Here is a 115343-nt window from a genome sequence, read left to right as displayed (position 1 = left end):
TATTAATTAAAATTAAACTATAGGTAACCCAAGGCGTTGTCTTAGGTTTTAAGTTGTACTCCATTGGCATCTGCATTAAAAACTGGAATAGCCATGTCTTCACATTTACTTTTTTATCCAGTTGCTCCAAAGCAGATTGAATTTGCGGTGACTGCACCACTTTTTCACGCTCATGATCATCAATCCAAACTCCTGTACAAGTGATACAAAAATCCACCTCTACCTGAAAATTATCCATCAAATGATATTGGTGTAAGCGTGTTTCACAATGGCTGCACTTTCGGTGTGACATGCCTTTATGGGCACCCAATTCACTTTCAATGCCTACGTTATCATTGCCATTATCTGCCGCCGATAAAGCCGCATTTAACTCACCGCTATCAAACCATATCCCACCACAATCAGTACAGCTATCTACCTCTTGACCATGGAAGTAAAACACGCGCATTTTATCGCTAGCGCACCCCGGACATTTCATACTCATCAATCTTCCCTATTCGACAGTTATGCCATTCTGTTTCAGTTCTAATGCTAAAGACTGAAAATTTTTCTCAAGCTTAGGCATGGTTTCCGTTCTCATTTTTTGAGTTAACTCTTTTAGCTGTTTAGCCCCGTACTTTGACCCATAAAACCTGCCCTCAATTTTGCTCACAATATCTTCTGAAGCATTATAAAAACGCCGAGTTTCAGTGAGGATAGTGGTAGGGGTTTCAAGGGCATTTGGAGAGTAGCGCATATTCTCCCAAACAAACGTACCAATATTTGGTCGTATATGTTTAAGCTCATACGGGTTACTGGAGCCTTTGGTTAACGTGTCAGCATAAGCTTCAAGCATATTAATATTGTCCGTCACTTCATCATACAAAGCGTGACGTAAATAATAGTTATTTTGCTTGTTACTTAACTCATCGAATTTAATTGCCTGACTAAGACCTTCTTGAGCTGCTAAGTAAACGCCAACGACTGTGGCTACGATCATAAAGATCTGACTAACCCAAAAGCTGGTTTTGACCAACTCCTGGTTATCTAGTTTGGGGAAACGCTTCACCGGCTCTGCGGCGGGTGGCGTTTTTGTGGGAACTTCCATTTCCTACACGACTCCTTCTATTGCTACACTACATTCCTTCATGGATTATTAGCGACAACATCAAATGAATGAGTTGCCTTGATAATAAACTAACGGTTTGAGCGAATTGATAATATCAACCAATCCGAAAGGAGAAGTTTACAGCGATAAAAGATGAGTTTCTAGGGTGTTATGTAAGTTCAATAGCGTTGTTGAAGCATAAGTGAAAATAGATGGCTCACAGTGAAGCACAGTAACAGGGCTCCTCAACCTAAGACTTCACCTTCAGCCACTCCACAAAGCACAAGCGCACTTTGACCTACTAAAGCATTCACCAGCAAACGACCTTGATCGCCCATTTTTTCAAAAGCGGTTTCACTGGCTAAAGAGATAGCTTGGTAACGATTAACATTAATTTGCTGTGAGCCACACAAAGAAAAGAATAAGCGAATAATAGCCCTGAAGTTGGCTTGAGTTAATGATTCCTTCCAGGTGGTTTGTAATGACTGAACCGACGAGAAGTCCAAACGCTCAATAAAAATATCAGCAATTCGGCTATCTAAGCGGGTTAAAAAGTCGCTTTTACGTGGGAAGTGATGGCTAATTCCAGTACGGCTAATGCCCGTTGCGTCAGATAAAGTGGAATACGACATTGAATCATAACCAAGCTCCAAAATCTGCTTCATTGCTTCATCTAGGATTTGCTGTACCGTCTGCTTAGTTTGAACTTTTGATCGCTTTGCCATAACCACACTTAATCAGAGTCACCATAGGATGACTGTAACAAATGCCCAGAGCAAATGCCTTAGCATAGAAAGATTATTTATGGCTTGTTCAGCTGATATTCAGCAAAAAACAACGCTGATTAGATTAGCAATACCTGACTACATTAGTCATAGTAATTGAAAGTCGCCTCAGCATTCATTTGCTGCTGTGCCAACCATTTAGTCGCTTCATCTTGCCCCATCAAGGCAATCAATGTCGGCTTTAAATACTGACCCAGTTTAGGTTTACGCCAATACATATAACCGGGTAATGGCTGCACTGTTCCCGCACCAAAAGTACGCTGGCTCAAACTTGAAAACTCATCAAGGCTGTCTTGATCATGTAATGTTAGCCTTTTAGAAACATCAGCATAAAACAGATTAAAGCTGGAAAAATCGCGCAGTTGCTCGAGAGAATACAACTCAAAAACCTGGGCTAATATAGGCACAGACCAATGGGACATAAACTCACTGTCGTTCATCATTGCAATATTGCGCCTATGATATTGCTGCCACGCAAGCTCCAAGCTATTGGTCTCAATCGCAATCCGCCACAGCAAATAAAGATCCGCCAACCACTCGTGTTGATATTGGCTTTGTATGACCTCGCCTTGAGCACTCAGCGCATCAATCGCATAAAGATGCCCTAACTCATGCCAGTATGTCAGTATTGCTTGTTGTTTTAACGGTAGCGAGAAATGGCCTACGCCCCAATTGATAGTTTGTTGGCTAGGTAACTGGTTAAAATCGGTAAGGATGATCCCGGCAACATCACCATGGTGTACAGGTAACACCATAGCACCACGGCGACCAAGTAACTCACTGTAATATTCAGCAGGCAGTGGCAGTAACTTATTGGCAGACCTAGGTAACTGGGCTAGGCAAAGTGGTAACTGTTTTAGCGGACACACCAAAGCTTGTTTTGAGGCAATATCTGTCCAAAAAAAACCGTTATCTAAGCGTTTATGTAAGCGTTGCTCTAAGCTAACAACATCAAGGTTAATAGGCTTAACCGCAACCGAAGTCGCGGCTATAACGCCAGCACAAATAACCCCTAGCAGGCTCATGCTGATAACTTATCGCAGGCCAGCCACTATTGATTAGCCATGATATTTTCAATAATTGCCGTAGTTGAAATGCCATCTTCAAAGCCTAAGACTTTGACTTGGCCACCCGCAGCCATCACTTCTTGACCACCAGCAATATCTTCAACTTTGTAGTCGCCACCTTTTACTAACAAGTCAGGCAATAAACGACCAATGACTCGTTGCGGAGTATCTTCACTAAACGGCACCACCCAATCTACTGAAGCCAGTGCAGCCAATACTGTCATACGGCGATCTTCAGAGTTAACAGGGCGGCCTTCACCTTTTAAGCGTTTAACTGATGCATCGGTATTAACCGCCACAATCAAACGATCACCTAAAGCACGCGCTTGCTGTAAATAGCTCACATGGCCTGCATGCAAAATATCAAAACAGCCGTTAGTCATGACGACACGTTCGCCGCGCAGTTTGGCTTGCTCAAGTGCATAGGCTAATTGGTCTTCACTGACAACACCAAAGCCAGACTCGCCATGATTCACTGACAACGCTTCGATAAGCTCTAAACGCGTCACCGTAGAGGTGCCGAGTTTACCCACAACAATACCTGCCGCAGTGTTAGCAATCGCACAGGCTTGAGCTAAATCACTGCCAGCCGCAATGGCTGTCGCTAATGCTGAAATTACGGTATCCCCTGCTCCCGTCACATCGTAAACTTCACGGGCCACGGTAGGAATATGCAGCTCAGGTTGCTCGCGGGTGATCAGAGTCATGCCTTTTTCAGAGCGAGTCACCAACATAGCATTAAAGTCATACGCTTCAAGCAGACCTTGCGCCTTAGCTACCAAGTCAGCCTCAGACTCAACCTTGCCAACAACCAGCTCAAACTCACTCATATTAGGTGTAAGCAAGTAAGCGCCACGGTATTTAGCAAAGTCAGTGCCTTTAGGGTCAACAAGTACCTTAACCCCTTTAGCATTAGCCGCTTCAATAAAGCTTTGTGGTGAGATAAGTGCGCCTTTAGCGTAGTCAGACAACACTGCTACATCGACATTATCTAAACTTGCTAAGCTTTGGTTGAGTAACGCATCACTTTCAGCTTGCGAATAGCTTTCTTCAAAATCTAAACGCAATAGCTGCTGATTACGCGACATCACCCGCAGTTTAGTAATGGTTGGCTTACCCGCCACCTTATGCCAATTTGGCTCAACCCCAAGGGTTTGAATACCAAGGGTTAAAGCATCGGCAGTTTCATCAGTACCCACAATGCCTGCAAGGCTAGCAGCGCCGCCCAGAGTAGCAATATTAATGGCAACGTTAGCCGCTCCACCAGGTCGGTCTTCAAGTTGCTCGACTTTGACTACAGGAACTGGCGCTTCTGGAGAAATGCGCGCAGTAGGCCCAGCCCAGTAACGATCTAACATCACGTCACCTACAACGAGAACCTTGGCTTTTTCAAATGCTGGCAGAGAAATTTTCATAACGTCTTATCTTTCACAAAATTTAATAGTGATTGTACCTAATTTTACGCGAATTTGAGTTAGAATAATGAGTAATTTTTCAATGGATTCGAGAATTACGTGGTAGAAAAAGCTCAATTTTCATCTCACCTTTATCATCCTAAGTACTGGCTATTATGGTTAGGCGTTGGATTCATGCGGCTGACACAAATGCTACCGCTAGCGATTCAAATGAAGCTAGGTTCAGGACTTGGCAGACTCGCCATGAAGCTGGTTGGCAGCCGAGTCAAAACCGCGAGACGAAATCTCGAGCTGTGTTTCCCCGATATGCCTGAGGCTGAAATACAGCAACTACTAAAACAGAACTTTGAAGAGACCGGCAAAGCAGTATTCGATACCGCCAACGCATGGTGGTGGTCTGATGAAAAAATTCAAAAGCACATGACCATAAAAGGCAAAGAGCATGTGGAGCAAACACTCGCTAATGGCCAAGGCGTGATTTTGTTTGCCGTGCACTGTCTACCACTAGAAATGGGCGCACGTATTTTTGGTCAGTTTCAGCCCGGAGTGGGTGTTTACCGCCCCCATAACAACCCCTTAATGGAATATCTGCAGGTCAAAGGTCGCCTGCGTTCAAACAAGGCCTTAGTCCCCAAGCGTGATTTACGCCAAATGGTACGCAGCCTGCGTGAACCCAATGTGATCTGGTATACCGCAGACCAAGATTTTGGTCGCTCAAGCGCCATTTTTATTCCTTTCTTTAATGTCCCCGATGCCGCCACCATTACTGGTGCAACTACCCTCGCCAAATTAGGCAAAGCTAAGGTGTTACCTTTTTTCGTTGAACGTAATAGCGATGACACTGGTTACAATATTGAGATCCAACCAGCGCTAGAGAACTTCCCCGGCGAGAATGAAGTAGAAGACGCGAAACGCGGTAATAAGATTATTGAGCAAACCATTAGTCGTAATATGTCACAGTATATGTGGTTGCACAGACGCTTTAAGACTCGGCCAAATAAAGAGGATGCGTCGTTGTATCGGTAACACTTGGTTACCAAGCTGAGATTGAGTTTGGAGTTAGACTTCGTCTTACAATTAAGGTTATGAGCAGCCAACTCACACACGACCAAGAGGGGAGCAACAGCAATCTCCCTCTTGGTCATTTCTTTCATAAAGAGCCATCTACATACTTCAGCAACTTCGAACGGGGAAGGTGTGATACCAATCAGATAAAGACTTTGTATTATTTGAATTAAAGATAGCTAATCACCAACGTGAGCGAGGTGTCAATTTTACCTCCGGTAGTGTTTTCAGTATGTAAATTACTGCTAAAACTGAGTTTGTAGTCATCGTCCGTCGTTTGGGCATTTAATCTATATCCATCTTTTAGGTTGACATCATCTCCTTCAATATCTGTAAAGGTAATATAGGCGCCATTAGCGCAGTCATCGTCATCACAGTTATATAGTCGAGTACCATTGAGACTAATTCTTCCCAGTGATGAAGTGAAAGACAACTCTGCACTATTTTTAAACTCAGTTAAGGTATCACCAGAACAATCGGTTAACCAAACATCAAATGGTTTACTAATGACTTCATCGCCTCGCGCAATCCCACTACCAAAATCGATGGTCTGGTTAAATTGAGCCATTGTGCAAGAAGGGGCGTCGAGCGTTGGGTTGGTAAACACTAGCCTGAATAAGTCATGTCTCAAGCTCTTATTAGTTATCATGCTCGTTATTGGCATATTAGGAAGTGTCTGAGCCCCTCCCGCTATATCGCCTATACGAACCAGCTCGGCTAAGGGAGAGTAACTTGCTGTTTCATTGCCATCCCACCATTGAATTCTAATGATGTTATTCGGTTCAAATATCGTGGTGTAACATTTTTTCGCCTGCCCATCTTTTCGATAGAAACGAATACCTATTCCCTGTATGCCAGGAATGCGGCAAACGGTATTATCATTGTTTGGGCTAGGTGCAGTGCTCCATCCACCTTCAGCATGAGGTCCAAGGAAGAGGATATCATTAGGACTGCCTGATACCGTACATCTAAAATTCCATGCTCCACCTTCCATTTCTATTGTGGTTAATACTGATCCCATGGGAGTCGTCGGGTCAATATTGCTGTTTTGGATCACCGCGTGTAGGTCGAAGTCTCCACCGGAGCCCGTTACGCCGCAACGATGGTGCCCTAGTGCTTTTGGTAAGGCATGGGCTTTAAATGTGGTCATAGTTAAGCTGCTGACTAAAAATAGACTTGCGAACACGGAGATGACCTGAAGAACGGGTAGAAGGTTGTTTATCTTTTTACTGCTCGGATTTGAGGTTTTTAAGTTAATTTTCCCTTTCATGACGTCACCTTATTCCACTTAAGTTTATAGAGTTTACTCGTAAGCAGGGAAGGACAGTAACATACAAAATATTCAAGCAGGATTAAAACTTATTATATACTGTTAAGGATATTGATAATGGTATTAATAAGGACTTACAGGCATTAAACGTTATTGAGCGCTAAACGTTATTGAGCGCTAAACGTTATTGAACATTGCGCCCCTTAACATTTGAGATGAGACAAGCGACATAAAGGGTTGGAATAAGCATTTTAGTATTAATATAGCATTAATAATTAATACCTCTTAAATCCATTTTACCCATGAGGTTTATTATTAAGCTTTCACTTTGAACTTTAATTAAACTGAGGCGTTAACCGTTTTATTATATGTTAGTGATACAAACTCGATACGTTAGCGACACCTTAGCCTTGTCAAGCCATATTCGTCACAATTATAGAACCTTTTATAGTTAAAGGTAATGCTTAATAATTGTTAATACACTTTTATTTGAGTTGAATAAGTTTACCGCCCTAGTATTCAACTACCTCTTACCCGCTCTTACTTTAAGGCTCTAATGTTACGCTAACCTTATAAGTATTTAACTATTGTAAGCACATAAATTAATTGGATTAACAGTTTGAAACTGAGTGCTTTTACTAATAGCGATTAGCTTTTACTAATGCAATAAATAAGGAGATTTAGAATGATGAACCATGTACTAAAAGCGATGTGTCTTGCAACCTTGTTACCTTTAACTGCGATTGCAGCTGATGACATGACACCTTGGTATGTTGGTGGTGGTGTAGGGGTTAATAACTATCAACCAAACTGCGATCAAAAAACGATGAAAAGCTGTGGCGAAGATGATCCTTATGCTTGGGATATTTTTGCTGGCTATTTGTTTCATGATTATTTTGGCGTTGAGCTTGGTTACCGTCAACTTGGTCGAGCAGAGTGGGTAGATTATTCAAACAAACTAAATGATGTTGGCGCTAAAGGGATGAGTCTTGGAGGAATTGGATTTTGGCCGTTAACCGAAGACTGGAGTTTGTCTACAGAGGTTGGTCTGCTTAACTACCATATTTCTAATAACAAGCAATATGGTAGCGAGTATTACAGCGATAGTGGTATTGCACCGTATATAGGGGCGGGAGTAGGTTATGACATTAGTGAAAACTTAATGCTTCAAGTTAAATATCGTCGTTATGAAAACTTAGATGAAGATAAGTGGAAAACCTTAGCAATGGAAAGTAACTACTGGGGCCTAGCGCTGCGTTATCGTTTTGGCACCCAATCAAAAACTGTAGTGACGACGATGGACGACGATGGTGATCAGGTACCGAACAATTTAGATCATTGCATAAATACGCCTTCCAATCATAAAGTTGATCATCATGGTTGCACCGTTTATAAAAACATCGAAGAAAGCTTTAATATTGAAGCTAAGTTTGCCAATAACTCTGCGGTAGTACAGTCTTCTGCGTATAGAGATATTAAAAAATTAGCAGTACACATGAAGCAAAATCCTAATACCAAAGTTACTATTTCAGGGCATGCTTCTAATATAGGCAGTTCACAGTACAACATGGAGCTTTCAGAGAAACGTGCAGAGGCTGTGGCGAGAGTTTTAACTGCTGAATATGGGATTGCAAAAAGTAGAGTTTCATACAAAGGTTATGGAAATACCCAACCATTAGTTAAAGGTAGCTCTATGGAAGCAAATACTGCAAACCGCCGAATTGAAGCGCAAGTAATTGGCACTAAAAAGATTGCAGTACTGAAGTAAGCGTTTTACAAATTTAAAATCATTTGCCCACAATATTCATTGTGGGCAAATATTAAAACCGCCTAGCTTTGTTGGCTAATATGCGACTGCTAAATTTCCCGATCGACTGTACTGAAGTTAGTTTATCTACGCCGTAAACTCGGTTTTATCACTTTAATGGAAAAGGGGTTGTTATCCTTACTCTTTTTGAAAGCAGTGAATGGCTCGAATACGAGCTGTTTTTATTATTTGTAGTCGTTTTGCTATTGACTGCATTTGGGTTTAAGTATCGTTATAAGAAAACTGTTTCTTGGATTTTATTATCATTAACCTTTACTACAATTTTGAGTTTAGTTCTAAGCCGTTATCAAACGTTGCCATTTTACAATATTGAAAGTCGCCATCAAATAGAAGTCGTAAATGGTATTTTTCGGATCGGAGAATATACGTTTGCGAATGAGACGGCTAATGGTGTTGACTATCGCAAAATATACTTAGATGATAGAGGCATTAAAGTCTATAACTCAAGCTATATGTACAATAGGCGATGTTATCGTGGTTTTTACCGTTCTAATAGCATCCCTAACAATAGTCTATTACGCTTACAAATATACTGGTTTACTCAAACGGTAAAACATAAAAATAGACAGTTTAAACTTTCATCTCCTTGTATATTAAAAATTGAGTCAAGCATGCATACAGAAAATTATTAGCTATTTAGACTAATTTATCATGTCATCAGTATAAGGTTGGTTGTTGTAGTCTCGATTTTTAACAACATATGCTGTTGAAGAGAAAAGGAGCGAGTAACTATATATGGAATGTTATTTTAAAACACAATGTCGATATCAATCTGAATATTGTCCTCATAATAAAATAAAAGTGGGGGAACAGTGTCATTATATTCATATTGGGCGAAATATTATCAAGCGTGATAAGAGACTTTTTGCAGTCGAAATTTTGAACCACCCCTTTGATCTGATACGTAAACATGAGTTAAATGATCATGGTTCGCCATTCTCTTCTTTTGTATATAATTCAATGTTGATTGAATTAGCCAGTAAAATAAATCAAATTCAAGACTTTGATAAACAATTTTATTTTATAAAATTTGAAAGAAAGTACTTATTAGATAACTTTATCATAGCTGGTCTACTTGAGTTAAACAAAGTGTTAAAAGCTAAAAAAAGTGAACTGGTTCTTGAACTTAATGGATCGACATTAGAAGAAAGCGCTGAATTATGTGATTATACGACTGAGGCGGAATATCGCGTAAAAGACAGTAATGTGTTAATTGCATTGGGCAGCTTTCAATATGACTCTTGTGTGACTATAGATGATACAAAACATGATTTTGTTAAGTTAGATATGAAACATGTCAATAAAATGAAAGACCACAAAGGCTTTATAGACTGGTTGTATTTTGTGAGTAGCTTAGGCATTAAGTTAATAGCAGAAAAAATAGAAAACGATGAAGATTTTCATTTCGCGTTATCACTACCTTTTGAGTATTTTCAATTTGAGCTCCTTCATAATTCTGTGTCACGCCAGCAAAGCTTATAGCTCGATATAGTCGTCTAAACACTCATTAAGGCTTTTTGATTTTTAAAAGCAACCTACTTAATTGGGTTAGTCATTTGATGAACGATACAATGCTGACCGCGGTATTTGGTCTAGATAGCCTCAATTGCTTCTGGTGAAGCCCTTGAAGCCATCAATAAAATCGATAAGGCACCCTTTCACACCTCGATTTTTGAGCTAAGCCAGTACGCTTAACCAGTCATGTGCGCCCTCTTGCTCTGATACCTACAAACCTAACAGTCTTTCTTACCTTAGATGTTTGACGCCAAAATAGTTTAAATTGCTTTACCAATATAAGATCCATTTTATTTGATTTTGTAGCGAATGACATCAAACCAAACTATGGGTAGACGACTTATAAATCTTCCGTCAAATAGGTTTGATATTTCTTTGATTAATTACGGTTCAAAGGTGCCAGCTGATCCTTTAATGCTTTTTAGTGGTACGGTTAGCTTCAAATAATTTGTTGGGCGGCTCTCTAAGCATACGAGATTATGATGCTCAAGTTGGTGAAGCTTATGCGATCGTAAAGACATTAAACAGTCCTGACTACTGGGCGAAACTCATTTTACCTGTTTAAGAGTTGAGCACTAAAGAATTGAACGCTAAAGAAACTTTGCGAACTAATATAATTCTTGGTGTTTTCAAGAGTAAAAACATGGTTACCCTATATTTTTTATTCAGCCTCTTGCCAAGAGCTGCATCTATCCTATAGTGGGCTCAACACCCAATGCTATTTTATCTTGAGCAATATGGTAATACTGACATCAATGATACCTCCTGTCGCGGCCTCTGTATCTATAAATGCATCAAACTGAAACTCAAACGGGATCATTGGATTAACAAAGTCTTGATTGCTTAACGCATAATCGCTGCCTGCACCTTCTCCAGCAATAATAGAGTTACCTTGCCAATCTTTAAGCCTAATAAACACATTTTCAGCACACTCCTCTCTGTCACAATTACCAATACGTCCATCCAGAGTTACTTCAGCATTATTAGGAATAAAGCTTAACGTCGCTTTAGTTTTAAACTCTTCAACATCTTCTTTGTTAGGGCAGCCATCAAGGTAAATGCTAAATGGCTGTATTGCCGCATTATCTTCCTTTTCTAATAGGCCTAAATCAAAGGTTTCATTTAGCGGTCTTAAACTACAGGAGCCTTCAGACACCTTAAATACCCAACCACTATCAATAATGCGCTTGTAACCAGCCTGTTCATGAGCCGTCCAACGGGATGAACCATCACTATATTTACCAAACGCCGCCAGGTTCTGCGCTCGTTCAATCCAATAAGTACCTGGATTAATTTCTCCAATTACCACCAAATCAGCAAGTGGTTGGTCACCATAACTGACTGACCAAGAGGTAAAATACCGATAAAGATCTTTAATGAGTAGATCAGTGTTAGTGCTCGGTTTAGTATAACTGCCTGGTACGCTCTGCCCACAAGGAAGAGGTTTACCATTAGGGTTATATACACGCATACCCACTCCCGGGAACTCAGGAATAACACAGACTGTAGGATCCCCTCCCGGAGCAACAGTCGCATAATGCGCCGTGGTCATGTAATACTTATAATTACCACCAGTATCTACACAAGTAGCGGATAAAGTTGATGTCGTAATTGTTGTTAAAACCCCACCTACGGGCGGTAAATCAGATAGTAAAAAGTCGCTTTTTGTCACTTGTACGTGTGCGTCTTGGCCTGCATCACTGCAACGATACGGTCCTCCCGTTACTCTTGCGTTAGCATTCACGACATAAACGATCAATAAAACTCCCACCTTCAAAAAGAACCAAATCCATTTCATCATTCCCATATTTCCCATATGCTGTCCCTAGGCCTCTTTTTAGTGGCCCCTTTTAAATAAAGCTAAACAACTGTTAAGTCTCAACTTGAAATCAAGCTTACATCTGACAAAACACATAATAAAAATGAAATGTTATTAACAGTTTTAATACGGGGCTAAAGATATCTTTAAAAACAAAAAACTAAGAAATTGAGCATAATTTAAGATTAGACGCACCAAAATAATAGCGTTCTCTAAAAAGCTAAAATGATTAAATCTTGATTTGTTGAGTGAGTTATTACGAAGCGATGTGGAGTTTGTTAGCTATGTTTGTTCACGACTAATAATATGTATGACTAATAAACTGTTTTCTATCAATTTTTCTGGTTATATTTAACCAGATACTGAAAATATCATAGTCGGCGTAGAGAGCATGCAATGCTAGTGTTAGTGTTAGTGTTGAGTCGCAGATTAATATTACTTCGCGCCTCCCCAAAACGAGGTTTACAGCAGAAAACACATTAATAAAGAGTCCTTATATAAGTTTTGCGGTGGATAAAAAAAACGTGAGTAAAACCCACGTTTTTTTATTGCCTGTAACCCTTCTAATAGACCTGTTACTGGATAGAATAGCGATACAATCGATTAGCGCCGTAATCATCAATAAAGTTAATTTCAACCTCTTCATTTACCAGTGCGTTAGCGCCAATATCAATAGCTTCTTTTGCCATTGGTGGGACCAAACCAGTTTTTGACACTGGTAACATATTGCCACCCAATGATGCGGTATCAATAGTAAAGTAAAAAGGCGTTGGATTATTAATATGCAGCTGCTTGCCATCCTCCGATAGTGAAACAGTTACCGCTTTTTCAGCATGGCGGCGTTCCTCTGCAATAGAGTCTGGCCGCACAAACACCTTAATTTTTGTACGAATAGCAAAAGCAACTTGATTAGCTTCAATAGCATTAGCCCCCTTTTTAGCCTTCGGCGGGATCTCTTGCACATTCAAGTAATACAATTGCTCCATGTCACCGCCACCAGATAAACTCATCACCTTAAGATTAAGACTACTATCGCCAGCTAACTTAGCGAATGAGGGAGAAATAACCAAAGCATGCCCAGGATTATCTCCACTTTGAGTTTCAGCCCACGCCTGCATAGCATAAGCAGTGTCACCGTGGTTGGTAACTTTTATCATTTGAGTATCTTGGGGCGTAACGATTAAACGCGTCCCCCCCAAAGTAAATCCAGCATGGGCTTGCTCCGCAAATAACAATAAAAAAACACTAAAAAAAATCAATAATGATTTCAATTTACAACACATAACAACTCTCCGGCATCAACAAATCCAGCTAAAAAATCTTCAACTTCTGGTTTAAAAGTAAATTTGTAGTGGCAACTATTATTAGAAAAACTCACAACAGAATGACTATCTATATCAATGAGCTTTATCGGTAAGAAAATATCGCCATAAGCCCCCACATAATACTCAGCTCCTTCATATTCAAAGTGTGAACCAAAACCAAGTGTTTCTTGGTTTTGCCCGTACAAGGTTGCCTTTAAATATAAAATCCGATTAGCTTCGAGCTCAACACCAGATAAACGAGCACTTAACGGACGAAGTCGGGCCGTTTGCTGACTTAACTCAATCCGCCCCTTCCCTTGCGCTTGTGCTCCCGCCGCAGGCATAAACGTCAACGACTGAGGTTGAAAGTTACCGTTCAAGGGAACAATCGCTTTGCCATTGCCATCAACTGTGACGCCATTAATTTCAACATCATCACCTAATGCGCCAGTAACCTTTACTAGTGCTTGCGTTCTCGCCATATTAGCACCCAGCACGAAACTCTCACCGTCATTAACTATGGTGCCAGAAAGCCCACCACTCCATGAATTCATATCAGGTGAATAAAAGCCTGAAAGATAGCTTTGCGCATAACGGCCTGTATAAAAAGCACTTGCCGAAATATTCTGCTGCTCGCTGCCTAATTGATGAGTTGCCGAAGCGCTATAACTTAAGCGATCAAATGAGCGAGAAAAGCCAACACCGACGTTCTCTTGAGAACCATTTGAATCGTACCGCGCAGACGCAGTGCCACTACCTTTATCAAAAACATCACTTAACAGCATATTAATCGAAAGGAAAATATTGGTATTGGCCCTACCCGAAGGGTTAAATGTTCGCGATGCACTGATCGAATAATTCATCCCCCACAAATCCCCCCCATAACCTAAAGTATAATTGGTCGTTCTTTCACTTGAATGCCAATACTCATCGCTATTAAAGCTAAGCGACAAACTGTTATCTAAATAAGGGAGTCGAGTAGTAAAAGAGGCCAAATAGCGGTTTTTAATTTTTTGGCCGCGATAATTATTATAGGCTTTGTGTTCCATCGCCTCTGAGAAACTGAAATAGTTTTCAGTAGAGTAGCGATAACCCGCCAACTGCAAGTTAGCCATTTGGTTAACGTATTTTGAATAGGTCACACTAACACTATGGCCTAACTCTGAGCCGCTTTCGTCGCTCTGAAACAGAGAGCTCGAAATATTGGCTCCCAATGCACCAAATTGACCTAGGGAAAATGCCGAGCCTATTGTGGTACTGGCATAATCTTCAGCAATCAGCGCTCCGACTGATGGTGTACCCCATGTAAAACCTTGAGCGTAGTCGGCTTGCAAAAAATAGGCGTCAATGTCTTTAACGCCCGAACGAGGCTCATACATACCCAAATTAATCTGATAATCATAAGCGTCAGGGGTTAATAGGCCTGGTACAAAGGTATTTTCAAAATAACTGATTTGCTCTGTACCGTCTTGCTCTTGCACCACGATACGTAATCTTTGGTTCGATAAACCTGATAGGTTATCAATAGTAAATGGACCGGCAGCAACAGACTTTGTCTGCAACAGTCTTTCACCTTGATACACATAAACTGTGGCATTGGTATTCGCCACCCCATTAATGTGCGGAGTATAATAGCGTTGTTGTCGAGATTTTAAGCCATCAACACTCTTTAATGAGGCACCTTTAAAGGCAAAACCTTCAATATATTGCCCATTTAAGTTGAGCTGACCAGCGGTAAGCTCAGATTCTAATCCGGGTAAGACCTTTGATAGAGAAAACTGATCAAACTTAACACTTTCGTCAAATAGATCACTGGAATACATGCTGGCATTAATTAAGTAATCATCCCCAAACGTCCACATTAACTTGCCATTGAATGGCGCAGTATGTTCAACATCACCGTCACGGTTATACCCCACCACTTTAGCGTTATACATCATTCTTAAAGCAGGTAAACCCGTATTAAACGGCAAGTTGGTTTCGGCACTTTCAACTAAATAACGCTCATTTGCCCAAAGTGATAACAAACCGCCTCGTTTACTCATTTGCACATTGTACAAACTACCGCTGTAACCAGGAGTAACACCTTTGCTCAGTTCATCAAGCAGCTTACTTTTAACCCTTAAAGCAAACTTAGCAGTCAACTCTGTGGGTAACATCAATTTGCCACTTTCTTCTACAAGATAATAACTCCCCAACGACTCATTATTTAGCTGCACCGCATATATCCCAGTCAGCGGCTTTAGCACCTCTTTAAGGTCAACCCCGTTATCGCTACCAAATATAAACGTAGTATTAAACTCAGCTTCCTGTTCGTACTCCACCTCTTGTTCGTACTCAATTTCACGATCTAACTCTAAATCATCACGCAGCTCTGCAGAATAGGCTTCCTCTATGGCAAAGCCATATCCAAGCAACGCCAACACGCATATTATTGTAGAAGAGAGTTTAATCATCCTGACTACCTTTCAAATAATCAGTATCTGTATTAAACACAGATACTGATTTAATTTGACCTACTTGTACGCCACAATAAAATTCGCAGTTCCTTTGATAGGACCTGGGTTTACAGTTGCTGCAACAGCATATGGCTGAACAATAAATTTTACTTCGCCAGTGTCGTCATCAAAGTTAGCTCCTTCTAAAAGAGAGATAGTGCCTTGATTCAAAACGGCGTCACCATTAGCAAGTAAAATCTGAACACCAACATTCGTATTAACTGTATTACCGTCAGTGATAACATTTGAGTTAACAGCATCTGTGTACATAGCGCTTAAAGTAACATCAGCACCTGAAAGAAAATGATCTGTTGCTGCGAGGGCTGGAGAACAAGTAGCTGGATCTGGAATCAACGAAACATCTAGTGGCCCCTGATCCGTTGTATCTGCAGCACCAAAAGGCCCCGCAGAACCTGCTAGATAAGAATCGACATCTGTCTTAAGATAATCACCGACATAAACAATCCCATCAGATGACACTACACCATTTGTAGCAATTTGGATGTCACAAGTAGTATTTGTAATAGAGCCCGCAAAGTGAATCGTTCCAGAATTAGCCGAAGCGTTAGCGCTCAATAAACATGTAGAGGCCAGAGATAAACTTACAATTAGTTGTTTTAGTTTCATTATGAAATCCTTTTTATTTGCCGTTGTTCCTCTTTTTTGTTTACCAAAAAAAAGTAAACATATACGGCATCAATGTGTGTTGGGTTAGCACGTACAAAATTTTGATTTACTGCTACTTATTTTCATTTTCACAAGCTGAATTAATATTCCTGCTTATAAAAATGCATTCTACTGAATCATTTCTACTAAACTTACCTCACCTAAATATCAGTACGACTAAAGAGAGATGTATTCTCAAGCCTTTAAAAGCAAGTTAGTAAGAACCAAATAGAAAACCAAAGTTAACAAACCAAATTTTGTACGCCTTATTGTGTAGCCAACTCAAATCCCACATCAAATTAACAGTTATGAATTAACAAAAAATCATTTCAGATTAAAGAAACACTTACCACGATTAAAATACTTAACAAATAAAACACCCAAATAATAAAACAGAGGCAAACAAACCGGTTTAGCAATAAGTAATTCATATAAAAACAGGCGGATAAAGCTGAAGAACACCCCCTGAAGCGTTCAAGAGGTATACAATTTGATGTAAAAGCATCTAAAAAAATGTAAAACCACAAGGATAAAGCTGGCAATAAACAGGAAGTAGTGGAGGTATATGCTAAATTATTAGTATCGTCCCCCTTTTTAAACAGATAACTAACAAACGGACACGCCTACACTCGCATTCGCCCAAATACAAAAAAAAACACAAATCAAGCAACAACTTACAAAACAAAGACTTTGCTATTAATTATATTATTAATAAATATAACCCAATATTGGCAACTTATTAATCACAATTAATAAACTTTACGTTGTCAAAAAACCGCAAGACTATAACACTATATGCAACAAAAGTCGTTATGTACGTCTACAGAGCCCTCTACCTAACTATCACGTGTTATAGCGACAAAGAGACCTTTATTAAGGACGCACTATTAATATGTCTTACAGCTCCAATCTACAACTTAAAATTATTGATTCTTCCATGATGTTAATTATTGAGGATATTAATGTCGATAATGCGACTATAAAAAAAGAGGGAGAAATCAAACTTTCTCGTTCTGAGTACCTTATCGTAAAAATATTACTTAATAACCATGGTTTCCCTATCCGCCGAAACTCATTAATTGAAGCAGGGTGGCCTGGTCGCTACGTAACAGGTAGCTCACTTAATGTTGTTATTCGTTCTCTAAGAGAGAAGCTAAAAAAAGTCGACCCTTACTTAAATATTCACACCATACCTTCTATTGGTTATTCAATAGAGCTCTCAGATAAAATACAGTATATAGAAAATGAGCAAACGACAGATGACAAAATTGAAGTAGAATACAATGAGATTGATAATAAGACATTAGAGATAAGTGAGGGCGTTTGCCCCATCACTAAAACTCAATGTGATAAGATCACCAATTGTACCATTATTCATGGTTGTCATAAATCTAGAACTTATGCTGATAGGCTTAAAAATGATGACGATGGACTAAAAATACAGCTTTATATTGCAACCCTTGTGGTGATCATATTTATGTTGGTCGTTTTTTTCTATAAAAGCTGAACTAACAATCCAGACTATATAAGACAACCCCTATAAGGCATAAATTTCATCGCTGATAACGTAAATAAGCTCCGCCCTTAACCTTATGAAATGCGGCTTAAAGTGCCGCTTCACTTCATCGGCAAGCATCACCTTTGCTAAATCTCAGCTTTCTTTCACTAAAAGCCAAACTGGCCTAAGTGTATTGCAGGATCATATTACTGTTATTGAAGATAAGGTCAGTATACAGCTTTCAAAGCTATCACTTTTAAAGCCTCAAAAAGTCACATTCACAGACGACTTCATCTAACTTTCTACAGCACATCCAATTTACTCAATAACAACACAAGGACGCTTCCAAACCACCTTTGCACGAGATATTTCTGAAATAACGCTATTGATTAGTGCTTTTCCTCCAGGAAAAGGAAGATAGATCCCTACAACCCTTGGTTGTACGATCGTGCCTTCTTCATACAGCAAGGCTTTAATTGAGGCTACCGAGGTAATAGCATTTTGGGCGGTTGTTCGATTCAACTCACTCTGTATAGGTAAAGCTGCAGCAATAGCCTGACCATTTACACCTAATGTTTGCACTGTTAATGATCCTTTTAGATCTTTAGACTCGGCACTTACACCTATTGCGCCTAATCCTGAAATGTTCGCCCCACTGTCTACCCCATTGATATCTGCAGTCGCTCTTAATCCGATCCCTACATATACCGGTAAACTAAAATATTGGTAGTCAATAGAGTGGGGGTTTTCACTGGTCACTGTATATACGTCTGAACCGATCAGATATTCACTATATTTGTCATGTACTGGCAAAAAAAGATTGATGGCCTTTCTTTGCCCAGTGGCGTAAACCTGTGCTTCTCGCTTAATCCAAATATCAACATTAGTCGTATCGGCATTAATATAATCAACCGTCATACGGTAAGAGTCTGCCTTTGCGCTAATTTTTGCAGGGCCATAAGTTACCGACCCATCTAAGTAGAAAGTTTCAACCGTTGTTCTTACGGCGTTATCAGGCAATGATGCCAACAAGGCCTTTGATGAAACATTGGCAGTATCGACACTTTCAGCTACCGAGAACGGGTTCGGACTAGTACAGGAGTTTTCAGGGTTTGTTGTAACAGACAATGGGTCTACGGGTATATATGTGTAACCAGACAATTTTTCTGCGGGAGATTGCTTAAACAGCGAGGCACAACTTGCAAGTAATATGAGTGGAATACAAAACCAAATTCTTTTCATCATAATAAAGAGTCCTTTCTTAATATTACTGATTTGGTATTACTGAATTTTGTAAATGTTAACCAACTGGCTGTGTATCATTTCCTCTTTTCATTACTTCAAAAGTAGTTTGCTAAACAAAACTATTGATATAGGCAATCTTCCCACCTCTAAACCAAAATTCAATAAAGCCTTTCATATCAATGAACTGCTCATCTAAAGCTGGAGTATCAACAGAGTTCAATATAACGTCATACTCTATATCAACAATCACTTTAGATGATGAAAATGTCCAAGCTACAATCGTCATTCGCCTCGCAACAAAGTCACAAATAATAGATTCTGCTTGGCTTTTAAAAGCAGCCTTACCAAGTGCATGGGTATCTATGCTATCTAAAAAACTATTAGTGTACACAATTTCATCATGTAGATGCTCGAGCATTCTCTCCGGATCTAAACTGTTATAGGCATGAATGTAATCTTCAATGATTGTCTTTCGCTGTTGATTTATATCGCTATCTTTCATCATAGTTTCCACCTTAGCGACCTACTCTAAGTTAGATTGACCAAATAAGTACCCTTGGAAACCTGAGATGGGAAGACTACTCAATAATACAAACTCTTCTTCGTTTTCAATTCTCTCAATAATTAATTTTAAATTTCGATTTTCAAGCATACTCTCTACAGTCGCTCTAAACACTTCTAAGCGAGAGTCTACGCAATAATTAATATCATGTTTTATCCATTGAACAGGATTTTCAATCTTAATAATGCCGTATATTCCTGCGGCCACTTCGTTACGTCGAAAATCATCTTGCCACCAAATATAATCATCTGCGGCCATAAGCACATTATTGTGCTTCAAAAATAGCAAGCCTTTCATCACTTCAGGGCATGAATAACAATGATTTCTTTCGGTAATTTCCATAACGAGTTGAATATTATGGTTAGATAAAAACCTGTTAGTATCACATATCTCATTCAACAGAGTCATATCACACAGATTGTTACGCTCAAGGTTAACAAAAACAGACTGGGTATCGATTTGCTTATACCTTTCTCGAATAAAGTCTAATTGTCGCTTAACTAACCCTGCAGAAAATGACCAACTACTAGAAACCAAATATTCACTTGTTTCTTCAGGTTTCTGCTTATGCTGGCTGCGATCTATTAATACCTCAAAACCTATTACCTTACGCTTTCGATTCACAATAGGCTCAAGCTTAAACCCAGTATCATTCAATTTGTGCTGTATATGATCGCTCGGTGGCAACTTAGAGAAGCGTTCGTACAGATAGCCACAAGCTAATCCTCCATTTACTTGGATAATTTGTTGCGTATTTTTATTCAACACTATGAGCCTCCCTTCAAATATTGTAACTAACATCCCTCTTAGTTAAGTACTATAGGGGGGAGGCAACAAAACCTTAAATGAATACTTATTATTAAATTTAACAACAACCAAACAAAATAATACGAGTAGGAACCTGTCTCAGTATGAAATAGAAAAAACAAAATATATTAATCTCTTACCTAAACATTTCATCGCCTAAATTTTACACTCAAATTAATTTAAACTACTCATTTTTAATAAAACATTAACAAGGTAATAAGTGTTATCTGTTATATATCCTGATATATCCTGGGTTCCATTTCCCTTCCAAATAAAAATACAAAGAATTTTATAAAAACGACAATGAGTCGCTATAAGACAATAAAGTCATATAAACGCATTAATTAACTTACTATCTCTGTTGCATCATAAACATCAATTAAAATTAAAATAGATCAAAAAAATCATAACGTTTAACGTAAAAATAGAACTACATCCGCTCGCTAGATGTTGAAATTTAATACAGAAACTTGCCTGATAAAGCTCAAAGCACTAGAATGTCGCGCCAAACCAACATATGTAGCTACAATTATGTTAACCAAAGTGATTTTCAACAAGCAAACAAGAAAATTAACCAATGAATTAACAAAAGAAAGTAGCGTAAATCTACTGTCACTTTCTGAAGCTAAAATACTTGAATCATTGATTGAAGAGAATGCTGGCTGTAGTCGAGAAGCCTTGTTAGCTGTCGCTTGGCAAGGAAGGGTTGTCACTGGCACATCGCTAAATGTAGCCATAAACAACATACGCAAGCTGACTAAAGAAGTAGGCGGACCGAACCCAATCGACGCTATTCGAGGATTTGGTTACAAACTTTCTGAACAGATAGTATTTACATTAAATGATGCAACAGCCAATATTCAAGCAGAAAAGCCACTGAATAAACAAACAAAAAACGAAGTTAATAAACAGTCTATTCTCACTATATACCGTGAAAGGCTGCCTCTATTACTTGTCAACATAGGCTTGTTAATAGTGATCATTAATCTCATAAAACTGTATTTTAAACTATGACTCTATTGAAGAAAATATTCTGGTTTCAGCTAGCGCTTATCGTGTTGTTGCTCGCTCCTATTGTGTATAGAACAATGTCGACTGAAACCACTGCCATAGTTGAATTTGATAACTATAAAGTAAAATGGGTCTTCGATAAGAACCGTTTTTTCGCGATATCAACAAACCGCGTGGGCACACTTGATACCATTAAAGGTAACTCTATTAAAATATCTGATAAGCACTATGTTTTATATAACATTGACTATAAAACAATTCCTGAAAGCTTACATGCCGAGAAGTTCAATTGGCTTACCGCTTTGGATATTACTGTAAATGGAAAAGATGTGACTATTGCACTATCTCCTAGTGATTTAGTTATTAAAGGAAAACTGACAGATGTTGCCAGTAAAGTTGGCCTATTTAATCAAGACTACTACAGCAATAGAAATGAATTCAGCTTAAATTAAACTAACCATATTTAAATATTTATTAGCCCTACTTATAAACATTATTAATATTTTTTATAAGTAAGGCCGTTGCCCACTAAAAAACAAATCTCTATTAACTAGCAAATTTTATATTAAAGGTATTCAACTACAAGGGTTAAACTGGTGTCTATTTTTCCTGCTGTAGTGTTTTCTGTGTGCAAATGAGCGTTAAAGCTAATTCGGTTGGGTATGCCATTAATCTGTGCATTAAAATTATAACCGCCATGTAAGTTCACATTATCACCTTCAAGATCGGTAAAAGTGATGTAAGCACCATCAGCGCAATCAGTGTCATCGCAATTAGCTAACTCTGTACCAAACATATTGATTCTAGACGAGGCAAAACTCAGCTTAGCGCTAGCCTTAAAATCAATAAGCTCTTGACCATCACAGCCCACCAACCAAATATCAAAAGGCTTAGTGTACACCTCTGCGCCTCTAGCCCGCTCTCCAAAATCAATGGTCTGATTATGCCCAGCCATAAAGCAACTTGCCGCCTCAAAGGTGGCATGGACAAATTCCAAATCCCAAAGGGTATTACTTCCGTTATATTGCAGCTTCTCCTTACCTCTAACATATATATTAAAAACAGGCAGAGTATAGGTTCCTGCGGGTATAGTGCCCACTCGAACTATCTCAGCAAACACACCAGAATAAGTTTTGTTGGTAATACTACCATTTGCGATAGTAATTAGACGATTAGGTGGCAGGTGCGCTCCATTGCCACAAGGTACAGTGCCACCAGACTCATTAAAAAATCTCACCCCCATGCCCGAACCGTTAAGCTCTGGAAGTAAGCACACACTAGGATCACCCGACCAAGCTGGGGCAAATGTTGTGGGAAAACCTATTAACCATTGCCCAGATGTTATTGAAGCACTGGGGTAATCATAATCACGGTTGCAATAAAAGTTCCATTGTCCTCCAAGTGGCATAATTGTAGAAACTACTCCTCCTATTGGTGTATTAACTGATACTTAGCTGTTTTGTAGCTCAGCAACTAGAGTCCATTGGCCTCTAGGGCCATCGGTTGCACAACGATATATAGATTGCCAATTTGGATTAGAAGGAATGCTTGCGTAAGCTGTGATGTTAAACCCTAAATAAACTAGGGCTGTAAAAGCTAGCAACACACCTAATTTAGACTTAAATATTCGCTGTTTTAATAATCCCATACTGCCCTTCCTTGATAGTAGAAATAACTTGGCTAAGTGATTATCCCATTTAAACTTTGCTCCTAGGTATTAAAGCTTATTAAAAGCTATTAAGAACATTAAACCTGGCAATAAACGCATGATATTAAAAGGCTAAACATCAAAAGCGTTACATTGCGCACTCGCTAATTATTGTTACCAGTCATTAGCTGTGGACTCTGCATCATCAGGTGAATAACAAAAATAGATAGCCAACGAGTGGCTGTGGAATAGCGCCGATTAAGCTGATATAACTGAGGTTGTTGGTTAATACGAACAAGCTGTTAAAAAAGGAATTGAGACTAAATTGATGCGACTAATGATCTGCTGCATGCTTGTGTTATACGCCGCCTCTTTGCCTGTCAGCGCAAAGGATGCAGATAAGCCAATGAGCTGTACCCTCGCTTCGCTGGCGCAGCCGCTTTACGATATTGAACAGCAAATTGAATATCGGCAACTCGATAACGGCCTGCAAGTGCGTACCTTAGCACTGGAAAATACCCAAGCCGTATCAATCGCCAGCCAGTTTGATGTGGGCTCACGTAATGAAACCAAAGGTCAAACCGGCTACGCCCACCTGTTTGAGCATATGCTTTTTAAAGGTAGTCAGCATGCTCCGGGCGACAGCTACAGCCAAACCATGAGCGCCTTAAGTGGCCAGTTTAATGCCAGTACTTTTTTTGATTTCACCAACTACTACCTGACCATTCCCTCACAAGCGCTCGAACTAAGTTTATGGCTTGAAGCTGATCGCTTTCGCTACCCGATGCTGAATCAAACTACGGTAAGCAATCAGCAAGGCGCAGTACTCGAAGAGATGGCCACCACCATTGATAATCAGCCCTACGTGCGTAAAGCAATGGAATTTTTACTGGCGCAAGTTGAAGGTACTCCATACGGTCACGCAGTTATCGGCAGCGTGACCGATGTAAAAGCAGCAACCCCAGAGAGTTTAAATGCCTTTCATCAACGTTATTACCGCCCTGATGCAATGCAGCTGAGCTTGGTGGGGGATATTCCACCACAAACTCAAACATGGATTGATAACCAGTTTGGCGACTGGCAAGCGCCAAACAGCAAGCTTAGCCAACTTAATGATCTCGAAATTGAAGCAAAACCAGTACACGGTGAGATTATTGATGAACGCGGGCCGTGGCCTGCTGTTTTACTGGCTTGGCACACCGCTGGCACAGGCTCTGCCGATGCTGCTGCACTAACTTTACTTGAGGCCTATCTGTTTCAAAACAAAAGCAGCTTGCTAAGGGCCACAAGCCTTAACGATCCTGAGCAACTGTTGAGTTACTCCATTCCACTGACAATGACTCACCATGGCGTGACTAATTTACTGTTAGTACCACGAGCGCGTACGTCACTTGATAAATTAACAGCAAATACTGAGGCCTTAATTGCTCATGTCGCCAATGGTGAAATAACCGAGCAGCAAGTTTGCCAACTTAAACAGATCTGGCTTAACCAAGCTTTAGCACGACTAGATTCGCCCTCGGCGTTATCACGATACCTGTCGGCCAGCGAAGCTCGCGATAAGATGCAACCATTAACAGGCCCTTGGCAGCGGATTAACGCGGTAACAGCTGCCGACTTACAGCGGGTTAGCCAACAATATTTTGTCGGTAAAACTGTGCGCCTTGACCTATTGCCACCTTGGTATATTCGCGCCACAAAATCGATTTTAGAGTTCTTGCCTAAAGATCTATCAGATAGCCTTGAAGAGAGCGTAATGTAATGCCAGCCATCTTAAAACTCACGGCCAATGCTAGGCTACTAAGCTGCAACAGCCCCATGAGATATCGCTTAGTTGGTGGGCTTTTACTTAGCATGCTTGTTAGCCTTGTTGGCTGTCAGCAAACCCAAATAGTATTTACGCCAATTGCAGAGCCGAGCTTACCTGAATTCAAGCCACTACAAGGTGCGCCAAGCATTCCACAATTGGTTCAACCTACTGCCGAACAATTATTGTTAGCACACGCATCGGCAACCCAGTTAAGCGCAAACTTAACGCTGTATCCAGTTGAAGACAGAACATCAGCACTCAATCACATGGTTCTAGTGGCTTATAGCCAACAGCCTATGGCGAATATAGATGTATTAGTACAAGCTTTTAGAGACAAAGCCCTATTGCTAGCCCAGCAATCAACGCTTGCCTGCAGCGAAAATTTACGTGTTAGTGCGAGCATGCACAGTGTTAGCCTAAGTATCGACTGCCCAGATAGTGCTGTGCAGGCAAGTGAGTTATTGATGCAATTTTGGCGGCCAGATAGCTTTAGCCAACTTGATATAGCCAATGTTCGTCGTCAGCTTAAGCTAGGCAAGCATATTAATGCCTATAGCGGTGCTGAAATTGATGAGTTGTGGGCGAAGATTATTCTTGGCGAGCAGCATATCTATAACCAAGCCCTCAATGATGAATCTCTGGCAGATACGCTAGATTTAGCCAAACTCAATCAGATTAAACAGCAAATTATTAACCAATCACAGTGGGCGCTACTGACCAACCAGAGTTTAAGCCAAGATAAGCAATTTATCGCCAGCTGGCGTCAAGCTGCTAGCACCTTTACAGAGCAAGGCGCTCAGCCTGCGACTATGGCAACATCAACAACCGCAAAGAGCATGGTCAGCGCCAGTAATACTGAGAAAACCATTGTCATAATTGATGCCCCAGGCAGTGTGCAGACCCAAGTTCGTATAGGCTACCCGTTAGATGCCAGCTTGCAAAATGACGCGAGCCAAGATTGCCAAATACTCGCAAGCTGGCTTGGGCGCAGCTTTTCAGGCCGTTTATATTACGATTTACGTGAAGTCCGTGGTTTAACCTATGGTATTTATGGTCGCTGCTTTGATAACCCACTATCGCGCACACTTAAGTTTTATGGCAGCACTAAGCTTGAGCATACAGGCGCCTTTATTACTGGCGTGCTTGATCACCTAGAGCTCGCCACGGAGTCAAGCGCATCAGATGCTGAACTGAGTGCATTAAAAACCTACCTCAACAGCCAAAAAATATTGCGCCAAGCCAGCCACTACGCCATTGAAGCCGACACAATTAAACAACTTATTCGTGGCAAGAATATCAAGCAACTGCAAGCGCAAAATCAACGACTCGATGCACTTACCCCAGCGCAATTACAAACCATTGCCCAAAATGTATTTTTAAACACGCCGTATATTGTTATTCGTGGTGATAAAGCCAAAATTGCCGTCGATTTAGCGCAAAAACTACCGAACTGGAAACTGGTGAGTGCAGCTGATGGGAACTAAGCAAAAACCTTGCGAGTTTGATTGCATTTTGCGCTTAACTGTCACTATTTAAGCGATTGCACGGCAGAGACAAAAATAAGCTTAAATCAATTTAAGTTGTTGGCCGCTGCGGTCGCATTAGTTTGCAAAACTGGGTTTCTTTTTAAGGATCTGAAATGCAAGCTAGCATGACAAAATTTGCCATTGATGATGGTTCTACTAACGTAAAAATCAGCTGGATTGACAACGGCGAAGTGCGCAGTGTGACTTCACCCAACTCTTTTCGCAAAGACTGGAAAAGCGCCGCTTTATTAAATGATCGTAAGGTATTTAACTACCAAGTTGCCTCCACAAAATATACTTATGATGCCACCTCCGATAAGGCCTTATCCACGACTCATGTCGCCTTTCAATATGACGATTTAAACCTGCTATCTGTGCATCATGCTTTATTGCAAACTGGCGTCAAGCCTGGGCCGGTAAGTATCTTAGTCACCCTGCCTATCACTGAATATTACCGCGCTGACGATTGCCAAAAGAACGAAGAAAACATCGCCCGTAAAAAAGCTAACTTAATGCGCGAAATCAGCCTTAATAAAGGCGAGCTGTTTACGATTGTTGATGTAGAAGTACTACCAGAGAGCTTACCTGCAGTACTGACCACCTTGATGGACTCTGGTGTGAATGAGTTTACCAAGTCTTTAGTTATCGACTGTGGCGGAACCACCTTAGATATGGGCGTGATTATTGGTGAGTTCGACGATGTGTCGGCGGTTTATGGCAATGCTGAAATTGGGGTATCTATGGTGACTAACGCTGCCAGAAAAGCCTTATCTGCCGCCGATAGCGACGCAAGTTACTTAGTGGCTAACGAGCTGATTAAGCGCCGTCATAATCGTGAATTTGTCGAAGAAGTCATTAACGATATCAGCAAAGTCGATTGGGTTCTTGAGCGAATCGAAGACAAAATTACCGAGCTGGGCGCGGCGGTTGCTTATGAAGCTAAAACCTTTATGCGTAATCCAAACCGCATCTATTTAGTTGGCGGTGGCGCCATGCTCATTGAAACCGCCATTCGTAATGCTTACCCATCATTGGGCGACAAAATCGTGATGATAAAAGCGCCTCAAGAAGCACTATCAAGAGAGATTTGCTGCTACCACGCTGCCGATACACAAGCCGAAGCTGTTTAAGGTTATTTATGCGTATTAGATTTAATGTGGGACTCGAACCTGAATTCTATGATTCTCACGGTTATGCCATTGAGTGCCTTAGACGTTGGCAGCAAAAAGAAAAGTCTCGCAATGATGCCTCTGATATTGTGCTGCAACGGCGAATTCAATTTCACCGCGACTTGTACTTGTCTGGGCTTTTTTTGTATGAGCTAGCGCCGCAGCTGCCTACTATGTTAACCCAAATGCTGCTGCCCGACAGCGTTAGTGAGCGAACACTAACCAACCTATTCAGCTCTGCCGGCCTAGCTTTAGCGCCACCAGCAGAAACAGGCTTATCTGAGCAGCAGTGGAGCAAGCTTACTGACATGCTTGCCGAGATAAAGCAGACAACAGATGTACCAGCAACAGCGCCTAGCGATATAAAGCAAAGCACCAGTAACTTAAACGCTATTGAGCTGCAACTACAACAGCTACAGCAACTTGTGCAGCAAGGACAAGAGCAGCTAAGCAGTATGCTAAATCACCAGTCTGAAGCGCAAACAAGTCAAACCGATTTAGAGCTAACCGCTCAGCTTAATCAGTTGCAACAAGGGCAACAGCAGTTAATGGCGCAGATAACCAGCCTATCAAACCAAGTTAATCAGGGATTGGGTCATCAACAAGGCAATAGCCAAGATACGACTTTAGCGCCAAGCTTAGCCACCCAACTTGAACGCGCAAGCAGAGTGAAAGCCAAAGGCCTTTGGTAGCCTAGCTTTTAACTGCATTGCTGTGTAACAGCTTCAGCTAATGGCAGCGCATATTACTGCCTGCCATTAAAAATCAGCCCGCCTTGCCGGTAAAGTTTGACCTCAAAGCTACTGCTAACAATCAGCATGCGGCATAATAGCGCTAAGCACATAACTGAGTGGTAATAATGGAAAACGAGCAAGACAGCTACATGACTGAAGAAACCCTGATTGAAACAGTCGAAAATCAGATCGCAGACGGCGAGCCGAAAAAGGTTAAAGAGACCTTGATGCGCTTGGTCATGACAGGGACTCCCCGTGAGGAAGCTATTCAATGGATGGCTTGCGCCTTAGCCATTGAAGTGAGCGATGTGATGCTAAACGGTGCTTCGTTCAATGAACAGCGCTACAACCAGCATTTAGACGCATTGCCAAATTTAGATTGGATGGAAGATTGATCGTTAGCTTATCTCGGCTATTAATTGGCGCTGCAGTCGCCATGTTGCTTGGGCTTTCTGTTACAGAAAGCTCAGCTCAAATAACTGAGATCACTGATATAACTGAGCCTAAGGCACCAACAAAGGGAGAATTGATCGTGAGCCAACCGCATATACTCACATTAAAAGATGTATCTTTCGATAAAGAGCAAGGCAGCATTGATGCCTATAAGGGCAAGTATCAGCACATTATCATCCCCGACAATTTTGCGGGCATTGCTGTTACAGAGATCTCTGATTACGCCTTTTCAGACGTAGAAGACATTGACGAAGATGCCGTCCCAGCAAATCAGCTTATCAGCGTGGTTCTTCCGGACACTATCACCTATATCGGCGAAGGTGCCTTTCAACGTAACGCCTTAACAAAAATTGCCATCCCAAACGCGGTTACTCGCATTGATTACTCAGCCTTTGCTGAAAACGCACTTACCAGCGTTGATATCCCAGATTCTGTGGTTGAAATTGTCGAAGGTGCATTTCGTGATAACGCTATTGAGCAGCTCACTCTCGGTAAGTCGGTGTCGATTATTGAGGACTATGCCTTCGCTAACAACGCCATTAACAAGTTAATCCTGCCAAGCTCATTGACCGAGATTGGCAATGAAGCCTTTGCTAACAACGCTATCACTCAGGTGTTAATTAGTAAAAACATCACCTATATCGGCTTTGACGCTTTTGTTGGCAACCCACTAATTGGTCGACCAATAAGACACTTTGGTAAGAAAAAGCCCCCAAGAGAGCTGACTGAGGAAGAGTGGCTCGAAGCGCTTGGTGACTTGTAAACCTCCCAATGTGCACAATTAAAACTTAAAGTATTTGATTGCGCCAAACAACGTTGTGAGCTTGCTGCTCACAACGTTTACAAGAGAAAATAACTCCCCTGTTATATCAACCGCAATAACGTCAAATTAATCGTATTCAGCAACGAGCATGACTTTCTTTAACTGTGGCTGGTAAAACACCATAAACTCACCGGCAAAGCCCAAGTACTCACTTTCTCTAACCAAGTAAGCTTCATCTTTAAAGCTGCCTATGAAGGTATATTCTTTATTGTCTTTCTCATCCACATAAACGATATCGCGGGTGCTCATATGTTCAAATTCAGGATGATTAAGGCTGCAGGTCACTTCATAGTAATGATCCAGTTCTGGGTTCTTTGCCAGTTCATTATATAAACATGAAGCCCAATTCTGACCGAATCTAGGTTGGCCGCCTAAAGTGATTAATGGCGACTTTTTGCCACGACGCATTAAACACTTATTGGTAGCAAATTCATCTTGCGCTTGCTGATAGTTGTCTAAGTACTCGTCTTGCTCTTCTAACGTATCATCACTGGCGTACTCATCGTCTAAGCACCAGCCTTGTTGCTCATCGACATATGAATAGGTGATAGGGCCATAATCGCCATCGGGGATCCCCTGTAAATTAGGTAGTGCTATGAGCACTTCATCGTCAATGTTTGCATCAAACATATTGAATGATAACAGTCCAATAGGGATTAGTTTTTCACGGTCAAAAGTCACTGACTCAGCCGTTGGAAATGCACGATAACCTGCTTCATCATTGAAAATATCGGTTTCAGCTACACTCAATTTAGTCTCTTTAATTACAAACGCCATATTTAACAACACATTCCTTTTATTATTAATAGGTTAATCTATAAGCCTGCTATAACTTACCAGCAGCGATTACTCGATTATTGGCGTCAGTATACGCTTTTATTAAGCTAAATTGGTTTACTCAAGTGTAGCTAAATCACGCTTTGAAAAATTAAATTGAGATTGATAAATGTGATGGTCTTAAGGGCAACGTTTTGAATGAAAGACTTCGGCCACTTCGACAGGAAATAAGTGTTTCAGTCAGTCTAAGAGAGAGGCTAAGGTTGTAGCAATGGCTAAGGCGAGTAAAGCTATAGCCAAGCGCTATTCATCAATACCAGCTTTTTAAGTAATTAGTTCGCGCTTTGGTCATTTCAATCTCACACTCCATGCGCGCCTCGTTGCGTTGGCTACCGCCACTTTGGAGTACATAAAATGCATCACAATTTGATTCTTTAAACTTAAGCCAACTGCGTTGACTACTAAGTAAGCTTTGCTTCAATTCAGCAGCGTCCACAAGTGTTCTTTCTGGCAGCTCTCCTGACTTTATCCGGTTATTGATACTCTTATAAACATCGTTTAGTTCTTTATCCGCTGCAGCAAAACTTGCTTGCAACCCACATAAAGATTCAGAAAACTGGCAATCTTCATCAACACCCTGAGCAAAAAGCTGAAACGATGTAAAACTTAACAACAAAGCCAGAAATTTAGTCACTTAATCACTCCTATTGATCCGCAGATCCCCAGCGCTAACAAATAAACCAAGAAGAGGGCGCAATCGCTTTCCCCCACGACTTTAGTTTATTAGTCGAAGTCTAACTTAGAAGTTAGGCGCAGCCTGACAAAACTCAGTTTTTAGACCAAGTCTAAATCAACATCGCAATCATACTACCCACGGTAGCTGCGGCTTTTACATACTGACGGACTGAATACGATGCCTCGCCATTCTCATCTATGTCTTCAGGCTTATCTAAGCCCAATGTGCCGAACAGAAATGACTCGATATCATTGCCTTCTTCGTCATCGCTTTTATCCGCACTAGCATCGACCTTATCAGCCTTAACTAATTTATCTGCTTCAGACACCTGCTCAGCAGTTTGCTCTGTCTTTGCTGTCGAGGCTGGCGTTTTAGCTGCAGCTTGCTCGGCCGCCAGCTTATCTTGTGCGGCTGTTGATAGCGTTACTGAGGTGCTATCACCTGTATTAGGTAGTGGCTTACTGGCAGACTGATTGTCAACAAGAGTTGTTGCTGAACTGCTTGTTGTTTGCTGCGCGGATAAGTCTTTGGTTTTAGGGCTAATGTTCGCCCCAGCAGTCATGTTATTTTGGTTGGCTGCACTGCAAATCGATGTCATCTAACGATCCCCAAGTGAGTCCCAGTAAAACCTTGGGACATATAGCGCTGATATTAAGCAGTTTTTAACTATCTACAAAGCAGTATCTGCTGAAAACATGATACAAAACGTATCAAAGATGACAATTAATCTATTTCTGTATTAGTGGCATTTAAAACTTGTAAGTCAAATAATTAACCAAGCAGAATAACGTCGACAATATTAAAATTGGTAACGGCGGCTATGTACCCATAGGGGCTCAAAATGCTGGCCTTGCATATAAATAATATCGATCTGCAGTTGAGTTAAGCGCTCGAACAAACCGATAAAATCTGCACCGGCGTGGCTCTTGGTTAAATTGGTTGTGTATAACGATAGCTGACTGTTACTGGCAAACTGGCTAGCAAATACTGCAAGCGCTTGCTGATGCTCCAATAAATAGTGCTGATCTATCCAGCGACCGCCTAAGTAAATGGCCGCGCTAGACGCTTTAGCAATTATAGTTAGATTTGAATAAAGCGGCTCTGCTGCCAGCGCCTGATTTATCTGCTCAAATGGCTCTTGATGATCATCTAAAATTAGTAGATGAATATCTCCCGTCATTTGCGCGAGCAGATCGACAACATCCTCCGCTGAGCTATCAATAATCACCAAGTTACTCTCTTGCTCTGTGCTGACTAGCCCACTTTGTTCAATGCTCAAGTTTGCGGTAGCTGCACTTCTTTCAAGGGCTTGGGCGCTATTAACACACAAAAGTAAGCACAACAAAACAATCCAATATAGCGGGATCTCTTTGATCAATTCTGCGCAAGTCGATTTAGCTGAGATATGGGGTTGCTGCAAATTGAACTGTTTAGGCTGACGCTTAAAAGACAGTGTTTCCCAAAATAGACTCATCAAACTTAGCCCGGTGAGGCTGTCATTAAAGGTGCTGTAAGCAGATTGCGCCTTTTTGCAGTGATGTGGGTTCATAAGCAACTCCTATGGCATTCGCTGAAACCTTAGCCGTAGCGATGGATATTAGTGTTGTTTGCAAACAACAAACCAAGTTGCCAGAGCCTGAGCCCGACCTTAGAGGTTAAACATGATCACCCGTATTTTTGGACGTTATCTCAGTCGGTTAGACTTTTATAACTTGCTAGCGCAATCAACACTGTTAAAGAGGCGCCTGCTTGATAACCGTGCTGAGGAGCTAAACTGACGATTTTGCAAAGCAGATTGCAATGCAGCTAACAAAAAGCCCCTTTGCAAATACAAAAGGGCTTTTACGCAAGCTTACGCTGCAACTGAGCTTTCTTAAATAGCCTTAGGGAAACGCAGTTACTCTGCCAATACCTCGGCGTAAATCGCCTCCACCTGCTCAGTGTATGGTTTAACATCAGCTATAGGTAACACTGACTTTTTCTGTTGCAGGGTCAATCTATGGCTTTCATCACGCAGATGACAATAAGCTTGGGTCAGCGCTTGAGCACTGGCTAGTGGCAGTAGTTCAAGTTCGGCCAGATCGGCAAAGATCCGCACATTATCCGACCAAAATGATAGGCGTTTATGCTGGTGACTGTTAGCCAGCACAAGGTATTGAGCGATAAACTCAATGTCGGCAATACCACCACTACTCTGTTTAAGATCGAACATATCTTGATCGACTTTTAACAGATGATCGCGCATCTTAATTCGCATATCTCGTACATCTTTAGCCAGCGCCGTTTTATCCCGTGGGCTTTGTAATACTTCGGATCTTAGCTCGTTAAAGCGAATAGATAAGGCACTATCGCCAAACATGAAGCGTGCACGCACCAGTGCTTGATGCTCCCATGTCCAAGCTTCATCACGTTGGTATTCACCAAAGTTTTCAATCTCGCTGACCAATAATCCAGATGCGCCGGAGGGTCTTAAGCGCATATCCACTTCATAAAGTTCGCCTGAGTTAGTGCGGGTTGAGAAAAAGTGCAGGACTCGCTGAGCCAACTTTAGATAAAAATGACCAATATCAATCGGTCTATCGCCGTTGGTTTGCCCTGCTTGACGACCATTATGCAAAAAGACTAAATCAAGATCGGAACCATAGCCAAGCTCAATACCACCCGCTTTTCCGTAACCTACGACCGCAAAGCCCATCTCGTTATTAGTTAAATAGTCTGGCACGCCATGGCGAGCACTCACCTGCGCCCATGCTTGATGCACAACTTGCTCAATAATGGCTTCAGCTAAGAAAGTTAAATGATCGCTCACCTCCATCACAGGGAGCACGCCAGTAACGTCTGCCGCTGCAATTTTTAACTGTTGCGAGAGCTTAAATTGGCGCAGTGCTTCCATCTGCTGCTCTAAATCATCTTCAGGCACTCGTAGCAAGTATTGACGTAACTCGCTGCCGTAGTCATCAAGCGAGGTGGTATCATACAACTGCGCCGGATCAATCAGCTCATCAAGCAGCATTGGGAACTTAGCTAACTGCTGCGCAATCCAAGGGCTGGCAAGACATAAACTCACTAGCTGCTGACGTGCACCTGGGTTTTCGCATAGCAACTCTAGATAAGTTGTACGGGTCAGAATTTGATCTAGCACTTTAGAGACCTGATCAAACGCTTTAGAAGGGTGTGCGATATTGGTAAATTCGCACAACAACTTAGGCATCAACTTGTCTAATGTCTCTCGACCACGGGGGCCAATAGTGCGCCTAACCACAGTGTCATGCCAGCTGTTAAGCAGTGGCCAAAGTCGATCATCTTCTATGCCCTGCTCTTCTAAAATCGCTTGGGCATGATCATCTTCATAGGCATTCCACAGTTGTTGAGTCCAAGTTTCAGTTTGCTCTTCTTCATTATTACCGCCAACCGTTTCACCGAAGTGACGGTGGATCTGACTCATGGCTGTGGCGATCTGTTCACGTAGATCCATTTCGGTATCGGCATTAAGAACGTAACATAAACGCTGCCAATCAAGCGCTTCACTTGGTAAGGTTTGGGTTTGCTCGTCGTTAATTGCCTGTAGTAAGTTCTCTACTCGGCGTAATAATAAGTAGCTGTTTTTCAGCTCATCCACCGCCAGATAATCAAGCTGACCAAGCTCTAGTAAGGTTGCTAGTGATGCAAACAAGCTTTGGGTGCGCAGTGCTGGCTCGCGGCCACCACGAATAAGCTGAAAGCTCTGCACGATAAACTCAACTTCACGGATCCCACCTGCGCCAAGCTTTATATTATCGGTAAGCTTACGGCGGCGCACTTCTTGTGAAATCAGCCCCTTCATTTTTCGCAGTGACTCTATCGCTGAAAAATCTAAATAACGTCGGTATACAAACGGGCGTAATAGCGCATGTAACTCATCTGATTCTGCAGTCCACGGGCCTAACACCCGCGCTTTAACCATGGCATAACGCTCCCAGTCTCGACCTTGCTCTTGGTAATAATCTTCAAGGCCGCTAAAACTGACCACTAATGGGCCGCTTTCACCATAAGGGCGCAGGCGCATATCCACTCGATACACAAAGCCGTCGACGGTCACTTGATGTAACAGGTTAACTAGGCGCTGCCCCATACGGATAAAAAACTGCTGATTTTCTAGTGAGCGTCTGCCGCCTTGGGTTTCGCCATGTTCTGGAAAGGTAAAAATGAGGTCGATATCGGAAGAAAAATTAAGCTCACGGCCGCCAAGTTTACCCATACCTAATATCAGCAGCTTTTGTGGATTGCCATTGCGATCGCTTGGTGTGCCGAGCGAGGCGCACATCTCGCGGTACAACCAATCTCGGCCAGCAATCACTAGCGCTTCTGCCAGTGCTGATAAATCTAGGAGTGATTCTTTAAGTTCGCTGTTATCAGCAAAGTCACGCCAAGCGATACATACCATCTGTTTATTACGGTATTGGCGAAGCACTCGCTTAGCAACTTCTTCATCGGTAACTGGTGCCAATAGCTCAGCCAGTTCTTTATCAAATACTTGGCGATCAAGCTGCTGTAGGTTTTGACTAAATAACTCAGGGATCCACTGACTATGGCGGCATAACTGGGTAGCAATAAAGTCACTTAAGCCAAAAATAAGTTTTAATTGTTGCTGCTGCTCGGCGGTTAACGACTCAATGATCTCTGCCGCACTGTCTTGCAGCCTTTGCCAATATCGATCTGCGGTCGCCGCCATTTGCGTGCTGATCAGCTTATTACTCTGTGTCGCCGTGCGCATAATAATCCCTAACAATTTAGTACATCGACATATTATGTCGTTAATGATATAGATAGAGCGTAATAAAGGTGAGCATTTTTTATCTCGAATGTTGAACATTTAGATAATTTGACTAAATCAAGGTGTTATAAACAGGATCCTTGCTTTTTTTATGCTCTAATAGGCAATACTATACTAATTACAGTCAAGCCAAATAATTTCTGTTGCGAATTCAATGTTTCAGGCAGTTATTGCGCTGTATAACCCGAGCAAGCATTTTGGCTATATTGGTATTTGGTGCTTAACTGTGTGCCACTACAAGTAACATAACCGATTTTGGAGAGACTATGGCAGGAATGCTAATGCGCGTTCTCACCGTCATACTGGTATTCATGCTCGCTGGATGCGGCGATGATAGACCAGATCAGATTGCTAAGTATCAACAGCTGACCCAGCAGCGCCTAGATACCCTTAGCAATATGCTGAATGACGGTCAGGTACGTAATGCGAATTTGCTAAAACAATACGTACAAGTATTAGAAAAGCAAAAGCCGGATCTAAGCCCTTTGCTAAATGAGTTAGCCACCGACGCCACCAATCGTGGGCCGATGTTTACCTCCTTGACTCGGCGCTTAAGCGATAGCCAAAACCCTGCTAACTATGTCGATCTCGATCAGCAATTAGCTGAAGTCGAAAACCTCTATCAAGCGGCCGATCCGAGTCTTTTTAACGACATGTTGTCTGATCCGCTCAATGTGGTCGCAGACATGTCGGACGGCACACTCGCAAGGGTCAACTCCATTAGCCGTGAAGCTGCAGCCCTAGCTAATGGCGCAGAAGATTTTGGCGCTGGTAGCCAGTTAGTGGGTAACCCTGCTTACGGTAGTTGGCAAACCGGCTCTAACGGTATGTCGTTTTGGGCATGGTATGGCATGTATTCTATGTTCTCTAATCTCACCCGTGGGCCAATCGGCTATGACAGGTGGTCAAGCCGTCGTAACTATAGTTATTACAACGATGTGGGCCGTTATCGTTATACCTCACCTAAGCAAGCACGCGCCCAAACCCAAACCTATGAGCGCGCGAAAAAGCAGTTTAATGCCCAAGGTAAAAAGTTTGATAGCCCGTATGCCAAGTCGCGTACTGGCTCAACCAGTCTTTCAAGACAAAGTAGCAGTACCCCAAAAGCTAGTTCAACAGGACGCACTGCGAGTAGCAAGAGCAAGTTCCGCTCAAACTACTCTAAGGACAGCAGCTTCCGTAATTCCAGCAGTCGTACTACTCGCGGTGTTCGCCGAGGCAAATAATTAAGGAACTTTTATGACATTTTTAGATAACTACGGCCTCACTGAAGAGCTACTGATTATTCTGGCTATCGACATTGCCATTGCTGTATTACTGCTAACCTTGATGCGCTATTTGCAAGGCTGGACGGTAAAAGTTAATAGCCGCCATGAGTTGGCTGAGAACGACAACTTTGCTTTTGGTATTAGTACTGCCGGCGCGGTGATGGCGTTGGGTATCGTATTAACTGGTGCGATCACCGGTGAAGCGGCAGAGTCTTATCTAGTCGAAGCCATCGGCATGACGGCTTATGGTCTATTTGGCCTGGTGCTGATCAAGCTCGGACGCTTTTTACATGACAAAATAGCCCTCAATAACATAGATAAAAACGCCTTAATCATTAAGGGCAATGTATCGGTCGCCATTGTCGATGGTGTTGCTGCAATTGCTACTGCAATTATTATCCGTTCGGTACTGTTATGGGCTGAAGATCTCACCATCTACACCTTTATCGCTATCTTTAGTGCCTTTGCGATTTCACAGCTGATGCTAGTGCTACTTACCCGCGCTCGTGAAAACCGCTACGCTAAGCGCAATCAAGGTGCATCAATGCAAGAGGCGTTAGCACAGGGCCATACCGCACTGGCTATTCGTCACAGTGGTTACATGCTAGCAATGGCGTTTAGCTTTAATGCTGCCAGCCACTTTATTATTTTCAATCCTGAAGCCTATATAGCGAATCTAATTGGCTGGTTGATCTTCTCTGTAGTAATGCTGGTCTCTTTATCGCTATTGATCACTTTGATCAAAAAGCTGGTACTGGCCAATATCAACTTATGTGAAGAGGTTGAGCAGCAACACAATATTGGTTTGGCTGCAGTTGAAGTGGCGATTAGCGTCTCTATTGCGATTATCCTCGCCGCATTAATGGCTTAATGGTTCTAAGGGAGCATTCATCATGCTCCCTTTCATTTTAGTGCCATTCTTTTTTATGACTTTCTAAACAACAGATACTCAATGCAAACCGACTCTCATAACGCTATCAGCAGCAACGACACTCAGCTACAGCAAACACACCATAGCGCTAATCCCACCATCGAAAACGGCAAACTCGGTTTGTTTGATGACATATTACTGCTGGGGATCATGGCGGTACTCGCTGGCTGCGGACTTATCTATGAATACCTATTATCCCATTATGCAGGGCGTATTTTAGGTGCGTTAGAAGCCGCAATTTACACCATGATTGGCCTGATGATTGTCTCGATGGGACTAGGGGCATTTGCTGCGCGTAAGATTCGCTGCGCTTTTACTGGCTTTGCGGTACTGGAACTGTGTGTGGCGTTATGTGGCTCACTCGCGATTTTGATCACCGCCGCAGTCATTGGCTTCGGCCAGCAGCTACCGCTGATTGTTGCAAACACTTTAGGCTTACCAGCTGATCAGCTGCCCGATGGCGGCTTTATTGGCACGCTGCAAAAACTGGCCGAGTACTTGCCATATGTATGGGGGGTCTTACTCGGTTTAATGATAGGTATGGAAATTCCGCTTATCGCCCGCGTACGTCAAGCTATGTCTGAAGCCCACCTGATGCACAATGCCGGCACCATTTATGGCGCAGACTATATTGGTGCTGGTATCGGTGCGGCAATTTGGGTTGGCTTTATGCTGGCAATTGATATTCAACTTGCAGCCGCATTAACTGCTAGCTTTAACTTGCTGGCCGGCTTTATTTTTATCTGGCGTTTTTGGCATCAAATTCGCCATGTGAAATTGCTACTAGTGGGACATTTCATCGCTACGGGCATTTTAGTGCTACTGGCACTACATGGCCCATCTTGGGAGCAAAACTTTAATAACCTTTTGTATAAAGACAAGGTGATTTATGCCAAGGCCACTCGCTTTCAGCAGTTAACCTTTACTGAACGTCTGCGTGGCAACGGCTTAGGACCAGTTCATTCACTGTATATAAATGGTCGGTTACAGTTTTCTAGTAGTGACGAGCATATTTATCACTCGTTTTTAGTTCACCCTACTCTGGCTGCAAGTGCCCGCCATGACAAAGTGCTGATCATTGGTGGCGGCGATGGCTTAGGGCTTACCCAAGTGCTGCAATGGCAGCCTAAACAAGTGGTGTTGATGGATCTCGATGAAGAACTGGTTGAGCTATTTAAAAACCCTGCTAGCGATATGCCTGAGCACTTAAGTGATGCGTTACTCGCGCTTAACCAAAATGCACTAAATGATCCTCGAGTACAGATCATGTATGACGATGCTTTTAATGGCGTGGATAAGCTATTAGCTACAGAGCAAAAGTTCGATGCCATTATCGTCGACTTACCGGATCCGAGCCATCCAGACTTAAACAAGCTTTATTCTGATGCTTTCTATTTAAAGCTCAAGGAACTAATGAGTAATGACGCTGCCTTAACCATACAGTCGACGTCACCTTACCATGCGCCGAATGCCTTTATCTCTATCGCTAATACGTTAGAGTTAGCAGGGTTTAATGTCGACCAATACCACCACAATGTGCCAAGTTTTGGTGAATGGGGTTGGTCCATTGCCACCTTAGGTGGTAAAAGTGCACGAAATAGATTAAACAATATGCAGCAGTTACCTGTGAATGATCCTTGGTTAACCCCCGGATTGATCCATGCTGCTTTTGAGTTTCCAGGGAGTTTTTACCAAAATAAATCCCAAATCAAGCCCAATGTTTTAGGTTCAAGCCAGCTGTATCAATACCATCAGCAGGCTTGGTTAGAAAATCAGTAGAGTTTATTTTTGAATCGTAAAGATAGCCCTTGACATATTATGTCGCAGTGTTATCTTTAATCACAGACATAATATGTCAATAAGGACAAATATGAATATCCACACAATTGCCAACCACCTAAATGAACTTGGCGACAGCAGCCAAACAGGCTTTCAATTTGACTGTTATCCAATTGCTGGTGACGTAGAAGTCTTACAAGTTAACGTTGTTGGTCGTGAAGAGATCCCGGTATTTGTATCGGTCACGGACAACCAAATCCTCTGCATCAGCTACTTATGGGGCGAGGATGAAGTGAATCAAGAACGCCGCGCAGAAATGTTTGAGACCATGTTAGAGCTCAACATTCCAATGCCACTGTCATCATTTGCCAAAATTGATGATAAGTATGTGGTTTATGGTGCGCTGTCAGTGCAATCAAGCATGCAAGAAATTGAGCAGGAGCTATCTGTTCTTTCTGATAACTGTCTCGAAGTAATCGACGAACTCGCCGATTACCTGAACTAAAGGAGCCATATTATGGGCATTCTAAACAAAATTCTTACGGCATTTCGTGGCGGTGCTACTGAAGTTGGCCAAAGCATCGTAGATGCAAACTCAACACGTATTTTTGAACAAGAGATCCGTGATGCAGAAAAACACCTCACTAAAGCTAAGCGCGACTTAACTGAAGTGATGGCAAAAGAGATGCAAGCGAGCCGCGAAGTGGATCGTCTAAAGCGCTCTGTTGCTGAACATGAAGGCTATGCGACTCAAGCTCTTGAAAAGGGCAATGAAGCGCTAGCACTTGAAGTGGCTGAAAAGATTGCTGAACTAGACCAAGAGCTTAGTGAGCAACAAGCCGCAAACGAAAGCTTTGCTTCTCATGCGACTCGCCTAAAAGAGCTTGTACGCAAAACAGAGCGTCAGGTAGCCGATTACCAACGCCAGCTAACTATGGTGAAAACCACTGAAAGCGTGCAAAAAGCAACAGCAACTATTACTGACTCATTTGCAGGTAGCAACTCTAAGCTACTGAATGCAAAAGATTCATTAGAGCGCATTAAGGCTCGTCAGCAATCATTTGATGACCGCCTAAAAGCCTCTGAAACGTTAGCTGAAGAGAACAGCGATAAAGCGCTACACGACAAACTTGCCGCAGCTGGTATTGGCGAGCAAAAGTCGAATGCTAATGCAGTACTTGATCGCATTAAAGCCCGTAAAGGCTAAAGGAGACTGGCGTGGGATTTCTAAGCAGCCTATTTGGCAAAAAAGAAGCGCCTAAACGTCAACTCGATCATCCATCTAAACTCAATAAGGGAGACATGATCTCCCTTGATGACAGTTTCGCCTTGCCACCACAACTACGTGGCCAGCAATTGCGTGTTGAAGCGGTTAATACTTACGAGTATCAACGCAAGCAACAAACTGAATGGGTGTTAAAAGGTCACGGTAACGACACCATCTTTCTCAGCCTAGATGAAGATGATGAAACTTACCTTGGCCTCTCGATTAAACTTAATCGAGGCCTAGTTGAAGCACTATTCGATTTAGATCAGTTTAGTGAGATCTTCGAAGAGTCAGGTAAAGCACAGCTAACCACCAATACATTGACTGCCGATTTACAAGATTATGAGCAGTGGTTATCGCCTCATTATCATCAAGTAAGCGCAGCAGATTTTGGTTATTTCCATCGCCAAGATTACCGTGGTCAACGACCACCACAAGACGCAGATGGTGCGACAGGTGATGCCTTTGAAGCCTATCAACTGCTCGATGATGATGAAGATAAAGCCATTGACGTCGAAGTTTATGAAGGCGGCGACACAGATGTAATGTTAACCATCTACCGTCCGCTGTCTGATATCCGAGACTACTGGCCCGGCGCATAAATAAATGGTTCTAAAACAATTGTTTTAGAACCATTTTTGTTTCCACTCCGATGAGTGGTAGCATGGGGCATATTCCGTTCGCTCGATAACGGATAAGTAAATTTTAGGTACCGCACGCATGACCAAACAAAAAAATCCCTTACCAGCACAGTGGCAACAAAACCAAAAAGCCGCCAAAGCAACCCAAATTGCATTTGATATGGATGAGAAGTTCCAATATGCAATCCGTAAGGCAGCACTCGATGCTGGCGTGAGCCCTTCTGATCAGATAAGAGAAATCCTTGGACTTAGCGTAACAAAGCGCCCAAAACGTCCACGGCTTACTGTATCGTTAAGCCCGAGTGATTATGAAATTTTAGCTGAAAAATACCAGCTTTCTGCAGAGCAACAACTCGAAATTAAAAAGCACGTATTAGACGATTTGATTCAATTTAGCGCTGAAAAGTAGCGCCAAAAGCTGCTACTTTGTTCAGGAATTGCAGCAAAAATGACGGACCGCGATAATGGCAAATACTAAGCGCTGGTTAATACAACCCGATACACCTCCTACACCGTTGCAATTAGCGATGATGTTATTGTCTCTGCTATCGGTAATTTTAGTACTGGTGATTACTTTTGGCCGTATTGAAGGCGAAACCCGGCGCTTACTGTTTTTTATCGACACCTGTATTTGTATGGTGTTTATGTCGAACTTCTTTTATGAGCTGTTTAAAGCCAATAAAAAGACTGAATACCTAAAGCATCACTGGATTGACTTTGTTGCTAGTGTTCCCGCCATTGAAGCTCTGCGTATGGCGCGACTATTTCAAATATTACGTGTTGTAAGGCTAATCCGTACAACACGGTCACTGATTGTTCCCATGCTCAAGCAGCGCCGCCAAGCAACGGTGGCGAGTTTGCTGGTTGCGTTAGTCACCATTTTAACTTTTGCTTCAGTGCTAGTGCTTATCGTAGAAAGTGGCGTTGAAGGGGCTAACATTGACACTGCTGAAAGCGCTATTTGGTGGGCATTGGTGACCATTTCCACCGTAGGTTATGGTGATTACTATCCGGTTACAACTGCCGGACACATTATTGGCGGTGTAGTGATTGTTTGTGGTGTAAGCTTTTTCGGGGTGATCTCAGGCTATATGGCATCTGTATTCGTTGCGCCGGATGAAGCTGAAAAACTTGATAGTCACGCCGAAGAAATTCGCTGCGAACTCAATAACAGTTTAATGCGTATGGAGGCCAACCAGCAAAAGCTATTGGCGGAAATCGATGAGTTAAAACAGACCATCGAAGAACAACTAGAAGATAAAATTGACGACAAGCTTGAGCGCAAACTTGAAAATAGATTAAAGCCAGACAAATAATAAAAAGCCCACATTCTGTGGGCTTTTTATTGACTAACGCCAATATGGCTCGTTTTTTAGTGCGCTGTGACGAGAAAACTCCATTGCTTGTACTAAGCTTTGCTCTTTGTTTTCTAGCCACTGACTAATGTCTAAGTAGGCTGTTTCACTAATACTCTTTAATTGGCGATATGCCGCCAGAGTTCTAATACCCAAGGCTAAGTCTTGCCATGGTGCTCTAAATATATCGCGCGACTTTTCAGGGTATAGTCCGCCGTATGCAACGCCAACAAAAATACTATCGTCGAGCGCCTTAGCCACGGCAAGGTAATCAGAACTGCTTAAATCATTTTGTTGCGGCATTACCGCCAAAATCTTCTGCCATGAATTTTCCTGCATCTGATCGGCAAAATCCTGCAACTCTAACTCTTTATCGATCACAACCGTACCATCAATAAGCTGAGTTAACAGATCCACCAAATGTACTTGTAGTCTGCCATAGCAAATTTCAGCAATTAATAGCTCGACTTGCTGAGCCACATCCAGTTGCTGCAGTTTATCTACCGCGACATCAACCAGAGCTTGGTGCTGTGGCAATTTAGCCACTAGCGCGGCATCTTCATCAATAATGCCAAATAAGCTAAGTGCTTCTTCAATAAAATTAAGTCTGTGTTCGATGGCGTCAAAATCGGTTTGGAATGATGTTTCCAATAAACCAAACTGCTTTAGCGTATTTTTCAGTAAACGAGTGCAAGCGCGTAAGCGATAACTCAGCATAGGTAAAGCTAGCTGTTCTTGCTCAGGATCAAGTATAAGCGCTTCAATCGTCTGCCAACGGTCTAACCCAAGGGTCAACAAATTGATAGCCACTTGCTTTAAGCTCTGCTGCGGCTCAATCTCAATAAAAGTCAGGGCATCTATAACCTCAGGTTTATATTGTCCTGCCAATCGATAGCCACGTTGCGCTTTACTGGCCTTGCCTAAACGCACAGGGATCTCACGGCTGACCATTCCTGCTAAGGTTAATAACGCACTGGTATCACCGGCTAATAATTCAAACTCAAGTTCGCAAATAGGATCAACGGCTTGGTCAACTCTTATCTCGCCGATATCTAACGCGACCTCAACTAAACTATCTTCAACAAAGATATGCCAACGTTGGCGGGTGAAATCGGTATTAAACAAGCAGTACAAATTTGCTTGAATTTGCTCCTGTTTGACCCCTTCCGGCCAAATTTCTTTAGGAAATAAATTTAATTGCGGGAAATTTTGATCTACATCAACGTTGTATTCAGGTCGTGAATGAATTCCACCAACCACCTGCCCTTTGGTCTTAATTGTTTGCTCTAACTGCTGATTAACCCCTCTAATTCGCAGTCCCATATCGAGTTTTCTTAAGGCTAAGTCAGGGGTGTCAAAGTAGCCATTTGTTAGAGTCTCTTCACCTTTAGCATCACAATTAGGTAGGTTATCTAGCAGTTTTATAAGGCTTTTCTTGTTTTGTTCATCAAAGAAAAGTTTAAGTTCTATCTCAGCTTCCATCGATGTATTATTCACCTTGTCATCAAAAATTAATCAATCTGTCATCAAAGTTACACACTGTAATATTTCTGCAATAATATCCCCGTAGGATGCGCTTTGCAGTTAGGATATAACTAGCTAGAATAAAAAACTGTCTATTTAAATCGTAAAACACAGTTTTAATACGCGGCCGCTTGAGTTAACATGCGCCCGCTTTTTCCAATAGTGGAATAACCAAAATAGGTACACGGCAATGCCAGTAAACTCTATTTTAGGCGTGTTTGCAAAATCGCCAATTAAGCCTCTTCAAGAGCATATCGACAAAGTATACGACTGTGCGTCATTACTTGTCCCATTTTTTGAAGCTACTGTCGCAGGAGACTGGGACAAAGCCGTTCAACTACGTAAGCAAATTAGCCTTACAGAGCAACAAGCTGACTCACTTAAGCGTGAGATCCGTTTAACTCTGCCGGGCGGCTTGTTTATGCCTGTTGAGCGTACTGACTTACTGGAGCTATTAACCCAGCAAGATAAAATTGCTAACAAAGCAAAAGACATTTCTGGTCGTGTTATCGGCCGACAACTTGAGCTGCCGCAAGCTATTCAAGATCCATTTATTGCTTATTTACAGCGCTGTATTGATGCAGTGTCACTGTCTAAAGAAGCAATTAACGAGCTTGACGATCTGTTAGAGACAGGTTTCAGAGGTCGTGAAGTGGACCTTGTTGCGAAAATGATTGGTGAACTCGATTCAATCGAAGAAGATACTGATGATTTGCAGATTAAGATCCGTAGACAGCTTTATGCTATCGAATCTGAATTAAACCCTGTAGATGTAATGTTCCTCTACAAGATAATTGAGTGGGTTGGTGACTTGGCAGATCTTGCTGAACGAGTCGGTTCTCGCTTAGAGCTAATGTTAGCTCGCGTCTAATCAAAAGATTATCAAGGTAACAACATGGTTGATGTATTAGTCACCAACGGCCCATGGCTTATTGGTATTGCGGCTGTATTTGGATTTTTAATGGCATGGGGTATTGGCGCAAACGACGTAGCCAATGCAATGGGAACCTCTGTAGGTTCAAATGCTATTACAATTAAACAAGCGATTATTATCGCTATGATCTTTGAGTTCGCAGGTGCGTATCTTGCCGGTGGTGAAGTAACCAGCACGATCCGTAAAGGCATTATCGACTCAGCTTACTTTATTGATTCACCGGAACTGCTGGTTTACGGCATGATCTCAGCTCTACTTGCTGCGGGTATCTGGTTAATCGTGGCTTCAGCACTAGGCTGGCCTGTTTCTACAACTCACTCAATTGTTGGCGCTATCGTAGGTTTCGCTGCTGTGGGTGTAGGTACAGACGCAGTGGCTTGGGGTAAAGTAGGCGGTATCGTTGGCTCTTGGGTCGTTACACCTGCAATATCTGGTTTTATCGCCTTCATGATATTCCAAAGTGTTCAAAAACTCATTTTCAACACTGATAACCCACTAGAAAACGCTAAGCGTTACGTTCCTTTCTACATGGCACTAGCTGGCTTTGTAATGTCACTAGTGACAATCAAGAAAGGTCTGAAGCACGTAGGGCTGCACTTCACTAACTTTGAAGCTTACGCACTTGCTGTTGTACTAGCTGTTCTAGTTGGTATTGGTGGTATGCTTGCGATTAAGCGTCTTAAAATGGACAGCAAAGCAGACCGTCAAACTCAGTTCGGTAACGTTGAGAAAGTATTTGCTATCTTAATGGTTGTTACTGCATGTTGTATGGCATTTGCTCACGGCTCTAACGACGTAGCTAACGCGATTGGCCCTCTAGCAGCTGTTGTGTCAGTTGTTGAAAGTGGTGGTCAAATTAACAATACTGCGCCACTCGTTTGGTGGATCCTACCACTAGGTGCTATCGGTATTGTTATGGGTCTAGCTATCTTTGGTCAGCGTGTAATGCAAACCATTGGTAAGAACATTACTCACCTAACACCAAGCCGTGGTTTTGCTGCTGAGCTTGCTGCTGCATCTACTGTTGTTATTGCATCTGGTACAGGTCTACCTATCTCGACTACACAAACACTTGTTGGTGCAGTTCTAGGTGTGGGTATGGCACGTGGTATTGCTGCAATTAACATTGGTGTTGTACGTAATATCGTAGTTTCTTGGGTTGTTACTCTTCCAGCTGGTGCTGGTCTTTCAATCATGTTCTTCTTCATGATTAAAGGTATTTTTAACTAATACCCAAACACGTTAGGTCTATTAGAACCGCGTGATAGTGAGGGAAGTTTGATATTTTTTGTATCAAACTTCCCTTTTGCGTTTTATCCGCCTTTTTGCTACTTGCATTACCCCCTTTAAATCCCTAGCATGTGGGCTAAATTTCGTTGATGAGAATAAATCAGTGTTGAGAATTCTAGTTATTGTGGCCATGATGCTACTTTCTCCTTCTTTACTTGCGGCAAATCAAACACGCTACATCTCTGATGATGTTTATATCTACCTTCATGGTGGACCAGGAACGCAATTCCGCATATTGGGTAGTGTTGAAGCTGGCCAGCAGGTAACCTCTTTAGAAGAAACCCAAGGTGATTACAGCAAAATCATTGATCACAAAGGTCGTGAAGGCTGGATCCAATCAAAGATGCTAAGCAAGTCAACCAGCTTGCGAGTGCAACTTCCAGCTATTCAGGCAGAACTTGAACAAACTAAAGCTAAGCTTGAGTCGGCTTTAGAGAGTAGTGATAACAATGCAGCTGAGCTAAGTCAGGTAAAATCTCAACTTGCTGCTGCAGAGAAAACGCTTGCAAGTGCCAGTCTAGAACGTGACAACGCAAAAGCTGCATTAGCTAATATGCAAAAAAATGAGCGCTTTGAAATGTGGAAGCAAGGCGGCTTTATTGCAGCCGGTGGTTTGCTGTTAGGTATCATCTTAGTTTACCTACCTAGACCACAGCGTAAACCAAAGAATCGCTGGTAAGCGAGAACTTACGGCTACGCCCTAAAGTGTTATTTAAAGCCTGCGTGATTAACGCGGGCTTTTTTATTTTAAATGCAAAATTAGCTCATAAATATAAAGCTACTCTTTTGATGCCTACCTAGCGCTAGCGGCAACACTAATCGCTGTAATCAACAGTGTGAATGCTAAGATTCAATCAAAACTTCGTTTTATTAACATTATAGCAACGCCATATATATCAAGGCCTGCAGCACTTTTGAGCAGGCAAAAATCAAACACAAATCACATCGGACGTCACAAAGGTGTCCCTCGTCACATTTTGTATGTATAATCGCCGCGAGAAAGCCTTAGATTGTATACAAAAGAAAAACAATCAAGGCTCATCGATATAATTATTCAAGCAATTTGCCCATATGGCCTAGATGGAAGTGATTAATATGTTCAAAGCGAGTGAAGTACTAACTGGGCGTTATGACTCAGCCGATCTCAACGAACTGTTCCAAGCGATCAGCGATAACTATATTGTCGATGAAGAACAATATTTATCTGATTTGATCAAATTGGTTCCTTCGAGCAATGAAGAGCTTAACCGTGTCACCAACCGTGCACATGAGCTGGTAAATAAAGTTCGTCAATATGACAAAAAAGGCCTTATGGTCGGTATTGACGCCTTCCTGCAGCAATATAGTTTAGATACCCAAGAAGGCATTATATTAATGTGTCTTGCAGAAGCTTTATTGCGTATTCCAGATTCAGATACCGCTGACGCGTTAATCGAAGATAAGCTATCTGGTGCCAAATGGGATGAGCATTTAAAAAAGAGTAATTCTATTCTGGTTAACGCCTCAACTTGGGGATTAATGTTAACCGGTAAAGTGGTCAAACTTGACCATGATATTGACGGCAAACCAAGTAGCCTGCTTAACCGCCTTATCAATAAAGTGGGTGAGCCGGTGATCAGACAATCTATGCTTGCTGCGATGAAGATCATGGGTAAGCAGTTTGTTTTAGGCCGCACGATAAAAGAAGCATTAAAAAACAGTGTCGATAAGCGTAAGATGGGTTATACCCACAGTTACGACATGCTCGGTGAAGCCGCATTAACCAAAAAAGATGCGCAAAAGTACTTTGAAGACTACTCAAACGCTATTGCGGCATTAGGTGCTCAAGAGTACGACACCACAAAAGCGATTAGACCGACTATCTCAATTAAGCTTTCAGCACTGCACCCTCGTTATGAAGTCGCTAACGAAGATAGAACCTTAACCGAGCTATACGACACCTTAACTCGTCTTGTGCAGCAAGCACGCAGCTTAAACGTTGGCGTGTCGATTGATGCTGAGGAGATGGACAGACTCGAACTATCATTAAAGCTGTTCCAAAAACTGTATAACTCAGATGTAGCAAAAGGCTGGGGGCTGCTAGGTATCGTAGTACAGGCCTACTCTAAGCGCGCACTACCGGTTTTATGCTGGTTAACTCGCCTTGCTAAAGATCAGGGCGATGAGATCCCGGTGCGCTTGGTAAAAGGTGCTTACTGGGATAGCGAACTGAAATGGTCACAAGAAAACGGTGAAAGCGGTTATCCGCTATACACACGTAAAGCAGGTACTGACGTTTCATACCTTGCCTGTGCCCGTTACTTGTTATCTGATACCACTCGCGGTGCTATTTACCCGCAGTTTGCGAGCCATAATGCGCAAACTATTGCTAGCATTACCGATATGGCTGGCGATCGTAACTATGAATTCCAGCGCTTACACGGTATGGGCGAAGAGTTATATGACACGCTTTTAGCTGAAAGTGGTGTGAAAAATGTCCGTATCTATGCTCCTGTTGGTGCACATAAAGATCTACTACCTTACCTAGTTAGACGCTTATTAGAAAATGGCGCTAACACTTCTTTTGTACATAAGTTAGTCGATCTTAATACACCAATTGAATCTTTGGTCACCCACCCGCTAAGAACGCTTAAAGACTACAAAACCTTAGCCAACAACCGCATTGTATTACCTGAAAATATTTTTGGCCCAGAGCGTAAAAACTCACAAGGGATAAACCTCAATATCATTTCAGAATCTACGCCGTTTTTCCAAGGTCTAGATAAATACAAAACGACGACTTGGACTGCTGGACCTCTAGTCAATGGCGAAACCCTTAGCGGTGAAACAAAAGACGTTGTTAGCCCATTCAATACTAACTTAGTGGTCGGTAAAATTGCCTTTGCCGATGAGCAAGCAGTTGAACTTGCGCTTTCAAGTGCTGAGGCAGCCTTCCCTGCTTGGTGCAATACCCCAGTGGAAGTGCGTACTGAAGCACTACTAAAACTTGCCGATCTTCTAGAAGAAAATCGCGAAGAGCTTATCGCTTTGTGTACTCGAGAAGCGGGTAAGAGTATGCAAGACGGCATTGATGAAGTTCGTGAAGCCGTTGATTTCTGCCGCTACTATGCTGTCAATGCCAGAAAAATGATGGCTAAACCTGAACTGCTACCGGGCCCAACAGGTGAACGCAACGAACTATATCTTGAAGGCCGTGGTATCTTTGTTTGTATTAGCCCATGGAACTTCCCGCTCGCTATCTTCCTAGGCCAAGTGACTGCTGCGCTAGCAGTCGGTAACACAGTTGTAGCTAAACCTGCAGAGCAAACTTCAATCGTTGGCTACCGCGCCACTCAGCTTGCACATGAGGCAGGTATTCCTAAGGAAGTGTTACAGTTCTTACCTGGCACAGGTGCAACTGTTGGTGCAGCGATCACTTCTGATGAACGTATCGGTGGTGTCTGTTTTACCGGCTCAACTGCGACAGCAAAATTGATTAACCGCACACTGGCAATGCGTGAAGGTCCAATCATCCCGCTAATCGCCGAAACCGGTGGTCAAAACGCCATGGTCGTCGACTCAACTTCACAGCCAGAGCAAGTGGTTAATGATGTTGTTTCATCATCATTCACCAGTGCAGGTCAACGCTGTTCGGCACTGCGGGTGTTATTCCTTCAGGAAGATATTGCCGAGCGAGTCATTGATATCATGCAAGGTGCCATGGATGAGCTGACCATAGGTAGCCCGCACTTCTATAAAACAGATGTTGGCCCGGTAATTGATGCCGCAGCAGCCGCTAACTTGAATGCCCATATCGAGCACCTCAAACAAGTCGGTAAGCTTATTAAGCAAGTAGAGCTACCTGAAGGTACTGAGCATGGTCATTTCGTTGCGCCTACCGCAGTAGAAATTGACTCAATTAAAGTGCTAGAAAAAGAACACTTTGGCCCTATTTTGCATGTGATCCGCTATAAGTCATCAGAGCTTGAGCATGTGATTAAAGAGATCAATTCAACCAACTTTGGTTTAACCTTAGGCATTCATAGCCGTAATGAAAGCCATGCACTTAAATTGGCTGACAAGATCCGTGCAGGTAACGTGTATATTAACCGTAACCAGATTGGTGCCGTGGTTGGTGTACAGCCATTTGGTGGTCAAGGCTTATCGGGTACAGGTCCTAAAGCTGGCGGTCCGCACTACCTAACCCGCTTTATTACTGAAAAGACTCACACCAATAATATTACTGCTATTGGTGGTAATGCGACCCTATTGTCTTTAGGTGATAGCGACGAGTAGCAAATGCGATAGCAATTAAAAAGCCGGTGGTTATATCACCGGCTTTTTTATATTTAGCACAAACTTAAACATGCTTATTTAATATACATGCAATCACAATCAACATAATACACAACTGAATAGCCCACAGTTTATTGAGATTGTATATTATTTGAGATAACTCTCCCAACTATTAAACAATATATATACTAAAAACTCTTTATTGCTCTATAATGCAGCGGTTTTTTCAAACGCTACGTTGCACTAAGCCTTTATTTTTTTACAGCCATAATTGGCGAGTAAAACTAATTTTATCAGTGATAAAGAAAATGAATCTTACAATAAAGAACAAGATCCAACTGGCAGTACTCATTATCATTATCGTGATTAGTACTACCTTAGCAGGTATATCCACTCGCCAACTCACTCAAGATACAGAGATCGCCATTGCCGATCGCTTTCGACTGCATGCTGAGGCTGTAAGCAATAATATTTTTAGCTGGCTTGAAGACAAACGCCGAATCATTATCGCCAATGAAGACAGAATTAGTCGCGGTCACGATAGTGACAGAGAGTTACTTTTAACCCTTAACGGCGGTGGCTTTATTGATGTTTATGCCGGCTTCGACACCGGCGATATTATCTCAGGCGATAAGACCCAACCATGGCCAGAGGATTACGATCCCCGTACTCGTCCTTGGTATAAGCTGGCTTATAACAGCAATGAGATGATTGCCACACCGCCATACATTGATATTACTGGCGCACCAGTAGTGACCTTAGCTCAGCGTTTTAACGGTGTTATGAATGGTGTACTTGCAGCAGACTTAAGCATTAGCTACATCACTGAGCAAATTAATAACCTCAATATTGATAATGCAGGTTTTGCGTTTTTACTTGATGAAAACAATAAGATTTTAGCCTTTCGCGATAGCAGCTATGCCCAACAAGATGCAACTCGCCTAGCAAAATCGCTCACCCCAGCTTATATGGATAGCCTACTTAACCAAGGTGAAATCACCACGATTAAGTGGCACGACGGCAGTGACAAACTGCTACGCCTCACCAACTTACAAGGCACTAAGTGGACTTTAGGTATCGTTGAAGATAGATCGTTAGCTTATGCCGCCATTGAGCAACAAGTACTGCAATCATTATCGGTTGTTGCGGTATTAGCATTGCTCATTTTAATCTTGGCCTCATTGACCGTTAACCATATGTTCAAACCACTGCAGCAACTGACCAGTGCCATTGAAACATTATCAAAAGGCAATGGTGATTTGACTCAACGTTTTTCAGCACGTAAGCAAGATGAAATCGGCTTACTTGAAACGCATATGAACCGCTTTTTAGAAAGCTTACAGTTAATGGTTAAGGCTATTTCAGCCGATACCGAGCAATTGATTAAACAGATTAATGAATCTTCTGACATTGCAGCAAAAGCCAGTGCTGGCGTGAACGGCCAACATCAAGATGTTGATCAGATAGCGACAGCTATTCATGAAATGTCTGCAACCGCTAGCGAAGTGGCAAACCATGCAGAGATGACCGCCAATGCAGCACAAATTTCAACTCAAGCCTGTATTGAAGGCAGCGATGTTATCAGTAAAAACAGCGAATCTATTGAGCAGTTATCAATGCAACTTGGTGACGCATCAATGGTGGTATCAGCACTAGAGAAGAATGCAACTGACATTAACCAGATCCTATCGACGATTCAAGCCATTGCCGAGCAAACAAACCTGCTGGCGCTAAACGCGGCGATTGAAGCTGCGCGAGCTGGTGAACAAGGTCGTGGCTTTGCAGTAGTCGCCGATGAAGTACGTGTACTGAGTCACCGAACTCAAGACTCTACCGAAGAGATCAGAACCATGATCGCCACCTTGCAGCAAAATAGCCAGCAAGCGGTATCATCTATGGCTTCAAGCACCGATATTGCAAAATCCAGTGTTGAATTTGCTAATCAAGCTAAGCAGAGCTTAGCGAGTATCACTAGCTCTATTACTGAAATCAATGATATGGCAACACAAATTGCAAGCGCAGCAGAAGAGCAACGCGCGGTATCAGAAGATATCAGTCGTAACACCCAAGCCATTAACGATACCTCTAATGAGCTGGCTTATCAGACACAAGAAGTTAGCGACAATGCACAAATGATGCTACGTACATCAGGTGAGCTCAACGATCGCGTATCACGCTTCAAAATTTAACCCAGACCTACAAAAGTAGAAGCCCCTTTAGCAAAAGGGGCTTTTAGTCGCTTTCTAACCTACTTACGCTACTAACTAAAAGTACAAAATGAACCTTACCATCAAGCAAAAGATCCAAGTTGCCGTTTTACTTATTATCTTGACGATAACAGTAACCCTAGCGTTTATTTCTACAAATCAACTGCAAAACAATACTGAACAAGCGATTGCAGATCGTTTCAATTTACAAGCCGAATCTGTCAGCAGTAATATTTTTAGCTGGTTAGAAAGTAAGAAAAATATCATCAATGCCAGTGAGACACGCATAAGCCAAGGCATTAGCGATGCAGCACAACTAGAGCTCGGCATTGAATCTGGTGGCTTTATTAACTTGTATATGGGCTTGGAGACCGGATTAGTCATTTCTGGCGATAAGAATGTGAATATACCAGCTGATTTCGATGGTCGCACTCGGCCTTGGTATCAAGATGCATTTAATGCTGCTCAGATTATTACCACCTTGCCTTATGTCGATCTTTCAGGTGATACCGTTGTCACCTTAGCAAAACGCTTTCACGGCGAACTTAACGGTGTGCTTGCAGCAGACTTAAGTATTGCTTACATCACCAAGCAGATCAGCGAGCTGAATATCGATAACGCCGGCTTTGCGTTCTTACTTGACGAAAATAATAACATTCTGGCATTTCGCGACAGCAACTACGCCCAGCAAAACGCCAGCCGTTTAGCGAACCAACTAACGTCGACAAAGATTGCCGCACTGCGTAATAGTGGCGAGTTAGTGACAATAGAGTGGCACGACAGAAGCGACAAACTGCTGCGCTTAACCCCGTTACAAGGCACAGCCTGGACTCTGGGTGTGGTTGAAGATAAAGCCTTGGCCTATGAAGCCATTGAAGAGCAAGTACTGCAATCGATCTTCGCTGTGGCGGTGTTGGCATTGATCATCTTGATCATCGCTTCTTTAGTCGTAAATAGTATGTTTAAACCACTACAACAACTCACTAAAGCTATCGAAACCTTATCTAATGGTCACGGTGATTTGACCCAACGCTTTGCCGCAGATCGCACCGATGAGATTGGTGAGCTTGAGCGCCATATGAATCGCTTTATCGAAAGTTTACAGCAAATGATTAAAGCAATTTCTAACGATACCGAACAACTGATCAAACAGATCCATGACTCATCAGATATTGCCGCCCAAGCTAGCAATGGTGTCAATGCACAGCATCAAGATGTAGACCAAATTGCTACTGCAATTCATGAAATGTCAGCTACGGCTAGTGAAGTGGCAAACCATGCAGAAATGACCGCCAATGCAGCACAGGTATCAACCCAAGCCTGTATTGAAGGTAATGATGTGATCAGCAAAAATAGCGAGTCAATTGAACAGCTTTCAATGCAACTTGGTGACGCTTCACAAGTTGTTGCAGCCCTAGAAGCCAATGTCACGCAAATCAATACTATTTTATCAACAATCCAAGCCATTGCAGAACAAACCAACTTGCTTGCACTCAATGCTGCGATTGAGGCTGCACGTGCCGGCGAGCAAGGCCGTGGTTTTGCTGTCGTTGCCGATGAAGTAAGAGTGCTTAGCCATCGCACTCAGGACTCTACCGAAGAGATCCGCAACATGATCACGACCTTGCAGCAAAACAGCCAGCAGGCCGTAGCCTCAATGCAATCAAGTACCGAAATTGCCGATAACAGTGTTGAATTAGCGGAGCAAGCAAAACAGAGCTTAGTGCGGATCACCGAATCAATTACCGAGATCACTGACATGGCAACCCAAATTGCCAGTGCCGCAGAAGAACAGCGCGCCGTTTCTGATGATATTAGCCGTAACACTCAGGGGATCAGTGAAACTTCACATCAGTTGTCAGCCCAGACCCAAGAGGTGAGTGATAACGCCCAAGTTATGTTAAGTACCTCTAATGATTTAAATGAACGCGTGTCCCGCTTTACCATTTAGATATTAAAAAAGCCCAGTCAGTGACTGGGCTTTTTCGTATCGTGATTTTAAGGCTAGCCTAAACGCTTAAATAGACTCGCGTAATAGCTATCGTTCGCGAGCAAGTCTGTATGACTGCCGCTAACACGGATCACGCCCTGCTCCATCAAATGAATGCAATCCATTTTGTTCATTGCCGTTAAACGATGGCTGATCATCAACATGGTTTTATCAGTCGCAAATTCAAATAGTAACCGTAAGATCTCGCGCTCAGTGCGCTTATCTAGTCCCTCTGTTGGCTCGTCAAGAAGTAGGATAGGCGCATCTCTAAGTAGTGCTCGCGCCACACCAATACGACGCTGCTCACCGCCTGATAGCTGACGACCGCCCTCTCCTAACCAAGTATCTAACGGCTTATCACCTTGCAGTAAGCTTTCTAGACCGACTTTGTTAAGTACCGCAATCAGTTTGTCATCATCTTTACGCGTAAAACCTGTAATGGCCAAAGCCAAATTATCCCGCAGTGTGCCGCTAAACAGATAAATCCGCTGACTCACTACCGACATTGATTGTCGCAATTGTTGCTCACTGTATAGTCCAGCATCTTTATCATCGATACTGACTTTGCCTTGAGTAGGTAACCACTCTCGAGTCAGTAGTGATAACAGACTCGACTTACCGCAACCTGTTTGCCCAAGTAACGCCACCTTTTGTCCTGCTGCGATTTCAAGATTGAGGCCGTTAAGCACTTGGTGTTGCTCATTGTAAGCAAAATCAATATTACTGAAGCTAATCTTGCCCGCTGTAACATCACTGCATGGATCATTTGCAAAGGTTACACTAGGTGCTTGCTCAACCACTTCATTGAGTCGTGTCGCTGCAGCAGTGCACGCTGATAGATGCTGAAACGCCCCAGCTAACGGCATCATCATTTCAATGGTTGCCATAGTTAAAAAGACTATCATCGCCAATCTTGGCCCCGGCGGCACCGCTGTACCTACCCCAGACGCCGCCAGATATAGCATTAGCAACACCGCAAAACCATGACATAAAATCAAGCAAGCTTGGCTAAGTGCTGTTACACGGTTCATGGCATTTTGACTGCTTATCATTGCAGTTTGTGCTTGCTCTAAGCGTGCTCTATAGGCCTGCTGTGCACCAAATAAAGTCAGCTCTGCTTGTCCTTGAATATACTCAAGTAATTGCACTCTAAGCACACGTTTTGTTTCTAACTGTGTCATTCCCGGCTTTCGGCCAAGAAAGTAAAAAGTCGTTGGCAATAAAACCCATATCGCTAACAAGACGCTACAAAGTATACGTGCAAGCTCAGGGTCAAAATGACCAACAAAAAAGTACAGCGCTAACGTCATCAACAAAGATGCCGCTAGCGGGGTAATTAGGCGTAAATACAGATGATCTAAAGTGTCGATATCTGCAACTAAGCGATTAAGTAAGTCGCCTTGACGCACGCCTTGAAGGTTTTTAGCACTGAGCGGCAATAACTTATTCCATACCCAACAGCGCAGATCGGTTAGTAAGCTAAAGGTGGCCTCATGGGTAGCAAGCCGCTCACCATATCGGCTTGCGGTACGGACGATTGATAAAAAACGCACGCCACCAGCAGGGGTAAAGTAGTTAAATGTTTGCGCCGTTAAAACGCTTAATCCAGCTACTGCAGTAGCAGATAAAAACCAGCCAGATAACGACAACAAGCCAATACCGGCCATCAAAGTGGTCACACTTAAGAACAAGCCAATAAACATCATAAACCATTGGCTTTTGAAGCGTTTAATATAAGGAAATAGCGCTTTCATTAGTTATCTCCTGTTACTGGTTCGCTCGCATCAATATCAAACTCACTGACACTGTTTGCTTCATCAAGCATCTGTTTGAAGGTACCAGACTGTGTAAGTAAGGCTTGATAACTACCTTGCTGTACCAGTGCTCCCTTATCGATAACTAAGATTTTATCCATTGCGCTCAAATTCTCGAGTCTGTGAGTCACCATGATGCATGCCTTGCCAATTGTGGCTTCTGTTAGCGTAGCCTGCACCGCTTGCTCACTTAAACTGTCTAAACTTGCGGTTGGTTCATCAAGAACAAATAATTGCGCTTGTTGCGCTAACGCCCGAGCAAGCGCAATGCGTTGCGCCTGACCTACAGACAGCCCAGCTGTTTGTTCTTGAATAGGATAATCAAGCCCTTGTGCTTGCTGCTCTGCAAGCTCTACGATTTGCGCTTTGCTTAGTAATGACAAAATCTCACTATCAGTCAGCTCTCGCCCCATCGCGACATTCTCTCTTAAGCTGCCATGGAATAACTGCGGTTCTTGGCCTAACCAAGCTATATGCTTACGCCAATCACTAAGTGATAACTGTTTAAGCTCAGTCCCGTTTATCAGTAACTGACCTTGATAAGGTAAAAAACCTAACAAGGCATTGAGCAAACTGGTTTTACCGGCACCGCTCGGACCGACAACAGCAACGTGTTCATGGGCGCCGACTTCAAAGCTAATCGGCCCTAACAGTAAGCTGCCATCTAAGCTATAAACCGATAGGTCTTTGGCTTCAATCTGTATATCGCCATTAACTTGTTTATCACCACCCAGTTGCTCACTAGGGTGATCAAGTAATGTCATTAACTCTTCTGCAGCGCCAATGGCCTGAGCTTTAGCATGATAATGCGTGCCCATATCACGCAATGGCTGGTAAAACTCTGGCGCTAAAATCAACACAAACAAGCCCGTGAATAAGCTAATTGGTGCGCCATAATGGCCAAAGTCGAGATGGTGTAAATAACTAAAACCAAAGTACACTGCCATAACGGCAATCGATACAGCGGCAAAAAATTCAAGCACTGCAGAACTTAAAAACGCCATACGTAACACAGCCATGGTGCGCTCTCGAAACTCCTCTGACGCCTTTTTTATCACTCTGGCTTCTTTCTCGCCCTGATCAAATAATTTCAGCGTCGACAAGCCTTTGAGCCTATCCATAAAGTGACCACTTAACCGTGCTAAAGCACTAAAGTTTTTACGGTTGGCGTCAGCGGCCCCCATGCCAACCAAAATCATAAACATTGGGATAAGCGGTGCCGTGGCTAATAAAATCAAGCCAGCCGCCCAGTTAATCGGGAAAACAGCAACTAAGATAATCAGTGGAATAAAACCCGCCAATACAACTTGCGGTAGATAACGAGCGTAAAAGTCTTGCAGATCTTCCACTTGCTCAAGCACGATACTGGCCCAACTTCCAGCAGGTTTACCTTTAATAAACGCAGGCCCTAACTGGGCGAGTTTATCGAGAACCGCTGCGCGCATCTGTATTCTGAGCTTAGCCCCCGCTTGAAAACTTGCTCGCTCTCGAGCAAACGCCAGTACACCGCGCACCACAGTTAATATCAACAGGGCCCAGAAGTGGTCAATAAAGTCACTCTTCGGTAGCTCATCAATGATGATCCCTTGCAGTACAGTGGCGATTAACCATGCCTGACACATCAAACTAAGCCCTATTAACACCCCGAAAAAAACCGACAGATTCAGATAAAAGCCACATGCTTTTTTCTGCAGCTTTAACCATTTAGTGAGTTTTTTTTCTACTGTTTTATCCATGTTATTCCAGATTAACTACAACAAGAAGGAGAGTTAAATGCGTTGCATCTAACTTGAGCAAAAAGCATGTTTTAAAGACTTTATCGACTGACGTAAGTTCAATCTATTTAGCTTATGTAACACCATGAAAACACCATGCAATACCTCAGTATCGCAGGCATTAATCGCAGAATAAAACAGCAATGCATTAATTGTTATCAGACTCACAAAAATTGAGCTAGATCAATAAATCAGTGTTCACAAAATAAACAAGCCTAACTATGTAGGACATAAAAAAACCGCAACAAGCTAGGCTTATTGCGGTTTTTGAGTTTATTTAGCTATCGCTTAAACAAATTAGCTTACGAGAGAAGATTAACCTTCTGAGTCAGACTCGTAATCTAGGTTATCTTCATCAAAGTCGTAGCCTGAATTTTTACTTGGGCGTGCGCTACGCCATGCATCAGCGGCAAGCTCTTTTGCTTCAGCAGCTTCGTTGCGTTCTTCACGTGCCTTAGCTTTACGCTCGTTACGCTTAATCAAGTTTTCTAAGAATGACTTAAGCTCGGTTTCGCTCCATGCTTGTGCCTGCGCTTCAGTTTCGAAACCTTTCTTAGCTTTAGAAACTACGATCTTTCTTGCAGTTTGACGACGAGTGATTTGGCCAGTCCAAGTTGCCCCTTCGGCAACTACGCGAAAATCATACTTCTTAGTTTGTGTCATGTTACTTTTTATCCTAACAATAATGCTAATACTTGAACCAAACAGCCTGTCTGTTTACAGCGCCCAGTAATAAAAGCGTCTGGAAACAACTTGTGGTTCAATCAATACGCAAGACCAACACCCTAAGTATCACTCTCACGTTCATAATTCTGTTACTAAATCGCGAAGTAAGGATCACCTAAATCACTACACGATTTACTCCATTTCCAAAATCAGTTCACACAGCTTGCAGTGCAGATTATAACCTAGCATGGCATCTCTGCCTTGCTGGCTGGTTACCCAATGCCGTACTTCCCATGGGGGACGATGACGAACATGCTGCGAATGACCGCAAGACAAATTAGCAACCCAATGATCTTCATCATCTTTATGATAACTAACGATAGCTTGTTGCATGGCAAACCGCCGATTTAGGCCGTAATGTACCTAGATTTTGCTGGTAAAAATTGGAAGATGAACTTTCAGGGGCGCGAGATTAACACGTGCAGCGCTGAAACAACATCTTTTAATCGACTAAAATTCACACAATCGATAGATTTTTACTAAATTTGTCAATTTATGCCGTTAACAGTTATCACTTCACACTGTTTGGTGCTGACTCAGTACCCATGTTTGCCGTTGTACTGACAAAATAGCGCGTTCGAGTCAATTTGATTATTTAGCAACTGATTGTTTAATAATTAGCGCTTTTTAAGTAGATGCTGTAAGCTGCACGGCCGCCAGCATCAGCAGGCCCCCTTAAACCGCTGCCAGTCGCACTTTAACGCCTATTTCGCAGCCGAAATGAGACCTATCTATGAGTTTTGCCTCACTGGGCCTATCAGCCCAAATTTTGAAAGCCGTTGCCAACAAAGGTTATAACACTCCTTCGCCAATCCAAGCACAAGCTATTCCGGCTGTGTTAGAAGGTAAAGATGTCATGGCCGCCGCACAAACCGGTACCGGTAAAACAGCTGGCTTTACCTTGCCACTGTTAGAACGACTTTCAAAAGGCAATAAAGCGACTGCAAAACAGGTGCGCGCTTTGGTTCTAACACCAACACGCGAGCTTGCTGCTCAAGTCGGCGAAAGCGTAGATACATACGGTAAACATCTACCGTTAAAGTCAGCCGTTGTATTTGGTGGTGTCGGTATTGGCCCGCAAATTACTAAACTTAATCGCGGTGTTGATATTTTAGTGGCAACACCTGGTCGCCTACTTGACCTATATAATCAACGCGCTTTGAGCTTTAATCAGCTTGAAGTGCTGGTACTTGATGAAGCAGACCGCATGCTAGATATGGGCTTTATTCACGACATCAAAAAAGTGTTAGCCATATTGCCAGCAAAACGCCAAAACCTTATGTTTTCGGCAACTTTTTCCGATGAGATCCGTCAGCTTGCGAAAGGTTTAGTCAATAATCCTGTGGAGATCTCTGTCACGCCACGCAACGCTACAGCCAACACAGTAAAACAGTGGATCTGCCCTGTAGATAAAGGGCAAAAAGCTGCGGTATTGGTAAAACTGATTAAACAAAATAACTGGCAACAAGTGCTGGTATTTAGCCGCACCAAACACGGAGCTAACCGTCTCGCTAAAAATCTAGAGGCTAAAGACATTACTGCAGCCGCGATCCATGGCAACAAGAGTCAAGGCGCAAGAACACGAGCCCTAGCTGACTTTAAGAGCGGTGCCGTAAGAGTACTGGTTGCTACTGATATTGCAGCTCGCGGCCTTGATATTGACCAACTGCCGCAAGTGGTTAACTTCGATCTTCCCAATGTTCCTGAAGATTATGTACATCGTATTGGCCGTACCGGTCGTGCTGGCGCATCTGGCCATGCTGTATCATTGGTAAGTGATGAAGAAATTAAGCTACTGCGCGATATTGAGCTGTTGATTAAGCAAAACCTAGAACGCCGTATCATTGAAGGTTATGAGCCGAGCTACAAACTGCTAGAAACAGATTTAACCCCTAAGTCTCACGGCCAAAATAAAGGTCCACGCAATAACAACCGTGGCAATGGGCGCTCACGCAATCCAAATAAAGATTCAAACTCTGCAGCCAGCAATAAGCCTGCTCATGCGCGTCGCCAAGCTAATACTCAAGATAGCAAACAACACACTAGAGCTAAAAGCGCTCACAACGATGGCCAGCGCCGCGGTGAAATGACTACAGGCCACCAGCCAAGCGCCGATGCACAACCAAGCAAGCCAAGGCGTCAACGCCGCCCAAGCGCTAATAACACGGGTTCAAGTTCTAACAGTGCAGAACGCAACCAAGGTAAGCCAACGGCTCAACGTCGCTCTCAGGTTAATCGCAACAGAAATGCTCACGCTAACCGAGCAGCTAACAAACCAAGCAATAGTAACCAATAACGATTGAATGCCTATTGGATATCAAGGCTGCAGCTTTTGCTATCCCGGCATTGGTTTAAGTCATTGGCATAAGTGTTCCAGACACAAATACCAAGACGAACCATCCATGGGTCTTGGCATAAGTGTTCCAGACACAAATACCAAGACGAACCATCCATGGGTCTTGGCATAAGTGTTCCAGACACAAAAAAGCAGCGCCTTGGCGCTGCTTTTTATTATTACAATAGTCGTTTAACGCAATTCCCAAGCGCGGTATGAACGGCCCTTCAGCTTACCATTGGTAATTTTATTGAGCGCCTTCTTGGCCACTTTACGGTTAACTGCAACATAAGCGCGGATATCGGTAATTTTGATCTTACCGACTTCACTACCCTGAATGCCGTTTTCACCGGTTAGTGCGCCTAAAATATCACCCGGACGTAATTTTTGCTTTTTACCGCCATCAATTTGCAGTGTGGTCATTACTGGCTGAACAGGAAAAGTCCCCAGCAAACTTTCAGGTGGCAGTGCTTCATTCACAATATCGCGCTCTAAATAATCTTCCAAAAGTGCAATCTTGTAGCCATCTTCATCATTGTAAAAAGTGTGTGCTGAGCCTTTGCTACCCGCGCGGCCAGTACGACCGATACGGTGAATATGTACCTCAGTATCATAAGCCACGTGGTAATTAATCACTGCATCTAAGGCATCAATATCCAGACCACGGGCGGCAACATCGGTTGCGACCATGATAGATACACTCTTATTAGCAAACTGCAATAAGGTCACATCGCGATCACGCTGCTCAAGATCGCCATGTAATGCCACTACACTAAAGCCGTCATTTCGCAGCTGCGCAGCCACATCTTTGGTTTCACGCTTGGTATTACAAAATACCACGGCACTTTCAGGACGATACTGTAGTAACAAGAGTTTTAGCCCTCGCATACGATCGTTATTATTACCGACTTGATAAAAGTGCTGCTCAATACTGCTGGTCGCATGGGTTGAAGCCACTTTAACCATTACAGGCTTGAACATAATTTTATCCGCAATCGACTGGATCTGTTCAGGGAAAGTCGCACTAAACAAAAGGGTCTGACGCTCAATAGGCATCCGCTCCATAATACCTTCAAGTTCAACTTGGAAGCCCATCTCTAACATGCGATCGGCTTCATCAAGCACCAGCGTATTAACGTTTTCAAGATCTAAGCGACCGCGATCGAGATGATCAATAATACGACCCGGTGTACCCACAATAATATGTGCGCCGTGTTCTAGCGAGCCAATTTGCGGTCCCATCGGCACGCCACCACATAGGGTTAACACTTTAATGTTATGAATGCCCCGTGCAAGAGTACGGATCTCTTTAGCAACTTGGTCGGCAAGCTCGCGCGTTGGGCATAAGACTAAAGATTGAATACGGAAACGTTTAACATCTAGCTTATGCAGCAAGCCCAAACCAAAGGCAGCAGTCTTACCTGATCCCGTCTTACCTTGACCGATAACATCTTCACCATTAAGGATCGCTGGTAAGCTTTGCGCTTGAATAGGGGTCATGGTGTCATAACCCATGGTCTTGAGGTTATCTAACAGCTCAGTCTTAAGGTTAAGGCTTGAGAATGGCGCTTGAGCATCGGTATTTTGGACTGTTTGAGTCAAAGTATCTTTCCTAAGTATTCACTGCTGTTCAGGGCGGTTTCCCCTATAGGACTCAATACCTTGCTAAGGCTCATCAAATCTTGTGCTGCAGTGATAAAATCATGGTGACAGGGCGCTAAATTATCGAGATTAGGGGCTGTCGTTTGCTATCGGTATAAATTATAGCGCGCTATTGTAGCAGTTATTCTTTTAGTTGCAGCATGCTCAATAAAGGATAACCAATAAATAGTTGGTCTACGCCAAAGCTTGCCAGCAACTCCTCCATAATTTAAAGCTGACATAACAACCAGTAATCTACGAAAGCATAGCTCACACTGCGATTACAAGTTCTCACCGCGCAGCGTTGCGCCTAAGCGCGCTACCCACCAATCTACGGCGTCTCTTGCATCGTCGGTTGAGTCAATCATGGTGCTAAAATCTTTACTCCCCGCTTTACGATCTATCACAGCCACAATAGGCTTACCTGTTGTGGCATCACTAATCATCAACTCAATAGTCGCACTGCCGACATTGGTATGCTCACCAGTTACGACTTTAGATATGCTAGAAATCCCTAAACCGAAAGGCAAAATACTACTGGTAACAGCTAAAATCGGATTTGGGGTTTCAATATTGGTTAATGCAACGCTTACCCTCAGTGTTTTCGCTCCTTCGTCAGTGCGATTTGCTTGCTCAAGCTCCGTCTGAGTAATGACATTAAATCGCTGACTAGCTTTAAGTTTTATTTGGCTAATTAGATAATCCGATACTGCAACAATATCTGTGTCATCTAGATTGTCGTAACGGGTTTTATCATCGAGCACCAGCCAAGCTTGGTCGACAATGATGTTGTCGTACTCATCTAAAATGACATTAAGATCGTTCACACTGTTGATTTTTGGCTGCGCCCAAACCAAGTCACTGCCACCAACAGGTCCTGGACGAAAGTCATCAAATGTCGTGAACATTTGTGAGTTACGGTAATCTTGAATGCTGCCACAGCCCGTCAAAAACAGGGCCAAACTCAGCAGAAGTATGCGGGGGATAATCATGATTTTGCTCACCTTTCAAATAAGCCAGCCTTATCGCTAGCAAATGGTGAGCAAATTTTACCCTAACATTCAAATAAGATACAGCAAAATACACAGCTGTACACTTCTGGTAATGCTTGGTATCTATTCGGTGGTTTAATCTGGCGTAAATACACCAATCACTGCACCAGTGGCTTTTTTCGCTACTTTAGCCTCTGTTTGCTGCTCTCGATAATCGCAATCAACACATTCAACGGTTTCAATACCGTTTTCTTTAAACAATACGATTGACTCTTTTGTATGGCACTTTGGGCATTTAGCCCCTGCAACAAAACGCTTTTTCACTTTTTTAGTTGTTATTGTCATGATGTAAATTCCTATCTTCGTATCAGCACATTTTGCCATAAAAGTTAACCAATGACCGCAGTTTTATGGCGTACACCATAGAAGTGGCCATAGGTTCTGGGCTATTATCTGTTCCCACTATTTGCTACTTCTCTGACTTTAAGCCAACTTCAATGATCACCATCACTCAAGCTCAACTCATTCGTGGCTCGAAAACCTTGCTCGATGAAACCTCGTTAACTGTTTATCCAGGGCATAAAGTCGGTTTAGTCGGCGCCAATGGTTGCGGAAAGTCTTCTCTACTGGCTTTAATCATGGGCAAAATCAGCCTAGATAAAGGCGAGTTCAGCATGCCAAGCGGCTGGCAAATTGCCACGGTTGCTCAGGAAACCCCAGCGCTAGAAGTTTCAGCCATTGAATATGTTATTGATGGTGATGCTGAATATCGCGAATTAGAAGCTCAGCTACATACAGCTCAAGAGGCAGATGACGGTCATAATATTGCATTGCTTCACGGCAAAATTGATGCAATTGGCGGCTATACTATTCGTTCACGTGCTGCCAGCTTGCTAGCTGGTTTAGGCTTTAGCGAGCAAGAACAAAGCAACCCAGTAAAGAGCTTTTCTGGTGGTTGGCGTATGCGCCTTAACTTGGCCCAAGCACTATTATGTCGCTCAGATTTATTGTTACTCGATGAACCAACCAACCACCTAGACTTAGATACCATGTATTGGTTAGAAGGTTGGATAAAAGCTTACCAAGGAACCTTAATTCTGATCAGCCACGACCGAGACTTTATCGACGGTATTGTTGATGAAATCGTTCATGTTGAAAACACTAAGCTTAACTACTACAAGGGTAACTATACCTCATTTGAGCGTATTCGAGCTGAGCGTATGGCGCAGCAACAAGTTGCCTTTGAGCGTCAACAAAAAGAGCGTGCCCATATGCAATCTTTTGTTGATCGCTTCCGCTACAAAGCCAGTAAGGCTAAGCAAGCACAAAGCCGCTTAAAGGCCCTTGAACGAATGACTGAGTTGTTACCTTCTCAGGCCGATAGTCCGTTTTCAATGGCCTTTAGAGAACCTGAAGCCCTACCGAATCCACTTGTTACCATGGAGCAAGTCTCTATCGGTTATGGCGAAACTGAAATTCTTAAAAAAGTGCACTTAAACTTAGTGCCGGGCGCTCGTATCGGCTTACTTGGCCGCAATGGTGCCGGTAAGTCTACTTTAGTAAAACTACTTTCTGGCGAGCTATCGCCAATGCAAGGTAAGTATGAAACTAACCCAGGGCTCAACATTGGTTACTTTGCTCAGCATCAGTTGGAGTTTTTAAGTTTAGATGACTCGCCGCTGCAACATTTAGTGCGCCTTGCACCTAACGCTAGAGAGCAAGAGTTACGTAACTTCTTAGGCGGTTACGGCTTTAATGGTGATATGGCTCTATCGCCAGTAAGACCTTTCTCTGGTGGTGAAAAAGCCCGTTTAGTGCTGGCATTACTTGTGTGGCAACGCCCTAATCTATTGCTTCTCGATGAACCAACTAACCACTTAGACTTAGAGATGCGTCATGCACTGACCATGGCCTTGCAAACCTTTGAAGGTGCAATGATTATCGTATCCCACGATAGGCACTTATTGCGATTAAGCTGCAGCGACTACTACTTAGTCGATCAAGGCGAAGTTAAAAGCTTTGAAGGTGATCTTGATGATTATCATCAGTGGCTACTCGATGCTGCTAAAGCGGCTGCAAAGGTAGAGGAAGCCCCTGATAGCAGCAAACCTGTGCAAGACAAGAAACTACAAAAGCGCTTAGAAGCAGAGCTTAGACAAAAACTATCACCACTTAAAAAGGTGCAAACTAAGCTCGAAAAAGAACAGCAAAAAGCCAACGACCGCTTGAAAGAGCTGGAAGATATGCTTGCAGATACTAGCCTGTATGATGCAGATAATAAGGCTAAGCTAACTCAAGTACTTGCAGAGCGAACCACGCTGACCCAAAGCTTAGAAGAAAGCGAAATGGAGTGGCTTGAAATTCAAGAACAGATCGAAGATATTGAACAAAGCGTACGCGCTGAAGTCTGATAAAAAAAATAAGGGAAGCTAAGCTTCCCTTTTTGTTCGTTTTTCAAAATAGGATAATTCGCCTATGACATTTGCGGGTAGTTTAAATCCCAGCTTTTATCAAAGCCTTTGGCAAGATTGCGATAGCATTTATATGCAACATCAAAGCAACTGCCTAACACTGCAGGATAACTATCAAGTAAACGTTAACCTGCTGCTACTTGCTATTTGGCTCGACAGCCATCATCAATTACTCGACTCATCAAATTGGCAGCAACTGCAACAGATTTTGTTACAGTGGGAACAAAAGCTGTTACTACCCTATCGTAAATTAAGAAGATTAAGTAAAGCGGCTCTCGAGCAAGCAGAATATCAACAGATGCTCGATGTCGAGCTTATGCTAGAGCGAAAGTCTCAGGCAAAAATTCTGCGCAACCTAAAATCGATGGCATTAAACGAAGTGAGTTCAGCTGAGCCTGAGAGCAATATTGGCCGCTATTTAGCACTATTTAATCTTGATAGCCAAGACTACCCAAACTTAGGGCAGTGATAAAAAGGCGAGCTATGCTCGCCTTTATAAAACACCATTTAAGCCGTTAGCTTTTCTGCTAGGCGAGTCGCATTTCTAGCTGTGATACCGTAAATAGATAGCTGCGGATTAGCGCCTAAGCTGGTTGGAAATATTGAACCGTCCATGACCGACAAATTATCGAAGTAATGGGACTCACCGAAACTGTTTACCATAGATAACTTAAGATCTTCTCCCATAGCGCAGCCCCCCATCACATGCGCTGACGCGACTACGGTCTTTAACGGTGCTAACTCCATCTCTGCAATGGCTTTTTTAGCTTGCTGCCAACTTGATAAATACGGCATACCTTCGCTGATCGGTAATACTTGCTCGGCACCTGCGGCAAACTGCAACTCAGCCATACTGGCATATGCCCGTCTCGCGGCACGCCAAAATGCATCTGTAAGCGGATAATCTAAGGTACTGCCGTGATCTGTGAGCCTCACTTGCCCACCTTGACTATTTTCATGATAGCCGTCGCGCACCAGAGCAATTGTCACTTGAAGCTGATTAAACTTTTCCATTAACTGCGCATGACTTTGGCCGTAACCTATGGTCTTTGACGCAATTAATACCGGATGAATAGGTGGCACTTCTAATTTATAGCCCAGCTCACCGTCGGCACCATCTTGCCAAACAAACTCATCAGAATAGATAGATTGTGGCGCGCCACTGTGGCCGTTAATCGGATCAGAAAATACCGCACCGCTCAATAAAGTTGGATGTAAAAAGGTACGCTTACCAATTATTTCATGGGGATCTGGCAGCTTAGACCGCAACATAATCGTTGGCGTATGAATGGCGCCTGCCGCTAAGATGTAGTGCTTGGCCTTAAACATGAGCTCCACTCCCAGTGGTCTCATATTACCATCGACGGTTTGCGCCTTAACGGCAAAGATTTTATCTTTATGGTGTTCCAACTTGACCACTTGAGCTTGGCTGACCAAAGTAGCCCCCGCTTCCAGTGCCGAAGGGATAGTTGTCACTAGCATAGATTGCTTGGCATTCACTGGACAGCCCATGCCACAATAGCCAGTATTCCAACAGCCCGCCACATTGCGCTTTATCACTGTGTATTCCCAGCCGAGCTGCTCACAGCCTTGTTTTAACGCTTGGTTATTACGGTTAGGCGCATAAGCCCATTCACTAATATTGAGGCGCTGCTCCATTTTATCGAACCAAGGTTCAAGCTCAGCTTTAGATAACCCTTGTACCGATTTCGCTTGCGCCCAATACTCAAGAGCTGGCTCAGGTGTACGAATAGATGTGGTCCAGTTGACAGTTGTAGAGCCGCCTACTGCGCGCCCCTGAAAAATACCTATCGCTTTATCGGTCGTTTTCATACCTGCTGCTTGTTGATATAAGTCAGGATATGCACGACGCTCTTCCATATTGAAATCACTGGAAGATTTAAGCGGCCCTCCCTCAACGATAATCACAGATAGACCAGCTTGTGTAAGGATCTCAGCCGCAACACCGCCACCAGCACCACTGCCAACAATAACAACGTCGGCTTCCAATGTTTGGTTCTCAGTTAAGCTAGCTGCATTTAGATGCGCCCAACCTGAATCGATTCCCGCTTTAACCGGATCCTTAATTGCCATAGTTGACCGCCTCATCAGCAATAAAATTGAGTTTGCATTGCATTAGTTCATATCCTCAAGAAAACTCGGTTTAGCGTAATGCAAACGACTCCAATGCTCTGGGCTAGCATAATAACTGGCCATGACTATTTCACGTAAACCTTGGTAAGCAGTGACCATAAGATCGAGGTAACTTGAACGCCAACTTTGCAGCATATCAACTAATTCGGCTTGATTGCGCATCATTAAAGGGGTGACACTGCCTGTGAGTATAAGTAATCCGAGACGTCCCTCGAGCATCTCTAATAGCTGCTCAATCTCAGCTTTCGTATCGAGTGGGAGAATTGAAATCGTGTGTTCAATGGTGTCTAAAGTACGATTTATCGCATCACGTTTTAACGCGGCAACATCTGGTAAAGCCCCATCAAGAAATACAGGCACTAATACGCTAAATAGCAACCTATGCTTGCTATCTTGTTGCCTGTTCACGCTAATATCACTTGTAGAATAATAGTTTACCCCAAGCGCTAGACAGGCCGTTCCCGCTAATGCGGTTGTGATAAAAGTACGTCGTTCCATCGCGTCCTCTATTGCTTTTTATTGCGTCGCTAAAACACGCTAACTTGTTTCTCACCCTAGCTTTTTTAAGGCACTTACAACTGGAAACAAAGTCGATAAAATTCCAGATTTAATTTCATGTTACACTCTGCTGACAATAACAATTAAACACACGTTTTAATTTTCAGCAATAGCCAAATTATTATGAGCCAACAATTTTCGCCACCTTGGTGGGCTAAAAACCCCCATGTGCAAACAATCCTTCCCGTACTGACTAAAGTGGACAGACCAGCCTTGCGGCGCGAACGTATAGAGCTGGCAGATGGCGATTTTATCGATCTCGACTGGCAAGGTATTCCACAGCCCAATCAAGCCATTTTAGTTATTATTCATGGCTTAGAAGGCAGTGCAGAATCTCATTATGCCAGACGGATCCTCGCTGCGAGTAAAGCCCTAGGTTTGTGTAGCGTGGTGCACCATCATCGCAGCTGTTCTGGCGAGCTCAACCGTCTTGCCCGTGGCTACCATAGTGGCGACACCGCCGATCTACAAACCACTCTTGAGCATCTAAAAGCAAATTACCCGCATAATCGCTTGCTGGCCGTTGGCTATAGCCTAGGCGGCAATGTGTTAGTGAAGTACCAAGGTGAGCAGCAAGACCAAAGCTTAATTGATAAAGCGGTGGCGATTTCCGCACCGCTACAACTAGGCTCTTGCGCTAATCGATTAGAGAAAGGCTTTTCTAAAGTTTATCAAAGCTATCTTATCAAACAATTACAACAAAAAATGCGTGGCAAGGTGGCTAAGCCAGAACTGAAGCCCTTAATGCCCATTAGCAAACAGGATATTGATAGTCTTACAACCTTTTATGCCTTCGATGACAAAGTGACCGCGCCATTACATGGCTTTGACGGTGTTGATGACTACTATACTCGCGCCAGCGGTATGCCATATTTAAACCGAATTGCTAAACCAACACTAGTGATCCACGCCAAAGACGATCCTTTTATGACACCTGCTGTTATCCCCGCACAAGATCAGCTCTCAGAACATGTACAATATGAACTGCACGAGAATGGCGGCCATGTCGGTTTTATTAACGGCGGCAGCCCTTGGCGACCTAAGTATTATCTAGAGCAACGTATCTTGTCTTTTTTAACGTCATTGGAAGCAGCTGTATGTTAGTCCCTTATGAATCCCTCACCCAGCTTTCGAGCGATACATTTAATAATCTGATCAAAGAGTATCTTATTAGCCAAGTTGAAGATGGCAGTTTTTCAGGCGAAGGCAAACACAGCATGGAAAGAGCAATTGATCAATGCAAAGCGGCACTAAAACAAGGAATGCTGGTTGTCGAATACAGCGAAGAAGATGAGTCGATTGGTATTCGCCGAAAAGAAGATATTGTTATTCAAGAAAATCAACAGGACGACTGGTAATAACATAAAGCGCGGAACTTGGCTTGGGCATAGATTGACCTAAGCCTAGTGAAGCCGTATAAATGAACATTATTAGCACACGCTTCTTACCTGAATCACATTAATCCGTCATTAGTCGAACCGTGTACAGGTGATAGTTAACTATCTTTTGGGTAAATACATGTCAGCGAAACATCCAATCATTGCAGTCACAGGCTCTTCAGGAGCAGGAACCACGACCACAACGACTGCTTTCAACCATATTTTTAGGCAACTGGGTATCAACGCAGCGATTGTTGAAGGTGATAGCTTTCACCACTATACCCGTCCTGAAATGGCAGTGATGATCCGTAAAGAAAAGACAGAGAATCGTAATATTAGTTACTTTGGCCCTGAAGCAAATGACTTTAATCGCCTCGAACAGTGCTTTAGTGATTATGGCAACACTGGCCAAGGTGAAACCCGCTCCTATTTGCACACCTTTGATGAAGCCGTTCCTTTTAACCAAATGCCAGGTACATTTACCCAATGGCACCCACTGCCTGAAAATACCGATATGCTGTATTATGAGGGACTTCATGGCGGGGTAGTGACTGACGACTGTAATGTGGCTCAACACGTTGACTTGCTGATAGGTATGGTGCCTATCGTTAACCTTGAGTGGATCCAGAAAATCATTCGCGATACCTCAGAGCGTGGCCATAGCCGTGAGAAAGTAATGGACTCCATTGTGCGCAGTATGGATGATTATATTAACCATATGACGCCGCAGTTCTCTCGCACCCATATCAACTTTCAGCGAGTGCCAACGGTTGATACCTCAAACCCTTTTAGCGCTAAAAGTATTCCCAGCTTAGACGAAAGCTTCGTAGTTATTCGCTTTCGTGGTATCAACAATGTCGACTTTCCATATTATCTCAGCATGATCCAAGGCTCGTTTATGTCTCGAGTTAATACCTTGGTTGTCCCTGGCGGTAAAATGTCATTAGCAATGGAGCTGATTTTAACGCCTTTAGTAAAAGACTTAATGGACAAGCGTACTCAGTTAATTTCACCAGAAAACGAATAAATCAGGGCTAATTTAGCCAGCGTTAAGATTTGTTTAAGCCTGTTTATGTAGACTTTAGTCATCGGGATTTCAGGCGAAAGAACGATAAGTTAGCATTCCCTTGGAAGTGAATTCCCCCATCTTGATCTGTTTGTTTCCTTGGGATTGCTAGCTGACCTCATACAGTACAAAAGTGAATTCCACATCCATGCTTGATCTGTTTGTTTCCTTGGGATTGCTAGCTGACCTTATCTACTAGCAAAACACCGCAAAAGTGAATTCCACATTCATGCTTGATCTGTTTGTTTCCTTGGGATTGCTAGCTGACCTTACCTACTAGCAAAACACCACAAAAGTGAATTCCACATCCACGCTTGATCTGTTTGTTTCCTTGGGATTGCTAGCTGACCTATCTAAAATTTTATTCAAACAATCCACAGAAGCTATAATCAAGCATCACTACAAAGTGAACTCCACATCCATGCTTGATCCGTTTGTTTCCTTGGGATTGCTAGCTGACCTTACCTACTAGCAAAACACCACAAAAGTGAATTCCGCACCCACGCTTGATCTGCTTATTTCCTTGGGATTGCTAGCTGACCTATCTTTGCAATATCACAGCATTTACTTCTATTAAATATTCCCTCTCCTGAGTAGCGACAAAGTGAACTCCACATCCACGCTTGATCCGTTTGTTTCCTTGGGATTGCTAGCTGACCTATCTTTGCAATATCACAGCATTTACTTCTATTAAATATTCCCTCTCCTGAGTAGCGACAAAGTGAACTCCACATCCACGCTTGATCCGTTTGTTTCCTTGGGATTGCTAGCTGACCTATCTTTGCAATATCACAGCATTTACTTCTATTAAATATTCCCTCTCCTGAGTAGCGACAAAGTGAACTCCGCATACATGCTTGAGTTAGCTTGCCGTTTTTATTCGAGCCAATGTGGCAAAATCGACCACAAAAAAGCCCCTCAATTGAGGGGCATTTTGTATTTCAGATCTGTTTTAAAACTATGAGTTCAAGAGCTAGTTCGAAAATAACGGCAGAATTTCACGGTAAGGCTCATAATTCTGATAACTTTTTAAACGCTGTTTAAACTCTGCTGATTTGCTTTTGTCAGCGCTTAATTTTAACGCTTCTATCGCTTTTTGTTGTGTTGATATTGCCGCGTCAAAATCACCGATTTCAGCGTATGCTGCTGCAAGGTTATCTAAGATAGTAGGGTCTTGATTATCGGCTTCAAGTAACGCTAAAGACAACTCTAAAGCTTTATCGCCATTACGATACTGTGCTTCTGGACAGGTGGCTAATATCCACGCTACATTCCCTAGCGAAGCTTGATCGCCTACGGCATTGAATTGCTCGACAGCTTTACCGCAGTTTCGCTCAACGCCTTCGCCCCCTGCAGCATAGATAAAACCAAGTCTAAAGTTAGCCCATTTATTTCCTTGCTTACTTAACTCGCTATACCATTGCTCCGCAGTTGATAAATTACGTTCAATAAGACTGCCTTCAAATGCGAGATCTGCCATGGTTTGTTGGGCTTTAACATGACCGGCACTGGCTGCTGCCGTCATCCACTTAACCCCGAGTTGTCTATTTTGTTCGATATAACGACCTGACAAATACATCAGGCCCAATAAGTACTGTGCATCAGCATCACCCTGCCCAGCCTTAAGCTGAATGTGCGCAGAGCGACTAGCTTCTGCAGCACCTTTAGGTTGAGGAATAGAAAAAGCGTTCGCTGCTTGGCTAAAGGCTAAACAAAGGACAACTGCACTACTTAAAATCCAAGGTCTATAACTCACAACTGCCTCCAAACACTTAAAAAAGTAAGCAAAATATCGCTTACTACAGGGTAAATACGTTATTTTTGTTTTAGCCAAGTTAGCCAGAAAACATCCAAAATGTCGAGCGTAAATGCTTCACTATTGGTATTGAGAATCATTATTATTGACAAAGTTCAAAATTATGCATATTAAATACACTCATAATTAAGCCGCTATAATCACTAAAACTAACAGGGCTTTAAACAAGATGTGATGCACGCCTAATTGTTAACGCAACAATGACCCTTAGTAGCGGATTCAGTTGACATATATCACTAATGTATCAGAATACACTATATATAAATGGTTATTCACCTTTAGACTTAAGTCGAACTAAACTAAGACTTCTATCAAGGTTTTAATAGCTTAATTGACGTAAGATACTTAATTAGCATATTCTTACTTTTAATGTAAATCAGCCGAGGAACATAGGCATGGCTCTGATTGGAAAGCCAAAACCAGATCCGACTTTGGAATGGTTTTTATCACACTGTCACATTCATAAATATCCAGCCAAAAGTACTTTGATCCACGCTGGTGAAGACTCAGATACCCTTTACTACATCGTTAAAGGCTCTGTAGCAGTCTTGATTAAAGACGAAGAAGGTAAAGAGATGATTCTTTCTTACCTAAATCAAGGCGACTTTATTGGTGAGCTTGGCCTATTCGAAGAACAAGCTGAACGTACAGCTTGGGTTCGCGCTAAGCAAGCTTGTGAAATTGCTGAAATTTCTTACAAGAAGTTCAAGCAGTTAATCCAAGTTAACCCAGAAATCTTGATGAAGCTTTCTTCTCAGATGGCTTACCGTCTACACAGCACAAGCCAAAAAGTAGGCGACTTAGCTTTCTTAGACGTTGCTGGAAGAATTGCACAAACATTACTACACCTTGCTAAGCAACCTGATGCGATGACACATCCTGATGGCATGCAAATCAAGATCACTCGTCAAGAGATTGGTCAGATTGTTGGTTGTTCTCGTGAGACCGTAGGCCGTATCTTAAAAATGCTTGAAGAACAAAACCTTATTCAAGCACACGGTAAAACTATCGTAGTTTACGGAACCCGATAAGCCAGTATTAAGCTCGGTTTAAGACAGCTTCTATAAAGTGGCCTGAGATTATCTCAGGCCATTTTTTTATTAGGAGTTCAGCGTGAAAATAGCATTTTACTTATGCCTTTTGACTGCAACGCTACACCTGCCTACAGCATTGGCTAATCAAAAAGTTGAAGTCCAACATTACGAAGCGCAGGACTTGGTCAATAGCGGTAAAATCCTATCTCTCGATGTCACTCTAGCCAGCATTCAAGCTATGTGTCATGGCAAACTCATTGATGCACACCTATATCAAGAGCAAGCTGATTGGCGTTATGAAATCCAGATCCGTACTAACAGTGGCTTGTTGGTTGAGCTATTACTTGATGCTCGTACAGGGCAACTCGCCCAACCCACACGCCTTCCTAGCAGTTGTACTCCAGAAACCCTGTAATAATAACGTTAAAAATCAAATCTAATTGCACCATAGACGCATTTTTGAGTTACCATGAATTTATGATGTAAATCACCAGTTTGTTTACACAACAGTATTGAGAGCATTCTATGAAATTACTTCTTGTTGAAGACAACACCTTATTAGTTGAAGAACTCGTTAAACAGCTTAAACAAGCTGGTTATGTTACCGATACAACCGACAAGGTCAGTGAAGCTGATTATCTCATTAAAGAAACCAATTATGATTGCGTCATCTTAGATATCGGCCTGCCAGACGGTAATGGCTTAGAACTGCTAGAGAAATGGCGTGAACAAGGCATCAATACGCCAGTCATTATGCTAACAGCGCGCAGCCAGTGGCATGAAAAGGTTGAAGGCTTTAACTCTGGAGCCGATGATTACCTAGGTAAACCATTCCACACTCAAGAACTACTGGTACGCATTCAAGCACTTATTCAACGTGCACATGGCAAAGCCAATACGCCTAACAAACAGCTGACCTATGCAGGTGTATCTCTAGATGAGAGTCAACAGTCGGTTACTGTAGGGGAACAAACATTTGAGCTAACTGCGATGGAGTTTAGATTACTTAAGATCTTCTTGATGTCGCCTAAAAAGCTGCTTTCTAAAGCGCAGCTTACCGATAAACTGTACCAATTTGATGATGAAAAAGAGAGTAATGTCGTCGAAGTGTACGTCACACACCTGCGTAAAAAGCTTGGCAAGACTGCCATTGAAACTCGCCGCGGACAAGGGTATATCTTCCACGGTCTAGTAGAATGATTTCGATAAGAACCAAACTAAGCCTGTGGTTAACAGGCTTAGTTGTCATCGCTACAGCCATTGGCATTATCTTTTTCGAGTCAATGCTGCGCCAAGCATTTCACGACTCCATCATCGCTCGTCTACAAGAAGATCTTCAGCAAGTTCTGCTTGCTACCCATTTGGATGACGGCAGCTTTAGAATTGACGAAAACCAATTATCCAGCTTTTATCGTCCTGTTTATTCTGGCCGCTACTATCAACTCGACTTACCAGAACAAGAGCTAAGGTCACGCTCGCTTTGGGATCAACGCTTAGAAGTTGAAGATCTTGAAAAAGGTGAAACCCGCGCTTGGCAAACCAAGGGCCCGCAAAACCACGATATTCAGTTACTTTCTATTGGTCTAAAATCGGAAACATCAGGCCTGAGCGCGACTTTAACCGTAGCGCAAGATTTAAGTATTGGTCGTAAGGTCTTTACTGAAGTATATGGCACCAAGTTTTTGGTTAACTTAGCCATGTTACTGGCAATGATCATGGGGATTTTCTTAGTTCTGAGACAATCCTTTAAACCAGTCAATCAAATGAAAGACACCTTAGCAAAATTACGTGAAGGCGAAATCTCATCATTTGATCTGACTTCAATCCCACTCGAATTACAGCCACTTGCTAAAAACTATAACGAGTTATTAGCCTACTCCAGCAAGCAGATTGAACGTAGCCGCAATAACTTAGGTAATTTAAGTCATGGCCTTAAAACACCATTGGCAGTGATGCAACAACAGGTTGAAGCGCTTTACTTGAAAGAACCTGAGTCAGCTGAAGCCTTACAAAAACAGCTGGATTTAGTCCACAAAATGATTGAGCGCAAACTGGCTGCAGCAAGAATAACCGGCGACATGCTGCCCGCAGCACAAATGCAGCTGCCTAAAGATATTGAAGACTTAGCTCAAACCTTAAATAAAGTGCATAGAACTAAATCCATCCATTGCCGCTTTGATATTCCTGCTGGTATCACTCGACTACCAATGCATCGCGAAGATGGCATGGAGTTATTAGGTAACTTGCTAGATAACGCCTATAAGTGGGCCAGCTCAGAAATTCGCATCTGTATTAGTAACCATAACCAGCAGCTAAAACTCAGCATTGAGGATGATGGCCCCGGTGTTGAAACAGAGCAATTGGCGATGCTAACTCACAGGGGGAAACGCCTAGATGAGGCGACTATGGGGCATGGTTTAGGCTTATCGATTGTGAAAGACATTGCCGAGCAGTACAAAATCGAACTTAAGTTTGAACACAGTCAAAGCCTTCCCGGCTTAAAAGTAACGCTATTGTTCTAAAAATAAAAAAACCGGAATTGCTTCCGGTTTTTTTATGTCCAAGATTAACCTGTGACTAGTTAACGTTGGTGCTTTCAAAAATCTTATCCGCAGAGGCTGCGACAAAGCCTGTATAAAGCTCACCGTCTGGTTTGGCATAACGTAAAGCAAACTCATAAAAACAGCTTGGGATCTCAACCACTGCGTCAGAGAAGCTAACAGGGATTTTATCTGCCATAGTTGATGATTGCTCTAGTAATACTTCAGGTGTCCCTTTCACTTCACCACCTGAAGCGTTCAAGACAAAGCCGGCAGCTTTCAGGGCATCATTCACTTCAAAGATGGTCTCATAACCCGGTAGATGGTTAATTGAAACAGTAAAGTGATTAGCGCGATAACCAAATGCCGCAACCCAAGCAGCGTATTCGCTTTCGGCTAATAGTGCTTGATACGTATTGCTGTCTAACTGCCAGTGACGACCAGAATACAAGAAGTTATCAGCGGTGGTTGCCGCTGCGTCGATTTGCTCAATTAAGCCATGTACCGTTGCCTGCAGCTCATCACTAAACTCTTCAACTAATAATTCTGAAATAAACACTTTTGGTTGCGTGCTATCAGGGTGCTCAAAGTGCTTAGCATTAAGCTTTTTAGCTTCAAACTTATAGTCACCACATGCAACATAGCCTAAAGACTCGAAATGTGCGGCTAATACTTCAAGATTAACCTTGGCAATATTAAAGGTACGCAATGCAATGTGATCATTGATGATGGCATCGCCTTTCGACAATAACTGATGAACTTTTGCCGCAGATGGGGTCATTTCAATATAGTCTTGCCAAAGTGCTTCAAATAGCGCGTTTACATTCGTGTGCATGTTTAACTCCTTTAAGCCAGCGTGCTTGCCTATATATTGTTAGTTGAATTGGCGCACGTGGCGGTACACGTTTTAAAAATACTGCTTGCTTGTTGGGTACTGCTTTATAAACAAAAGGGAAGCGCCCCGAGCACTTCCCTTTTGAATCACTTCCCTTAGTTTAAATACTCAAACCAGGGCTTAATGTTGCTGGTAAGCTCACCGCGTCAGCTTCAACTGATGCCACTGGGTAAGCACAATAGTCTGCGGCATAAAACGCGCTTGCTCTGTGATTACCTGATGCACCTACACCACCAAATGGTGCAGCACCTGATGCGCCTGTGATCTGCTTATTCCAGTTAACGATACCAGCACGAATACGTGCTAGGAAATAGTCATAATCTTCGCGGCTGTCTGCCAAGATCCCTGCAGATAAACCATAGCGCGTCGCATTAGCCAGCTTAATGGCTTGATCAAAATCGCTATAACGTACCACTTGCAATAATGGACCAAAGTACTCTTCATCAGGTAGCTCAATCACATCAGTTACATCAACAAGACCTGGCGATACTAAGCCTGTACCGGCCTCAAGATGGGTTAGTTCAACTAACACGCTAGCGCCTAAATTAACTAAGTTACGCTGCGCTTCAACCATACCTTTAGCTGCTGCTTCTGAGATCATAGAGCCCATAAATGGCTGCGGCTGCGCATTCCATGGCGCCACTTTGATCTGCTTAACCGCAGCAACAAGTTGCTCAAGTAATGCATCACCTGCCGCGCCTTTCTCAACATAGAGACGACGTGCACAAGTACAACGCTGGCCAGCTGAAATATAAGCGGACTGAATGATATCGTGCACCGCAGCTTTTGTATCTGCCACGTCTTTGATGATTAGTGGGTTATTGCCACCCATCTCAAGAGCTAGAATCTTACCGGGATCGCCAGCATATTGCTGATGCAAGATATGACCCGTACGTGAGCTACCAGTGAAGAATAGCCCGTCGATTTGCGGGTGTGCTGCGAGTGCTTTACCGGTTTCAACTTCACCTTGCACTAGGTTAATTACGCCTTTTGGCAGGCCAGCTTGTTGCCATAGCTTGAGCATGAGTTCAGCTACTTTAGGTGTAAGTTCTGATGGCTTAAACACGACAGTGTTACCCGCAAGCAATGCAGGAACTATGTGACCATTAGGTAAGTGACCAGGGAAATTGTATGGACCAAACACTGCCACAACGCCGTGAGGTTTATGACGCAAAACGGCACGTCCTGCTGGTGTATCGTTTTCAGTCGTGCCTGTACGCTTGTTATAAGCAGCAACAGACAGACCGATTTTACCTATCATTGCACCGGCTTCAGTCGCGGTTTCCCACTGGGGTTTACCGGTTTCTTGTGCTATCACTTCAGCCATTTCAGCTTTATTTGCTTCAAGTTGGTCGCGGTAGGCCTCAACGATTGCTAAGCGTGCTTCAAAGCCCAGCATAAACCAATCAAATTGTGCGTTACGCGCTGCATCTACCGCTGTAGATACCTGCTCTGGAGTGGCAGTTTTACCTGTCCAAATTACTTGTTGATTAGCTGGGTTAATTGAGGTCACATCATGACCTAATCCTGCTACCCACTTACCTTCAATAAATTGTGTCATTTTCTATCCCTACATTGGCAATACGCGGATCTGACCACCGTCTTTGACCATTAAGGCCGCTGCGGTTTTGGCATCTAAGATCACATCGTCGCTTTCGTCAGTTACCGCAAGATCAACAGCTGTTGCACGGTAATTCTCTAGTTCAGTATTGGAAACAATATAGCTTGTTGCATCACTTGGTATGTCACCAATCGTCACGGTAAGCAAACGGCTTTCACGTACCGAGCGAATATCATTTAAGTGGCACTCAACTGTTGGGCCAGCATCAAAAATATCCACATAGCCACGGCATCTAAAGCCCTCGGCTTGCAGTAAGTTGAGCGCCGGACGAGTATTGGTATGTACTTCACCAATCACTTTTTGTGCTTCTTTTGGTAACAAGCAAACATAGACAGCATTTTTAGGCATCATCTCAGCCATAAACGCCTTTTGGCTTAAGCCGGAAAGGTAATCCGCACGCACAAAGTCAATGCCTAAGAAGTGCTCTTGCAACCAGCCATAAAACGGCGAATTGCCTTGTTCGTCACTTTCACCGCGCATTTCGGCAATCACGGTTTCACCAAAACGATGGGCGTGCTGAGCTAAAAACAGAAAACGACTTCTTGAAAGCATGCGGCCATTATTATTTTTACGGTAACTGCTGCGTAAAAATAGCGTACAAAGCTCTGCTGCACCTGTGTAGTCATGACATAGCGTTAATGTTTCTACTTCATTACGCACATCAATCTGCTCTGAATGATAAACCTCTGTGCCTAAACGATAGTGGTAAAACGCATCAACCATACCTACCGCGGCTTCGATACCACAAGTACCGACAACCTCACCGGTTTCGGTATCTTCTAGCACCATCAGGTAGCCTTCATCAAACGGGGTATCAACTTGCTTAGTAAATGACTCTTCTACTCGAGCAATCTTGCTTCTCAGTAGTTCTTCATTCACTGGTAAAGATGTAAATCCGTGGCCAGATTCTTGGGCTATTTGGTATAGCGCTTGATAATCAGTTGAACGGATTGGACGTATAATTAGCATCTAGGAGTCTCCTCGCTATCACTTGCCGTTTGACTCTGCCTGTAAAAGCAACTTCAAACGTGCAAGCTATCCTAAAGACAAAAAAGGAGCGTTACCTTAGGTAACACTCCGTTTGCCTATTTAGGCTTCGACAACTTTAGCTACTGCACGCTCAAAACGTGCTAGACCTTCTGCAATGTCTGCTTCAGGAATCACAAGAGATGGTGTAAAACGAACAACATTTGCACCAGCAACTAGGCTCATAACGCCTTCGTTAATACCCGCAACGAGGAACTCTTTAGCACGGCCTTGGAATTTCTCATTCATTACCGCACCAATCAACAAGCCTTGACCGCGCACTTCAGAGAACACGTCATATTTTTCGTTGATCTTAGTTAAGCCGTCACGTAGTAACTGCTCACGTACTTTCACACCGTTAAGTACTTCTGGAGTGTTAACCACATCCAGTACTGCATTACCAATAGCACATGCAAGTGGGTTACCACCGTAAGTTGAACCATGAGTACCAATTTTAAGGTGATCGGCAATCTCTTTGGTGGTAAGCATTGCAGCGATTGGGAAGCCACCGCCGAGCGCTTTTGCTGTAGTCAATACATCAGGTACTACATCGCCACGCATATATGCGTATAGTTCACCTAAACGACCAACACCTGTTTGCACTTCATCAAATACAAGCAGTGCGTTGTGCTTATCACATAGTGCACGAACCGCTTTTAGAAACTCTGGTTCGGCGTCGATAATACCGCCTTCACCTTGTAGTGGCTCCATCATTACGGCACAGGTCTTATCTGAAATTACCGCTTCTAGTGCAGCAATATCGTTAAATGGTACGTGAGTGATGCTTTGTGGCTTAGGACCAAAACCGTCAGAATAGGCAGCTTGGCCACCCACACTTACGGTAAAGAAAGTACGACCATGGAATGCTTTATCGAACGCAATAATCTGATCTTTTTCTGCACCAAATTTGTCCATTGCATAACGGCGAACTAATTTAAGTGCTGCTTCATTGGCTTCTGCGCCAGAGTTAGCAAAGTAAACGCGATCGGCAAAAGTCGCATCAACAAGCTTGGTCGCCAGTTCAAGCGCTGGCTCGTTGGTCATAACATTAGAAAGGTGCCAAAGTTTTTCGCTTTGTGCTTTTAACGCACCAACTAGGGCTGGGTGACAATGACCTAAACAGTTAACCGCAATACCACCGGCGAAGTCGATGTACTCTTTACCTTCTTGATCCCAAACTCGACTACCTTCACCGCGAACTGGAATAACCGCTGAAGGCGCATAGTTAGGCACCATTACTTCGTCAAATTGGGCACGTGTAAGATTCATATTAACGCTCATTCCTTCTCATCCTTCTAATAATCGACTTTTTACAAGCCGTATTCCCGCGTAATGTTTTTATGTTTCTGTAGGTAACATGGCGGTTGTTTGTCTAATCAAGAAGACATTATTAGCTAAAATGTGATCAAAATACCAGTTTTTAACAAACTCAAAGTGAGCTGAGTCTGTAAACACTGCATAAAGATTTGAGTTTTAGAATTAACAAAGCAGATATAGCGGGGCTTTAAGCATAAATAGTCATAAAAAAGTTATTTAACGCCCTGTTTTGCTAGTTATTCACGAATAGTGAATAACTAAAAAGGCAAATAACGCTTAAATGACCACAGTTTTATGTAGAAATGATGACTTAACATAGCAGAAACATAGGCAGCTAGCGCCAACAATAATTGTATATTATTTAACTGCCACTTTATTGAATAAACGTAAACTTAGACCTGACTGCATAAAACTTGCGAACTGCACTCAAACAACTAACAAACAATGGCACTACGCTGATAAAAACAGCGAGTTTAATAAGCAACAAATATCTATTTAGCAACAAACAAATTACATGGTTAGTCTTTGATCCCCCAGTGCTGTCATAGCGACGAAATCAGTAACCAAGAAAATAGCCTTGCTAGGGTTAAAAAAGAGGTAATTTACTAAAGTTCTGTGCACTTAACCTAATCAGCTCTTGTTCGGATAATTGATAGTAGTCGAACATCACTCGGCGCTCAGCAACAGTGATCTTATTGACCTCTTGCAGTAAATAGACTTTTGCAAAACAGTTTGCGCGTTCAATCAAGGCTGAGTCTTCATCAAGATCAGCATATTTAAGATGAGTATCGATAGCTTTAAAGGTTTTAGCCATACGACTCTGCTTAAAATCTAACAACTCCAGTAGCTGCCAATTAAGCGCATGACTATGGGCTAATACTTGCTGATAGACATCATTAGCAGGAAACTCTGTCGCCATTACCGCATCGTAAAGCGCTTTATCGCCACTCGCGCTAGCTTCTCTTAACCAATTGCCCCACATATCGTCAAACTCTTTACCGCACTGCTTAACAACACTGACGGTGCCGAGCTGACTCATCAAACTGCAGCTATAAAGAAAAGCGCTAGGCTTATTGTGTAACTTGGCTAAGGTTTGCGCTGCAATTGCTGCTACCACGGTATAACGCCACAATTTACGACTTAACCAAAGCATTTGTGTTTGACCACGAGGCATTAAATTACGCAGACAAAAGTAAGGGATCAGTGCCTGTAAATTTTCGATACCAATATAGTTGAGTACTAACTTAATATCGGTGACTTGCACGTCTGATGATTTTGGTCGCCTATGCCTAAAACTTGAGCTATTTAGCATATTAATTAGATCGCGCTCTAGCCAAGGCAAAGACTCCACCAAGGGACGAATACGAGCTAAATCCACATGCTCTGCGTAGAGGTACTCCAATAACGCTACCTGTTTTTGATCTAGCTTTGATGTAGCCAATACTTGAGCAGGAGAAGATAGTTGGTGATCGATATTTGCATTAACCCCAGCGATAAGCTGTGCAGAGACAGCATCGAATACCGCCTTGGCTTCATTCTGCTTTGCTAGACGTGCGCGAATAGCCTCACGTTCAACGGCAAGCTTATTGGCATCGCTGTCTAAGCCTGAATTGATATCATCAGCCATAACAGCGTGTTTCTCTTTACCGATAATCAACCGTTTTAACAGGCGCTGCTCTACATCAATAATTTTCGCTGGTTTAACTCCACCAGCAACTGAAATCGCCACTAATTAATCTTCTCCTACAAAATCTAAGCTTAGTTTGCCTATTCTAGGCGTTAATTTTCTTTAGTCATAGCAATAAAAAAGGCTTCGTAATGAAGCCTTTTTTATCTATCAAAGAATTATTTAAGCTCTTGCTCAAATAATTTATGAATACGACGATATTCATCTAACCAACTTGAAGGCTGGCGGAAGCCATGTGGCTCAACCGGATAAATTGCCGTTTCAAACATTGGCTTTTCAAGTTCAATTAGACGTTGTACCAGACGCACGCTATCTTGGAAAAATACGTTATCGTCTAACACACCACTCATGATAAGCAATGGTTTTTGCAAGCCGTCAGCATGTTCAATCGGCGAGCTACGCTCATAAGCGATTGGATCGACATCAGGGGTATTCAAGATATTTGAGGTATATGGTGCGTTGTAATGCGCCCAATCTGTCACCGGACGCAGCGCTGCGCCAGCTTGGAATAACTCAGGCTCATTAAACAGTGCCATAAAGGTCAAGAAGCCGCCGTAAGAGCCACCATAAGTGCCTACCTTACCCGCATCAACATTGACGTTAGCCGCCATCCAGTTAACACCATCTTTAAGATCCTGCACTTCCGGTGTGCCCATTTGACGGTACACTGCTGTACGCCAATCTCGGCCATAGCCTTTTGAACCACGGAAATCCATATCCATCACCACATAGCCTTGCTGAGCCAGTAAGTTATGGAACATAAACTCTCTGAAGTAACCTGAGAAGCCGTAATGTGCATTTTGCAGATAACCTGCGCCATGGTTAAAGATCACTGCAGGATATTTATCAGCGTTGTCTTTACTGTAACCTTGCGGCAAATAGACACGAGCATAAACGTTACCCGCACCATGGGTTGAAGGTACGGCGACAACTTCTGGTGCTTGCCACGCATAGTTTTTAAACGCATCGCTAGTGAAGTTAGTTAGCTGCTTTAACTCACCACCAATTGGCTGCACAAATAGTTCTGCGGGCTGAATACGGGTCGATGCATTTAATAATAGCGCGCTGCCATCTGGGCTTAAGCTGTAATCAAGTTGACCTTGCCATTGGGTTAATTGCTCATCTTTACCTGTGGCAATTTCAACTCGATAGACGTTATCAATGCCTGGATGGGTCTTGTTAGCCTTGTAGTAAATATACTGAGCTTTTGGGCCTAAGGTGATATCACTCACCACAAACTGACCTTGAGTAAGCGCCTTTGGCTTTTTACCTTGTTGCTTTAAGTAAAGCTGAGAAAAGCCAGTTTCTTCAGATAGGAAATAGATGCTGTCGCTATTCGGTAGCCAGCCATATTGATTAAAGGTGTAGTTGATCCAAGCGTCGTCATGTAGGCGATGCTGAGTGGTTAAGCTGCCCTTATCTAAATTAACGGTAGCAATCCAACGGTCTTTGTTATCAACCGCTTCAAGCATTACCGCAACACTATCACCTGCTTCTGACCATTGAATCGCACTTTGTGTCCAGCCCCAGTCTTGCATTAACTGGATGTTACGCGGAGCTTTTTCACTCTTATAACTTTCACCTTTAGCTTTGGCATTCTCAGCTTTTACCGCAGCTAATACATCTTCATCAAAGCCTGTTAAGCCCTCAATGGTGATATCTTTTTTACTATGGTTAGTTAAATCGAGTAGTACTAAACGCTCGCCGGGGTTGTTATCTTCAGCTACGCGAGCACGTGCAGGTACCGCATCAACATAACCATCTTTACCTAAGTAATTTGGCATAATGTCGTGCTCACCACGCCAGCTGTAGCTCTTATCTTTAAGTGCCACAATCACATAGCGACCATTAGGAGACAGGCTTAGATTAGTCACGACCTCTTTATCGCCCAAATACCATGTCTTAGCCGACATAGTTGGATCTGCTTTGGCAAGCTCAGCCTTATAGTCTTGTTTGGCTTTAGCATTATCATGTTGCATCGCAACATACTGGATGAGTCGGTGCTGCTGCTTAGCAAGATAGCTTGATGGATCTTTTACACCTGCAGGCTCAGCCGCCATTTTGATGTTAGCGATCTCTTCCACCAACCCTGAGTCTTGGTGAATTTTAAAAATATTATCACCCTGCCAATATGCTATATCACCATTAGTTAAAAAGCGTACCCCATCTACAGCAGTATTGAGACGAGTAAGCTGAGTTATCTTGCCGTTGTTTAAATCTTTAACAAACAGGTTGCCTTGATAGATATAAGCTTTGCGTGTTTTGTCATTGTTTAATACGCCACGGCGCTGATCAGCCGTATGAAGCTGATTTAGTGCTAACTCACTCGCTGCCGTGCTAGTTATCGCTTGCTGATAATAGGTTTTAGTTGGCGCACCATGTGCTTGCCTAGCAAAGTAGATCGATTGACCATCATCACTCCAGTAGGCACCTTGAGCAAATAAGCCCATCCAATCCGGATTGGCCATAATTTGGTTTAAGGTTAATGCTTGATCGACTTGTGGTGGTGCCGATAGAGCCACTTGAGTGGTTTGACTCGCTACCTGATTAGTAGCCAGAACTTGATCTGTAGAGTTATTGGTTGTGCTACAACCGGCTAAAACTGCCAATGAAAGTGCACTTAAGCTGACATGACGAATCACGCTTTTCATATCCATCCCTATTATTATTGGTATTTTTGCGGACTTTTATACCACACTTTGGCAACGGGATTATCTGAAAAAGCGGTAAAATTTGTAACAGATGATAGGTTTTTCGCTGATATTGCTAAAACTTGCTAACAGTTCAAGCCACAAGATTAACTGTATTAAGGCGGTTAAGCTTGAGCCTAGGCAGATTCATCGCCATGCACTCATGGCCATATACTGCGGCTAGAATCGTCAAACCATTATATTTACTATAAAGCAGCAGAACCCTAGCCCATCACACATTGAGCAATTAGCGTATCTTAATGAAATTTGCTAATAAATCATGACCTTGCTGAGTCAAAATAGATTCTGGGTGAAACTGCACGCCGTAGATCTTTTTCGCAGGCATACTCATCGCCATGATCTCACGGCCATGTAACGCGTCGTCATACCATGCATCAAGTACAAAGCCCTCAGGTACCTTATCCACCAGCAGAGAGTGATAGCGTGTGACAGTAAGTGGGTTAGCTAAACCACTAAATAAACCGCTATTGTTATGGGTTATTGCGCTAGTTTTGCCATGCATTACCCGCTTGGCGCGGATCACATTAGCACCAAACACTTGGGCAATCGCCTGATGACCTAAACAAACGCCGAGGATCGGCAACTTACCAGCAAAATGGTTAATTATCGCCAACGACAGACCGGCCTCATTAGGTGAGCAGGGGCCGGGGGAAATAACTAAATGATCTGGTGCCAGAGACTCTATCTCTGCGAGGGTGATTTCATCATTGCGCTTAACCAGAATATCTTGACCAAGCTGCTGAAAATACTGCACCAAATTAAAAGTAAATGAGTCGTAATTGTCGATCATTAAGATCATAAAGATCTAAAAACCTATGCTGCTGGCGTTATTTTTCTAACGAATAGCTTATTGCCTTGCTAGACCAATAACACTCAATATGGATGATTTGGGCGCAGATGCTATCACAGCCATCCGCTTTGATCATCTGAGTTTCTCGTCAAACAGCACTAAGCTAGATAACCTTTGATTAAAAGCATCTGCGATCGTGGCAAACCCTGGTGTTTGCGCAAGCTTTCTGTAGCTCGCCTGCGCCTCAGGCCACAAGCCATCTAGCCAGTAACTTTGCCCTATTAATAATAAAGCCTGCCCTTGAAGTTGATTTCGATGCTGACGAGCATGTTTTATCTGCGCGGCACTGCCTAATGGTAACGCTTGCAAACCTACTTTAGCCCACGCAAGACGCGCCTTGTCGCCCTGTTTTAATCCTGCAAACAACTGCCCTTGAAGTAGGTAAAAGTCATCATGCAGCTGGTTTTGGCTTGTGATATCAAAGGCCGCTAACATATCTAACGCTTGTTGATAGCGCCCTGACAGCCAAGTATATTGCGCGCAAGCAAAATTCGCTGCGCTAAACTCTGCGTGACTTGCTTTAGGATTAACTAACCTGCTGCAGCTTGCAGCTAAGTTGTAAGCTTTAATCTGCGCCAATAGCCCGGTGCTATCTGCTGCACCGCCGGTATTATCTACCAGCAAGCTTTCCGCAATATCATTGGCTACAGCAGCTTCAACAAGCTGGTTGAGTCCAAGCTCACTGCGCATTAATACTTGCCAAGCAGTGCGATTCACAGGCTCTAATGTTAGCCATTGCTCAGCACTAGCTTTAGCTGCTTGCCACTGCTCTAAACCCAATTGACTGTAACTAATCAGCGGCCACCAATGTGGCTTAACCTGTTTGATGTCCTGGCGAAGCAGCTCTGTTAATACCGCTTTATATTGCGCGAGTTGATAATACGCGTAGCCGCGCATATAGCGCACCTGTGCCGCAATAGGTTGGTCAACATTTGCAAGGTTAACGCCTGCTAAACTGGTTATTGCAGCTTCAAATTGTTCAAACTGTAATTGTGCATGGGCGAGATTAATCGCGATATTGTCATTATTTGGGTAAAGCTTATACCCGCGTTGCCAGCAACCAAGCGACTCTGCTTCAGCTTCGGTATCAGCAATGGTTTTACAGGCATATTGAAATACCGTCGGGTGCGGGGTTGCTTGCTCTAGTAGCGGCTGCATTATTGTTAGCGCAGCCCGATAGTCGTGACGTTCTAACAAGCTACTCGCTTTATTAAGTAAGTTAGATTCAAAGCGATTTAGGGCTCGTTCTTGCTTCGCAGCCCACTCCTGTGCATGACAGTTTAAGCTAACGAAAGCGCCTGTGAGCGTAAGCAATAATGCTATTTTTTGAATGCGCTGCATGGTTAGCTCACTTTAAAGTTAATCGGTACGTCCACAAAAACTTTAACCGCTTCGCCCGCTAATATTGCGGGTTTGAAACGCCATTTGCGTGCAGCCTCAATGGCTGATTGATCAAATACTTGTTGCGGTTCTGCCTCTAACACCTCTGCCTGACTCACAACGCCATCGGCCTCCACAATCAGCCTCAGTAAGACTTTGCCGCCTTGTTTAAATTTACGACCAGCTACAGGCATTTTCGGCTGAATATAGCGAAGTAACTCAGGGGCTTTATCAACATCTTTAATCCCAGCAATAACCGGTGCAATGCTAGGTAAACTTAAGCCATTTAATGTCGGAGTTGCCATAACTGGCACTTGCAGCGGCATATCAGCAACAGTTGGCATAATCGGCATACTGGTTGAAACCGGCGTTACCGCACTTGCGGTTACTGGTTTTGACTGTACTTTTTCAGGTTCAGATTGACGCGGGTTATCAGGCGGTAATAAGGGCAATGGTTGTGGCTCAAGCTGCTGACTCAACAACCCTACTACTTGGCTTTGATTTAAACTATTGGGTAAATAGTAACAAAGTAAAATCGTTGCCATTAACGATAACATAAGCCTTACGGACTTAACCCCAACAGCTTTCAATTGCACCGTAGCCATTATTGGATCTCTGACGCTACAGAACTAAAACTAATGCCTGCCTGTTTAGCGATATCGAGTACTTTAATTGTTACTCCGGTTGGGCAGTTGGTATCGGCGACCACCAAGAGTTTGGCTTTTGGCGTTTGAGTCGCAATTTGCTGTAGCTTCCCCGGTAGATAGTAAATATCGATCTCTTTCGACTCAAAGTAAACGCGACCTGTCGTGTCGAGCGTAACCACAATTGGACTGCCATCCACGCTCGTTGCCGTGCTGGCTTGAGGACGCTTGATCTCAACTGATGCTTGCTGCACAAAGTTGGTCGACACAATAAAGAAAATCAGCAAAATAAACACCACATCCAGCATGGGTGTCATATTGATTTCAGGATCTTTATCTTGTCTAAATCGATCGCTAAGCATTAGTGGCTCCTGCTAATAAATTAGTATCGACACGATTCAATTTTCGTTGCCAAAAAAAGGCTAAAATGGCACCAGTTAACCCGACAAATAAACCTGTTTGTGTGGTCACCATTGCCATGGAGATCCCCGCTGAGATCACCGCAGGATCGTGAAAACCATAATTAGCACCCGCATCAAACATGGCGATCATTCCGCTCACTGTACCGAGTAAACCAAGTAGCGGTGCCACCATAGCCAGCAATTTAACCCCTTGAAGATCGCCATACTGCTGCGCTTGAGCTTGTCTCAATGCTAACAAACGCAAGCGCTGATTAAGCCAATCACACTCGGTTGTTAGGCCAGTTTTATCCAAATCTGAACTAGGCTCTTTAAATAAAGCGCGACTCACTAACCACAACATCCATAAACAGCAGATAAATAGCGGCCACATTACTATGCCACCAAGCTCAATAAAGCCTAAAACAGCATTAAGAAAATGCGCTAGTGATGCTATAACACTACTTTGAACCATAGCCAGCCCCTTGCTCAAGATTGAGTGCTAGTAACAAGGCTGATTGCTGCTCCATATTCAAACTTAACGCTTGAGCGCGGCGCTTTAGCGGGTAATGCAGCAACAATAAAGGCAGTGCCACCAGCAAGCCTGCTTGAGTAGTAATAAGTGCTTTACTGATCCCTTGCGACAGCAACTTAGGATCGCTATTACCAAATTCAGTAAGTGATTGGAAAGTTTCAATCATGCCGGAAACCGTTCCCAACAAACCTAGCATCGGCGCCATTGCAGCAAGTAGCGCAATAAAGCCAAGCCCTCGTTCAAATTGCGTCATCTGTCTCAACATCAACTGCTTCAGTCGCTGATCCATTGCGTCAACACTACTCCCCTCAACAATGGCATCGGCTAGTACTTTCGCTGCGGGAACTCGAGACACACTCTGTAGTTGCTGCTTAATTTGTTGCAGATCTGCTTTAGTACTAGCATCGTTTTCAAGCTGAGCTAATGGGCGCCAATACAGTAAAACAACCGCACGCCAGAGGGCTATCAGTAAGCCAAACGCTGCCAAAATAAGAATAGGCCACAACACTTCGCCACCATCTTTTACCCATTGGCCAAGACTTTGCTTTTGCGCCAAGCTTGGCAACATGCGACCTTGACTTAAATCCATTGCCAATAGTTGAGTTTCACCATCTATCCACGTTTTGAGTCGCTGGCTAACATCACTATCAACAGGTGTAATAGCGGTTGGCAGTTTGTCAGTAAAAGCAATTAAGCTCGGTAAATCAGTGTCAGTTACCGCCATTAAGCCACCAATGACAAATAGCTCTTGGGTGCTAACACTGCCATCTGCTTGGCTTATTGCTGCTGAAGTACGGGCAACTTGTGCGGTCATTTGCATATCGTCAACAGCGTAATCTACAAGCTCATTAAGCTGCTTCAGGCTTGGAAAGCTTGAGTTAGCCTTAGCAACAGTTAAGCTTTGCTGTCGTTGGTCTTCAATTAAGCTGGTAGGACTTTGCTGCCATTGCTGCGATAAGCTACTCAGCGCTTTTTGATAAGCCCCTTGAACCAGCTGCATATCATCAACAGCGAGTTGATAACTGCTAGTCAATTGCTGCTTTTGCTGATTAAGCTCGACTAATTGCTCATTTAATGCTGCCAGTTGTGCGCGTTTACTGGCTAATCTTGTGCTTAACGCTTGTTGGTTGGATTTGACCTCGTCAATCTCTTGCTTTAATTGAAGCTCCCAAGCGCTATTTTGCTGACGGATATCAGCCACTCGGTTATCGATTTGAGTCTTTTGCTGCTGATAATGACCGGCAGTTTTGTTCACTGTAATGTCTGCAGCAACTGGGCCTTGGGCAAAAACCTGAGCAGAAGCACTCAAAAGTAAAATGGCGATCACAGCTCTCATTGATCTTGTCCTCCTAGTGGAAGATTGACAATCTGCGCCACCTGCTTATTAGCAGTAATTGCCATTGCTACTTTAATGTCACCTTGTTGATCAACAGGTAGGGGCCGCCACTGGCGAGACTCATTATCAAACCAACCTAGATGCTGCTCATCAGGGGTGATATAAAACCAAGACAAACGTCCTAGTCGCAATAAGTTAACCTGCACAGGTTGCTCATCGATTGCGATAACCTCCTGAGTTAACTGCTGACCATAACCATAAGCAACCTCTATGGTCATCACATCGAGTAAGCGCCTAAAACGCTCGGCCAATGGCAGATCATGGCTATCCATTGCAGTGCGTAAAAATGCTAGGCGACGCTTACGCTCATCAAAGTCAAACGGAAGATCGCTGCTCACTTGACGCTCTAACATGGCATACCAGATCTCAAGCTGTGGCTCGAGCTCCTGCTTTAATGCCGTTATTGTGGCAATGTCTTGCTGCAACTGAGCAACCTCTGCTTGCAAGGAGGCTAAATATCTTTGCTGTTTTTGCAGCTGATACTCAGTCCAGTAAAGCTCACCTAAGTCTTGCTGCTGCTGCGACAAAGACTGTGCTTTTTGTTGTTGCCATGCCGCCGCCTCTTCACCAAGCTGCACTGCTTGCATAACAGGTTGTTGTATTTGTTCTCGCCAGCGCTCTGCTAAATAACTGCTGGAATCAATCGCAGCTGCCGTCGCATTCGCGTTGAAAGGCAATACACTACATGCGACCAATAAACTGATAGAAACTCGAGCTAGCATTTGCGGCCCCCTTTTTTGATTGAACGACGCCAAAACACCAACCCTTGTAACAGTAAACTCAGCAGCAATAGGCAGTAACAGATAAAGAAATAGTTAATGAGTGGGTTATGTACCGCTAGCACCTTAACTTGCACGCCTTTTGCCTGCTGTTGATACGGCACACGAAAATCCGTCACCGTGATATACAGATCGTCCCAGTTGAATGGACGCAGGAAACCAGCATGACCACTGACGGTTTGCTCGCCATTGCTTACCTTAAAATAAGCATTGTTTATGCGCGGATCGAATACCTCTACGCTACGACGAGTGATACGGCCAGCAGGGCTAAAACCTTTTTCATCTTCAGTGATTTGGCTGGCATCGTTACGATAATCAACTTTGACTAACTCAATTTGATAGCGTCCACTGTTAAAGCGCTCTCCTTGATGCAGTACAACGCTGTCGTGACCATGAATAAACACTAAGTCGACACCATGAAAGATGAATACTAACAAGGTCAGAATATGGATCGGCAGCATCATGATCCGTGGGCTGCGCCAGCGCTTATGACGCCAAGTTGGTAACAGATCGCGCCAAGAACAAAGTGCAGTGTTTAACCCAAGTAGAAACATCAAACCAAATAGGCCAGCAAGCCAACTTGCCACAATAGGCGCGTTCACTAAACTCTGCATCCACTGCGACATAGGCAGATCATTAAGTGAGCGTAATACTTGTCGATAGGCATCTTGCTCACTCATGGAAACGCCTAGCGCAAACCACACAGATAGCAGCACCAGTAATACAAAGGCTAGCCGCATTGAAAACAACCAATTCATCGTCATGACAGGCGATACCCCAACATCAATACACAAATAAAGCCAAGCACCGAAGCCTTGCCTAATGCCAGCGCTTTGCCATTGGCAAACCAAGCTTTGGGTAGGTGAAACACTAAGATAAATAACAGGTAAGTCAGCGCCGAGAAAAAGAAGTGTCCACTCCAACTCCAACTGCGCCCCCAGCCGATAAACGCCCAATAGCTCCCTGCAATTTCGCCGCCAAGAAACGCCGTACCCGCAAGTAAACTTAGAAGATGGCTATGACTTTCTAAGCGCAGATCACGAGCAAAAGCATGGATTAAGTAACCGACACAAGCAGCGATAGCTAAACCAAGTGCAATGGGTCTAGAAAGGAAAAACAGCTGCGCCCAAAGGGAGGTCAGCATGGCACTATCGCCCATTGGCGGCTCAAGGGTTTTACTATAGATAAGTAGCAATAGCGCAAAGCCGCTTACTATCCATGCATAGCGAGCCTGCAAAACATTACGGATAGGTAAAATGCACGCCGCTAACGAGCCAACAATGGCTGTGACCACTAAATATGTAGTCACGCTGCTACCAGGAAATAGCAAGCTATTAGCATTAATTAAGGTCAGTGCCGTCACCGCCAACGCGAACATGACCACACTAGCAAGACGCGCAGCGATAAAGCGCTGTTCAAGTGTAGTCGTTTGATTCAAGCTGACATCTTTCATTGGCTTTGCTCACTTACAAAGGCTGCAGTCTCTGCGTTGATAAACTGCATAAGCTTTTGAGGTAAATGCGCATCTTCGATATCGATAACTTCAGGGTTATGCAGCGACCAATGGCGACAAACTTGCTCAATCAAGTTTGGCCGCACCACCCAGATATGGCGGCTATTGGCCACTGCAAGTAGTGGCGCAATTTGCTTACCAAAGCCTTGACCACCAAGCTCCATCGGGCCAATTTCATCGACTATACAGATATCGCCTTGGTTAAAATTATTATGATCAAGGGCTTGTAAACCAAGGGCCAACCCGGCTTCAGTAAAACTAAAGCGAGTGCCGGTTTTCTTATCCAACACGCCTGTGCGATGGCCAAATAGACAACGCTCACCTGTGGCGATATCAACGATGTCGCTACTAAAACGGCGACCATCTTTCATTACACCGGGGCAAAGCATGCCTTTTAATTTAATCTGCTGCTGTTGGCACTGCTTAATAAGTGCTGCTAAAGCGGTGGTTTTTCCGCTACCGCTTTCACCAGTTACAATCAGCACTTTGCTGAGGCTCAAGCCTAATACGTTTTGCGGCATAAAAAACTCCTGCGAGGCAACTTGATAGCTGGCAGTAGCCAAACCATATAGTCGACTGATATTTTTACTGGTCATTACAGCGCTGCGCTCGCCATAATCCAATACCTTGCCGTGCTCCAACAGCAGTACTTTGTCTGCGTATAACTGAGCCAGATTTGGATCATGCAAAATCGCAATCACTGCGGTGTTAGATTCAACACAACTGCGTTTGACCTGAGAAAGAATTTGAAATTTATTGCGATAATCAAGGTGGTTAGTCGGCTCATCGAGTAGCAATAGCTGCTCACTCTGAAACAAGGCTCTGGCGAGCAAAACCAGTTGACGCTCTCCACCTGATAAGCGGTTATAGTCCGCCTTAGCTAAACCGCCGACATCAAGCAACTGCATAACTCTTTTAGCGTCATGAATGTCTTGCTCTGATGGTGATTCAAAAGTTGATAAAAACGGCGTCCGCCCCATTACCACCATTTCAAGGGCAGTAAAAGCAAAGGCGGTCTCTTGTTGCTGCGGCACTAAAGCCATCTGCTGTGCTATTTCTGCACGAGTCATATTGTTTAACGGCTGACCATTCAGCTTAACTCGCCCTTGGCTTGGTTGATTTAAACCACACAGACAATTCATTAGTGTCGTTTTACCCGCACCATTAGCGCCTAGAACGGCTAAAAACTCGCCAGCAGCCAGCTCAAAGCTGACATCTTGTAATAGTTGCTTACCCGCAACAGCAAAGCTCACATTCTCAACCGCTAACATTAATAGGCGCCTCCCTGACGAAAACGAAACAGTAAGAAGGCAAATAAAGGCGCACCAACCAATGAAGTGACAATGCCAATGGGGATCTCCATGCTAAAGCTCGCCCTAGCAACACTATCTGCTAGTAGCAAAAACATCGCGCCCACAGCAGTCGATAACGGGATTAAGCGCATATTGTTAGCGCCTGTGAAGGTGCGCACCATATGTGGCACTACTAGGCCTATCCATGCGACAGAGCCTACAGTTGCAACACATGAAGCCACAATAAATGAACTAATTACTATCAGCACCATACGCAGCCTTGCAGGCTCAGCCCCAAGGCTGCGGCATTGATGGTCACCTAAGCAGAGCACGTTGAGGCGATAACGCAGTGTATGGATAAGTCCATAACCTAAAGCCACAGGCACTATAAGTTGCGCGACCGTGCTCCAGCTGCTTACCGACAAAGAGCCCATTAACCAAAATACAATCGCAGGTAACTCGCCATAGGGATCGGCTAAGGCTTTTAACATGGTCAAGCCAGCACCAAATATCGAACCAACAATAATGCCGGTCATAATCATTAGTAGTAGGCTGTTGCTACCAAAGCGCTTTGCCATGAACATAGCTGCACAAGCAGCGGCGAGTCCGCAAGCAAAAGCTAATAACTGCACCATCAACCAACTGCTTCCAGGCAGGATCAACCCCATAGCTGCGCCAAACATGCAGCCTGAAGCTACGCCTAAAATATCCGGTGATACCAGCGGGTTACGAAATACCCCTTGATAAACAGCGCCAGATACGGCAAGACCTGCACCTACGATCAGAGCTGTCAATAAACGCGGAAAGCGAATAAGCAGAATAACCCTTTCTTCTTGGGTTAAGTTATCTGGCACTTGCCCTGTAAGTAATAAGCTACTTAATACGGACGGCAGCTTTTGAATAGCGCTAACTAAATCGCTTGGGTTAATCGAGAAGCGCCCAGCACAAATACCGATTAAACCAACCACAATGGCAATACCAAGCCATTGCACTGGTTGTAGCGCGCGTGTTTTTGCTACAAACATTGGCTCATCTCTTGCAGCGGCGAAAGGCAAGCATCACCAAAGGCCACTTGATAGTAGTGAGCGATTTCGGCTTCTACGTCTATGTTTTTAAATCGTTGCGGATAGGCCTTAGTTGCAAGATACAGCGCACCTGCCATTGCCATCGGCGATGGCATATCCCAAAAACTGCCTTTAGGGATGTTGATTTGCGGTAGCTCTGCAATTTGCGTCATCAGTGACTTTTTAAGTTGCTCATCAACTTTGGTTGAATCATTGGATTCGCGCACTAGCAGTTGCGGCTGCCAAAGTAGTAACTGCTCTGCATTCACTTTAGGGTAAAAGCCCGGTACCCCGGTTGCGACATTTTTAAGACCTGCAACGGCCATTAGCTGATGTTGAAACATCTGCTCACTGGCGGTACGGTATAGATCAGAACTATTGGCGTAATATGCACTTAGGCGTTGATCATCACTTAGCCCTTTCAACCCCGTTTCAATAATCTCAGCTAAACGTTGATTTTCAGCTGCTATCTTGGCCGCCTTGTCTTCTGTTCCTGTTGCTTTTGCTAATAACGACAACACAACTTCACTATCTTTAAAGCTTTCAGGCTGAATAACTAAGCAAGCAATACCTAATGAGGTCAGACGGTCTGCCAATCTATAGCCATCTTTTTTACCAAAAACTAAAACCAGATCCGGCTTTAATGCGACGATAGTTTCTAAGCTAGTTCCTGCTGAGCGGCTGCCGATCACTAAAGGATCTCGTTCACCTAAAATACGATTGATAAATGGCGAATGCTTGGTACTACCACCAATACCGACCAATTGATCTTCAAGACCAAGGCTTAGAGAGAAAAGGTTTGCAGGGGTAAACGTCGTCACAATGCGCGAGGCCGGCTTTTCAAGCACAACCTCACGGCCTTGTTGATCGATCAAGTGTATCGGCGCCGCCGATACACTTGAAAGACCACAAAGGAGAATGACAACAGCACTAAATAGTCTGTTTAACATTCCAATTCCTTAGAAGCGGTACTTTACGCCAACTTCATAAGAACGACCTTCGTTTGGCTGGCCGTATCCTTCGTAGTGCGACTCATCAAGTAGGTTATTAAGGTTCACATAAGCAGAAAGCTGCGGTGTGATTGCCTTTTTAATACCCATATCGATAGTTAAAGTATCAGACTCCCACTCTTGTGAGCGTTCATCGATTAGGATATCAGTGCGATAACGAACACGTAGGTTGCTATCAATATCTAACCAAGGCTGGTACCAGTTAACAATCGCAGTAACTGAATCTTTTGGAATATCACGGAAATAATCATAGTCGCGGTTTTCGCTCTTATTACGTGCGTGAGTATAAGTGTAATCAAGTGATAAACTGATGTTTTCGGTCAGCTGACTTAAGGTGCTGATCTCAATACCGTAAAACTCTGACTTACCAATGTTTTGGTAAACTTCAAGATCCCAACCTGGATCATTCGGATCCGGTAGATAGGTTTCAACAATTTTGTCACTGATATCGTGATAGAACAGACCCACATCTATGCTATTTAACAAACTATGGCTAAAGTCATTTTTCCAGCCTAAGGTGTAACTCGTATTACGTTCAGGCTTTAGATCGTGACGTGCACCAGTATCGTCAAACATCTCGGTGAAAGTGGCAAAACGTGTTTTTTGCGCGATAGAACCGTAAACAAGCCCGGCATTATCAAAGGTGTAGCTCATACCTAGCATAGGATCTAAGGTATCTGAGCCATCTTCACCCGGTGTTGCATCATTACCACGGTCTTCAACAATCGTTTGCTTATGCCAAGCAATACCTGCCACTACATTTAGCGCACCAAAGGTCATAGTATCTTCGGCTGCAACACTGATGGTATCAAGCTGAGAGCGCTCATAACCGTGAGAACGGTCTACATCTACGTAGGCAACATTCTTCTTTTTGTGCACATCATTTTTGTAGTTAACAGACAGGCTTAAGCTATTCCAGTCTGCTAATGCCATATCAGTGAATAAAGCGCCACCGGCAGTGTAGTCACTGTAGCTACTGGTTGCTAATTTAAGGTCTTTGTCAGGATTATCATATGAATCGTAGCTGTCGTTATGCATGTGGTAATAACCTAATGCACGCACTGTTAGCCAATCATTTACGCGGTGTAAACCACTTAGATCCATACCTGTATCTTTGTACTCTGAAATATCAGCAAAGCTACTAAAATCACTAAACACTTTGTTATAGCGAGTGTTGTATGGCAGCTCACGATCAGAGTCTAGGCTAAATACGCTGGCAAAAAGTTCTGTACTTTCATTAGCATAGCCACCACGTACCCAAATATTAGTCGATTCGTAAGCTGAATTTTCGCGCTCCCCACCATCTTCAACCACCATCTGCTTAGGTAGATCGCCAAACTTATCTTTAATATCAGAAAGAACTGGCTCAAAGTCATTCGACATACGCATCGCATCACGACCGCGGTGATCAACTGAAGCAAATAAGCTAAAACCATTTTTACCTAGACTGATTGAACCAGCCTGGTGGTTTTGCCCCATTTGACCAAATGAAGCGTTAATGTCACCACTAACACCTTCTTGGCCTTTCTTAGTGATAATGTTAACCACACCGCCCATGCCATTTGGGCCGTAAAGCACTGAAGATGCGCCTTTTACCACATCAATTTTAGCAATGATGTTAGCTGGAATTTGGTTAAGATCTAACTGACCATAGTTAGTTTCGTAATATGGCACACCGTCAAGTAAAATAAGCACTTTATCTTGCTCAAAGCCCTGAATAGTCAGGAACTTCTCACCTTTACTTGACTGAGCAACATGTACACCAGGTACATAATCCAAAGCATCGGCCGCAGTTTTTGCGCCAATCAGTTCGATCTGCTCTGCAGTCATAGTGTTATTGATAGCGATATCTTTAACACCGGTTTGCTCTGATACGACAATTTCACCAAGTGAAAACACGTCATTAGCTTCGTTAGCCAGTACAGCTTGGCTTGATAGTAGGCCGCTGATGATAATTGCGATTTTAGTATTTCTTGTTCTGATCACCTAAGACTCCGATCTGCTCGTTGTAGTGGCCAAGCTAACTTCTGTGGAATGTTATTTAGCCAAAAATTCGCGCGTATCTTAGACTTATTCTGCGGTTGCGAGTTATTACAAAGCTGAACTCTAGACAGTCATCACCTAATAAAAAACCAATTACGACATAGCGACATATAATTACAAAGCAAAAGAGACAAATAGTCACAAAGGGACAGATTGACTAGTATAGTTTGTCTATGGGAAGTACTACCAATTGGTATCATCTGATCATAGTGTGGGAAATTAAGTGATTAAGTTATTAAATTTCAGGTACAAAAAAGCCAGTCAATAGACTGGCTTTCAATTATCCAATAAGCTAATGCGACTTACTTAACTAACGTAAGATGACCGCGACGCTTAGGCTCTTTGGCTTCTGACTCAGTAGTCGCGGTTTCAGCAACCGGTTCTTTCACTACAGAAAGGCCTGATTCATCTTGGATATCATCTTCAAGCTGATAAGCTTCTTCTAACTCAAAGACAGTACCTGCACCATTCTCTCTAGCGTAGATAGCAACTATCGAAGCCATAGGTAATAGTACCTGTTGAGGAACGCCACCAAAACGCGCGCTGAACTCAATAAACTCGTTAGTGATCTGCAGGCCACCTACAGCACTTTCAGTAATATTAAGCACAATTTGACCATCTTTAACATATTGTTGTGGTACTTGTGTGCCAGGCACATAAGCATCTACAACAACATGGGGCGTTAATTGGTTATCCATCAACCAATCATAATAAGCCCGTAGCAAGTATGGACGGTTCGGGGTTAGCGCTTTCATTAGATACCCATGCGCATTTCGCGCTCAGTCTCAGTCAAAGATGCTTTAAATGATTCACGATCAAATAGACGTGTCATATAAGCTTTAATATCTTTCGCTGTACGGCTATCAAGCTCAATGCCTAGCACAGGTAAACGCCACAATAGCGGGCCTAAGTAGCAATCAGCTAAGCCAAACTCTTCACTCATGAAGTAAGGCACTTCACCGAAGATTGGTGCAATAGCAGTCAAGCCTTCTTGAAGCTCTTTACGAGCAGCATCAGCACGATCACCTTTACGGATACGATCTACAAGTGCATACCAGTCTTCTTCAATACGGTGCATCCATAGACGTGTTTGACCACGTGAAACCGGATAAACAGGCATTAGTGGAGGATGAGGAAAACGCTCATCTAGGTATTCCATAATGATACGAGAGTTATAAAGTACTAGCTCTCTATCTACCAAAGTTGGCACTGTGTTATACGGGTTAAGCTCGATCAAGTCTTCAGGGATCTCATTTGGATCAACTTGCAGAACATCAACAGTTACCCCTTTTTCAGCAAGCACGATACGTACTTGATGGCTATAAAGGTCGTCTGCACCTGAATACAGGGTCATGATTGAGCGTTTATTGGCAGCAACAGCCATTGATACCCTCCGGGATTCACAAGTAAAAAGCAAAAAATGCAAACGTAAACGAGGAGCAAGGCTCCCCGTTTACAATTTGCGGATAATACATTCTAACCTTTATTGTAGGTTAGTGTACATCTTTCCAGTACTCTTTCTTTAAGAGGTAGGCCACAATAAAGAAAATAAATAGGAAACCTAGCACCCACCAACCTAGTCTTTCACGCTCTAGTTTAATAGGGTCACCCGAGTATACTAAGAAGCCTGTGATATCACGAACCACTTGGTCATACTCTTCGGCAGATAACGCGCCACCTGTGGCAACGATAGTTCCATCTTCTTGTTTAACTGGAAGACCTTGTAGGCCTTCTAGTACATGCGGCATACCAACCATTGGGAAAATAGTATTATTCACACCAAATGGACGGCTTTCATCTTTATAAAAACCATGTAGGTATGAGTAAATCCAATCTTCACCACGTACGCGAGCTACCAGAGTCAGATCCGGTGGTGCAGCACCAAACCATTTAGCAGCATCGGCATCAGGAATGGCATTTTCCATCAACTCACCGATTTTAGCGCCTTCAGGTAGATACTTGGCACGCATCTCATCAATAGGGATATTTAAATCCTCAGCGACACGACCATAACGCTGGTATTGAGTACTATGACAACCGGCACAGTTCTCTTGGAACAGCCCTAAGCCACGCTGTAATGATTCAGTATCATTCAGATCAATGTTGGCTTCTTGAAGTGGTGCACCACCACCGGCTGCGATAGCCAGTGTTGGGACCAATGCAACTAATGCGATTAATAATTTTTTCATTAGTGTGTCAACCTCTCTGGTACAGGCTTAGTCTTTTCATTCTTACTGTAAATCCATAGGAATAAGAAGAAACCAAAGTAAGTTATCGTGAAGATACGTGCAGCGATTGTTAAAGCTGGCGTCGCTGGAACCGCACCTAGGTAACCTAGTACTAAGAATGAAACAGCAAACTGACTGATGTTTAACTTGTGAGTCAGGCTGCGGTAACGGATTGACTTAACGTTACAACGGTCTAGCCATGGCAAGATAAACAATACACCAATCGCCAAGCCCATGCCTATTACGCCCATTAACTTATCAGGAATAGCACGTAGGATTGCGTAAAACGGTGTGAAGTACCAAACCGGTGCAATATGCTCTGGTGTCTTCATTGGGTTAGCCGCTTCAAAGTTTGGCTTCTCAAGGAAGTAACCGCCACCTTCAGGCATAAAGAACAATACGTAACAGAAAACAATTAGGAAGCCAGCGACGCCCATAATGTCTTTTACTGTGTAGTAAGGGTGGAATGGAATGCCATCTTTTGGCCAGCCATTTTCATCCTTGTTCTTTTTGATTTCGATCCCGTCAGGGTTATTTGAACCCACTTCATGTAGTGCGATTAGGTGCAAGAACACCAAAACAACAAGTACTAGAGGCAGTGCAATAACATGCAAAGCAAAGAAGCGGTTTAGGGTTGCGCCTGAAACGACGAAGTCACCACGGATCCACAATGTCAGGTCATCACCAATAACCGGGATTGCACCAAACAATGAAATAATTACCTGTGCGCCCCAGTAAGACATTTGTCCCCAAGGTAGCAAGTATCCCATAAATGCTTCAGCCATCAACACGAGGAAGATGAGCATACCGAACAGCCAAAGCAGTTCTCTCGGCTTTTGGTATGAACCGTAAATAAGACCGCGGAACATATGCAGGTAAATAACCACAAAGAAGGCCGAGGCCCCGGTGGAGTGCATATATCTAAGCAACCAGCCATACTCAACATCACGCATGATGTATTCGATAGATGCAAATGCACCTTCAGCTGTTGGCACATAGTTCATGGTTAGCCAAATACCAGTCAGTAATTGGTTAACCAGTACTAACATGGCTAATGAGCCAAAAAAGTACCAAAAGTTAAAGTTAGATGGTGTCGCATATTGACCAACATGACGGTTGTAGGTTGCCGTCATGGGAATGCGTTCATCAATCCAGTTAACGATATTCTTAACCATTACGCTGCTCCTTTATCAACACCAATAAGCACAGTGCTATCATCAAGATATTGATGTGGTGGGATAACCAAGTTTAATGGTGCTGGAACACCTTGGAACACGCGACCAGCCATATCAAACTTAGAACCGTGACAAGGACAGAAGAAGCCAGAAGCGACACCTTCTACTTGCTCACCAAAGGTGTCAGGTAGGTAAGTTGGAGAACAACCAAGATGAGTACATAGGCCAACGGCTATGAAAAACTCAGCCTTAATTGAACGTACGGTATTCTGTGCATATGCAGGCTGCTGTGGTTCTACAGAGTCTGGATCGCGAAGTTGGCCATCAATTGCTGGCAGACCATCTAAGATCTCCTGCGTACGGCGAACAACCCATACAGGTTTACCACGCCATTCAACTCGAATAAGTTGACCTGGCTCAATTTTACTAATATTTACTTCTACCGGCGCACCTGCTGCTTTAGCTTTGGCACTCGGATTCCATGACTTTATAAACGGAACCGCTACAGCTGCGGCACCTGCACCACCAACTACGGCGGTTGCTGCGGTCAGAAATCTGCGACGTCCGGTATCGACTGGCGCATTGCTCATCCACTTGTCTCCAGAGAGTGTTGGAATTTTTGTTTTATCTGTCTTCTTCTAAGTTGAATCGAACTTAAATTGGATCCTAAACTTGAAGCGCGGCTCATTATAGCCAAAAATTAGAACCAGATCATAGTTAAAACGCTCAACTTAGTTAACTATGTTGCTTTTAGTGCTACTTTTGCATAAAAAGCCCGCATCAGAACCAACATAAACGTTAAAAATCAGTAGCAGAACATTGCAAAATATTTCATTCATTGTTCGCTAAATTAGCAACTTAGCTAAAGTTAATCATTTTTTTACTGCCTATAACGCAATAGTTGACTTAATAGGTAGGAATTAAAGTTAGTAATTCTTTGCACAAAAAAAAGGCCTAACTTAGCGTTAGGCCTTTTGTAAAACTGTATCTTGTTCTGACTATTTGCCAGACGAGCTATTCATATATCTGAAGAACTCACTTTCTGGCTCAAGTACCATTACGTCGTTCTTGCCTGCGAAGCTTGCTTTGTAAGCATCTAGACTACGCATAAAGCTAAAGAACTCAGGATCTTTTGTGTATGCGTCAGCATAAATCTTAGCCGCTTCTGCATCACCTTCACCTCGAGTAGTCAGTGCTTTACGCTCAGCTTCTGCGGTTTGAATAGTCACGCTAGCATCAGTCTTAGCACGGATAATTTCCGCTTGCTCTTGACCTTGAGCACGATGCTCTTTAGCCACAGCCTGACGCTCTGCACGCATACGCTGATAGATACTAGAACTTACGTTAGCCGGTAAGTTGATTTGCTTAACGCGTACATCAACCACTTCAACACCTAAGTCTTCTGCGCTCTCTGCGGCATTTTTAAGTGCATCAGATTGCAGCTCGTCACGACTACCAGAAACAATTTCTTTAATCGTACGGCGACCGAACTCTGTACGAAGATCGTTGTTAATTTTACGCTGTAGCAAAGTTTCTGCGTTAGCCTTAATACCGCCATTGGTAGAAAGGTAGTAACGTTCGAAATCTTTAATACGCCACTTAACGTACGAATCAACCATCAAATCTTTCTTTTCAGAGGTAACAAAGCGGTCAGCTGCACCATCTAGCGTCTGCACCCTTGCATCCATAAACTTAATTTTATCAAGCATAGGGATTTTAAAATGAAGGCCTGGATCGTATACACGAGTCACACCATCATCTTTAAGCACTTTACCAAATCGAGAAACGATTGCGCGTTCGCCTTCATTTACGACCAAAATTGAAGTCAAAGAGATAGCAATCAGGATTGCTACAATAATCGCTGTAAATCTACCCATTGCTTAGTTCCTCCCCAACGAACGTTCACCACGTAATGGACGACCATCTAGTGGCATGCTGCTGTTGTTGTGAGTGGTACTATTTACTGACACAACAGGCGCTTCTGGTTTGGTTTTAGCACTTACAGACTTATTCGATTGATTGTTTTGCATCAACTTATCTAAAGGTAAATACATCAAGTTGCCGCTATTCTTAGCATCGATGAGTACTTTACTTGTACCACTCATCACATCTTGCATAGTATCGAAATACATACGCTCACGTGTGACTTCTGGCGCTTGCTTGTACTCAGGTAGTAACTGTTCGAAACGAGCCACTTTACCTTTAGCTTCTAAGATAACTCTTTGCTTATAAGCAATTGCTTGCTGGTCCATACGTTGCACAGTACCACGAACCTTTGGTTCTAACTGGCGAGAGTATGCTTCAGCTTCACGAATAAAGCGTTGTTCATCTTCTTGTGCTGCAATAGCGTCATCAAAGGCGTCTTTCACCTCTTCTGGCGGACGAGCTGGTAAGAAGTTAACGTCAACAACCGTAATACCTAAGCCGTATGGCTTGATAATACGTTCGATTTCATCCCAAGTATCACGACGAATTTTATCTCGACCTGTAGTCAAAATATCATCCATAGTGTTATGGCCAATCACGTATCTAAGTGCACTGTCAGTTGCTTCTCGCAAGCTGGCGTCAGCATCAACTACACTGTAAAGATAATCTTTAGCGTTGCTTACACGGTATTGCACATCGAGTTGCACAAGCACAACGTTTTCATCCGCTGTTAACATGCTACCAGATGCTGGAATAGATCGTACGGTTTGCACGTTTACCGGTGTGACTTCATCAATAAAAGTCGCCTTCCATTGAAGACCTGGATCCACTTCACCGATATATTCACCGAAACGCAATGCAACACCCTTTTCCGCTTCTTTCACTGTGTAGAAACCTGAAAGTCCCCACACAACAACAGCGATAACTAAAACAATAACTAAGCTGGCACCGCTTACGCTACCACCTGAACCATTGCCTTTACCGCCAAAGCGTTTCGAGATATTACGAAAAACTTCATCTAAATCTGGTGGTCCTTTATCATTACCACCCTTATTTCCCCAAGGGTCTTGTCCCTTGTTACCGGGCTCGTTCCAAGCCATTTAGTACTCCATAAGTGTATGAAATAAACGAGATTACTAAAATACTTAATTATGCGACGACTGGGTCGACGACAAAAGTCTCAATTTCACCTTGGCTCTGTTTTACTAACCGGCGCCAGTCGGCATCCAGTAAGCGAACAGAAATCATACAGTTCCCCAGATCGTCATACTCTTTCTGCTGTATTACATCCAGTTTATAAAACTGGCCGAGATAATGCCCCGCCGAAGCTGGGATTTGCAAGGTTAGCTCTTGAACCGCTTTACCAACGAGTTGATTAATCGCTTCTTCAACTAATTCCAAGCCTTTTTGCTGCTGAGCAGAAACCCAGACTCTAATCGGTGTCCCCTCATCATCGTAGTCGATGCGAGGTTTTACCTCATCCAATAGATCGATTTTATTGCAAACGATCAACTGTGGAATTTCATCGGCATCGATCTCTTTGAGCACCTTTTGCACTTGCTCAAAGTTATCCCCCATATTTTCATCTGCACTATCAACAACATGCAATAACAAATCTGCTTGTCGCGTCTCTTGCAGCGTTGCTTTAAAAGCAGCAACTAGATCATGGGGTAAATGCCTAATAAACCCTACCGTATCAGCCAATACGATATCACCATCAGGTAGGTTTAATTTACGTAACGTTGGATCCAACGTTGCAAACAGCTGATCTGCAGCGTACACATCAGATGATGTTAAGCTATTAAACAGCGTCGATTTGCCAGCATTAGTATAGCCAACTAATGACACTGTAGACATCTCACTTCGCTGTCTAGCTCTACGACTTTGATCGCGCTGTTTATCTACTTTTGCTAAACGGCGGTTAATGGTACTAATCCGGCCTCGCAATAAACGTCTATCCGTTTCTAGCTGAGTTTCACCCGGACCTCGCAGACCAATACCGCCTTTTTGACGTTCTAAATGTGTCCAGCCTCTGATCAGGCGCGTTGACATGTGGCGCAATTGCGCTAGCTCCACCTGCAATTTACCTTCAAATGTTCGCGCTCGTTGAGCGAAAATATCTAAGATCAAAGTTGTTCTGTCGAGCACTCTGCACTGACATAGCTGCTCAAGATTTCGCTCTTGAGCTGGACTTAATGCGTGATTAAAAATCACCACATTGGCATCAGTAGCCGCAACCATCGCAGCCAATTCTTCAGCCTTGCCTGATCCTAAGAAAAATTTACGATCAGGTGAACGACGACTTGCCGAGATCACTCCTATTGACTGAGCACCTGCCGAGTCGACTAGCAACTTAAGTTCGTCTAAATCTTCTCGGTTGTTATCATCAGTAAAGTCGATATGGACAAGTACCGCTTTCTCTCCCGCCTCATAACGATCAAACAAAAAGCAATCTCCTTAGCAAAATTACTTATCGTCGCCATCGTCATGCTGAGCGTTATAGCCAGCTTGAGCGTTTGTCGCTTGGTGGTTACTCACGTTAAATGGACGTGAAGGTACCACTGTTGAAATGGCATGCTTGTAAACCATTTGGCTCACTGTATTTTTAAGCAAAATAACAAACTGATCGAAAGATTCAACTTGCCCTTGTAGCTTGATGCCGTTAACTAGATAAATAGATACTGGAACGCGTTCACGACGCAATGCGTTCAAAAACGGGTCTTGTAAAGATTGCCCCTTTGCCATTTCTAATTTCCTTTTTAATTAAAATTAATAGTTATTCTTAATAGACTAAAACTGATATCTTTTGTTTTAGTATTATACAGCTACAGCTAATAAGCTAGCGACTATATCGCATTACTGTAGCAAGATTATTTTCAGCTCCGCTTTCCAGCCAAATTAAATCAGGCCAGCCACGTAACCATGTTAATTGACGCTTAGCCAATTGCCTAGTAGCAACAATAGCTTTTTCAACCATAGTTTCATAGTCAATTTCACCATCGAGATATTGCCAGCATTGACGATATCCTACACAGCGCATAGATGGCAGATCCAAATGCAAGTCACCTCGGGCCTTTAGTTGCTCAACTTCAGCAGTAAACCCTTGTGCCAACATGGTTTTAAATCGTTTTTCTATAGCCCTATGTAACACCTTTCTATCACTTGGTGCAATCGCAAATTGCACTGCTTGGTAAGGGAATGCATCAGATTTTGTTTTTGTCAGCTCGGTTAACGACTGACCTGAGATACGATAAACCTCTAATGCTCTCGCTAAACGCTGCGGATCATTAGGATGGATCCGCTCAGCAGAAACAGGATCAATTACTCGCAATTGATCGTGCATAGCTTGCCAACCTAGGGTTTCAGCTTCATCAGCAATCTGTTTTCTAATGGTCTCATCCGCTGCAGGAAGTGGCGATAAACCTTCAAGCAACGCTTTGAAATACATCATGGTACCGCCAACAAGTAACGGGGTTTTACCACGACTCAGAATATCTTCTATTTGCGCTAACGCATCACGTCGAAAGTCTGCCGCTGAATAGCTCTGTATTGGATCAATAATATCAATGAGTTTATGTGGTGCAGCAGCTTGCTCTGCCGCATCAGGCTTGGCAGTACCTATATCCATCTCTTTATAGATCAATGCTGAATCTACCGAGATAATTTCACAGTCGTACTGCTTTACAAGCTCAATCGCTAATGCGGTTTTCCCTGAGGCGGTTGGCCCCATTAAAGTAATAACCTTTTGTGACTTTTTATCGCTCACTGTGATTTTCTTTTATCCATTGCTCCCAAGGTAATTCTTGGGATTGACCATAAAGCTCATGTTGCGCTTCTTCAGGCAACACATTAAACGCTGTCCAAACTTCCTTGGCAGAAGTAAAGCGATTAGCGCTTTGCTGCGAAAGCCACTTAACTAGGGCTTCATCGCTCGGTGATTCAAATTTGAACCACTGTAATAATTCAGGGATTAAACTAGCCAATTGGCTATCCCTTAGATATGGGGGCACTTTCTTAATTATCAACTGCCCAAGACGAATAGATAGCTCTATACCTAACTTACGCAGTAATTGTTCTCTCTCAGTAATAAGCAGTTGCCAATCTTCATCGGCCGCAACTGCTACTGGCATCAGCAAGGGTTGGCCTACTATACCTTGGGCAAGTTTAGCGGCTATTTCAGCCTTTAATACCGCATTACTTACCGTAGTAATTTTCAGCAAAGAGATTTTATCTTCTTTGGCTAATAACCAGTATTCACCAGCAATAATGACCGGCATACCAGCAAGCTCACTATTTGCAGCTAATGTACCAGCTTGCTTACCACTAGTATGGCCACCATTGGCATGACTTTGCTGACCATATTGTGCATTTGCAGCGCTATTTTGCTGATAAGCTTGTGTTGTTAGTAGCTCTCCATAAGCCTTAATACTGCTTTGAGAAGGTAACTCTGTACGCGCAGTCGATTTGAGCGGACTGCGGTAACTATTTGAACTTGATGCTCCAGTATACTCTCGCTGGCTTCTCAGTGATTGACTATCACGCACCTCTGACGAGTTAAAATCTGCATTAGCAGGTTGTTGATGCTGATTATATTCTTCTGGCTGATGTTCTGTTTTATAGGGCGCAGAAGTGTGCCCACTTACAGCACCGCGTGTAACAGCCTGCTGCTCAGCCCATGCTTCTTCATTATCAGTACTAGGCAGCACCTGTGTAGACTGTGACATTGCAGACTGCAGAGCTTGTAAAATAAAGTCATGCACGTAGCGACTCTGATGAAAACGCACCTCATGCTTAGCTGGATGCACGTTAACATCGACCTGATGCGGATCAAGCTCCAACATCAATACATAGCCAGGTGATATACCTTCGGCAAACTGTGCAAACGCTTGACGTACCGCATGGTTGACCAAACGATCTTTAACTAAACGACCATTAACATAAAAATACTGAGTGTCACTGTAACCGTCAGCAGCGTTTGGTGACTGCAAATAACCACTCAGTTTTAAGTCGTTGTGCTCACATTCGATTCGCAAGCATGTCTCAGCGAAAGCTTTACCACAAACAGAACCTAAGCGCTGAACATATTGAGTTTCAGTATTAGCAGGTCGATAGTTTCGTACTGTTTTACCGTTATTTTTCAAGGTGAAGTGAATATCACGCCTAGCCAACGCTATACGTTTTAGCCATTCATCAATGTGAGTGAATTCGGTTTTGTCACTTTTTAAAAAGCGTCGTCTAGCTGGTGTGTTAAAAAATAGATCAACGGCTTCTACTGTTGAACCGACAGGGTGCGCTGCTGGTAACACCTTAACTGCCATTTCAGAACCTTCAGCGTGAGCCTGCCAAGCTTCTGTTTGATCTGCTGTACGCGAGGTCAATATCAAACGAGAAACAGAGCTAATACTTGCTAAAGCTTCGCCACGAAAGCCGAAACTTAAAATTGCTTCTAGATCATCAAGTGACTTAACTTTCGACGTAGCGTGTCTAGACAATGCCAAACAGAGATCTTCTTTCGGGATCCCTGAGCCATTGTCACGAATACGGATCAACTTAGCACCGCCTTTCTCAATCTCGATATCGATACGCGTGGCACCTGCATCGAGACTATTTTCAACAAGCTCTTTGATCACTGATGCTGGACGTTCAACAACTTCTCCGGCTGCGATCTGGTTTGCTAGTTGTGGCGGTAACTTTTCAATAGCCATGTTTTACTACCCGCTTAAGCCCTAGGAATAATCAGCTTTTGACCGATTCGAATATTATTTGATTTGAGGTTATTCGCTTGCTTTAGCTTGCTAACCGAGATCCGATAACGTTGAGCAATTACAGACAAAGATTCGCCACTTCGTACTTTATGTTCAACACTACTCTTGCTTGCCAATAGCGAATTGACAGGTGGGTTTTGCTCAAAGTACTTCAGCACCCCTTTATGAATCGCATTAGCCACATTATTTTGGTGATCTCGCTGTGATAATAAACGCTCTTCAGTTGGGTTCGAAATAAAACCAGTTTCAACCAAAATGGACGGAATATCAGGCGATTTAAGCACCGCAAAACTCGCTGACTCAGGCTTATGTTTATGCAGCTTAGTTACACGCCCTAAGTTCGATAACACGTCACCAGCAATGTTATGGCTAATCGCCATGGAGCGATCCATCGACATATCCAACAAGGTCATCGCAAGATACTGTTCATTATCAGTATTTTGAATAATTTCTCCGGCGCCACCAAGTAACTCTGAGTGTTTCTCTTTTTGCTCTAGCCAACGACCGATTTCACTGTTTGCTCTGCGCATAGACAATACCCACACTGAAGCGCCGCGAGGCTGCGGTGAGGTAAATGCATCTGCGTGAATAGAAATCAGCAAGTCAGCCTTACTATTTCGGGCAATTTCAGAACGTTTATTAAGATTAACAAAATAGTCACCAGTCCGCGTCATCACTGCACGCATCCCTGGAGTTGCATTAATCTTTTTCGCTACTTTTTTCGAGATTTCGAGAACTAACTTCTTTTCATAAATTCCCGTAGGACCAATAGAGCCTGGATCTTCACCACCGTGACCAGCATCAATGGCAATGACAACGTCTCTTAATTTCGTCGTCACTTTTGGTTTGCTAACTGTTGGTTGCTTGGCTTTAGCTGCGCCGCCACTATCAAGATCAACAACCAAACGGTTACCGTAAGGCGCAGTGGGTGGCAGTGCAAATAAACTAGGCTTAATAGGTTTATTTAAATCGATAACTAAACGAAGCGTGCCCTTTTCGGGAGGTGTACTTTTACGTACCTTTTTAACCAACTTACTGTTATTTTTGATTTTACTTAGATCGACTTTAGTCGAAGACTTCTTCAAATCAACGACCAAGCGATGCGGATTAGTTAAGGTAAAATAGCTGTAATCAGGCGACTGACTTAGGTCAAATACGATACGAGTCGATTGCGGCGCAGCCCAAATCCTTACGCTATCGAGCTTATTAGCTGCGTACGCAAAAGATGAGCTTACAAAACTAACTAAAAGTATAAATAATTTAAATATATTACTGTTTATTATCATTATTATTTAAAGCCGCTAATATTTTTTCACCTGCAGACGAAAGTGCTTTTAACTCTACTTCTCGTTCAGTATTAACATATTTAATATGGATATGTATATCAGCAGCCGGTAATAAACCATGGCCGCGATCTGGCCATTCAACAATGCACAAGCTGCGATCAGTAAAGTAATCGCGGATCCCCATAAACTCTAACTCTTCAGGATCATACAAACGGTAAAGGTCAAAGTGATACACATCTAAACCATGCAACTCATATGGTTCTACCAATGTATAAGTCGGACTTTTTACTGCACCTTCATGGCCTAAACTTTGGATCAAGCCACGGCTAAATGTGGTTTTTCCTGCGCCTAAGTCACCACTTAAGTATATAGTTAATGGCGGAGTAATTAGCGCGGCAAGCTCGGTTCCTAGCGCTACAGTCGCTTGTTCATTTTTTAAATTTAATATCATTGATTGCGTGTTCATTCCGACTCGAAAAGCACTCTGGCGTCATTGCTGGTAGAGTGCCGTACTTTAACCTAATCGCCTAGATTTCTAAACTAGATTTGATTAACTAACTGGCGAATATAGGGCATTAAATCACTCGCTAACATGCCACGTTCACCCTCTTTTGCAGCAATGTCAGCAGCTTCTCCATGAATAATAACGCCTAAATAAGCTGCCTCAAAGTGAGCAAAGCCCTGCGCCATAAGGCCGCCAATAATCCCCGCAAGCACATCACCACAGCCACCACTGGCTAAGCCCGGATTACCAACAGCAGCCACAACACATCTATGCTGATCACAAATAATTGTTCCTGCGCCTTTCAGTACGACCACACCACCGTACTTTTGTTGCAACTGTTTAGCAGCTTTATATCTGTCTCGTTCGACTTCCGTGATTGATATATCTAATAATCTCGCGGCTTCTCCAGGGTGTGGAGTTAACACCCAGTCTTTTCCTGTCATCGGCATGCTTTTTAACTGGTTCAAACCATCAGCATCTATAACACAAGGTTTATCAGTTAAATCAACAGCTTTAAGTAAATTATAACCCCAGTCATTGCTGCCTAAACCAGGACCTATAACGAGCACTGAAGCCCAACCCAGTTTTAGGTAGACCTCCATATCAACTAACTCACAACCCCAAAACATTAATTCTGGTCGAGTTGCACTAACAATAAACTGATGTTCGGGTCTCGATATAACTGTGACAAGTCCTGCACCGCTGCGTAAACAGCCTTCTGCGGCAAGACGTACAGCTCCAGCCATGCCATAATCACCACCTATGATGGATACTTTACCGTGACTGCCTTTGTGTGCATCTCTTCTGCGAGGTTTAAATGCTCCCTTAAGCGTGCCCTTTGTCACTTGCGATATACTTGGGGCTGGCAAAAACTCACTAAGTCCGAGATCTGCAAACTTTATTACTGGGCTACAATGGCGAGCTTTTCCAGTTAACAGGCCTTGTTTGATACCACCAAAAGTGAGTGTCAAATCAGCTTCGACCGCAACCGCCTCGTAGCTGCCACTATCAGGATCAACCCCTGATGGCACATCTAAACTTAGCACCCAAGCAGGGCTTTGATTGACAGCTTCAATAACCTGAACATATTCCGCTGACAGTTCACCACGAATACCAGTACCTAATAAACCATCAACTATGATGTGCGCTTTGGTAATATTGGCAGTATTAAACTCGCAAATAACACCACCAACCTGATGAAATCGTTCAATAGCTAATCGCAACTCGTTACTTGGGGTTAGACTCTCGCTAGCTTGCAGTTGTACATCTACCCCAGCCTCTATTAGTAGTGCTGCAGTAACAAATGCATCAGCGCCATTATTACCACGACCCGCAAGTACAAGAACTTCTGTTGATCCATCTAGTCGCTCATGCAATGCAGTAAAAGCTGCCTGCGCCGCTTTTTCTACAAGCTGAAATAAACTTAATTTAGTATTAGCGACTGCATCAACTTCTGCTTGCCTGACTTGCTCACTAAGATACAACGCTGTCGAAATTGGGTTGCGCTCACTCATTCTCTCAGCTCCTAATTTTTAGCCTAAAGGTACTGTAATAGCTTATAAGTCATCGATTAAGTACAAATGAAACGACCTTGCCGCAGATTGGCTTAAATGTGATCTAGGCCAATTATAGTCAAATAAAACCCATCAGCCTTGCGACAAAAAAGGCACCTTTCGGTGCCTTAGTGCCAGCAAATTCAGTAAATCTAAATATCATCCATACGGATACTACTATGTACAAGACGTTGCTGCTGAGTTCTTTTGGCTTTGACAAGATCCTCTAAAGCACCTTTGGTTTCTTGCGTAGCAGAAGAGCCAGCCGTCTTCTCGATAAGATCAATTAACAAATTATCTAATACTAAATGCTGCTCCAGAACATCATCCTCTGTCATATTGGCAGGTAAATTCAATCTCTGACATCTAGCTATAAAGTCTTCAAATACAATGTCTTTATACCAAGTATCTAGCACTTTCTTTGGGGCATCATCAATATAGTTCTCTAACTTCTCAGCAGCTTCTCGCTCATGTTGCTGAAAATACTCCAGCATTAACTTCACTCTAGAAGAGTCTGCTTGAGTATGTAGTCGTCCATATAACTTCGCCATCTCTATGCGGCATGACACAACATAGTCTAAAAGTTCACTCAATTGTTGAATTCGCATCTATCACTCCCTAGATAGCCTGTTCGAATAGGCTGCTGAAATATTACTCTTGATTGATTATGGTATGAAAAAGCGTCCATAAATTTGAGCAGTATCAAGTTTTAGCCCTAGTAGAACCATTTAGTTTAGCGTTTGATAAAGAAACACTACATTGATCACAAGATAAAAACAGGTTAGGAGAAGATGGGAGCGAGCTTTTAATTGTATAAAAAGTGGGTTCGAAACAAACAACCGATGACTTATACCTTCCTAAGGTATCGTCCTTTTGCTCTCATAAAGAGTCAACTGAGCTAATGTCACATATGCATCTAAAGCTTTGATTTATTTAATTTGGAGTTTGTTCAAGGGTTTATATAGAGGAAGATTGGAGCGAGTTTTTGATTTTATAATGAGTGGGTTCGAACCGACCGCTTATAGAAATAGGCTATACCTTGGCAAAAAAA

The 115343-nt window shown here is 43.1% G+C and carries 102 protein-coding genes (1 of these 102 running past the window's edge); 36 read left to right on the top strand and 66 right to left on the bottom strand.

Annotated features, from left to right (window positions below; translation table 11 throughout):
- The 5 genes from L884_RS0102965 to hldE form a co-directional block, all read right to left on the bottom strand.
- Window positions 1–484 carry the 5' portion of a rhomboid family intramembrane serine protease gene (locus L884_RS0102965; protein WP_028766093.1) on the bottom strand. The gene continues 599 nt to the left of window position 1, outside the view, so the window shows 484 of its 1083 coding nt (coding positions 1–484); its start codon is at window positions 482–484; its stop codon lies off the left edge, out of view.
- Between the two features lie 9 nt (window positions 485–493).
- Window positions 494–1087: a hypothetical protein gene (locus L884_RS0102960; protein ID WP_028766092.1), complete on the bottom strand. Its 594-nt coding sequence runs from the start codon at window positions 1085–1087 to the stop codon at window positions 494–496.
- A gap of 245 nt (window positions 1088–1332) precedes the next feature.
- Window positions 1333–1812, bottom strand: a complete 480-nt coding sequence (locus L884_RS0102955) for a TetR family transcriptional regulator (protein ID WP_028766091.1) — start codon at window positions 1810–1812, stop codon at window positions 1333–1335.
- Between the two features lie 143 nt (window positions 1813–1955).
- Complete coding sequence (locus L884_RS21630) at window positions 1956–2897, bottom strand: hypothetical protein (RefSeq protein ID WP_211239187.1); 942 nt, start codon at window positions 2895–2897, stop codon at window positions 1956–1958.
- Window positions 2898–2923: 26 nt separating this feature from the next.
- Window positions 2924–4354: a bifunctional D-glycero-beta-D-manno-heptose-7-phosphate kinase/D-glycero-beta-D-manno-heptose 1-phosphate adenylyltransferase HldE gene (gene hldE, locus L884_RS0102945; protein WP_028766090.1), complete on the bottom strand. Its 1431-nt coding sequence runs from the start codon at window positions 4352–4354 to the stop codon at window positions 2924–2926.
- Between the two features lie 99 nt (window positions 4355–4453).
- Between hldE and L884_RS0102940 the strand changes: the two genes are divergently transcribed.
- Entirely contained in the window at window positions 4454–5380 is a 927-nt protein-coding gene (locus tag L884_RS0102940; RefSeq protein WP_028766089.1) for an LpxL/LpxP family Kdo(2)-lipid IV(A) lauroyl/palmitoleoyl acyltransferase, read from the top strand.
- A 208-nt stretch (window positions 5381–5588) separates the two neighbouring features.
- On the opposite strand, the gene L884_RS0102935 is transcribed toward L884_RS0102940, so the two are convergent.
- On the bottom strand, window positions 5589–6569 hold the full coding sequence (locus L884_RS0102935; protein WP_156925645.1) for a fimbrial protein: 981 nt from the start codon (window positions 6567–6569) through the stop codon (window positions 5589–5591).
- 805 nt (window positions 6570–7374) lie between these two features.
- Here L884_RS0102935 and L884_RS0102930 point away from each other — a divergent pair.
- A complete protein-coding gene (locus L884_RS0102930; RefSeq protein WP_028766087.1) occupies window positions 7375–8457 on the top strand; it encodes an OmpA family protein in 1083 nt (360 codons plus the stop codon).
- Window positions 8458–9252: 795 nt separating this feature from the next.
- The gene (locus tag L884_RS0102920; protein ID WP_028766085.1) at window positions 9253–9999 is read left to right on the top strand and encodes an EAL domain-containing protein; all 747 of its coding nucleotides are present in this window, start codon (window positions 9253–9255) and stop codon (window positions 9997–9999) included.
- A 751-nt stretch (window positions 10000–10750) separates the two neighbouring features.
- Here L884_RS0102920 and L884_RS0102910 read toward each other — a convergent pair.
- From L884_RS0102910 to L884_RS0102895, 4 genes are all read right to left on the bottom strand, one after another.
- Window positions 10751–11833 carry a hypothetical protein gene (locus tag L884_RS0102910; protein ID WP_156925643.1) on the bottom strand — a complete coding sequence of 361 codons (1083 nt, stop codon included), beginning with the start codon at window positions 11831–11833 and terminating at the stop codon, window positions 10751–10753.
- Between the two features lie 593 nt (window positions 11834–12426).
- Window positions 12427–13134, bottom strand: coding sequence for a fimbrial biogenesis chaperone (locus tag L884_RS0102905; protein ID WP_028766083.1), 708 nt, complete (start codon window positions 13132–13134; stop codon window positions 12427–12429).
- Window positions 13119–15611, bottom strand: a complete 2493-nt coding sequence (locus L884_RS0102900) for a fimbria/pilus outer membrane usher protein (RefSeq protein WP_084221383.1) — start codon at window positions 15609–15611, stop codon at window positions 13119–13121. The genes L884_RS0102905 and L884_RS0102900 overlap by 16 nt, the downstream gene beginning before the upstream one ends.
- A 60-nt stretch (window positions 15612–15671) precedes the next feature.
- A complete protein-coding gene (locus L884_RS0102895) occupies window positions 15672–16280 on the bottom strand; it encodes a fimbrial protein (protein WP_028766081.1) in 609 nt (202 codons plus the stop codon).
- Window positions 16281–17211: 931 nt separating this feature from the next.
- Here L884_RS0102895 and L884_RS22580 point away from each other — a divergent pair.
- Entirely contained in the window at window positions 17212–17826 is a 615-nt protein-coding gene (locus L884_RS22580; protein ID WP_051435509.1) for a winged helix-turn-helix domain-containing protein, read from the top strand.
- 309 nt (window positions 17827–18135) lie between these two features.
- Here the strand turns inward: L884_RS22580 and L884_RS21620 are convergent, their stop codons facing one another.
- From L884_RS21620 to L884_RS0102870, 3 genes are all read right to left on the bottom strand, one after another.
- Window positions 18136–19062: a hypothetical protein gene (locus L884_RS21620; protein ID WP_028766079.1), complete on the bottom strand. Its 927-nt coding sequence runs from the start codon at window positions 19060–19062 to the stop codon at window positions 18136–18138.
- 109 nt (window positions 19063–19171) lie between these two features.
- Window positions 19172–19567 carry a nuclear transport factor 2 family protein gene (locus tag L884_RS22575; protein WP_084221382.1) on the bottom strand — a complete coding sequence of 132 codons (396 nt, stop codon included), beginning with the start codon at window positions 19565–19567 and terminating at the stop codon, window positions 19172–19174.
- Window positions 19568–19585: 18 nt separating this feature from the next.
- Window positions 19586–20392 (bottom strand): EAL domain-containing protein, encoded by an 807-nt coding sequence (locus L884_RS0102870; protein ID WP_028766078.1) that lies wholly within the window; start codon window positions 20390–20392, stop codon window positions 19586–19588.
- Between the two features lie 570 nt (window positions 20393–20962).
- Between L884_RS0102870 and L884_RS22570 the strand changes: the two genes are divergently transcribed.
- Both L884_RS22570 and L884_RS0102860 read left to right on the top strand, forming a co-directional pair.
- Window positions 20963–21445 (top strand): winged helix-turn-helix domain-containing protein, encoded by a 483-nt coding sequence (locus tag L884_RS22570; protein WP_028766077.1) that lies wholly within the window; start codon window positions 20963–20965, stop codon window positions 21443–21445.
- 74 nt (window positions 21446–21519) lie between these two features.
- Window positions 21520–21894: a hypothetical protein gene (locus L884_RS0102860; protein WP_156925641.1), complete on the top strand. Its 375-nt coding sequence runs from the start codon at window positions 21520–21522 to the stop codon at window positions 21892–21894.
- 113 nt (window positions 21895–22007) lie between these two features.
- Here the strand turns inward: L884_RS0102860 and L884_RS0102855 are convergent, their stop codons facing one another.
- On the bottom strand, window positions 22008–22850 hold the full coding sequence (locus tag L884_RS0102855; protein ID WP_028766075.1) for a fimbrial protein: 843 nt from the start codon (window positions 22848–22850) through the stop codon (window positions 22008–22010).
- A 42-nt stretch (window positions 22851–22892) separates the two neighbouring features.
- The gene (locus tag L884_RS0102850) at window positions 22893–23090 is read right to left on the bottom strand and encodes a hypothetical protein (protein ID WP_028766074.1); all 198 of its coding nucleotides are present in this window, start codon (window positions 23088–23090) and stop codon (window positions 22893–22895) included.
- Between the two features lie 328 nt (window positions 23091–23418).
- On the opposite strand from L884_RS0102850, the gene L884_RS0102845 reads away from it, so the two are divergent.
- The 6 genes from L884_RS0102845 (at window position 23419) to L884_RS0102820 (ending at window position 29545) form a co-directional block, all read left to right on the top strand.
- Window positions 23419–24852, top strand: a complete 1434-nt coding sequence (locus L884_RS0102845; RefSeq protein ID WP_028766073.1) for a M16 family metallopeptidase — start codon at window positions 23419–23421, stop codon at window positions 24850–24852.
- A gap of 56 nt (window positions 24853–24908) precedes the next feature.
- The gene (locus tag L884_RS0102840; RefSeq protein WP_028766072.1) at window positions 24909–26384 is read left to right on the top strand and encodes a M16 family metallopeptidase; all 1476 of its coding nucleotides are present in this window, start codon (window positions 24909–24911) and stop codon (window positions 26382–26384) included.
- 155 nt (window positions 26385–26539) lie between these two features.
- Window positions 26540–27556 (top strand): plasmid segregation protein ParM domain-containing protein, encoded by a 1017-nt coding sequence (gene parM, locus L884_RS0102835; protein WP_028766071.1) that lies wholly within the window; start codon window positions 26540–26542, stop codon window positions 27554–27556.
- 8 nt (window positions 27557–27564) lie between these two features.
- Window positions 27565–28287 carry a hypothetical protein gene (locus L884_RS0102830; protein ID WP_028766070.1) on the top strand — a complete coding sequence of 241 codons (723 nt, stop codon included), beginning with the start codon at window positions 27565–27567 and terminating at the stop codon, window positions 28285–28287.
- A gap of 167 nt (window positions 28288–28454) precedes the next feature.
- Window positions 28455–28724: a hypothetical protein gene (locus L884_RS0102825; protein ID WP_028766069.1), complete on the top strand. Its 270-nt coding sequence runs from the start codon at window positions 28455–28457 to the stop codon at window positions 28722–28724.
- Window positions 28721–29545 (top strand): leucine-rich repeat domain-containing protein, encoded by an 825-nt coding sequence (locus L884_RS0102820; protein WP_245603053.1) that lies wholly within the window; start codon window positions 28721–28723, stop codon window positions 29543–29545. The genes L884_RS0102825 and L884_RS0102820 overlap by 4 nt, the downstream gene beginning before the upstream one ends.
- 126 nt (window positions 29546–29671) lie before the next feature.
- On the opposite strand, the gene L884_RS0102815 is transcribed toward L884_RS0102820, so the two are convergent.
- The 5 genes from L884_RS0102815 to glnE form a co-directional block, all read right to left on the bottom strand.
- A complete protein-coding gene (locus L884_RS0102815; protein WP_028766067.1) occupies window positions 29672–30382 on the bottom strand; it encodes a hypothetical protein in 711 nt (236 codons plus the stop codon).
- A gap of 310 nt (window positions 30383–30692) precedes the next feature.
- Window positions 30693–31076, bottom strand: coding sequence for a lysozyme inhibitor LprI family protein (locus tag L884_RS21605; protein ID WP_051435507.1), 384 nt, complete (start codon window positions 31074–31076; stop codon window positions 30693–30695).
- A gap of 151 nt (window positions 31077–31227) precedes the next feature.
- On the bottom strand, window positions 31228–31716 hold the full coding sequence (locus L884_RS22565; RefSeq protein WP_051435506.1) for a hypothetical protein: 489 nt from the start codon (window positions 31714–31716) through the stop codon (window positions 31228–31230).
- A gap of 201 nt (window positions 31717–31917) precedes the next feature.
- Window positions 31918–32667 (bottom strand): DUF4347 domain-containing protein, encoded by a 750-nt coding sequence (locus L884_RS21595; protein WP_051435505.1) that lies wholly within the window; start codon window positions 32665–32667, stop codon window positions 31918–31920.
- Between the two features lie 348 nt (window positions 32668–33015).
- Window positions 33016–35871: a bifunctional [glutamate--ammonia ligase]-adenylyl-L-tyrosine phosphorylase/[glutamate--ammonia-ligase] adenylyltransferase gene (gene glnE, locus L884_RS0102790; RefSeq protein ID WP_028766066.1), complete on the bottom strand. Its 2856-nt coding sequence runs from the start codon at window positions 35869–35871 to the stop codon at window positions 33016–33018.
- A gap of 326 nt (window positions 35872–36197) precedes the next feature.
- Between glnE and L884_RS0102785 the strand changes: the two genes are divergently transcribed.
- The 8 genes from L884_RS0102785 (at window position 36198) to L884_RS21590 (ending at window position 43133) form a co-directional block, all read left to right on the top strand.
- Window positions 36198–37157, top strand: a complete 960-nt coding sequence (locus tag L884_RS0102785) for a hypothetical protein (protein WP_028766065.1) — start codon at window positions 36198–36200, stop codon at window positions 37155–37157.
- A 13-nt stretch (window positions 37158–37170) separates the two neighbouring features.
- Window positions 37171–38070, top strand: a complete 900-nt coding sequence (locus tag L884_RS0102780) for a DUF350 domain-containing protein (RefSeq protein ID WP_028766064.1) — start codon at window positions 37171–37173, stop codon at window positions 38068–38070.
- A gap of 81 nt (window positions 38071–38151) precedes the next feature.
- On the top strand, window positions 38152–39909 hold the full coding sequence (locus tag L884_RS0102775) for a polyamine aminopropyltransferase (RefSeq protein ID WP_037410262.1): 1758 nt from the start codon (window positions 38152–38154) through the stop codon (window positions 39907–39909).
- A gap of 91 nt (window positions 39910–40000) precedes the next feature.
- Window positions 40001–40414 (top strand): YjfI family protein, encoded by a 414-nt coding sequence (locus L884_RS0102770; protein ID WP_028766062.1) that lies wholly within the window; start codon window positions 40001–40003, stop codon window positions 40412–40414.
- Between the two features lie 12 nt (window positions 40415–40426).
- Window positions 40427–41116 (top strand): PspA/IM30 family protein, encoded by a 690-nt coding sequence (locus tag L884_RS0102765; protein WP_028766061.1) that lies wholly within the window; start codon window positions 40427–40429, stop codon window positions 41114–41116.
- Between the two features lie 11 nt (window positions 41117–41127).
- The gene (locus L884_RS0102760; protein WP_028766060.1) at window positions 41128–41778 is read left to right on the top strand and encodes a hypothetical protein; all 651 of its coding nucleotides are present in this window, start codon (window positions 41128–41130) and stop codon (window positions 41776–41778) included.
- 118 nt (window positions 41779–41896) lie between these two features.
- Window positions 41897–42226 carry a hypothetical protein gene (locus tag L884_RS0102755; RefSeq protein ID WP_028766059.1) on the top strand — a complete coding sequence of 110 codons (330 nt, stop codon included), beginning with the start codon at window positions 41897–41899 and terminating at the stop codon, window positions 42224–42226.
- Window positions 42227–42281: 55 nt separating this feature from the next.
- On the top strand, window positions 42282–43133 hold the full coding sequence (locus L884_RS21590) for a potassium channel family protein (protein WP_051435504.1): 852 nt from the start codon (window positions 42282–42284) through the stop codon (window positions 43131–43133).
- A 33-nt stretch (window positions 43134–43166) separates the two neighbouring features.
- Here L884_RS21590 and L884_RS0102745 read toward each other — a convergent pair whose 3' ends face one another.
- Window positions 43167–44654 (bottom strand): CYTH domain-containing protein, encoded by a 1488-nt coding sequence (locus L884_RS0102745; RefSeq protein ID WP_028766058.1) that lies wholly within the window; start codon window positions 44652–44654, stop codon window positions 43167–43169.
- Window positions 44655–44886: 232 nt separating this feature from the next.
- On the opposite strand from L884_RS0102745, the gene L884_RS0102740 reads away from it, so the two are divergent.
- The 6 genes from L884_RS0102740 (at window position 44887) to L884_RS0102715 (ending at window position 55353) form a co-directional block, all read left to right on the top strand.
- Window positions 44887–45567, top strand: coding sequence for a TIGR00153 family protein (locus tag L884_RS0102740; RefSeq protein ID WP_028766057.1), 681 nt, complete (start codon window positions 44887–44889; stop codon window positions 45565–45567).
- 24 nt (window positions 45568–45591) lie between these two features.
- Window positions 45592–46860: an inorganic phosphate transporter gene (locus L884_RS0102735; protein WP_028766056.1), complete on the top strand. Its 1269-nt coding sequence runs from the start codon at window positions 45592–45594 to the stop codon at window positions 46858–46860.
- 163 nt (window positions 46861–47023) lie between these two features.
- Window positions 47024–47599 carry a TIGR04211 family SH3 domain-containing protein gene (locus tag L884_RS0102730; RefSeq protein ID WP_245603052.1) on the top strand — a complete coding sequence of 192 codons (576 nt, stop codon included), beginning with the start codon at window positions 47024–47026 and terminating at the stop codon, window positions 47597–47599.
- Window positions 47600–48000: 401 nt separating this feature from the next.
- Complete coding sequence (gene putA / locus L884_RS0102725) at window positions 48001–51195, top strand: bifunctional proline dehydrogenase/L-glutamate gamma-semialdehyde dehydrogenase PutA (RefSeq protein ID WP_028766054.1); 3195 nt, start codon at window positions 48001–48003, stop codon at window positions 51193–51195.
- A gap of 308 nt (window positions 51196–51503) precedes the next feature.
- Window positions 51504–53384, top strand: a complete 1881-nt coding sequence (locus L884_RS0102720; protein WP_028766053.1) for a methyl-accepting chemotaxis protein — start codon at window positions 51504–51506, stop codon at window positions 53382–53384.
- A gap of 88 nt (window positions 53385–53472) precedes the next feature.
- Window positions 53473–55353 (top strand): methyl-accepting chemotaxis protein, encoded by a 1881-nt coding sequence (locus L884_RS0102715; RefSeq protein ID WP_028766052.1) that lies wholly within the window; start codon window positions 53473–53475, stop codon window positions 55351–55353.
- 53 nt (window positions 55354–55406) lie between these two features.
- On the opposite strand, the gene cydC is transcribed toward L884_RS0102715, so the two are convergent.
- From cydC to L884_RS0102695, 4 genes are all read right to left on the bottom strand, one after another.
- Window positions 55407–57146 (bottom strand): heme ABC transporter ATP-binding protein/permease CydC, encoded by a 1740-nt coding sequence (gene cydC, locus L884_RS0102710; protein ID WP_028766051.1) that lies wholly within the window; start codon window positions 57144–57146, stop codon window positions 55407–55409.
- Window positions 57146–58942 carry a heme ABC transporter permease/ATP-binding protein CydD gene (gene cydD / locus L884_RS0102705; protein WP_028766050.1) on the bottom strand — a complete coding sequence of 599 codons (1797 nt, stop codon included), beginning with the start codon at window positions 58940–58942 and terminating at the stop codon, window positions 57146–57148. Before cydD ends, cydC begins: the two co-directional genes overlap by 1 nt.
- A gap of 354 nt (window positions 58943–59296) precedes the next feature.
- Window positions 59297–59644, bottom strand: a complete 348-nt coding sequence (locus tag L884_RS0102700) for a DUF3622 domain-containing protein (protein WP_028766049.1) — start codon at window positions 59642–59644, stop codon at window positions 59297–59299.
- A 195-nt stretch (window positions 59645–59839) separates the two neighbouring features.
- A complete protein-coding gene (locus L884_RS0102695; RefSeq protein ID WP_028766048.1) occupies window positions 59840–60040 on the bottom strand; it encodes a DUF3565 domain-containing protein in 201 nt (66 codons plus the stop codon).
- 400 nt (window positions 60041–60440) lie between these two features.
- Here L884_RS0102695 and L884_RS0102690 point away from each other — a divergent pair, with 400 nt between their 5' ends.
- Window positions 60441–62003: a DEAD/DEAH box helicase gene (locus L884_RS0102690; protein ID WP_028766047.1), complete on the top strand. Its 1563-nt coding sequence runs from the start codon at window positions 60441–60443 to the stop codon at window positions 62001–62003.
- An 11-nt stretch (window positions 62004–62014) separates the two neighbouring features.
- Here L884_RS0102690 and L884_RS22995 read toward each other — a convergent pair whose 3' ends face one another.
- The 4 genes from L884_RS22995 to L884_RS0102670 form a co-directional block, all read right to left on the bottom strand.
- A complete protein-coding gene (locus L884_RS22995) occupies window positions 62015–62173 on the bottom strand; it encodes a hypothetical protein (RefSeq protein ID WP_156925640.1) in 159 nt (52 codons plus the stop codon).
- A 61-nt stretch (window positions 62174–62234) separates the two neighbouring features.
- Window positions 62235–63644, bottom strand: coding sequence for an ATP-dependent RNA helicase DbpA (dbpA, locus tag L884_RS0102685; protein ID WP_028766046.1), 1410 nt, complete (start codon window positions 63642–63644; stop codon window positions 62235–62237).
- Window positions 63645–63964: 320 nt separating this feature from the next.
- Window positions 63965–64675, bottom strand: a complete 711-nt coding sequence (locus L884_RS0102675) for a DUF3313 domain-containing protein (RefSeq protein WP_028766045.1) — start codon at window positions 64673–64675, stop codon at window positions 63965–63967.
- Between the two features lie 135 nt (window positions 64676–64810).
- Window positions 64811–65020: a YheV family putative zinc ribbon protein gene (locus L884_RS0102670; protein ID WP_037410259.1), complete on the bottom strand. Its 210-nt coding sequence runs from the start codon at window positions 65018–65020 to the stop codon at window positions 64811–64813.
- A gap of 152 nt (window positions 65021–65172) precedes the next feature.
- On the opposite strand from L884_RS0102670, the gene L884_RS0102665 reads away from it, so the two are divergent.
- Window positions 65173–67086 carry an ABC transporter ATP-binding protein gene (locus tag L884_RS0102665; protein WP_028766043.1) on the top strand — a complete coding sequence of 638 codons (1914 nt, stop codon included), beginning with the start codon at window positions 65173–65175 and terminating at the stop codon, window positions 67084–67086.
- Window positions 67087–67150: 64 nt separating this feature from the next.
- Window positions 67151–67615: a TIGR02444 family protein gene (locus L884_RS0102660; protein ID WP_028766042.1), complete on the top strand. Its 465-nt coding sequence runs from the start codon at window positions 67151–67153 to the stop codon at window positions 67613–67615.
- 38 nt (window positions 67616–67653) lie between these two features.
- On the opposite strand, the gene L884_RS0102655 is transcribed toward L884_RS0102660, so the two are convergent.
- Window positions 67654–69240 (bottom strand): GMC family oxidoreductase, encoded by a 1587-nt coding sequence (locus tag L884_RS0102655; RefSeq protein ID WP_028766041.1) that lies wholly within the window; start codon window positions 69238–69240, stop codon window positions 67654–67656.
- 42 nt (window positions 69241–69282) lie between these two features.
- Window positions 69283–69798 (bottom strand): hypothetical protein, encoded by a 516-nt coding sequence (locus L884_RS0102650; RefSeq protein WP_028766040.1) that lies wholly within the window; start codon window positions 69796–69798, stop codon window positions 69283–69285.
- A 183-nt stretch (window positions 69799–69981) separates the two neighbouring features.
- On the opposite strand from L884_RS0102650, the gene L884_RS0102645 reads away from it, so the two are divergent.
- The 3 genes from L884_RS0102645 to L884_RS0102635 all read left to right on the top strand — a co-directional run bounded on the left by L884_RS0102645 (window position 69982) and on the right by L884_RS0102635 (window position 72264).
- Window positions 69982–70962, top strand: a complete 981-nt coding sequence (locus L884_RS0102645; protein WP_028766039.1) for a hydrolase — start codon at window positions 69982–69984, stop codon at window positions 70960–70962.
- Window positions 70956–71216, top strand: a complete 261-nt coding sequence (locus tag L884_RS0102640; protein WP_028766038.1) for a YheU family protein — start codon at window positions 70956–70958, stop codon at window positions 71214–71216. Before L884_RS0102645 ends, L884_RS0102640 begins: the two co-directional genes overlap by 7 nt.
- A gap of 160 nt (window positions 71217–71376) precedes the next feature.
- Window positions 71377–72264 (top strand): phosphoribulokinase, encoded by an 888-nt coding sequence (locus tag L884_RS0102635; protein ID WP_028766037.1) that lies wholly within the window; start codon window positions 71377–71379, stop codon window positions 72262–72264.
- A 1012-nt stretch (window positions 72265–73276) separates the two neighbouring features.
- On the opposite strand, the gene L884_RS0102630 is transcribed toward L884_RS0102635, so the two are convergent.
- Window positions 73277–74059: a tetratricopeptide repeat protein gene (locus tag L884_RS0102630; protein WP_028766036.1), complete on the bottom strand. Its 783-nt coding sequence runs from the start codon at window positions 74057–74059 to the stop codon at window positions 73277–73279.
- A gap of 455 nt (window positions 74060–74514) precedes the next feature.
- Here L884_RS0102630 and crp point away from each other — a divergent pair, with 455 nt between their 5' ends.
- From crp to L884_RS0102610, 4 genes are all read left to right on the top strand, one after another.
- Window positions 74515–75150, top strand: a complete 636-nt coding sequence (gene crp, locus L884_RS0102625; protein WP_012156707.1) for a cAMP-activated global transcriptional regulator CRP — start codon at window positions 74515–74517, stop codon at window positions 75148–75150.
- Between the two features lie 82 nt (window positions 75151–75232).
- Window positions 75233–75568: a PepSY domain-containing protein gene (locus tag L884_RS0102620; protein ID WP_028766035.1), complete on the top strand. Its 336-nt coding sequence runs from the start codon at window positions 75233–75235 to the stop codon at window positions 75566–75568.
- 110 nt (window positions 75569–75678) lie between these two features.
- A complete protein-coding gene (locus tag L884_RS0102615; RefSeq protein ID WP_028766034.1) occupies window positions 75679–76353 on the top strand; it encodes a response regulator transcription factor in 675 nt (224 codons plus the stop codon).
- On the top strand, window positions 76350–77675 hold the full coding sequence (locus L884_RS0102610) for an ATP-binding protein (RefSeq protein WP_028766033.1): 1326 nt from the start codon (window positions 76350–76352) through the stop codon (window positions 77673–77675). Before L884_RS0102615 ends, L884_RS0102610 begins: the two co-directional genes overlap by 4 nt.
- A gap of 55 nt (window positions 77676–77730) precedes the next feature.
- On the opposite strand, the gene L884_RS0102605 is transcribed toward L884_RS0102610, so the two are convergent.
- The 34 genes from L884_RS0102605 to L884_RS0102440 all read right to left on the bottom strand — a co-directional run bounded on the left by L884_RS0102605 (window position 77731) and on the right by L884_RS0102440 (window position 114900).
- Entirely contained in the window at window positions 77731–78528 is a 798-nt protein-coding gene (locus tag L884_RS0102605) for a DUF1338 domain-containing protein (RefSeq protein ID WP_028766032.1), read from the bottom strand.
- Between the two features lie 160 nt (window positions 78529–78688).
- Window positions 78689–80149, bottom strand: coding sequence for a succinylglutamate-semialdehyde dehydrogenase (astD, locus tag L884_RS0102600; protein WP_028766031.1), 1461 nt, complete (start codon window positions 80147–80149; stop codon window positions 78689–78691).
- Between the two features lie 9 nt (window positions 80150–80158).
- The gene (gene astA / locus L884_RS0102595; RefSeq protein ID WP_028766030.1) at window positions 80159–81178 is read right to left on the bottom strand and encodes an arginine N-succinyltransferase; all 1020 of its coding nucleotides are present in this window, start codon (window positions 81176–81178) and stop codon (window positions 80159–80161) included.
- A gap of 120 nt (window positions 81179–81298) precedes the next feature.
- Window positions 81299–82516 (bottom strand): aspartate aminotransferase family protein, encoded by a 1218-nt coding sequence (locus L884_RS0102590; protein ID WP_028766029.1) that lies wholly within the window; start codon window positions 82514–82516, stop codon window positions 81299–81301.
- Between the two features lie 622 nt (window positions 82517–83138).
- Window positions 83139–84281: an HDOD domain-containing protein gene (locus L884_RS0102585; RefSeq protein WP_028766028.1), complete on the bottom strand. Its 1143-nt coding sequence runs from the start codon at window positions 84279–84281 to the stop codon at window positions 83139–83141.
- Window positions 84282–84397: 116 nt separating this feature from the next.
- Window positions 84398–86890, bottom strand: a complete 2493-nt coding sequence (locus L884_RS0102580) for a S9 family peptidase (RefSeq protein ID WP_028766027.1) — start codon at window positions 86888–86890, stop codon at window positions 84398–84400.
- A 286-nt stretch (window positions 86891–87176) separates the two neighbouring features.
- On the bottom strand, window positions 87177–87749 hold the full coding sequence (locus tag L884_RS0102575) for an anthranilate synthase component II (RefSeq protein ID WP_028766026.1): 573 nt from the start codon (window positions 87747–87749) through the stop codon (window positions 87177–87179).
- Window positions 87750–87872: 123 nt separating this feature from the next.
- The gene (locus tag L884_RS0102570) at window positions 87873–89141 is read right to left on the bottom strand and encodes a tetratricopeptide repeat protein (RefSeq protein ID WP_028766025.1); all 1269 of its coding nucleotides are present in this window, start codon (window positions 89139–89141) and stop codon (window positions 87873–87875) included.
- 2 nt (window positions 89142–89143) lie between these two features.
- Window positions 89144–89785, bottom strand: coding sequence for an energy transducer TonB (locus L884_RS0102565; RefSeq protein ID WP_028766024.1), 642 nt, complete (start codon window positions 89783–89785; stop codon window positions 89144–89146).
- Window positions 89785–90186, bottom strand: coding sequence for an ExbD/TolR family protein (locus tag L884_RS0102560; protein WP_028766023.1), 402 nt, complete (start codon window positions 90184–90186; stop codon window positions 89785–89787). The genes L884_RS0102565 and L884_RS0102560 overlap by 1 nt, the downstream gene beginning before the upstream one ends.
- Window positions 90179–90697: a MotA/TolQ/ExbB proton channel family protein gene (locus tag L884_RS0102555; protein WP_028766022.1), complete on the bottom strand. Its 519-nt coding sequence runs from the start codon at window positions 90695–90697 to the stop codon at window positions 90179–90181. The genes L884_RS0102560 and L884_RS0102555 overlap by 8 nt, the downstream gene beginning before the upstream one ends.
- Window positions 90684–92093 (bottom strand): MotA/TolQ/ExbB proton channel family protein, encoded by a 1410-nt coding sequence (locus L884_RS0102550; RefSeq protein ID WP_028766021.1) that lies wholly within the window; start codon window positions 92091–92093, stop codon window positions 90684–90686. The genes L884_RS0102555 and L884_RS0102550 overlap by 14 nt, the downstream gene beginning before the upstream one ends.
- A complete protein-coding gene (locus L884_RS0102545; RefSeq protein ID WP_028766020.1) occupies window positions 92090–92875 on the bottom strand; it encodes a DUF3450 domain-containing protein in 786 nt (261 codons plus the stop codon). The genes L884_RS0102550 and L884_RS0102545 overlap by 4 nt, the downstream gene beginning before the upstream one ends.
- Window positions 92869–93672, bottom strand: a complete 804-nt coding sequence (locus tag L884_RS0102540) for a hypothetical protein (protein ID WP_245603051.1) — start codon at window positions 93670–93672, stop codon at window positions 92869–92871. The genes L884_RS0102545 and L884_RS0102540 overlap by 7 nt, the downstream gene beginning before the upstream one ends.
- 20 nt (window positions 93673–93692) lie before the next feature.
- Window positions 93693–94385, bottom strand: coding sequence for a hypothetical protein (locus L884_RS0102535; protein WP_028766018.1), 693 nt, complete (start codon window positions 94383–94385; stop codon window positions 93693–93695).
- Window positions 94382–95716, bottom strand: coding sequence for an ATP-binding cassette domain-containing protein (locus L884_RS0102530; RefSeq protein ID WP_028766017.1), 1335 nt, complete (start codon window positions 95714–95716; stop codon window positions 94382–94384). The genes L884_RS0102535 and L884_RS0102530 overlap by 4 nt, the downstream gene beginning before the upstream one ends.
- A complete protein-coding gene (locus tag L884_RS0102525) occupies window positions 95716–96762 on the bottom strand; it encodes a FecCD family ABC transporter permease (RefSeq protein WP_028766016.1) in 1047 nt (348 codons plus the stop codon). Before L884_RS0102525 ends, L884_RS0102530 begins: the two co-directional genes overlap by 1 nt.
- On the bottom strand, window positions 96753–97751 hold the full coding sequence (locus L884_RS0102520) for an ABC transporter substrate-binding protein (protein WP_028766015.1): 999 nt from the start codon (window positions 97749–97751) through the stop codon (window positions 96753–96755). Before L884_RS0102520 ends, L884_RS0102525 begins: the two co-directional genes overlap by 10 nt.
- Window positions 97752–97760: 9 nt before the next feature.
- Entirely contained in the window at window positions 97761–99797 is a 2037-nt protein-coding gene (locus L884_RS0102515; RefSeq protein ID WP_028766014.1) for a TonB-dependent receptor plug domain-containing protein, read from the bottom strand.
- Between the two features lie 359 nt (window positions 99798–100156).
- Complete coding sequence (locus L884_RS0102510; protein ID WP_028766013.1) at window positions 100157–100609, bottom strand: ClpXP protease specificity-enhancing factor; 453 nt, start codon at window positions 100607–100609, stop codon at window positions 100157–100159.
- On the bottom strand, window positions 100609–101238 hold the full coding sequence (gene sspA, locus L884_RS0102505; RefSeq protein ID WP_028766012.1) for a stringent starvation protein SspA: 630 nt from the start codon (window positions 101236–101238) through the stop codon (window positions 100609–100611). Before sspA ends, L884_RS0102510 begins: the two co-directional genes overlap by 1 nt.
- A 109-nt stretch (window positions 101239–101347) precedes the next feature.
- Window positions 101348–102043, bottom strand: a complete 696-nt coding sequence (locus L884_RS0102500; protein WP_028766011.1) for a cytochrome c1 — start codon at window positions 102041–102043, stop codon at window positions 101348–101350.
- Window positions 102043–103257, bottom strand: coding sequence for a cytochrome b (locus tag L884_RS0102495; protein ID WP_028766010.1), 1215 nt, complete (start codon window positions 103255–103257; stop codon window positions 102043–102045). The genes L884_RS0102500 and L884_RS0102495 overlap by 1 nt, the downstream gene beginning before the upstream one ends.
- Window positions 103257–103847: a ubiquinol-cytochrome c reductase iron-sulfur subunit gene (gene petA / locus L884_RS0102490; RefSeq protein ID WP_028766009.1), complete on the bottom strand. Its 591-nt coding sequence runs from the start codon at window positions 103845–103847 to the stop codon at window positions 103257–103259. Before petA ends, L884_RS0102495 begins: the two co-directional genes overlap by 1 nt.
- A 408-nt stretch (window positions 103848–104255) precedes the next feature.
- The gene (hflC, locus tag L884_RS0102485; RefSeq protein ID WP_028766008.1) at window positions 104256–105134 is read right to left on the bottom strand and encodes a protease modulator HflC; all 879 of its coding nucleotides are present in this window, start codon (window positions 105132–105134) and stop codon (window positions 104256–104258) included.
- Window positions 105135–105137: 3 nt separating this feature from the next.
- Window positions 105138–106283: an FtsH protease activity modulator HflK gene (gene hflK / locus L884_RS0102480; protein ID WP_028766007.1), complete on the bottom strand. Its 1146-nt coding sequence runs from the start codon at window positions 106281–106283 to the stop codon at window positions 105138–105140.
- 49 nt (window positions 106284–106332) lie between these two features.
- Complete coding sequence (hflX, locus tag L884_RS0102475) at window positions 106333–107628, bottom strand: ribosome rescue GTPase HflX (RefSeq protein WP_028766006.1); 1296 nt, start codon at window positions 107626–107628, stop codon at window positions 106333–106335.
- Window positions 107629–107649: 21 nt separating this feature from the next.
- Window positions 107650–107928 (bottom strand): RNA chaperone Hfq, encoded by a 279-nt coding sequence (gene hfq / locus L884_RS0102470; RefSeq protein ID WP_028766005.1) that lies wholly within the window; start codon window positions 107926–107928, stop codon window positions 107650–107652.
- Between the two features lie 94 nt (window positions 107929–108022).
- Window positions 108023–108949 carry a tRNA (adenosine(37)-N6)-dimethylallyltransferase MiaA gene (miaA, locus tag L884_RS0102465; protein ID WP_028766004.1) on the bottom strand — a complete coding sequence of 309 codons (927 nt, stop codon included), beginning with the start codon at window positions 108947–108949 and terminating at the stop codon, window positions 108023–108025.
- The gene (gene mutL / locus L884_RS0102460) at window positions 108939–110888 is read right to left on the bottom strand and encodes a DNA mismatch repair endonuclease MutL (RefSeq protein WP_028766003.1); all 1950 of its coding nucleotides are present in this window, start codon (window positions 110886–110888) and stop codon (window positions 108939–108941) included. Before mutL ends, miaA begins: the two co-directional genes overlap by 11 nt.
- Before the next feature lie 14 nt (window positions 110889–110902).
- Window positions 110903–112234, bottom strand: a complete 1332-nt coding sequence (locus L884_RS0102455) for an N-acetylmuramoyl-L-alanine amidase (protein ID WP_028766002.1) — start codon at window positions 112232–112234, stop codon at window positions 110903–110905.
- Entirely contained in the window at window positions 112218–112700 is a 483-nt protein-coding gene (gene tsaE / locus L884_RS0102450) for a tRNA (adenosine(37)-N6)-threonylcarbamoyltransferase complex ATPase subunit type 1 TsaE (protein ID WP_028766001.1), read from the bottom strand. Before tsaE ends, L884_RS0102455 begins: the two co-directional genes overlap by 17 nt.
- Window positions 112701–112774: 74 nt before the next feature.
- On the bottom strand, window positions 112775–114253 hold the full coding sequence (locus tag L884_RS0102445; protein WP_028766000.1) for a bifunctional ADP-dependent NAD(P)H-hydrate dehydratase/NAD(P)H-hydrate epimerase: 1479 nt from the start codon (window positions 114251–114253) through the stop codon (window positions 112775–112777).
- A gap of 191 nt (window positions 114254–114444) precedes the next feature.
- Window positions 114445–114900, bottom strand: a complete 456-nt coding sequence (locus tag L884_RS0102440; protein ID WP_028765999.1) for a hypothetical protein — start codon at window positions 114898–114900, stop codon at window positions 114445–114447.
- Between the last annotated feature and the right edge of the window lie 443 nt (window positions 114901–115343).

The organism is Shewanella fidelis ATCC BAA-318 (genome assembly GCF_000518605.1).
In the GTDB taxonomy this organism is placed as follows: Bacteria; Pseudomonadota; Gammaproteobacteria; order Enterobacterales; family Shewanellaceae; genus Shewanella; species Shewanella fidelis.
This window is presented reverse-complemented; position numbering and strand designations above follow the sequence as displayed.

What these genes read in the sequence shown, in the direction of transcription:
- L884_RS0102535 (WP_028766018.1), bottom strand. Translation starts at nt 94,385, where the DNA reads ATGAAAGATGTCAGCTTGAATCAAACGACTACACTTGAACAGCGCTTT.
- L884_RS0102675 (WP_028766045.1), bottom strand. Translation starts at nt 64,675, where the DNA reads ATGATTATCCCCCGCATACTTCTGCTGAGTTTGGCCCTGTTTTTGACG.
- L884_RS0102850 (WP_028766074.1), bottom strand. Translation starts at nt 23,090, where the DNA reads ATGGGATTATTAAAACAGCGAATATTTAAGTCTAAATTAGGTGTGTTG.
- L884_RS0102645 (WP_028766039.1), top strand. Translation starts at nt 69,982, where the DNA reads ATGAGCCAACAATTTTCGCCACCTTGGTGGGCTAAAAACCCCCATGTG.
- L884_RS0102935 (WP_156925645.1), bottom strand. Translation starts at nt 6,569, where the DNA reads ATGACCACATTTAAAGCCCATGCCTTACCAAAAGCACTAGGGCACCAT.
- L884_RS0102510 (WP_028766013.1), bottom strand. Translation starts at nt 100,609, where the DNA reads ATGAAAGCGCTAACCCCGAACCGTCCATACTTGCTACGGGCTTATTAT.
- L884_RS0102550 (WP_028766021.1), bottom strand. Translation starts at nt 92,093, where the DNA reads ATGAGAGCTGTGATCGCCATTTTACTTTTGAGTGCTTCTGCTCAGGTT.
- L884_RS0102740 (WP_028766057.1), top strand. Translation starts at nt 44,887, where the DNA reads ATGCCAGTAAACTCTATTTTAGGCGTGTTTGCAAAATCGCCAATTAAG.
- hflK (WP_028766007.1), bottom strand. Translation starts at nt 106,283, where the DNA reads ATGGCTTGGAACGAGCCCGGTAACAAGGGACAAGACCCTTGGGGAAAT.
- L884_RS0102660 (WP_028766042.1), top strand. Translation starts at nt 67,151, where the DNA reads ATGACATTTGCGGGTAGTTTAAATCCCAGCTTTTATCAAAGCCTTTGG.
- L884_RS0102960 (WP_028766092.1), bottom strand. Translation starts at nt 1,087, where the DNA reads ATGGAAGTTCCCACAAAAACGCCACCCGCCGCAGAGCCGGTGAAGCGT.
- astA (WP_028766030.1), bottom strand. Translation starts at nt 81,178, where the DNA reads ATGCTAATTATACGTCCAATCCGTTCAACTGATTATCAAGCGCTATAC.
- L884_RS0102920 (WP_028766085.1), top strand. Translation starts at nt 9,253, where the DNA reads ATGGAATGTTATTTTAAAACACAATGTCGATATCAATCTGAATATTGT.
- L884_RS0102780 (WP_028766064.1), top strand. Translation starts at nt 37,171, where the DNA reads ATGACATTTTTAGATAACTACGGCCTCACTGAAGAGCTACTGATTATT.
- mutL (WP_028766003.1), bottom strand. Translation starts at nt 110,888, where the DNA reads ATGGCTATTGAAAAGTTACCGCCACAACTAGCAAACCAGATCGCAGCC.
- cydC (WP_028766051.1), bottom strand. Translation starts at nt 57,146, where the DNA reads ATGAAAGCGCTATTTCCTTATATTAAACGCTTCAAAAGCCAATGGTTT.
- L884_RS0102580 (WP_028766027.1), bottom strand. Translation starts at nt 86,890, where the DNA reads ATGAAAAGCGTGATTCGTCATGTCAGCTTAAGTGCACTTTCATTGGCA.
- L884_RS0102520 (WP_028766015.1), bottom strand. Translation starts at nt 97,751, where the DNA reads ATGTTAAACAGACTATTTAGTGCTGTTGTCATTCTCCTTTGTGGTCTT.
- L884_RS0102755 (WP_028766059.1), top strand. Translation starts at nt 41,897, where the DNA reads ATGACCAAACAAAAAAATCCCTTACCAGCACAGTGGCAACAAAACCAA.
- hfq (WP_028766005.1), bottom strand. Translation starts at nt 107,928, where the DNA reads ATGGCAAAGGGGCAATCTTTACAAGACCCGTTTTTGAACGCATTGCGT.
- L884_RS0102815 (WP_028766067.1), bottom strand. Translation starts at nt 30,382, where the DNA reads ATGGCGTTTGTAATTAAAGAGACTAAATTGAGTGTAGCTGAAACCGAT.
- L884_RS0102855 (WP_028766075.1), bottom strand. Translation starts at nt 22,850, where the DNA reads ATGCCACTTGGAGGACAATGGAACTTTTATTGCAACCGTGATTATGAT.
- tsaE (WP_028766001.1), bottom strand. Translation starts at nt 112,700, where the DNA reads ATGAACACGCAATCAATGATATTAAATTTAAAAAATGAACAAGCGACT.
- L884_RS0102500 (WP_028766011.1), bottom strand. Translation starts at nt 102,043, where the DNA reads ATGAAAAAATTATTAATCGCATTAGTTGCATTGGTCCCAACACTGGCT.
- crp (WP_012156707.1), top strand. Translation starts at nt 74,515, where the DNA reads ATGGCTCTGATTGGAAAGCCAAAACCAGATCCGACTTTGGAATGGTTT.
- L884_RS0102530 (WP_028766017.1), bottom strand. Translation starts at nt 95,716, where the DNA reads ATGTTAGCGGTTGAGAATGTGAGCTTTGCTGTTGCGGGTAAGCAACTA.
- L884_RS0102900 (WP_084221383.1), bottom strand. Translation starts at nt 15,611, where the DNA reads ATGATTAAACTCTCTTCTACAATAATATGCGTGTTGGCGTTGCTTGGA.
- L884_RS0102570 (WP_028766025.1), bottom strand. Translation starts at nt 89,141, where the DNA reads ATGCAGCGCATTCAAAAAATAGCATTATTGCTTACGCTCACAGGCGCT.
- L884_RS0102615 (WP_028766034.1), top strand. Translation starts at nt 75,679, where the DNA reads ATGAAATTACTTCTTGTTGAAGACAACACCTTATTAGTTGAAGAACTC.
- L884_RS0102735 (WP_028766056.1), top strand. Translation starts at nt 45,592, where the DNA reads ATGGTTGATGTATTAGTCACCAACGGCCCATGGCTTATTGGTATTGCG.
- sspA (WP_028766012.1), bottom strand. Translation starts at nt 101,238, where the DNA reads ATGGCTGTTGCTGCCAATAAACGCTCAATCATGACCCTGTATTCAGGT.
- L884_RS0102495 (WP_028766010.1), bottom strand. Translation starts at nt 103,257, where the DNA reads ATGGTTAAGAATATCGTTAACTGGATTGATGAACGCATTCCCATGACG.
- L884_RS0102720 (WP_028766053.1), top strand. Translation starts at nt 51,504, where the DNA reads ATGAATCTTACAATAAAGAACAAGATCCAACTGGCAGTACTCATTATC.
- L884_RS0102610 (WP_028766033.1), top strand. Translation starts at nt 76,350, where the DNA reads ATGATTTCGATAAGAACCAAACTAAGCCTGTGGTTAACAGGCTTAGTT.
- L884_RS0102690 (WP_028766047.1), top strand. Translation starts at nt 60,441, where the DNA reads ATGAGTTTTGCCTCACTGGGCCTATCAGCCCAAATTTTGAAAGCCGTT.
- L884_RS0102770 (WP_028766062.1), top strand. Translation starts at nt 40,001, where the DNA reads ATGAATATCCACACAATTGCCAACCACCTAAATGAACTTGGCGACAGC.
- L884_RS0102845 (WP_028766073.1), top strand. Translation starts at nt 23,419, where the DNA reads ATGCGACTAATGATCTGCTGCATGCTTGTGTTATACGCCGCCTCTTTG.
- L884_RS0102830 (WP_028766070.1), top strand. Translation starts at nt 27,565, where the DNA reads ATGCGTATTAGATTTAATGTGGGACTCGAACCTGAATTCTATGATTCT.
- L884_RS22995 (WP_156925640.1), bottom strand. Translation starts at nt 62,173, where the DNA reads ATGCCAAGACCCATGGATGGTTCGTCTTGGTATTTGTGTCTGGAACAC.
- L884_RS0102785 (WP_028766065.1), top strand. Translation starts at nt 36,198, where the DNA reads ATGGCAGGAATGCTAATGCGCGTTCTCACCGTCATACTGGTATTCATG.
- L884_RS0102635 (WP_028766037.1), top strand. Translation starts at nt 71,377, where the DNA reads ATGTCAGCGAAACATCCAATCATTGCAGTCACAGGCTCTTCAGGAGCA.
- L884_RS0102440 (WP_028765999.1), bottom strand. Translation starts at nt 114,900, where the DNA reads ATGCGAATTCAACAATTGAGTGAACTTTTAGACTATGTTGTGTCATGC.
- L884_RS0102895 (WP_028766081.1), bottom strand. Translation starts at nt 16,280, where the DNA reads ATGAAACTAAAACAACTAATTGTAAGTTTATCTCTGGCCTCTACATGT.
- L884_RS0102650 (WP_028766040.1), bottom strand. Translation starts at nt 69,798, where the DNA reads ATGGAACGACGTACTTTTATCACAACCGCATTAGCGGGAACGGCCTGT.
- L884_RS21595 (WP_051435505.1), bottom strand. Translation starts at nt 32,667, where the DNA reads ATGAACCCACATCACTGCAAAAAGGCGCAATCTGCTTACAGCACCTTT.
- L884_RS0102560 (WP_028766023.1), bottom strand. Translation starts at nt 90,186, where the DNA reads ATGCTTAGCGATCGATTTAGACAAGATAAAGATCCTGAAATCAATATG.
- L884_RS22575 (WP_084221382.1), bottom strand. Translation starts at nt 19,567, where the DNA reads ATGATGAAAGATAGCGATATAAATCAACAGCGAAAGACAATCATTGAA.
- L884_RS21590 (WP_051435504.1), top strand. Translation starts at nt 42,282, where the DNA reads ATGGCAAATACTAAGCGCTGGTTAATACAACCCGATACACCTCCTACA.
- L884_RS0102775 (WP_037410262.1), top strand. Translation starts at nt 38,152, where the DNA reads ATGCAAACCGACTCTCATAACGCTATCAGCAGCAACGACACTCAGCTA.
- L884_RS22565 (WP_051435506.1), bottom strand. Translation starts at nt 31,716, where the DNA reads ATGACATCGATTTGCAGTGCAGCCAACCAAAATAACATGACTGCTGGG.
- L884_RS0102860 (WP_156925641.1), top strand. Translation starts at nt 21,520, where the DNA reads ATGTCGACTGAAACCACTGCCATAGTTGAATTTGATAACTATAAAGTA.
- L884_RS0102905 (WP_028766083.1), bottom strand. Translation starts at nt 13,134, where the DNA reads ATGTGTTGTAAATTGAAATCATTATTGATTTTTTTTAGTGTTTTTTTA.
- L884_RS21620 (WP_028766079.1), bottom strand. Translation starts at nt 19,062, where the DNA reads ATGATGAAAAGAATTTGGTTTTGTATTCCACTCATATTACTTGCAAGT.
- L884_RS0102455 (WP_028766002.1), bottom strand. Translation starts at nt 112,234, where the DNA reads ATGATAATAAACAGTAATATATTTAAATTATTTATACTTTTAGTTAGT.
- L884_RS0102445 (WP_028766000.1), bottom strand. Translation starts at nt 114,253, where the DNA reads ATGAGTGAGCGCAACCCAATTTCGACAGCGTTGTATCTTAGTGAGCAA.
- L884_RS0102575 (WP_028766026.1), bottom strand. Translation starts at nt 87,749, where the DNA reads ATGATCTTAATGATCGACAATTACGACTCATTTACTTTTAATTTGGTG.
- L884_RS0102955 (WP_028766091.1), bottom strand. Translation starts at nt 1,812, where the DNA reads ATGGCAAAGCGATCAAAAGTTCAAACTAAGCAGACGGTACAGCAAATC.
- L884_RS0102715 (WP_028766052.1), top strand. Translation starts at nt 53,473, where the DNA reads ATGAACCTTACCATCAAGCAAAAGATCCAAGTTGCCGTTTTACTTATT.
- L884_RS0102605 (WP_028766032.1), bottom strand. Translation starts at nt 78,528, where the DNA reads ATGCACACGAATGTAAACGCGCTATTTGAAGCACTTTGGCAAGACTAT.
- L884_RS0102670 (WP_037410259.1), bottom strand. Translation starts at nt 65,020, where the DNA reads ATGACAATAACAACTAAAAAAGTGAAAAAGCGTTTTGTTGCAGGGGCT.
- cydD (WP_028766050.1), bottom strand. Translation starts at nt 58,942, where the DNA reads ATGGATAAAACAGTAGAAAAAAAACTCACTAAATGGTTAAAGCTGCAG.
- L884_RS0102700 (WP_028766049.1), bottom strand. Translation starts at nt 59,644, where the DNA reads ATGACACAAACTAAGAAGTATGATTTTCGCGTAGTTGCCGAAGGGGCA.
- L884_RS0102745 (WP_028766058.1), bottom strand. Translation starts at nt 44,654, where the DNA reads ATGGAAGCTGAGATAGAACTTAAACTTTTCTTTGATGAACAAAACAAG.
- L884_RS22580 (WP_051435509.1), top strand. Translation starts at nt 17,212, where the DNA reads ATGTCTTACAGCTCCAATCTACAACTTAAAATTATTGATTCTTCCATG.
- hflC (WP_028766008.1), bottom strand. Translation starts at nt 105,134, where the DNA reads ATGGGTAGATTTACAGCGATTATTGTAGCAATCCTGATTGCTATCTCT.
- hldE (WP_028766090.1), bottom strand. Translation starts at nt 4,354, where the DNA reads ATGAAAATTTCTCTGCCAGCATTTGAAAAAGCCAAGGTTCTCGTTGTA.
- L884_RS0102840 (WP_028766072.1), top strand. Translation starts at nt 24,909, where the DNA reads ATGAGATATCGCTTAGTTGGTGGGCTTTTACTTAGCATGCTTGTTAGC.
- L884_RS0102555 (WP_028766022.1), bottom strand. Translation starts at nt 90,697, where the DNA reads ATGGTTCAAAGTAGTGTTATAGCATCACTAGCGCATTTTCTTAATGCT.
- L884_RS0102525 (WP_028766016.1), bottom strand. Translation starts at nt 96,762, where the DNA reads ATGTTTGTAGCAAAAACACGCGCGCTACAACCAGTGCAATGGCTTGGT.
- L884_RS0102590 (WP_028766029.1), bottom strand. Translation starts at nt 82,516, where the DNA reads ATGAGCGTTAATATGAATCTTACACGTGCCCAATTTGACGAAGTAATG.
- L884_RS0102545 (WP_028766020.1), bottom strand. Translation starts at nt 92,875, where the DNA reads ATGCTAGCTCGAGTTTCTATCAGTTTATTGGTCGCATGTAGTGTATTG.
- L884_RS0102695 (WP_028766048.1), bottom strand. Translation starts at nt 60,040, where the DNA reads ATGCAACAAGCTATCGTTAGTTATCATAAAGATGATGAAGATCATTGG.
- parM (WP_028766071.1), top strand. Translation starts at nt 26,540, where the DNA reads ATGCAAGCTAGCATGACAAAATTTGCCATTGATGATGGTTCTACTAAC.
- L884_RS0102655 (WP_028766041.1), bottom strand. Translation starts at nt 69,240, where the DNA reads ATGGCAATTAAGGATCCGGTTAAAGCGGGAATCGATTCAGGTTGGGCG.
- L884_RS22570 (WP_028766077.1), top strand. Translation starts at nt 20,963, where the DNA reads ATGTTAACCAAAGTGATTTTCAACAAGCAAACAAGAAAATTAACCAAT.
- L884_RS0102910 (WP_156925643.1), bottom strand. Translation starts at nt 11,833, where the DNA reads ATGATGAAATGGATTTGGTTCTTTTTGAAGGTGGGAGTTTTATTGATC.
- L884_RS0102540 (WP_245603051.1), bottom strand. Translation starts at nt 93,672, where the DNA reads ATGCGGCTAGCCTTTGTATTACTGGTGCTGCTATCTGTGTGGTTTGCG.
- astD (WP_028766031.1), bottom strand. Translation starts at nt 80,149, where the DNA reads ATGACACAATTTATTGAAGGTAAGTGGGTAGCAGGATTAGGTCATGAT.
- L884_RS0102565 (WP_028766024.1), bottom strand. Translation starts at nt 89,785, where the DNA reads ATGGCTACGGTGCAATTGAAAGCTGTTGGGGTTAAGTCCGTAAGGCTT.
- L884_RS0102665 (WP_028766043.1), top strand. Translation starts at nt 65,173, where the DNA reads ATGATCACCATCACTCAAGCTCAACTCATTCGTGGCTCGAAAACCTTG.
- L884_RS0102930 (WP_028766087.1), top strand. Translation starts at nt 7,375, where the DNA reads ATGATGAACCATGTACTAAAAGCGATGTGTCTTGCAACCTTGTTACCT.
- glnE (WP_028766066.1), bottom strand. Translation starts at nt 35,871, where the DNA reads ATGCGCACGGCGACACAGAGTAATAAGCTGATCAGCACGCAAATGGCG.
- petA (WP_028766009.1), bottom strand. Translation starts at nt 103,847, where the DNA reads ATGAGCAATGCGCCAGTCGATACCGGACGTCGCAGATTTCTGACCGCA.
- L884_RS0102765 (WP_028766061.1), top strand. Translation starts at nt 40,427, where the DNA reads ATGGGCATTCTAAACAAAATTCTTACGGCATTTCGTGGCGGTGCTACT.
- L884_RS0102640 (WP_028766038.1), top strand. Translation starts at nt 70,956, where the DNA reads ATGTTAGTCCCTTATGAATCCCTCACCCAGCTTTCGAGCGATACATTT.
- L884_RS21630 (WP_211239187.1), bottom strand. Translation starts at nt 2,897, where the DNA reads ATGAGCCTGCTAGGGGTTATTTGTGCTGGCGTTATAGCCGCGACTTCG.
- L884_RS0102825 (WP_028766069.1), top strand. Translation starts at nt 28,455, where the DNA reads ATGGAAAACGAGCAAGACAGCTACATGACTGAAGAAACCCTGATTGAA.
- putA (WP_028766054.1), top strand. Translation starts at nt 48,001, where the DNA reads ATGGAAGTGATTAATATGTTCAAAGCGAGTGAAGTACTAACTGGGCGT.